The 112,555-nt window shown below is 59.9% G+C and carries 112 protein-coding genes and 4 pseudogenes (1 of these 116 cut by a window edge); 51 read left to right on the top strand and 65 right to left on the bottom strand.

Annotation, left to right across the window (positions count from 1 at the left end; genetic code table 11):
• On the bottom strand, positions 1-903 hold the 5' portion of the coding sequence (locus tag KGA88_RS04615) for a hypothetical protein (RefSeq protein ID WP_223589236.1). 198 nt of this gene lie to the left of the window's left edge; the window shows 903 of its 1,101 coding nt (coding positions 1-903); its start codon is at positions 901-903; its stop codon lies beyond the left edge, outside the window.
• Positions 904-1,051: 148 nt separating this feature from the next.
• Between KGA88_RS04615 and KGA88_RS04610 the strand changes: the two genes are divergently transcribed.
• Both KGA88_RS04610 and KGA88_RS04605 read left to right on the top strand, forming a co-directional pair.
• Positions 1,052-2,470 carry a PLP-dependent aminotransferase family protein gene (locus KGA88_RS04610; RefSeq protein WP_223589234.1) on the top strand — a complete coding sequence of 473 codons (1,419 nt, stop codon included), beginning with the start codon at positions 1,052-1,054 and terminating at the stop codon, positions 2,468-2,470.
• Positions 2,471-2,742: 272 nt separating this feature from the next.
• Positions 2,743-3,018 (top strand): annotated as a pseudogene (locus KGA88_RS04605) (DUF3077 domain-containing protein); the annotation flags it as partial.
• Positions 3,019-3,080: 62 nt separating this feature from the next.
• On the opposite strand, the gene KGA88_RS04600 reads toward KGA88_RS04605, so the two are convergent.
• The 7 genes from KGA88_RS04600 to cyoA all read right to left on the bottom strand — a co-directional run bounded on the left by KGA88_RS04600 (position 3,081) and on the right by cyoA (position 8,731).
• On the bottom strand, positions 3,081-3,395 hold the full coding sequence (locus tag KGA88_RS04600) for a helix-turn-helix domain-containing protein (protein ID WP_007970375.1): 315 nt from the start codon (positions 3,393-3,395) through the stop codon (positions 3,081-3,083).
• Entirely contained in the window at positions 3,392-3,736 is a 345-nt protein-coding gene (locus tag KGA88_RS04595) for a hypothetical protein (RefSeq protein ID WP_033047368.1), read from the bottom strand. Before KGA88_RS04595 ends, KGA88_RS04600 begins: the two co-directional genes overlap by 4 nt.
• A gap of 139 nt (positions 3,737-3,875) precedes the next feature.
• The gene (cyoE, locus tag KGA88_RS04590; RefSeq protein ID WP_007986830.1) at positions 3,876-4,763 is read right to left on the bottom strand and encodes a heme o synthase; all 888 of its coding nucleotides are present in this window, start codon (positions 4,761-4,763) and stop codon (positions 3,876-3,878) included.
• 11 nt (positions 4,764-4,774) lie between these two features.
• A complete protein-coding gene (cyoD, locus tag KGA88_RS04585; RefSeq protein WP_110660133.1) occupies positions 4,775-5,122 on the bottom strand; it encodes a cytochrome o ubiquinol oxidase subunit IV in 348 nt (115 codons plus the stop codon).
• Positions 5,123-5,749: a cytochrome o ubiquinol oxidase subunit III gene (locus tag KGA88_RS04580; protein WP_110660132.1), complete on the bottom strand. Its 627-nt coding sequence runs from the start codon at positions 5,747-5,749 to the stop codon at positions 5,123-5,125.
• Between the two features lie 3 nt (positions 5,750-5,752).
• Entirely contained in the window at positions 5,753-7,783 is a 2,031-nt protein-coding gene (gene cyoB / locus KGA88_RS04575; protein ID WP_110660131.1) for a cytochrome o ubiquinol oxidase subunit I, read from the bottom strand.
• A gap of 3 nt (positions 7,784-7,786) precedes the next feature.
• On the bottom strand, positions 7,787-8,731 hold the full coding sequence (cyoA, locus tag KGA88_RS04570) for a ubiquinol oxidase subunit II (protein WP_110660130.1): 945 nt from the start codon (positions 8,729-8,731) through the stop codon (positions 7,787-7,789).
• Between the two features lie 27 nt (positions 8,732-8,758).
• Between cyoA and KGA88_RS04565 the strand changes: the two genes are divergently transcribed.
• Positions 8,759-9,019: a hypothetical protein gene (locus KGA88_RS04565; protein ID WP_110660129.1), complete on the top strand. Its 261-nt coding sequence runs from the start codon at positions 8,759-8,761 to the stop codon at positions 9,017-9,019.
• A gap of 552 nt (positions 9,020-9,571) precedes the next feature.
• On the opposite strand, the gene KGA88_RS04560 is transcribed toward KGA88_RS04565, so the two are convergent.
• Together KGA88_RS04560 and hmpA are read right to left on the bottom strand one after the other, a co-directional pair.
• Positions 9,572-10,081 carry a disulfide bond formation protein B gene (locus KGA88_RS04560; RefSeq protein WP_110660128.1) on the bottom strand — a complete coding sequence of 170 codons (510 nt, stop codon included), beginning with the start codon at positions 10,079-10,081 and terminating at the stop codon, positions 9,572-9,574.
• Positions 10,082-10,345: 264 nt separating this feature from the next.
• A complete protein-coding gene (gene hmpA / locus KGA88_RS04555; protein WP_223589231.1) occupies positions 10,346-11,527 on the bottom strand; it encodes an NO-inducible flavohemoprotein in 1,182 nt (393 codons plus the stop codon).
• 156 nt (positions 11,528-11,683) lie between these two features.
• On the opposite strand from hmpA, the gene norR reads away from it, so the two are divergent.
• The 5 genes from norR to KGA88_RS04530 all read left to right on the top strand — a co-directional run bounded on the left by norR (position 11,684) and on the right by KGA88_RS04530 (position 16,226).
• On the top strand, positions 11,684-13,234 hold the full coding sequence (gene norR, locus KGA88_RS04550; protein WP_223589228.1) for a nitric oxide reductase transcriptional regulator NorR: 1,551 nt from the start codon (positions 11,684-11,686) through the stop codon (positions 13,232-13,234).
• Between the two features lie 272 nt (positions 13,235-13,506).
• Complete coding sequence (locus KGA88_RS04545) at positions 13,507-14,409, top strand: chemotaxis protein CheV (protein WP_007970363.1); 903 nt, start codon at positions 13,507-13,509, stop codon at positions 14,407-14,409.
• A 27-nt stretch (positions 14,410-14,436) separates the two neighbouring features.
• Positions 14,437-14,895 (top strand): GNAT family N-acetyltransferase, encoded by a 459-nt coding sequence (locus tag KGA88_RS04540; RefSeq protein ID WP_223589259.1) that lies wholly within the window; start codon positions 14,437-14,439, stop codon positions 14,893-14,895.
• A gap of 171 nt (positions 14,896-15,066) precedes the next feature.
• Entirely contained in the window at positions 15,067-15,393 is a 327-nt protein-coding gene (locus KGA88_RS04535) for a hypothetical protein (RefSeq protein ID WP_110659393.1), read from the top strand.
• An 83-nt stretch (positions 15,394-15,476) separates the two neighbouring features.
• Positions 15,477-16,226 carry a YkgJ family cysteine cluster protein gene (locus tag KGA88_RS04530; RefSeq protein ID WP_223589225.1) on the top strand — a complete coding sequence of 250 codons (750 nt, stop codon included), beginning with the start codon at positions 15,477-15,479 and terminating at the stop codon, positions 16,224-16,226.
• Between the two features lie 144 nt (positions 16,227-16,370).
• Here the strand turns inward: KGA88_RS04530 and KGA88_RS04525 are convergent, their stop codons facing one another.
• The gene (locus tag KGA88_RS04525; RefSeq protein ID WP_103394221.1) at positions 16,371-16,628 is read right to left on the bottom strand and encodes a hypothetical protein; all 258 of its coding nucleotides are present in this window, start codon (positions 16,626-16,628) and stop codon (positions 16,371-16,373) included.
• A 194-nt stretch (positions 16,629-16,822) separates the two neighbouring features.
• Between KGA88_RS04525 and KGA88_RS04520 the strand changes: the two genes are divergently transcribed.
• Positions 16,823-17,797 (top strand): 2-hydroxyacid dehydrogenase, encoded by a 975-nt coding sequence (locus KGA88_RS04520; RefSeq protein ID WP_223589222.1) that lies wholly within the window; start codon positions 16,823-16,825, stop codon positions 17,795-17,797.
• A 195-nt stretch (positions 17,798-17,992) separates the two neighbouring features.
• Positions 17,993-18,502, top strand: a complete 510-nt coding sequence (locus tag KGA88_RS04515) for a DUF2165 family protein (RefSeq protein ID WP_110659396.1) — start codon at positions 17,993-17,995, stop codon at positions 18,500-18,502.
• A gap of 6 nt (positions 18,503-18,508) precedes the next feature.
• Here the strand turns inward: KGA88_RS04515 and KGA88_RS04510 are convergent, their stop codons facing one another.
• Entirely contained in the window at positions 18,509-19,411 is a 903-nt protein-coding gene (locus KGA88_RS04510) for a DMT family transporter (protein WP_110659397.1), read from the bottom strand.
• Positions 19,412-19,549: 138 nt separating this feature from the next.
• On the opposite strand from KGA88_RS04510, the gene KGA88_RS04505 reads away from it, so the two are divergent.
• Entirely contained in the window at positions 19,550-20,425 is an 876-nt protein-coding gene (locus KGA88_RS04505) for a helix-turn-helix domain-containing protein (protein ID WP_223589219.1), read from the top strand.
• A gap of 127 nt (positions 20,426-20,552) precedes the next feature.
• Here KGA88_RS04505 and KGA88_RS04500 read toward each other — a convergent pair whose 3' ends face one another.
• The 5 genes from KGA88_RS04500 to KGA88_RS04480 form a co-directional block, all read right to left on the bottom strand.
• Positions 20,553-22,982 carry a TonB-dependent siderophore receptor gene (locus tag KGA88_RS04500; protein WP_223589216.1) on the bottom strand — a complete coding sequence of 810 codons (2,430 nt, stop codon included), beginning with the start codon at positions 22,980-22,982 and terminating at the stop codon, positions 20,553-20,555.
• Between the two features lie 216 nt (positions 22,983-23,198).
• Positions 23,199-24,188, bottom strand: a complete 990-nt coding sequence (locus tag KGA88_RS04495) for a FecR family protein (protein ID WP_223589213.1) — start codon at positions 24,186-24,188, stop codon at positions 23,199-23,201.
• The gene (locus tag KGA88_RS04490) at positions 24,185-24,757 is read right to left on the bottom strand and encodes an RNA polymerase sigma factor (RefSeq protein WP_110659400.1); all 573 of its coding nucleotides are present in this window, start codon (positions 24,755-24,757) and stop codon (positions 24,185-24,187) included. Before KGA88_RS04490 ends, KGA88_RS04495 begins: the two co-directional genes overlap by 4 nt.
• Before the next feature lie 167 nt (positions 24,758-24,924).
• Positions 24,925-25,332, bottom strand: coding sequence for an HPF/RaiA family ribosome-associated protein (locus KGA88_RS04485; protein WP_007970346.1), 408 nt, complete (start codon positions 25,330-25,332; stop codon positions 24,925-24,927).
• Between the two features lie 214 nt (positions 25,333-25,546).
• The gene (locus KGA88_RS04480; RefSeq protein ID WP_110659401.1) at positions 25,547-26,494 is read right to left on the bottom strand and encodes a LysR substrate-binding domain-containing protein; all 948 of its coding nucleotides are present in this window, start codon (positions 26,492-26,494) and stop codon (positions 25,547-25,549) included.
• A gap of 135 nt (positions 26,495-26,629) precedes the next feature.
• Between KGA88_RS04480 and KGA88_RS04475 the strand changes: the two genes are divergently transcribed.
• Both KGA88_RS04475 and KGA88_RS04470 read left to right on the top strand, forming a co-directional pair.
• A complete protein-coding gene (locus KGA88_RS04475; RefSeq protein ID WP_223589209.1) occupies positions 26,630-28,006 on the top strand; it encodes an L-serine ammonia-lyase in 1,377 nt (458 codons plus the stop codon).
• 298 nt (positions 28,007-28,304) lie between these two features.
• Positions 28,305-28,622 carry a DUF3509 domain-containing protein gene (locus tag KGA88_RS04470; protein ID WP_110659403.1) on the top strand — a complete coding sequence of 106 codons (318 nt, stop codon included), beginning with the start codon at positions 28,305-28,307 and terminating at the stop codon, positions 28,620-28,622.
• Here the strand turns inward: KGA88_RS04470 and KGA88_RS04465 are convergent.
• The gene (locus tag KGA88_RS04465) at positions 28,619-29,119 is read right to left on the bottom strand and encodes a phosphate-starvation-inducible protein PsiE (protein ID WP_008000650.1); all 501 of its coding nucleotides are present in this window, start codon (positions 29,117-29,119) and stop codon (positions 28,619-28,621) included. The two genes, KGA88_RS04470 and KGA88_RS04465, sit on opposite strands and share 4 nt — an antisense overlap.
• Positions 29,120-29,395: 276 nt before the next feature.
• Here KGA88_RS04465 and KGA88_RS04460 point away from each other — a divergent pair.
• Positions 29,396-29,635: pseudogene (locus KGA88_RS04460) on the top strand (YebG family protein); the annotation flags it as partial.
• Positions 29,636-29,821: 186 nt separating this feature from the next.
• On the opposite strand, the gene KGA88_RS04455 reads toward KGA88_RS04460, so the two are convergent.
• Entirely contained in the window at positions 29,822-30,841 is a 1,020-nt protein-coding gene (locus KGA88_RS04455) for a Glu/Leu/Phe/Val dehydrogenase family protein (protein WP_110662878.1), read from the bottom strand.
• A 183-nt stretch (positions 30,842-31,024) separates the two neighbouring features.
• On the opposite strand from KGA88_RS04455, the gene KGA88_RS04450 reads away from it, so the two are divergent.
• On the top strand, positions 31,025-31,828 hold the full coding sequence (locus tag KGA88_RS04450; protein WP_223589206.1) for a SirB1 family protein: 804 nt from the start codon (positions 31,025-31,027) through the stop codon (positions 31,826-31,828).
• 165 nt (positions 31,829-31,993) lie between these two features.
• Here the strand turns inward: KGA88_RS04450 and maiA are convergent, their stop codons facing one another.
• From maiA to hmgA, 3 genes are read right to left on the bottom strand one after another with little or no spacing between them, the layout of a single operon-like run.
• Positions 31,994-32,629: a maleylacetoacetate isomerase gene (gene maiA, locus KGA88_RS04445; protein ID WP_223589204.1), complete on the bottom strand. Its 636-nt coding sequence runs from the start codon at positions 32,627-32,629 to the stop codon at positions 31,994-31,996.
• A 12-nt stretch (positions 32,630-32,641) separates the two neighbouring features.
• Positions 32,642-33,946, bottom strand: a complete 1,305-nt coding sequence (gene fahA / locus KGA88_RS04440) for a fumarylacetoacetase (RefSeq protein WP_110660990.1) — start codon at positions 33,944-33,946, stop codon at positions 32,642-32,644.
• A 3-nt stretch (positions 33,947-33,949) separates the two neighbouring features.
• Positions 33,950-35,254, bottom strand: a complete 1,305-nt coding sequence (hmgA, locus tag KGA88_RS04435; RefSeq protein WP_223589202.1) for a homogentisate 1,2-dioxygenase — start codon at positions 35,252-35,254, stop codon at positions 33,950-33,952.
• 162 nt (positions 35,255-35,416) lie between these two features.
• Between hmgA and KGA88_RS04430 the strand changes: the two genes are divergently transcribed.
• On the top strand, positions 35,417-36,214 hold the full coding sequence (locus tag KGA88_RS04430; protein WP_110660988.1) for an IclR family transcriptional regulator: 798 nt from the start codon (positions 35,417-35,419) through the stop codon (positions 36,212-36,214).
• Positions 36,215-36,229: 15 nt separating this feature from the next.
• On the opposite strand, the gene KGA88_RS04425 is transcribed toward KGA88_RS04430, so the two are convergent.
• The 3 genes from KGA88_RS04425 to KGA88_RS04415 all read right to left on the bottom strand — a co-directional run bounded on the left by KGA88_RS04425 (position 36,230) and on the right by KGA88_RS04415 (position 42,100).
• Positions 36,230-38,773, bottom strand: a complete 2,544-nt coding sequence (locus KGA88_RS04425) for a helix-turn-helix transcriptional regulator (protein WP_223589200.1) — start codon at positions 38,771-38,773, stop codon at positions 36,230-36,232.
• Positions 38,774-38,915: 142 nt separating this feature from the next.
• Positions 38,916-40,283, bottom strand: a complete 1,368-nt coding sequence (locus KGA88_RS04420) for a DUF1329 domain-containing protein (protein ID WP_223589198.1) — start codon at positions 40,281-40,283, stop codon at positions 38,916-38,918.
• A 23-nt stretch (positions 40,284-40,306) separates the two neighbouring features.
• Entirely contained in the window at positions 40,307-42,100 is a 1,794-nt protein-coding gene (locus tag KGA88_RS04415; RefSeq protein ID WP_223589196.1) for a DUF1302 domain-containing protein, read from the bottom strand.
• A 1,840-nt stretch (positions 42,101-43,940) separates the two neighbouring features.
• On the opposite strand from KGA88_RS04415, the gene KGA88_RS04410 reads away from it, so the two are divergent.
• Positions 43,941-44,711 carry an N-acetylmuramoyl-L-alanine amidase gene (locus KGA88_RS04410; RefSeq protein WP_110660459.1) on the top strand — a complete coding sequence of 257 codons (771 nt, stop codon included), beginning with the start codon at positions 43,941-43,943 and terminating at the stop codon, positions 44,709-44,711.
• A gap of 74 nt (positions 44,712-44,785) precedes the next feature.
• On the opposite strand, the gene KGA88_RS04405 is transcribed toward KGA88_RS04410, so the two are convergent.
• From KGA88_RS04405 to KGA88_RS04390, 4 genes are all read right to left on the bottom strand, one after another.
• Positions 44,786-45,697 carry an SDR family oxidoreductase gene (locus tag KGA88_RS04405; protein ID WP_223589194.1) on the bottom strand — a complete coding sequence of 304 codons (912 nt, stop codon included), beginning with the start codon at positions 45,695-45,697 and terminating at the stop codon, positions 44,786-44,788.
• Positions 45,698-45,965: 268 nt separating this feature from the next.
• Complete coding sequence (locus tag KGA88_RS04400; RefSeq protein WP_110660456.1) at positions 45,966-46,868, bottom strand: alpha/beta fold hydrolase; 903 nt, start codon at positions 46,866-46,868, stop codon at positions 45,966-45,968.
• A complete protein-coding gene (locus KGA88_RS04395) occupies positions 46,868-47,650 on the bottom strand; it encodes a class II aldolase/adducin family protein (RefSeq protein ID WP_110660455.1) in 783 nt (260 codons plus the stop codon). Before KGA88_RS04395 ends, KGA88_RS04400 begins: the two co-directional genes overlap by 1 nt.
• A 226-nt stretch (positions 47,651-47,876) precedes the next feature.
• Positions 47,877-48,332 carry a flavodoxin gene (locus KGA88_RS04390; RefSeq protein ID WP_110660454.1) on the bottom strand — a complete coding sequence of 152 codons (456 nt, stop codon included), beginning with the start codon at positions 48,330-48,332 and terminating at the stop codon, positions 47,877-47,879.
• A gap of 102 nt (positions 48,333-48,434) precedes the next feature.
• Here KGA88_RS04390 and KGA88_RS04385 point away from each other — a divergent pair, with 102 nt between their 5' ends.
• Together KGA88_RS04385 and KGA88_RS04380 are read left to right on the top strand one after the other, a co-directional pair.
• The gene (locus KGA88_RS04385) at positions 48,435-48,911 is read left to right on the top strand and encodes a PAS domain S-box protein (protein ID WP_223589191.1); all 477 of its coding nucleotides are present in this window, start codon (positions 48,435-48,437) and stop codon (positions 48,909-48,911) included.
• 54 nt (positions 48,912-48,965) lie between these two features.
• Positions 48,966-49,571 (top strand): hypothetical protein, encoded by a 606-nt coding sequence (locus tag KGA88_RS04380; RefSeq protein WP_110660452.1) that lies wholly within the window; start codon positions 48,966-48,968, stop codon positions 49,569-49,571.
• Between the two features lie 3 nt (positions 49,572-49,574).
• Here the strand turns inward: KGA88_RS04380 and KGA88_RS04375 are convergent, their stop codons facing one another.
• A complete protein-coding gene (locus tag KGA88_RS04375; protein WP_223589189.1) occupies positions 49,575-50,534 on the bottom strand; it encodes a MerR family transcriptional regulator in 960 nt (319 codons plus the stop codon).
• A gap of 222 nt (positions 50,535-50,756) precedes the next feature.
• Here KGA88_RS04375 and KGA88_RS04370 point away from each other — a divergent pair, with 222 nt between their 5' ends.
• The 7 genes from KGA88_RS04370 (at position 50,757) to KGA88_RS04340 (ending at position 55,396) form a co-directional block, all read left to right on the top strand.
• Positions 50,757-51,326 carry an antibiotic biosynthesis monooxygenase gene (locus KGA88_RS04370; protein WP_110660450.1) on the top strand — a complete coding sequence of 190 codons (570 nt, stop codon included), beginning with the start codon at positions 50,757-50,759 and terminating at the stop codon, positions 51,324-51,326.
• 188 nt (positions 51,327-51,514) lie between these two features.
• A complete protein-coding gene (folM, locus tag KGA88_RS04365) occupies positions 51,515-52,225 on the top strand; it encodes a dihydromonapterin reductase (RefSeq protein ID WP_110660449.1) in 711 nt (236 codons plus the stop codon).
• Between the two features lie 20 nt (positions 52,226-52,245).
• Complete coding sequence (gene folE / locus KGA88_RS04360) at positions 52,246-52,821, top strand: GTP cyclohydrolase I FolE (protein WP_223589187.1); 576 nt, start codon at positions 52,246-52,248, stop codon at positions 52,819-52,821.
• A 2-nt stretch (positions 52,822-52,823) separates the two neighbouring features.
• On the top strand, positions 52,824-53,195 hold the full coding sequence (folX, locus tag KGA88_RS04355; RefSeq protein WP_007970304.1) for a dihydroneopterin triphosphate 2'-epimerase: 372 nt from the start codon (positions 52,824-52,826) through the stop codon (positions 53,193-53,195).
• 96 nt (positions 53,196-53,291) lie between these two features.
• Complete coding sequence (locus KGA88_RS04350; RefSeq protein ID WP_008150700.1) at positions 53,292-53,588, top strand: DUF1244 domain-containing protein; 297 nt, start codon at positions 53,292-53,294, stop codon at positions 53,586-53,588.
• Entirely contained in the window at positions 53,581-53,919 is a 339-nt protein-coding gene (locus KGA88_RS04345; RefSeq protein WP_110663362.1) for a HopJ type III effector protein, read from the top strand. Before KGA88_RS04350 ends, KGA88_RS04345 begins: the two co-directional genes overlap by 8 nt.
• A 226-nt stretch (positions 53,920-54,145) precedes the next feature.
• A complete protein-coding gene (locus KGA88_RS04340; protein WP_223589185.1) occupies positions 54,146-55,396 on the top strand; it encodes an aspartate aminotransferase family protein in 1,251 nt (416 codons plus the stop codon).
• A 178-nt stretch (positions 55,397-55,574) separates the two neighbouring features.
• Here KGA88_RS04340 and trxB read toward each other — a convergent pair whose 3' ends face one another.
• A complete protein-coding gene (gene trxB, locus KGA88_RS04335; protein WP_110660719.1) occupies positions 55,575-56,531 on the bottom strand; it encodes a thioredoxin-disulfide reductase in 957 nt (318 codons plus the stop codon).
• Positions 56,532-56,846: 315 nt separating this feature from the next.
• On the opposite strand from trxB, the gene cysZ reads away from it, so the two are divergent.
• The gene (gene cysZ, locus KGA88_RS04330) at positions 56,847-57,599 is read left to right on the top strand and encodes a sulfate transporter CysZ (RefSeq protein ID WP_223589182.1); all 753 of its coding nucleotides are present in this window, start codon (positions 56,847-56,849) and stop codon (positions 57,597-57,599) included.
• A gap of 57 nt (positions 57,600-57,656) precedes the next feature.
• Positions 57,657-58,856: a glycosyltransferase family 4 protein gene (locus KGA88_RS04325; protein WP_223589179.1), complete on the top strand. Its 1,200-nt coding sequence runs from the start codon at positions 57,657-57,659 to the stop codon at positions 58,854-58,856.
• A gap of 119 nt (positions 58,857-58,975) precedes the next feature.
• Here KGA88_RS04325 and KGA88_RS04320 read toward each other — a convergent pair whose 3' ends face one another.
• The 3 genes from KGA88_RS04320 to KGA88_RS04310 all read right to left on the bottom strand — a co-directional run bounded on the left by KGA88_RS04320 (position 58,976) and on the right by KGA88_RS04310 (position 61,387).
• Positions 58,976-60,079, bottom strand: coding sequence for an NADH:flavin oxidoreductase (locus KGA88_RS04320; RefSeq protein ID WP_223589176.1), 1,104 nt, complete (start codon positions 60,077-60,079; stop codon positions 58,976-58,978).
• A gap of 217 nt (positions 60,080-60,296) precedes the next feature.
• Positions 60,297-60,779, bottom strand: a complete 483-nt coding sequence (locus KGA88_RS04315) for a glutathione peroxidase (RefSeq protein ID WP_110660533.1) — start codon at positions 60,777-60,779, stop codon at positions 60,297-60,299.
• 122 nt (positions 60,780-60,901) lie between these two features.
• Positions 60,902-61,387, bottom strand: coding sequence for a peptidylprolyl isomerase (locus KGA88_RS04310; RefSeq protein WP_007942189.1), 486 nt, complete (start codon positions 61,385-61,387; stop codon positions 60,902-60,904).
• Here KGA88_RS04310 and KGA88_RS04305 point away from each other — a divergent pair.
• Genes KGA88_RS04305 through KGA88_RS04295 form a run of 3 tightly spaced genes read left to right on the top strand, consistent with a single transcriptional unit; the run spans position 61,356 to position 64,745 of the window.
• Entirely contained in the window at positions 61,356-61,682 is a 327-nt protein-coding gene (locus KGA88_RS04305) for a DUF3565 domain-containing protein (RefSeq protein ID WP_110660543.1), read from the top strand. The two genes, KGA88_RS04310 and KGA88_RS04305, sit on opposite strands and share 32 nt — an antisense overlap.
• Before the next feature lie 60 nt (positions 61,683-61,742).
• The gene (gene pta / locus KGA88_RS04300) at positions 61,743-63,842 is read left to right on the top strand and encodes a phosphate acetyltransferase (protein WP_090453103.1); all 2,100 of its coding nucleotides are present in this window, start codon (positions 61,743-61,745) and stop codon (positions 63,840-63,842) included.
• Positions 63,843-64,745 (top strand): acyltransferase, encoded by a 903-nt coding sequence (locus tag KGA88_RS04295; RefSeq protein WP_110660535.1) that lies wholly within the window; start codon positions 63,843-63,845, stop codon positions 64,743-64,745.
• Between the two features lie 408 nt (positions 64,746-65,153).
• On the opposite strand, the gene KGA88_RS04290 is transcribed toward KGA88_RS04295, so the two are convergent.
• From KGA88_RS04290 to KGA88_RS04280, 3 genes are read right to left on the bottom strand one after another with little or no spacing between them, the layout of a single operon-like run.
• Positions 65,154-65,945 carry a hypothetical protein gene (locus KGA88_RS04290; RefSeq protein ID WP_223589174.1) on the bottom strand — a complete coding sequence of 264 codons (792 nt, stop codon included), beginning with the start codon at positions 65,943-65,945 and terminating at the stop codon, positions 65,154-65,156.
• A 3-nt stretch (positions 65,946-65,948) separates the two neighbouring features.
• Positions 65,949-66,533 carry a 2OG-Fe(II) oxygenase gene (locus tag KGA88_RS04285; protein ID WP_110660537.1) on the bottom strand — a complete coding sequence of 195 codons (585 nt, stop codon included), beginning with the start codon at positions 66,531-66,533 and terminating at the stop codon, positions 65,949-65,951.
• Positions 66,520-67,068, bottom strand: a complete 549-nt coding sequence (locus KGA88_RS04280; RefSeq protein ID WP_223589172.1) for a hypothetical protein — start codon at positions 67,066-67,068, stop codon at positions 66,520-66,522. Before KGA88_RS04280 ends, KGA88_RS04285 begins: the two co-directional genes overlap by 14 nt.
• 221 nt (positions 67,069-67,289) lie before the next feature.
• Between KGA88_RS04280 and KGA88_RS04275 the strand changes: the two are divergent.
• Positions 67,290-67,490: pseudogene (locus KGA88_RS04275) on the top strand (acyltransferase); the annotation flags it as partial.
• 175 nt (positions 67,491-67,665) lie between these two features.
• Here KGA88_RS04275 and cysN read toward each other — a convergent pair.
• From cysN to KGA88_RS04260, 3 genes are all read right to left on the bottom strand, one after another.
• Complete coding sequence (gene cysN / locus KGA88_RS04270) at positions 67,666-69,564, bottom strand: sulfate adenylyltransferase subunit CysN (RefSeq protein WP_223589170.1); 1,899 nt, start codon at positions 69,562-69,564, stop codon at positions 67,666-67,668.
• Positions 69,565-69,573: 9 nt separating this feature from the next.
• Positions 69,574-70,491, bottom strand: coding sequence for a sulfate adenylyltransferase subunit CysD (cysD, locus tag KGA88_RS04265; protein WP_007970286.1), 918 nt, complete (start codon positions 70,489-70,491; stop codon positions 69,574-69,576).
• Between the two features lie 257 nt (positions 70,492-70,748).
• Positions 70,749-71,507 carry a Nif3-like dinuclear metal center hexameric protein gene (locus tag KGA88_RS04260; protein ID WP_223589168.1) on the bottom strand — a complete coding sequence of 253 codons (759 nt, stop codon included), beginning with the start codon at positions 71,505-71,507 and terminating at the stop codon, positions 70,749-70,751.
• A gap of 103 nt (positions 71,508-71,610) precedes the next feature.
• Here KGA88_RS04260 and algW point away from each other — a divergent pair, with 103 nt between their 5' ends.
• Entirely contained in the window at positions 71,611-72,771 is a 1,161-nt protein-coding gene (gene algW, locus KGA88_RS04255) for a Do family serine endopeptidase AlgW (protein WP_110660541.1), read from the top strand.
• A 123-nt stretch (positions 72,772-72,894) separates the two neighbouring features.
• On the opposite strand, the gene hisC is transcribed toward algW, so the two are convergent.
• The 10 genes from hisC to KGA88_RS04205 all read right to left on the bottom strand — a co-directional run bounded on the left by hisC (position 72,895) and on the right by KGA88_RS04205 (position 80,846).
• Positions 72,895-73,947 (bottom strand): histidinol-phosphate transaminase, encoded by a 1,053-nt coding sequence (gene hisC / locus KGA88_RS04250; RefSeq protein ID WP_110660542.1) that lies wholly within the window; start codon positions 73,945-73,947, stop codon positions 72,895-72,897.
• Positions 73,948-73,949: 2 nt separating this feature from the next.
• Positions 73,950-75,275 (bottom strand): histidinol dehydrogenase, encoded by a 1,326-nt coding sequence (gene hisD / locus KGA88_RS04245; protein ID WP_223589166.1) that lies wholly within the window; start codon positions 75,273-75,275, stop codon positions 73,950-73,952.
• Between the two features lie 125 nt (positions 75,276-75,400).
• The gene (hisG, locus tag KGA88_RS04240; RefSeq protein WP_007970278.1) at positions 75,401-76,036 is read right to left on the bottom strand and encodes an ATP phosphoribosyltransferase; all 636 of its coding nucleotides are present in this window, start codon (positions 76,034-76,036) and stop codon (positions 75,401-75,403) included.
• A 127-nt stretch (positions 76,037-76,163) separates the two neighbouring features.
• On the bottom strand, positions 76,164-77,429 hold the full coding sequence (gene murA, locus KGA88_RS04235) for a UDP-N-acetylglucosamine 1-carboxyvinyltransferase (RefSeq protein WP_110659054.1): 1,266 nt from the start codon (positions 77,427-77,429) through the stop codon (positions 76,164-76,166).
• A gap of 22 nt (positions 77,430-77,451) precedes the next feature.
• Positions 77,452-77,691, bottom strand: coding sequence for a BolA family protein (locus KGA88_RS04230; protein WP_007912386.1), 240 nt, complete (start codon positions 77,689-77,691; stop codon positions 77,452-77,454).
• Between the two features lie 114 nt (positions 77,692-77,805).
• Positions 77,806-78,111, bottom strand: coding sequence for a lipid asymmetry maintenance protein MlaB (locus KGA88_RS04225; RefSeq protein WP_223589163.1), 306 nt, complete (start codon positions 78,109-78,111; stop codon positions 77,806-77,808).
• Complete coding sequence (locus tag KGA88_RS04220) at positions 78,108-78,761, bottom strand: phospholipid-binding protein MlaC (RefSeq protein ID WP_110659050.1); 654 nt, start codon at positions 78,759-78,761, stop codon at positions 78,108-78,110. The genes KGA88_RS04225 and KGA88_RS04220 overlap by 4 nt, the downstream gene beginning before the upstream one ends.
• Before the next feature lie 11 nt (positions 78,762-78,772).
• Positions 78,773-79,240 (bottom strand): outer membrane lipid asymmetry maintenance protein MlaD, encoded by a 468-nt coding sequence (gene mlaD, locus KGA88_RS04215; protein WP_110659048.1) that lies wholly within the window; start codon positions 79,238-79,240, stop codon positions 78,773-78,775.
• Positions 79,240-80,037, bottom strand: coding sequence for a lipid asymmetry maintenance ABC transporter permease subunit MlaE (gene mlaE, locus KGA88_RS04210; RefSeq protein WP_110659046.1), 798 nt, complete (start codon positions 80,035-80,037; stop codon positions 79,240-79,242). The genes mlaD and mlaE overlap by 1 nt, the downstream gene beginning before the upstream one ends.
• Positions 80,037-80,846 (bottom strand): ATP-binding cassette domain-containing protein, encoded by an 810-nt coding sequence (locus KGA88_RS04205; RefSeq protein ID WP_110659044.1) that lies wholly within the window; start codon positions 80,844-80,846, stop codon positions 80,037-80,039. Before KGA88_RS04205 ends, mlaE begins: the two co-directional genes overlap by 1 nt.
• Positions 80,847-81,122: 276 nt before the next feature.
• Here KGA88_RS04205 and KGA88_RS04200 point away from each other — a divergent pair, with 276 nt between their 5' ends.
• The 10 genes from KGA88_RS04200 (at position 81,123) to KGA88_RS04155 (ending at position 88,208) form a co-directional block, all read left to right on the top strand.
• The gene (locus tag KGA88_RS04200; protein ID WP_110659042.1) at positions 81,123-82,097 is read left to right on the top strand and encodes a KpsF/GutQ family sugar-phosphate isomerase; all 975 of its coding nucleotides are present in this window, start codon (positions 81,123-81,125) and stop codon (positions 82,095-82,097) included.
• Entirely contained in the window at positions 82,097-82,621 is a 525-nt protein-coding gene (locus tag KGA88_RS04195) for a KdsC family phosphatase (RefSeq protein ID WP_223589161.1), read from the top strand. The genes KGA88_RS04200 and KGA88_RS04195 overlap by 1 nt, the downstream gene beginning before the upstream one ends.
• Positions 82,622-82,628: 7 nt before the next feature.
• Positions 82,629-83,201, top strand: coding sequence for an LPS export ABC transporter periplasmic protein LptC (gene lptC, locus KGA88_RS04190; RefSeq protein ID WP_110659038.1), 573 nt, complete (start codon positions 82,629-82,631; stop codon positions 83,199-83,201).
• Positions 83,188-83,736 carry a lipopolysaccharide transport periplasmic protein LptA gene (gene lptA / locus KGA88_RS04185; protein WP_110659036.1) on the top strand — a complete coding sequence of 183 codons (549 nt, stop codon included), beginning with the start codon at positions 83,188-83,190 and terminating at the stop codon, positions 83,734-83,736. The genes lptC and lptA overlap by 14 nt, the downstream gene beginning before the upstream one ends.
• Positions 83,736-84,461, top strand: a complete 726-nt coding sequence (lptB, locus tag KGA88_RS04180) for an LPS export ABC transporter ATP-binding protein (protein WP_103394162.1) — start codon at positions 83,736-83,738, stop codon at positions 84,459-84,461. The genes lptA and lptB overlap by 1 nt, the downstream gene beginning before the upstream one ends.
• Positions 84,462-84,706: 245 nt before the next feature.
• Positions 84,707-86,200 carry an RNA polymerase factor sigma-54 gene (locus KGA88_RS04175; protein WP_223589159.1) on the top strand — a complete coding sequence of 498 codons (1,494 nt, stop codon included), beginning with the start codon at positions 84,707-84,709 and terminating at the stop codon, positions 86,198-86,200.
• Positions 86,201-86,274: 74 nt separating this feature from the next.
• Positions 86,275-86,583 (top strand): ribosome hibernation-promoting factor, HPF/YfiA family, encoded by a 309-nt coding sequence (gene hpf / locus KGA88_RS04170; protein ID WP_007941242.1) that lies wholly within the window; start codon positions 86,275-86,277, stop codon positions 86,581-86,583.
• A gap of 12 nt (positions 86,584-86,595) precedes the next feature.
• A complete protein-coding gene (gene ptsN / locus KGA88_RS04165; protein ID WP_110659033.1) occupies positions 86,596-87,060 on the top strand; it encodes a PTS IIA-like nitrogen regulatory protein PtsN in 465 nt (154 codons plus the stop codon).
• A 2-nt stretch (positions 87,061-87,062) separates the two neighbouring features.
• The gene (gene rapZ, locus KGA88_RS04160) at positions 87,063-87,920 is read left to right on the top strand and encodes an RNase adapter RapZ (protein WP_110659031.1); all 858 of its coding nucleotides are present in this window, start codon (positions 87,063-87,065) and stop codon (positions 87,918-87,920) included.
• Between the two features lie 15 nt (positions 87,921-87,935).
• A complete protein-coding gene (locus KGA88_RS04155) occupies positions 87,936-88,208 on the top strand; it encodes an HPr family phosphocarrier protein (RefSeq protein WP_046040042.1) in 273 nt (90 codons plus the stop codon).
• Between the two features lie 198 nt (positions 88,209-88,406).
• On the opposite strand, the gene KGA88_RS04150 is transcribed toward KGA88_RS04155, so the two are convergent.
• From KGA88_RS04150 to pmbA, 6 genes are all read right to left on the bottom strand, one after another.
• Positions 88,407-89,300, bottom strand: coding sequence for a ZIP family metal transporter (locus tag KGA88_RS04150; RefSeq protein WP_110659029.1), 894 nt, complete (start codon positions 89,298-89,300; stop codon positions 88,407-88,409).
• Between the two features lie 31 nt (positions 89,301-89,331).
• Positions 89,332-89,943: a superoxide dismutase gene (locus tag KGA88_RS04145; protein WP_223589156.1), complete on the bottom strand. Its 612-nt coding sequence runs from the start codon at positions 89,941-89,943 to the stop codon at positions 89,332-89,334.
• 2 nt (positions 89,944-89,945) lie between these two features.
• Positions 89,946-90,374, bottom strand: a complete 429-nt coding sequence (locus tag KGA88_RS04140; RefSeq protein ID WP_110659025.1) for a hypothetical protein — start codon at positions 90,372-90,374, stop codon at positions 89,946-89,948.
• Between the two features lie 27 nt (positions 90,375-90,401).
• Entirely contained in the window at positions 90,402-91,778 is a 1,377-nt protein-coding gene (locus tag KGA88_RS04135) for a class II fumarate hydratase (protein WP_223589153.1), read from the bottom strand.
• Positions 91,771-92,166, bottom strand: a complete 396-nt coding sequence (locus KGA88_RS04130) for a FagA protein (protein WP_110659022.1) — start codon at positions 92,164-92,166, stop codon at positions 91,771-91,773. The genes KGA88_RS04135 and KGA88_RS04130 overlap by 8 nt, the downstream gene beginning before the upstream one ends.
• 247 nt (positions 92,167-92,413) lie before the next feature.
• Positions 92,414-93,760: a metalloprotease PmbA gene (gene pmbA / locus KGA88_RS04125; RefSeq protein WP_223589151.1), complete on the bottom strand. Its 1,347-nt coding sequence runs from the start codon at positions 93,758-93,760 to the stop codon at positions 92,414-92,416.
• A 108-nt stretch (positions 93,761-93,868) separates the two neighbouring features.
• On the opposite strand from pmbA, the gene yjgA reads away from it, so the two are divergent.
• Complete coding sequence (yjgA, locus tag KGA88_RS04120; protein WP_008046139.1) at positions 93,869-94,393, top strand: ribosome biogenesis factor YjgA; 525 nt, start codon at positions 93,869-93,871, stop codon at positions 94,391-94,393.
• A gap of 48 nt (positions 94,394-94,441) precedes the next feature.
• Here the strand turns inward: yjgA and tldD are convergent, their stop codons facing one another.
• The 8 genes from tldD to mreB form a co-directional block, all read right to left on the bottom strand.
• Positions 94,442-95,884, bottom strand: coding sequence for a metalloprotease TldD (tldD, locus tag KGA88_RS04115; protein ID WP_046040036.1), 1,443 nt, complete (start codon positions 95,882-95,884; stop codon positions 94,442-94,444).
• A gap of 12 nt (positions 95,885-95,896) precedes the next feature.
• Positions 95,897-96,751, bottom strand: a complete 855-nt coding sequence (locus tag KGA88_RS04110) for a carbon-nitrogen hydrolase family protein (protein ID WP_223589149.1) — start codon at positions 96,749-96,751, stop codon at positions 95,897-95,899.
• A gap of 69 nt (positions 96,752-96,820) precedes the next feature.
• The gene (locus KGA88_RS04105) at positions 96,821-100,624 is read right to left on the bottom strand and encodes a YhdP family protein (RefSeq protein WP_223589147.1); all 3,804 of its coding nucleotides are present in this window, start codon (positions 100,622-100,624) and stop codon (positions 96,821-96,823) included.
• Between the two features lie 75 nt (positions 100,625-100,699).
• On the bottom strand, positions 100,700-102,157 hold the full coding sequence (rng, locus tag KGA88_RS04100) for a ribonuclease G (RefSeq protein ID WP_110659499.1): 1,458 nt from the start codon (positions 102,155-102,157) through the stop codon (positions 100,700-100,702).
• Positions 102,158-102,214: 57 nt separating this feature from the next.
• Entirely contained in the window at positions 102,215-102,811 is a 597-nt protein-coding gene (locus tag KGA88_RS04095) for a Maf family protein (RefSeq protein WP_223589144.1), read from the bottom strand.
• A gap of 32 nt (positions 102,812-102,843) precedes the next feature.
• Entirely contained in the window at positions 102,844-103,335 is a 492-nt protein-coding gene (gene mreD, locus KGA88_RS04090) for a rod shape-determining protein MreD (protein WP_103394147.1), read from the bottom strand.
• The gene (gene mreC, locus KGA88_RS04085; protein WP_411740832.1) at positions 103,335-104,408 is read right to left on the bottom strand and encodes a rod shape-determining protein MreC; all 1,074 of its coding nucleotides are present in this window, start codon (positions 104,406-104,408) and stop codon (positions 103,335-103,337) included. Before mreC ends, mreD begins: the two co-directional genes overlap by 1 nt.
• A 191-nt stretch (positions 104,409-104,599) precedes the next feature.
• On the bottom strand, positions 104,600-105,637 hold the full coding sequence (gene mreB / locus KGA88_RS04080) for a rod shape-determining protein MreB (protein ID WP_002555108.1): 1,038 nt from the start codon (positions 105,635-105,637) through the stop codon (positions 104,600-104,602).
• Between the two features lie 211 nt (positions 105,638-105,848).
• Here mreB and gatC point away from each other — a divergent pair, with 211 nt between their 5' ends.
• The 6 genes from gatC to KGA88_RS04050 all read left to right on the top strand — a co-directional run bounded on the left by gatC (position 105,849) and on the right by KGA88_RS04050 (position 111,149).
• Positions 105,849-106,136: an Asp-tRNA(Asn)/Glu-tRNA(Gln) amidotransferase subunit GatC gene (gene gatC, locus KGA88_RS04075; protein WP_007901429.1), complete on the top strand. Its 288-nt coding sequence runs from the start codon at positions 105,849-105,851 to the stop codon at positions 106,134-106,136.
• Positions 106,137-106,153: 17 nt separating this feature from the next.
• Positions 106,154-107,605 (top strand): Asp-tRNA(Asn)/Glu-tRNA(Gln) amidotransferase subunit GatA, encoded by a 1,452-nt coding sequence (gene gatA / locus KGA88_RS04070; protein ID WP_223589141.1) that lies wholly within the window; start codon positions 106,154-106,156, stop codon positions 107,603-107,605.
• 10 nt (positions 107,606-107,615) lie between these two features.
• A complete protein-coding gene (gatB, locus tag KGA88_RS04065) occupies positions 107,616-109,061 on the top strand; it encodes an Asp-tRNA(Asn)/Glu-tRNA(Gln) amidotransferase subunit GatB (RefSeq protein ID WP_223589138.1) in 1,446 nt (481 codons plus the stop codon).
• A 224-nt stretch (positions 109,062-109,285) separates the two neighbouring features.
• Positions 109,286-109,660 (top strand): septal ring lytic transglycosylase RlpA family protein, encoded by a 375-nt coding sequence (locus KGA88_RS04060; protein WP_110663336.1) that lies wholly within the window; start codon positions 109,286-109,288, stop codon positions 109,658-109,660.
• Between the two features lie 50 nt (positions 109,661-109,710).
• Positions 109,711-110,772 carry a calcium/sodium antiporter gene (locus KGA88_RS04055; RefSeq protein WP_223589254.1) on the top strand — a complete coding sequence of 354 codons (1,062 nt, stop codon included), beginning with the start codon at positions 109,711-109,713 and terminating at the stop codon, positions 110,770-110,772.
• Complete coding sequence (locus KGA88_RS04050; RefSeq protein ID WP_007976475.1) at positions 110,769-111,149, top strand: carboxymuconolactone decarboxylase family protein; 381 nt, start codon at positions 110,769-110,771, stop codon at positions 111,147-111,149. The genes KGA88_RS04055 and KGA88_RS04050 overlap by 4 nt, the downstream gene beginning before the upstream one ends.
• A gap of 109 nt (positions 111,150-111,258) precedes the next feature.
• On the opposite strand, the gene KGA88_RS04045 is transcribed toward KGA88_RS04050, so the two are convergent.
• Positions 111,259-112,200: an AEC family transporter gene (locus KGA88_RS04045; RefSeq protein WP_008000933.1), complete on the bottom strand. Its 942-nt coding sequence runs from the start codon at positions 112,198-112,200 to the stop codon at positions 111,259-111,261.
• 247 nt (positions 112,201-112,447) lie between these two features.
• Between KGA88_RS04045 and KGA88_RS31695 the strand changes: the two are divergent.
• Positions 112,448-112,555, top strand: a pseudogene (locus tag KGA88_RS31695) (IS481 family transposase); the annotation flags it as partial.

Below are 112,555 nucleotides of genomic sequence, written 5' to 3'. Positions count from 1 at the left end.
GTAGCTGAAGGCGCATTCGGCGATCGACAGCAGCGCTACCCAGATCAGTGCCCCGGCAAGGGTTTCGACGTGAAACGCCGCCGGCGACGACAGCACCGCAAACCCACCGACGATGATCCCGATCACCGCGAGCACCTTGAAGCGCCCGGTGCGCTCGATCATTTTCATCACCGGCACCTGGGCGAAGACCACCACGGCACTGTTGAGGATCAGCATCAAGCCGTACCAGGCCGGCAGCTCGCCGGTCTTGAGCAGGATCGCCTGGGGCAGGATCGAGAACACCCCGAACAGCTTGATGCCCATGATGATCCCGGCGATTACCCAGGGCAGTTTGTTGCCCCAGGTGCTGCCGGCCTGACTGGCCGGGCGGGCTGTCAGCGGTTCGGTGGTGAAGGTCGCACCGAGGGCGATCGGCAGGCACAGCAATACGAAGGCCGCCGCGCCGAGGAAAAACATCGTAGGTGTGAGCAATGGCGACAGCAGGATCAAACCGGCCACCAGGCTGCCCATGTTCATGGCCACGCGGTTGTAGGCCGCGCCTTCCTTGGTCTGCGCCGCTTCGCTCTTGATCAGGTAACCGGCAATGGCAATGCCGTAGGCGAACAGTGCGGCGGCAAACATCACCATGCCTTGATTGCTGGTCAGCGCCAGCAACACCAGGCCAAGGCCGGCACACAGCAGCGTGACGCTCAGGGAGCGACGGCCAAGCACCAGTAAAGTCAGGGGCAACAGCAGCAGCAAGGCGCGATAACCGAGGGCCAGGATGCTGTTGGTGGCGGTGTCGAGCCAGACGTTGGCCTTGCCCAGTACCGCGAACAGCGAGACAGCGGTGATGATCCGGATCGTGAATAACCGCAGGTTAATGACCGGCTTGGCCACCGCGACCGTTGTTTCGACACTCATGCAGCACCTCAGGAACCGGGTGAACGCCCGCCAATCAAGGCCGACATTCAGAAAAGTCTGTAAGAGCATGGTAGAGAGAGAGGCTTGTCCTGATCAGGGCAAGTTCGTATAGAATCCAACGAACTTTACTGCCGGAGAGACCAGTAAAATGCAGGTTCAACGCGCAGTCATTGCCGCCATTGAATTCCAGCCTGGCGTGCCGCTGGTGCAGCAGATCGTCGATCAGCTGACCCAGGCAATCAGCACGGGCGGCCTGCCCCATGGCGCCAAGCTGCCGCCGATTCGCGAACTCTCCGACTTGATGAACGTGGGCAAATCCACGGTGGTCGATGCGCTGGACCGCTTGCGGGCCAAGGGGCTGGTGGTGTCTCGCCAGGGCTCCGGGCATTACGTGCACCGCTCCGAAGCGGCGCTGAAAAGTGGCACCGGCCCGGATCTGCAACCCCAGGACACCCTCAGCGTGATTCGTCGCGCCTTGTTGCTGGACAACGGCGCGCTGCGCCCCGGCTGCGGCTTCCTGCCGACCTCGTGGCTACCCGCCGAAGAATTGCAGAAAGCCGTGCGCAGTACCCTGCGAGCGACGTCGTTGCGCATGGGCGAGTACGGCGTGGCCGGTGGTTACGTGCCGTTGCGCCAGGCCCTGCGGGTGAAACTGGCGACCTTCGGCATCGAAGCGCCGGTGGACCAGATCATCACCACGGCCAACACCATGCAGGCCATCGACCTGCTGATGCGCCTGCTGGTCAAACCCGGCGACACCGTGCTGCTCGACGATCCGTGCTACTTCAACATGCACGCCAACCTGGCGCTGCACGGGGCCAAAGTGATCACCATCGCCCGCGATTGCGACGGCATGGACCTCGACGCCTTCGAGCAACTGCTGATCGCCCACAAACCCGTGCTGTACATGACCAACAGCACGCTGCATAACCCCACCGGCCACTCGTTCACCCCGGCCCAGGTCTACCGCTTGCTGGAACTGAGCCACCGCCATGGTTTCCACATCGTCGAAGACGATCTGTACTGCGACATCCAGCAACGCCGCACCCCGCGCCTGGCGGCCAGCGGGCTGGACAACGTGAGTTATGTGTCGGGCTTCTCGAAGACCCTGACCGCCAACAGTCGGGTCAGCTACACCGTACTGTCACCGCAACTGGCAGCGCGAATGGTTGCCCTGAAAATGGCCTGCGGCGGCGTGACCTCGGAACTGGCGGAGCAGATCACCTGCACCATGCTCAGCGATGGCAGCTATGCCAAACATGCGCGGCGCACGGTGGATCGGTTGTATGAATCCAATAGTCGTGTGGCCGGTTGGCTGGCGGAGGCTGGGTGCTCGCTTTCCTCGTTGCCCGGCGAAGGTGTGTTTATCTGGGCGCGGTTACCGGAGGGCTTGCATGCCGAGAACCTGGCTCGCCAGGGGCTGGAGAACAAGATGGTATTGGCGCCGGGTACCTTGCTGAGCAAAGCCCCGAATGCCAGCCAGTTCCTGCGCTTCAACGTGGCTCACAGCGACAACTTGCAGGTGCGGGAACGGTTTTTCCGGTTGCTCGAAAAACCACTTAAGTAACTGACAGTCACCTCTTCTGTGGCGAGGGAGCTTGCTCCCGCTGGAGTGCGAAGCGCTCCCCTGCGTTCATTCAGAAACACCGCATCCGCAGACTTACGACTGCTGCGCAGCCGAACGGGAGCAAGCTCCCTCGCCACAGGCCCGCTGCCACAGGGGTTGCGGTGCCCAATGAGATCCCCGGCCACCGGATCGCTACGATTGCCGGCGCTTTTTTGTGTCTACACACTCGTGCAATGCCCCTCCATCTCCAGCCCAACAAGAGGTGAAGCCCAATGACCAATCCCCAAGACCTCAAAACCATCGGCCTCACCCCCTTCTCCTACCACGCCAACGACCCCCTGTTCCGCATCAACGCCGGTGTCCCGGTAACCGAAGCCCTCTACCACGCCTCCGACCTGCTCCACCTCGCAAAACTGCTCGCCTCAGATGCCGCCATGGTTCGCGACTCCGACCGACACGCCTGGGCCTCGCATTTTTTGCAGGACATGAGCAAGGCAATCATCGACGACGTGGTGAAGGTGCTCGATGCACCGTGTAACAACCGCGCGGGAATGAAAAAGCCCCGCGTTTCGTTTGAAACGCGGGGCTTTTCAGATATTCGACGATGTGATCAGACGACTGCCAGTCGATCAACCATATCCGGAAACTTCTCAACCAGCCTGATCAGCAAAGCGGCCTGAGCATTGGGCTTCGACTTTTCCTGCTCCCAGTTTCTCAGGGTGCTGGGACTGGTTCGAATTCGCTTGGCGAAAACAGCCTGGGACATGTGTAGCTTTTCCCGTAGCGCAACGATTTCTTGCGCCCCCACCTCAGGTGCAGGGATGTCCTCCACAACCGTATTGCGCAATGTAATCTTGCCTTCGCGTTGAGCCGCCATCTCATCAACGCCCTGCATCAACTCTGCAAACAGGTCGCGTTTTTTCATGGGGTACCTCGTTTTTTCAACTCTGTCTCTATGGCTTTCTTGAGCACCTTCTCTTGGTCGGCGGTCAAATTCTCAAGCTCATCTTTGTCATAAATTGCAAACATCCAGAACTGGCCATCATTCATAAGCCAATAATAGATAACCCGCAAGCCACCTCGCCTACCTTTACCTCGGCGTCCATCAGCCCAACGCAGCTTTCGGAAACCGCCTGTTCGAGGCATGACATCACCCGCTTGCGGGTTCAACTGCATGTGCGACTGCAACGCACGATACTCATCGTCCGTCAGATAATTACCAACGGTAGCAGTGAAAGATGTGGTTTCGAAGAATACGGTTCGCATTAGCCAACTATAAGCAAATTGCCTATAGTCAGGCAACCATCGAAACATCTACCTGACGAGCAGCCCTTGCGACTTCCCCCAACAAAAAGCCCCGCTCTTCTCTCGAAGGCGGGGCTTTTCTTTAAAGCATGTCCGACGCTTACGGCGCATACGTCAGCAGCAACTCGGTCGGCACTTTGAAGTCCAGGGACATCATCACGCTCAACGCGGTAATGGTGAAGATCGAGAACACGAACAGCTTGCGTGCCCAGACCGTGTCATCCACTGCCTTGTAACCGGTCCAGGCCATGTACAGCCAGTACATGCCCATGGCCGCGGCGACGGCGAGGTAGCTCATGCCGGCGTAGCCGCTGAAGGTCAGCATCAAGGTCGCCACGAGGAAGGCCAGGATGTAGATCAGGATGTGCTTCTTGGCCACCTGGATGCCGCGCTTCACTGGCAGCACCGGAATCGATGCGGCCAGGTAATCGTTGAAGCGGAAGATCGCGATGGCGTAGGAATGCGGCATCTGCCACAGGCTGAACATCACCAGCAGGGTCAGCGCGGCCATGTCGAAGGTGTTGCTGACGGCGACGTAGCCAATCACCGGCGGCATGGCGCCCGACAGACTGCCCACCAGCGTGCCGTGAACCGACTTGCGCTTGAGGTACAGGCTGTAGAAGCCGACATAGATCACGAAGCCGATGACTGCGAACAGCGCGGCCAATGGGTTGGCCACCTTGTACAACAGGGCAACGCCGGCGACACCCAGGACGGTCGCATAGATCAGGGCCAGTTTCAGGGAGATCAGGCCCTGGACCAGCACGCGGTTCTTGGTGCGTTCCATCTTCAGGTCGATGTCGCGGTCGATGCAGTTGTTGAACACGCAACCGGAGGCAACCACCAGGGACGTGCCGATCATGGCGGCCAGGAAGATGGCCAGATCGACATGCCCTTTGGAGGCCAGGAAAAATCCGCCTGCCACAGAAAGCACGTTACCGAAAATGATCCCCGGTTTGGTGATTTGGATAAAGTGCTTAAGGGACATGCGGATCTACCTCACTTCGCCATCATGAACGTGTGGATGCTGAACATGATCCACAGCGACAAGCCAACCAGCAGGACAATCACGATCGCGGCGAAAACAAACGCAATCACGTTGTTACGCTGCGCGGCCGAACGGTCCAGGTGGAGGAAGTACACCAGGTGCACCAGCACCTGGATGACGGCCATCGCGACGACGATCATCAGGGTGATCGACTTCGGCAGCGTCGGGTACATCACCAGACCGAACGGGATCAGGGTCAGGATCACCGACAGGATGAAACCGATGCCGTAGGACTTGACGCTGCCGTGACCGGCGTCGTGGCTGTCATGGCCATTTTGGGAATGAGCTGCGTTAGCCATTTACATAGTCCCCATCAGATAAACAACGGTGAATACGCAGATCCACACCACGTCCAGGAAGTGCCAGAACAGGCTCAGGCAACTCAGGCGGGTCTTGTTGGTCGCCGTCAGGCCGTTTTTCTGCACCTGGTACATCATGATCGCCATCCAGATCAGACCGCTGGTCACGTGCAGACCGTGGGTGCCGACCAGGGTGAAGAACCCGGACAGGAAGCCGGAACGGCTAGGGCCGTAGCCCTCGGAGATCAGCATGTGGAACTCGTTGATCTCCATGCCGATGAAGCCGGCACCGAACAGGAAGGTCATGGCCAACCAGCCCAGGACCTGCTTCTTGTTGCCCTTGAAGAACGCCAGCATGGCGAAGCCGTAGGTGATCGAACTGAACAGCAGCAGAGCGGTTTCGCCCAGTACGTATGGCAGTTCGAAGATGTCGTGGCCCGACGGGCCACCCGCTACGTTGTTAACCAGTACCGCGTACGCCGCGAAGATCGACGCAAACAGAATGCAGTCGGTCATCAGGTAGAGCCAGAAACCGAATACGGTCATCTCGCCCGAGTCGTGGTGATGGTCATCATGCCCATGTCCATCGACATGGGTGTGTCCAGCATTGGTCACTAAGTTCGACATGGTTTAAGCCTGTTCCAACGAGGTTTCAACACGGGTGGCGGTGGCCGGGATTTTCCCTGCCGCAACCAGACGCTTGTGCTGCTCGGCTTCGATGCGCTCGATCACGTCGACCGGCACCATATAGCCTTGATCATCACGGGCCGCGTGGATCACGAAGTAGATCACGGTGCCGGCCAGGCCAGCGATTGCCAGCCACCAGATGTGCCAGATCATCGCGAAACCGAACACGGTCAACAGAGCACCCATGACCACACCGGTCGCGGTGTTGTTTGGCATGTGGATCGGCTCGTACTTGGCCGGGGCCTTGTACGCGGTGCCGTTTTCCTTGGCTTCGGTGAACGGGTCGACAACGTCGGCTTTTGGCAGCACGGCGAAGTTGTAGAACGGAGGTGGCGACGAGGTCGACCATTCCAGGGTGTGTGCATTCCACGGGTCGCCGTGTTCGCACATGTTTTCCGGCTTGTTGCGGTCACGCACGCTGACGTACAGCTGGATCAGCTGGCAGGCGATACCCACGGCAATCATCACCGCACCGAACATGGCGACGTACAGGTACGGCACCCACTCAGGGTTGGTGGTGGCGTTCAGGCGACGGGTCATGCCCATGAAGCCCAGAGCGTAGAGCGGCATGAACGCGACGAAGAAGCCGCTGATCCAGAACCAGAACGCTGCCTTGCCCCAACCTTCGTGCAGCTTGAAGCCGAACGCTTTAGGGAAGTAGAAGCCGAAGCCGGCGATGTAACCGAATACCGCACCGCCGATGATCACGTTGTGGAAGTGCGCGATCACGAACAGGCTGTTGTGCAGAACGAAGTCGGCACCCGGGATGGCCAGCAGTACGCCGGTCATGCCGCCGATGGCGAAGGTCACCATGAAGCCCAGGGTCCACAGCACCTGGCTGGTGAAACGCAGACGGCCCTGGTAGATGGTGAACAGCCAGTTGAACAGCTTCACACCCGTCGGGATGGAAATCAGCATCGTCGCCAGACCGAAGAAGGCGTTGACGCTGGCACCCGAACCCATGGTGAAGAAGTGGTGCAGCCAAACCATGAAGCCCAGGATCGAGATTGCGCCCGATGCGTAGACCATCGAGTGGTGGCCGAACAGTTTCTTGCCGGTGAAGGTCGAGATGACTTCGGAGAAGATACCGAACGCTGGCAGGATCAGGATGTACACCTCAGGGTGACCCCACGCCCAGAACAGGTTCACGTACATCATCGGATTGCCACCAAGTTCATTGGTGAAAATGTGGAAATCCATGTAACGGTCAAGCGTCAGCAGTGCCAGGGTAGCGGTCAGGATCGGGAACGAAGCCACGATCAGGACGTTGGCCCAGGTGCAGGTCCAGGTGAAGATCGGCATGTCCATCAGCTTCATGCCTGGGGTACGCATTTTCAGTACGGTGGCCAGGAAGTTGACCCCCGTCAGCGTCGTACCTAGCCCGGATAGCTGTAGCGCCCAGATGTAGTAGTCCATCCCCACGCCAGGGCTGTATTGCAGGCCCGACAGCGGCGGATAGGCAACCCAGCCGGTCTTGGCGAATTCGCCGACGCCCAGGGACAGGTTGATCAGCACTACGCCGGAAACCAGCAGCCAGAAGCTCAGGGAGTTCAGGAACGGGTAGGCAACGTCACGCGCGCCGATCTGCAGCGGCACCGCAAGGTTCATCAGGCCGGTGAAGAATGGCATCGCCATGAAGATGATCATGATCACACCGTGAGCGGTGAAGATCTGGTCATAGTGTTCAGGTGGCAGGTAGCCAGGCGAACCCTCGGTGGCCATGGCCAACTGGGTACGCATCATGATGGCGTCGGCAAAGCCGCGCAGCAGCATGACCATGGCGACGATGATGTACATCACGCCGATTTTCTTGTGGTCGACCGACGTCAGCCACTCGGTCCACAGGTAGGTCCACTTCTTGAAGTAGGTGATTGCAGCGAACAACGCCAGACCACCGAGCGCGATCATGGAGATGGTTATCATCACGATCGGTTCGTGGAACGGGATCGCTTCCCAACTTAATTTACCAAACATCGTTTACTCCTCTGCCCCGGCAGCTGAATGCGAACTCGAGTCCATCCCTTCCATCTGGGCCACTTCTTTCTCTGCTTTCTCGTGCTTGACCTTAGGACCTGGTTTCATGCCTTCATACTTGTCGACGATGGTCTGGAACAGGTTCGGCGTCACCGAGGAGTAGAGCTCGACTGGGTTGTTCTGGCTCTGCTTGGAAAGGTTCGCGTATTCAGCTTGTTCAAGCTGTTTAGGTGCCTTTTTGACTTCACTTACCCAGGCGTCGAATTCTTCCTGAGTAGTTGCGATCGCTTTGAATTTCATACCGGTGAAACCAGCGCCGCTGTAGTTGGCGGAGATACCGTCCATCTCAGCGTTCTCGTTGGCGATCAGGTGCAGCTTGGTCTGCATGCCCGCCATCGCGTAGATCTGGCCACCCAGAGCAGGGATGAAGAACGAGTTCATCACGGCGTCGGAAGTGATCTTGAAGTTGATCGGGGTGTGCGCCGGGAACACGATCTTGTTGACCGTGGCGATGCCTTGTTCCGGGTAGATGAACAGCCACTTCCAGTCCAGCGCGACCACTTCGATGGTCACAGGCTTGACGTCGGATTCCAGCGGCTTGTACGGGTCCAGAGCGTGGGTCGATTTGTAGGTGACATAACCCAGGGCAATGATGATCAGTACTGGAACGGCCCACACCGCGATCTCGATCTTGGTGGAGTGGTTCCATTTCGGGGTGTAGGTGGCGTTGGTGTTGGACGCGCGGTATTTCCAGGCGAACAGGAAGGTCATGACGATGACCGGCACCACGACCAACAGCATCAGCAGCGTTGCGGTGATGATCAGGTTTCGCTCGTCCAGACCAACCTGGCCCTTGGGATTGAGCAAGGTCATGTTGCAGCCTGACAGCAACAACGTGCCGATCAGCGGCAATAAGCCTAGTAGTCTGGGGTACCTGTTTTTACTCATCTCACGACCTCTAAAGCAGCTTGCGCAATGCAGTTGGGTTTTGATCGCCAACACTTCACCCTGCCAAGGGTTGGCATTTTTCTTGGATTGAATAAGGGCATGCCCGTCGTGCGTCAGACGCTGTACGACAAATCCTGGGCGTGCGGTGAGTTCTTATTCGAATTCGTGGTCAAAGGCCTTGTTACAGACCAATTCCATTTGGTGCGGATAGTTGGAGGCTCCGACACCTGGGCATCGCATGAAGCCACCAGACCTCTCGACACCCTGTTCCTGCTCAAGCCTGGTTAAGATTTGAGCAGTGTCGGGAATTCAGTGCGGGCGATTGTAGATATGTAACGCCCTATAAACCATGTCTCATCCCGAAATAATTTTTATCCGAACCGGCAACAATCATTAACCGTTTTCGCAAAAGTGGCGCATCTTATCGAAATTAATTCTCAACAAAAACACCAAAATAAGTAGGCCTACCACCCACAGTTCAGACAGTATCGGGTGGCGCTTCACTGCCCTTTACCTTGTCCAAGGCCCGATATGACGGGGGCTCTGGCCATTCGCCAGACGCTGTTAAAACTGTCTGTTCGTACCTGGAACGGAAAAAACCGCAAGCCTGCAAAACAGCCCAATTTCGTTACGTTTCCATGTACCAATCCGGTCCCCCTCAACGCCCTGCGACACCGGCTCTGTGACAACATGTCGCACATGTGTCGCACCCTTGGCTGTCGCACATCACGGTCTTTTTACCTGGCCCCTGAAATGCCCCCGGCAAGACAAAAAAAGCCCCGGCCCTCTCTGCGAGGGCCGGGGCTTTTATTGTCCGACAATGCGTGGCGGTAGATGACCTCAGCGCAGCGCTTTGCGGTTACGCGACGTCAGCACAGGCACCAGCACCACGATCAGCACGAAGGCAACCAGCGCCCACTGCGCCAGCGACAGACCGAGGATCGGCGGGTATGGCGTGGAGCAGAAACCGTCGACCTGGAAACCCAGCGGGAAGATCTTCGCCAGTGGCAGATCATCGACAATCGGCTGCAGTACATCGATGCCGCAGCTGACCGCAGGATAGAACTGCGTAAAGACGTGATGCCCGGCAACGCCTGCGCCAGCCAGCGCGCAGATCACCACCAGGGTTTCGAACACCGTGATGCTGCGACGGTTGCGCATGGCGGCGCCGATGAAGGCGAAGATCGCGATCAGCAGCAACGCATAACGCTGCAGGATGCACAGCGGGCAAGGCGCCTCACCCAGAACAATTTGCATGTACAGCGCGCCGCCGATCAGCGCCAGGCAAATGATGCCCAACAACACCAGATAGCGCCGTTCACGCCCCAACCGCATGGATTCATCGCTCATCGCGTTTCCCTTGAAGATATCGATTGCCCGCCAGTCTACACGCTGGCCCGGACCTTTGAGAGTCTGGAGCGTGTGAGGGGGATTCGGGGGGGAATAGACGATAAGGCGGTTAAGGAGGGATTAACTTTCCAGCTTTTTTCAATTCAGAACCGAGGTGTGGCATTCGCGAGCAAGCCCGCTCCCACAGGAGGAACGCATTCCAAATTGTGGGGGCGGGCTTGCTCGCGAAGCAGGCGACTCGGTCTCCCGAGCCGCCGCAACCCCTTACTCCAGCGCCGCTGCCGGCCCGAAGAACTCATAACGGCTTTGCTTCTCCGGCACACCCAGCGCCTTCAGGTGGCGTTTGATCGCGGCCATGAAACCTTTCGGCCCCAGGAAGTAAGCATCCACGTCACGCTGCTCCGGCAGCCATGCATGCAACTGCTGCTGGCTCAACATCCCGACCTTGTGCGCCACCGGGCTCACCCCGTCGTCTTCGGCATAGCAGTAGAAGCGCTTGAGTTGCGGGTGACGCTCGGCCAGGCCATCGATCCAGTCGCGGAAGGCATGCACGCTGCCATTGCGCGCGCAGTGGATGAAATGCACCGGCCGCCGGGTTTCCAGCGCCGCTTCGAGCATCGCCAGGGTCGGGGTGATGCCGACACCGCCGCTGATCAGCACCAACGGCTTGTCGCTGGCGGTCAGGGTGAACTCGCCCGATGGCGGGAACAACTGGATGCTCGCCCCGACATGCAGCTGGTCATGCAGGTAGTTCGAGGCGCGGCCTCCGGCTTCACGTTTGACGCTGATGCGGTACTGGCCGTTGTTCGCCAGCGCCGACAGCGAGTAGTTACGGCGGATCTCTTCACCGTCGAGGATCAGTTTCATGCCGATGTACTGGCCGGGTTCTGCCACCAGGATCGGACCTTTGTCCGCAGGTTCAAAGTAGAACGAAGTGATCTCGGCGCTCTCCTCGACCTTGCCTGCCACGATGAATTCCCGCGCCCCGCGCCAGCCGCCCGGTGCCTGTTCCTTCTGGTCGTAGATGCTGGTTTCGGCGCCGATCAGGATGTCCGCCAGTTGGCCGTACGCCGCACCCCAGGCCGCGATCACTTCCGCGGTGGCGATCTCTTCGCCCAGCACTTCGGCGATGGCCCGCAGCAGGCAGGCGCCGACAATCGGGTAGTGCTCCGGCAGAATCTGCAGGGCCACGTGCTTGTTGATGATCTTGGCCACCAGGTCGCCCAACTGGTCGAGCTGGTCGATATGGCGCGCATACATCAATACACCGTTGGCCAAGGCTCGCGGCTGATCACCACTGGCCTGGTGGGCCTGATTGAACAACGGGCGGACTTGCGGGTATTCGGAGAGCATCATGCGGTAGAAGTGCGTGATCAGCGCCTCGCCACCGCTTTCGAGCAGCGGCACGGTGGATTTGACGATGGCACGGTCTTGAGCGCTCAGCATAAGGTGACTCCTGGTCTTCTTGGGTTGCTAACGGATTACCCTATGCTTATCAGCTTACGTGCCAACTATTTAATCCTAATAAATCAATATGTTAAAAACTTAATAGTCATTTAGACAGCGCCTGCTTTATAGTCATACCGACTACATGGAGTCACTATGACTGCAAAATCCCTGCTCACTGCCCTGCTGCCCCTGGTCTCCGATCTGTCCCGCGAACTGCCCGAGGGCGAGCGTTATCGCCGCCTGCTGGAAGCCATGCGCGCCCTGCTCCCATGCGACGCCGCCGCCCTCCTGCGCCTTGATGGTGAATGGCTGGTGCCACTGGCCGTCGACGGCCTGAGTACCGACACCCTCGGTCGGCGCTTCAAGGTCAGCGAGCACCCACGTTTCGAAGCGCTGCTCAGCGGCCCCGGCCCGACCCGATTCGCTGCCGACAGCGACTTGCCAGACCCCTATGACGGCCTGGTCGATGGCCTGGATGATCATCTGGAAGTTCACGACTGCATGGGTTGCCCCTTGTTCATCGACGAGCGCCCATGGGGTCTGCTGACCCTCGACGCCCTCGATCCCGAGCGCTTCGAACCGATCGAACTGGATGCCCTGCAAGCCTTCGCCAGCCTCGCGGCCGCCACGGTCAACGCCGCCGAGCGCATCGAGCGCTTGAACATCCGGGTCGAAGATGAACATCAACGCGCCGAGGTCTACCGCCAGGCCAGCGGCCAGCAGAATCGCGAGATGATTGGCCAGAGCAAGGCCCATAAAAGGCTGGTCGAAGAAATCCGCCTGGTGGGCGGCAGCGACCTGACCGTGTTGATCACGGGTGAAACCGGGGTCGGCAAGGAGTTGGTGGCCCAGGCCATCCATGCCGCCTCGCCCCGCGCCGACAAGCCGATCATCAGCCTCAACTGCGCCGCATTGCCCGATACCCTGGTGGAAAGCGAGTTGTTCGGCCATGTCCGCGGCGCCTTTACCGGGGCGATGAACGACCGCCGTGGCAAGTTCGAGCTGGCCAATGGCGGCACGCTGTTTCTCGATGAAGTCGGTGAGTTGTCGCTGACCGTGCAGGCCAAGTTGCTGCGGGTGCTGCAGAGCGGCCAGCTGCAGCGACTGGGTTCGGACAAGGAGCATCAGGTCGACGTGCGTCTGATCGCGGCGACCAACCGCGACCTCGCCGAAGAAGTGCGCAGCGGCCGCTACCGCGCCGACTTCTATCACCGCCTCAGTGTTTACCCGCTGCTGGTCCCGGCCCTGCGCGATCGCGGGCGCGATGTGCTGCTGCTCAGCGGTTATTTCCTGGAGCAGAACCGCTCGCGCATGGGCCTCAACAGCCTGCGCCTGAACAGCGATGCCCAAGCCGCGCTGCTGGCCTACGACTGGCCCGGCAACGTGCGCGAGCTGGAACACCTGATCGGCCGTAGCGCCTTGAAAGCCCTGGGCAACTGCAAGGAACGGCCGAAGATTCTCAGCCTGAGCGCCGCCGACCTGGACTTGCCCGACGCCAGCGTTGAAACCACTGCCGAGCAACCCGTCGCCGCCGTTACGCCAATGGTGACCGGCGACTTGCGCGAGGCCACCGAGCATTATCAGCGCCAATTGATCGGTGCCTGCCTGGAACGGCACAACAACAACTGGGCAAGTGCGGCCCGTGAGCTAGGCTTGGATCGGGCGAACCTGGGGCGGATGGCCAAGCGGTTGGGGATGAAATAGCGTCGCTATAGGGTGAGTGAAGTCTTTGTGGCGAGGGGGCTTGCCCCCGTTGGGTCGCGAAGCGGCCCCAGCTTTCCACCAATCAAACCGAATCGCCGGATTTACGACCGCTTCGCGGCCGAACGGGGGCAAGCCCCCTCGCCACAATGGTCCACCGTTTGACCCAAGATCGGTATTGCCCCTAAAGCCTGCCCCCGACAAGTCGATAACCCGGCATCGAAGTCATTGGCGATCCTGTGATCGCCCGCCACCTTTTTCCAGAGAAGGTTCATATGTCCTCCACCAAAGCCCGCGCAGACTCACTTTCGCTTCTGCTGTTTACCTTGCGCAGCGGCAAGCTGATGGCAATCAACCTGCTCAAGGTCAGTGAAATCATTCCCTGCCCGCCGCTGACCCGGCTGCCGGAGTCGCACCCCCACGTCAAAGGCATCGCCACCCTGCGCGGTGCCTCGCTGTCGGTGATCGACCTCAGCCGCGCCATTGGCGAGCGCCCGCTGGAAGACCCGAACGGCGGCTGCCTGATCGTCACCGACGTCAGCCGCTCCAAGCAGGGCCTGCACGTGCAGGCCGTGAGCAAGATCGTCCATTGCCTGACCACCGACATTCGCCCGCCGCCCTTCGGCTCCGGTGGCTTGCGCGCCTACATCACTGGTGTGACGTCGGTCGATGGCACTCTGGTGCAAGTGCTGGACATCGAAAAAGTCATCCACGGCATCGCCCCGGCGCAAATCGAAATGGCCCCGACCGAACTGAGCATGGAAGACGCCGAACTGCTCGGCAACGCGCGCATCCTGGTGGTCGATGACAGCCAGGTGGCCTTGCAGCAATCGGTGCACACCCTGCGTAACCTCGGCCTGCAATGCCATACGGCCCGCAGCGCCAAGGAAGCCATCGACTGCCTGCTGGACCTGCAAGGCACCGCGCAGCAGATCAACCTGATCGTCTCGGACATCGAAATGTCGGAGATGGACGGCTACGCCTTCACCCGTACCCTGCGGGAAACTCCGGATTTCGCCCATCTATATGTACTGCTGCACACCTCGCTGGACAGTGCGATGAATGCCGAGAAAGCACGATTGGCAGGGGCGAACGCGGTGCTGACCAAGTTCTCTTCGCCGGAATTGACCCAGTGCCTGATCACCGCGGCCAAGGCTGTCGCCGAACAGGGTTATTGAGTGTTGAACGAAGAATTCTGCTGGCTGATGCGGCGCGACCTTTCTGTCGTCGTGCCGCCTCCCGATTGGCCGGTTGGCCTGCAACTGAGCAAATACCGCCCCGAACTGTCCACCGCCGTGCACCGGCTGATGGAGTTCGGTTATCTCGACGGTGGTGGTCGTGTCGCCGCGCTGGAGATGTGGCAACGGCAGTTCGAAACCGATCCGGAATATGACCCGGCCCTGTGCTTGATTGCCCAGGATGCCGGAGAAGTGGTGGGCGTGTGTCAGTGCTGGACCAGTGCCTATATCAAGAACCTGGTGGTGCACCCGCGGTTTCAGGGACGAGGGTTGGGGCGTGCATTGTTGTTGCATGCATTCAAGATGTTCCAGCAGCGGCGTGAGGGTTTCGTGGACCTCAAGGTCCGTGAAGACAATCTTCGGGCGCGGCGCTTGTATGAAAGCGTCGGGATGTATGCAGTCCGCCGGGAGCCGGTTCCGCTCTGATACCGCCTTCGCGAGCAAGCCCGCTCCCACAGGTTACCCGTCGTACACAAAATCTGTGGCCACACTCGACCACTGTGGGAGCGGGCTTGCTCGCGAAGAGGCTGACACAACCACCACAAAACCTTCAGGCATACTCCTGCCTTGGCCATTCAGCCCAAGGAAGCCTGAACAATGAAAGCAGCAACCCTGACTATTCTCTGCCTCACCGCCCTCGCCACCCAGGCCCACGCCTCCAGCCCCGACGCCTGGGCCGCCTACGACAAAGCCGTACTCGCCAGTTGCACCAAGGCCAGCGGCCTGAAGGATGCCAAACCCGTGGGCAACGCCGCGCAGTTCGATGACCGGGTCGGCTACACCGCACTGCTGCTCCATGGCCAGTACCCGCAAAAACACATGAAAGGCGCCCAAGGCACCGAACTGTGCCTCTACAACAAAAAGAGCAAAACCGCGTACGTCACCGAATGGGACTCCATCCGCACGGCCGGCAAGTCCAACTGAGTGGCGCATAACTTGCTTCGATAGCGGCTTTCGTGGCGGCATTCTGTCGCCATGTCATGCCCTGTGATGCGAATCAACATTCAATGAGTATGAGATTTTCCTGCGTAGGCTGCGGCAAATGCTGCAACGACCACCATGTACCCCTGACCCTGAGCGAAGCCCGGATGTGGGCGGCCGACGGAGGTCAGGTGATCGTGCTGGTGGAGGCGTTTCTGGACAACGGCCTGGGCCTGCCGGTGCACCAACGGGAACACGCCGAGCGCCGTTCGGCGGCGGTGTGCAGCGGCGGATCCAAGGCGTATGTGGCCATCACCTTCGCCGCCTACAATGTCGGCCCCTGCCGAAATCTTGACGAAGACAACCTCTGCCGCATCTACGAACGCCGGCCGTTGGTATGCCGCATCTATCCGATGGAAATCAATCCGCACATTGCGCTGAACACCACCATCAAGGAGTGCCCGCCAGAGTCATGGGAAACAGGGCCGGACTTGATAGTCGGCGGCAATCTGGTCGACCGGGAGTTATCGGAACTGATCCAGCGCTCCCGCCAGGCGGATCGCGATGACATTCAGACCAAGGATGCGATTTGCGCCTTGCTGGGCATTCGCACGACAGCCCTGAAGGGGGACGGCTTTACCGCTTATCTGCCGGATATGGTGGAGTTCGCCACGATCGTCGATGAACTGGCGGGACAAACTTTGCCTGAGTGGGGCAGCGAATGGCTGTTTCATGTGTCGGGGGACGATATTGCCGGGCAAGTGCTGGACGCAGGTGCACAAGTGGCGACGGATGCGCCGGCGAATTACTCGTTTATATCGTTGCGGGCGGTTTGATTCGGGATTTGCAGTGTTTATGCCGGCTCCTTCGCGAGCAAGCCCGCTCCCACAGGGGACCGCGTTCTTTCATGAGAATGCGATCAGATGTGGGAGCGGACTTGCTCGCGAAGACGGCAGATCAGACGCCGCGGTGATAAAAACTCAGCGCTTGCCCATCGACCGACGCGTCCCCGGCGGTGCCATGCCCGGCGTCTTGGTGTGGCCGTTCTTGGCACCGTTCTTGTACCACGGCTGGTTGGAGCCCTTGGCGGCTGCCAGCTCACCCGGCTTGAAGGGGAACTTGAACGCCGGGATCTCGGCTTTGGTTTCGCTGTCGGCGCTGGAGTCGACGCTGTCTGGCAGCTCTGCCTGCACGTCGCTCAGGGCGTCGGCGACCGGCGGTTGTTTCGGGGAAGTCATGAAAGCTCCGGGTGGTGCATGAAGTGTCGGGCCCGGTGAGCGAGCCGCATGTCACAGTATAAGAAGTGCCGCAGTATAACTGGATGACGCCCCGCAAGCTGCAAGCTTGCATTGACCGCCTGACGACTCGCACAAATCCCGTGAAGAATGTTAGCGTGCTCATCATTCTTCACCGCCCGACGAGCCCGCCCCTCATGAAAAAGACTGTCCTGGCATTCAGCCGCGTCACCCCGGAAATGGTCGAACGCCTGCAACAAGACTTCGACGTCATCGTGCCGAATCCGAAAAACGGCGACATCAGCGCCCAATTCAACGAAGCCCTGCCCCACGCCCACGGCCTGATCGGTGTCGGTCGTAAACTCGGCCGCGCTCAATTGGAAAACGCCACCAGCCTGGAAGTGGTGTCCAGTGTCTCGGTGGGCTACGACAACTATGACCTCGCCTACTTCAACGAACGCGGGATCATGCTGACCAACACGCCGGATGTGCTCACCGAAAGCACTGCCGACCTGGCGTTTGCGCTATTGATGAGTAGTGCGCGTCGCGTCGCCGAACTGGATGCCTGGACCAAGGCCGGGCAATGGCAAGCCACTGTCGGTGCGCCGTTGTTCGGTTGTGACGTGCATGGCAAGACGCTGGGCATCGTCGGCATGGGCAACATCGGTGCCGCCATTGCCCGACGCGGTCGACTGGGGTTCAACATGCCGGTCATCTATAGCGGCAATAGCCGCAAGACCGGGCTGGAACAGGAGCTCGGCGCGCAATACCGCAGCCTCGATCAGTTGCTGGCCGAGGCCGATTTCGTCTGCCTGGTGGTGCCACTCAGCGAGCAGACCAAACACCTCATCAGCCATCGCGAACTGGCGTTGATGAAGCCGAGCGCCATTCTGGTGAACATCGCCCGTGGTCCGGTAGTCGATGAGCCGGCATTGATCGAAGCGCTGCAAAACAACCGCATTCGTGGTGCCGGGCTGGACGTGTACGAAAAAGAACCGCTGGCCGAGTCACCCCTGTTCCAGCTGAAAAACGCCGTGACCCTGCCGCACATCGGCTCGGCCACCCATGAGACCCGCGATGCCATGGCCAACCGTGCCCTGGCTAACTTGCGCAGTGCCTTGTTGGGTGAGCGACCGCAGGATCTGGTCAATCCGCAGGTGTGGAAAGTCTGATTGAACAATGGCACGTCATCATTGGCGTGCCACTTTATATAAAACCTGCAAAGTATCTACCTTAAGCAACTTTCCACCAACCCCTTATAACAAGCGACATAACTCGCAAAGCACTCTTTACCCCCACTGCATCTAAACAGCTATAAACTCCGAAAAACAAGAACGTATCAACCGTACATTCGGAGAGCATCCTGCATGAGCTATTTCACCACTTCCTGCATGGTAAGACGGAGCAAATTAATAGTTATCTTCATGGCGGCACTATTCGGTACAACGACACTTATCAACAATATTACCGACTACAGTGCATACGCCGAATATATCGGTCGAATCATCAGCATGAGCGACACCGTCGACAATGACTCCCGCCGATACCGCGCCATCAGCTCACCCCTGTTTCATCACCGCTTTTACTGGGCACTGATCACACTCGAGACCATGTACACATGCAGTTTCATAGTTGGATTTTATCAACTATATCGTAAACTCGATGCATCACGCAGCGAGTTCTACGAAGCCAAGAAATTTGCCATAAGCGGTTTTATTACAGCCATTTTTACGTATCAGACTTTTTACATCATCATACTAAACGAATGGTTTGACTTAGAGTACTCCAAACAGGCCAATGCCCTTTACTGGGCACAAATCCAAATTGAATACATGTTCTTCGGCATTATCTATCTGTTGGCGGCGAGGGATACCTGAACAGCTTCACGCCAACTTTCCCGCCACCGGACCGGCACTCGCCCTGGGCTTGCGAAACACCAGCACATTACCCAACATGACCATTACCAGCCCCGCCAGTGCCGGAGCGGTCCACTGGTAACCTTCGGCAAACGCCGAGACATTCAGCGCCACCACCGGAAACAGTACCGTGCAATAGGCCGCGCGCTCCGGCCCCATGCGACCGACCAAAGTCAGGTAGGCAGTAAAACCGATCACCGACCCCGGAATCACCAGGTACAACAGTGACCCGATGTAACGCACGCTCATTTCCATGTCGAAGGGAATGCCTTTGACCAGGCACCACACCGAGAGCATTGCCGCCCCGTAGGCCATGCCCCAGGCATTGGTGGTCAACGGCTTGAGACCGGCCTTCTGTTGCAGGCTCGACAGCATGTTACCCGCAGAGAAACACAAGGTGCCGCACAGGGCCAGGCCCAGGCCAAGCAAGGTTTCCGGGCTGGCGGTATGCCCAGCCAGTTCCGGCCAGAACAGCAGGCCCAGCCCAAGCAAGCCTAACGCACCACCCATCAGCACATTGCGGGCGATTTTCTGGCCGAAGAACACCCGCGCATTGAGGGCATTCCACAGCGTCGCGGTGGAAAACACCACGGCCACCAGGCCGCTGGGAATCCACTGGCTCGCGGTGAGGAAGCACATGAAGTTGACACAGAACAGGCACAGGCCCTGAGCCAGGCAGATCAGGTGCCCGCGACGATTCATCACTTGCAGGCGCCGGCTGAGCAGCAGGATCACGAACAACACCAACGCGGCGAGGCCAAAGCGGTAGACGATCGACACGGGAATCGCGACCACGCCCAGCTGCCATTTCAAGGCAATCCAGGTGGTTCCCCAGATCAGCACGGTCAGCAAATACAAAGAAAGGTTCATGGCAAAGGCTCCTCGACAGGTGCCCAGTGTCCGGCGTCGCGCCTTCGCGCACTTGCATAAACTTGCGCTTTTGTCTGGCGACTGGCTGGCAGGGGAACGTCTACGGAGTAGGATGCAAGGCGTTAGAGAGAACCGATCATGGCCGCACTGGATAACCTACAAGTCTTTCAAGCCCTCAACCGCTCGCCGAACGCTCGCCTCGAGCACAGCGCCGAGCTCGGTGACGGCTTGTCTGCAGCCTTGTGGAGCAATCACCACGACGCCCAGGAATACGAAGCGCCCAGCCACCACACGTTGTCCTGTTACATTGCCGGCGGCACCGGCACCTTTCGCCGTGACCAGCCCGGCAACAAGGGAGGGCCGGACAAACTGTGCATCCTGCCGGCCGACCATCAGTCAGGCTGGGTGATCAATGGCGACATTCGCCTGGCACACCTGTACTTCAGCCCCGAACAATTTGCCCTCGGTTGCGTCACCCTGCTCGATCGCGAGCCACGGCAAATGCAGCTACGCGAGCAGACCTTTCTCGACGATCCGCAACAGGCGTTGCGCTTTCGGCAGTTGATCGCCCTGAACTGGGACGAACCGGGCGAGCGTCTGCTCACCAGCAGCCTGGCTCACGAATTGCTCAGCCATGCCCTGCTCAGTCAGGTCAATGCGCGGCAAGACCTGCGCCTTAAAGGTGGGTTGGTCGCGCATCAGCGTCGGCATCTGGTGGAGTACATCGACAGCCATCTGGACGAAGCCATCAGCCTTGGTCAGTTGGCGGCTTTGTGCGCGTTGTCGGAATACCACTTCGCACGGATGTTCCGCGAAACTTTTGGCTTGCCGCCCCATCAGTATGTGCTGGCACGGCGCCTGAACCGCGCGCGGGAGTTGCTGCGCACGACCTCACGACCGCTGGGGGAGATTGCACTGGCCTGCGGTTTTTCCAGCGCCAGCCACTTCACCAACCGCTTTCGCCAGGCCCTGGGTGGAACGCCCGGCGAGTATCGACAGGCGTTTTTGCGCTAGGCCCGGGAACTTCGGCGCCACACTTGCCGCCTTCGCGAGCAAGCCCGCTCCCACAATTTGATCTGCGTGCGACGCGGGCCAATGTGGGAGCGGGCTTGCTCGCGAAGAACGATGACACGGTCTACCGTCAAAACTCCAAGGTGCTGGACAACGTCACCTGCCGCGAATCCCCCATCGACACAAAGAACCGGCTCGCCGCCGAGGTGTAGTAAGTGCGGTCAAACAGGTTCTTCACATTGAGCTGGAACTTGACCTTCTGCCCTTCGACCCTGGTGTCGTAGGTGGCGAACGCATCGGCCACGGTGTAGCTCGGCAGGTCGAAATCGTTCACCGCGTTGCCCGCGCGCTCCCCCACATAACGCGCCCCGGCGCCGACCCGCAACTGGTCGCCACCGACAATCGTGCCGAAGTCGTATACAGCCGACAGCGAGCCGCTGTTCTTCGCCACGTTTTGCAGTTGATTGCCTTTGTAATCAGGATCTTCGGTGACCTCGGCATCGGTGTAGGCATAGCTGCCGATCATGCTCCAGCGATCCGTCAACTGACCGCTCAGGTCCACTTCCAGGCCACGGGAACGCACTTCGCCGGCGGCACTGTAAATCGTGGTCGGGCCTTCGGCGTTGGCCACCAGCACGTTGCGCTTCTTGATGTCGAACAGCGCAATGTTGCCGGTGACGCGCCCCGGCAGATCCAGCTTGGCACCCAGCTCCCAGGACTTGGCCTCTTCCGGCGCGATGCCGCCGTCAAGCACGGTGCTGCTGCCGCTCAACGGCGCGATGGTCGAGTTGGGCTTGAACGACTCGGTGTAGCTGCCGTAGAACGACACGGCATCGGTGTACTTGTACACAAGGCCCGCGCGCGGCACCCATTTCTGCCCGTTGCTGTCGGTGTTGGCGTGGAACGGCACGCCTTTGCCGGCGTACTGGTCGTAAGTCTGGAAGCGCGCACCGGCCACAAGTATCCACTGGTCGGTGAGGTGGATGGAGTCCTGCAGGAAGATCGAATCGCTGCGCAGTTCATCGGTCTGCGCGCTGTCGGGAGCGCTGACAGTGGTGCCCGGCACTTCCTGGCCATAGATCGGGTTCACGTAGCTGAACTGGGTGCGGCTTTTCTGGCGGATCAGGTCTTCGCGGTAGATCTTGCGGTATTCGTCGTCGATGCCGAACAGCAGGTCGTGCTGCATGCCCAGCACATTGACGTTGCCTTCCAGACTGGCAGTGGTGAAACGATCGGTGCTGATCGCGTTCTGCGTGCCGTCCATGCTGCGGGTCAGGGTGCCCTTCTTGGTGTCGATGGCGGTCACGCGGACCTGACTGGCGTCGTAGGTCTCGCGGTTCCAGCTGTAGCCGAAATGGGCTTTCCAGTTGTCGTTGAGCTCGTGATCGGCTTCGAAGTGATAGAGGTCCGAACGCCCCTCCATGTTGTTGAACGGCTCGTCGAGACGCTCGTTGCGCGAGATGTCCAGCGGATGGTTGGTCCGTGGATCGATCAACGTGCCGCGGTCGAACGGCGTGAGGAATTCGCGGTGCTCATAGGCGAACAGCAACTGGGTGCTTTCGCCGTACCAGGCCAGCGACGGCGCAATCAGGCTCTCGCGATGCACACCGAAGTTGCGCCAGTAATCTTCGTCTTCGTAGTCCAGCACCATGCGATAGGCCAGCCCGGAATCGCCGAGGGCCCCAGTGCTGTCGAAACCGCCGCCGCTGCCGTTCTTGCCGTCGCCATAGCTCGAACCCCGCGCAGTCAGTGCGTTGTACTGCTCAAGCTCGGGCTTCTTGCTGACCATATTGACCACGCCACCCGGATCCTGGATGCCGTAGAGCAACGAAGCCGGGCCCTTGAGCACTTCGACCCGGTCGACGCTCGCATTGAGGCCACGGCCCTGCACGATCGGCATGCCGTCGCGCATGATCGAGCCATTGCGGTTGTCGCCAAACCCACGAACCATCACCGAGTCCTGGGTGCTGCCCAGGGTGTTGGCCTGGGTGATGCCGCTGACATTGGCCAGGGCGTCATCGAGATTGCGCGGCGCCTGGTCGCGGATGACCTGGGCCGGGACGACGTTGATGGTCTGCGGGGTTTCCTGAATCGGGGCCGAGGAGCGCATCACCGAAGAGGTCGGTGGCGGTTGGTAACTCATGGACTCATCCATCACCGAGGTGATGGTGGTTGCGCCCAGGTTCAAGGCGCCTTCGGTCGGTCGCGGCTCCAGTGCAATGGTGTGGCCGTCGGTGCGGCGGAACGTCAAGCCCGAACCGGTGAGCAGACGTTGCAGCGCCTGTTCGGCACTCATCTGGCCATTGACCGCCGGTGCATTGAGGCCGTACGGCGCTTCATCGGTGTAGACGACGCTGATGCCGGTCACCCGGCTGAAATCACTCAAGGCCTGGGGCAGCGGTTTGGCGGTCAGGGAAAAACTGAATTGCCCACGTGGCTGGCTGTTACCGGTCTCTGCGGCTAGCGCCACGCTCAGCGGCAGCAACGCCAATGCCGAAAAACTCAACGCAGACACACCCAACCATTGTTTGACCGAACCCGATTTTGCCCTGGACTTCATTGCTCATGACCTGTGTAGAACCGCAACGGATGCGAATGACTCGCAGTTTCAGTCAGTACACGGATGGCAATCGGGTTTACCTCATCACATTTTGAAAATATTTTTCATCAGCTTTATGTGGTGTTTGAACTGGCCCCTTCGCGAGCAAGCCCGCTCCCACATTTGGAATACATTCCTCCTGTGGGAGCGGGCTTGCTCGCGAAGGGGCCGGTAGCCTTAACGCAAAATAATCAGATGCCCCAACACCTGATGCTGCTCAAACCCCAACACCCCCTGCAACGAACTCAACACCGCCTGCGGGTTCCGGCTCGGAAAGCTGCCACTGACCCGGCGGGCCGCCAGTTCATCATTGAGCAGCACGATCCGCCCGGGGTAATAGCGGCTCAGGTCATTCACCACATCGGCCAGCGTCGCCTTGTAGTAATTGAGCCAGCCCTGGCGCCATGCCAACTGCGCTTCGCTGTCCACCGCGTGGAGTTTTTCCGCCGAGCCTGCGCCGTAGGCCACTTGCTGGCCAGCGCTGAGAATTTGCTGTTCGCCGTCCTGGCCCGCCGTCACGCCAACCCGTCCCGACAACACCGTGACCTGCGCGCCATGGGGCTGCAAACGGACTTCGAATTGCGTGCCCAGGACCCGCGCCTGGCCCTTCTCGGCGTCCACCACAAATGGCTCGCCGGTGTGGGTGACGCTGAAGAATCCGGCGCCGCGACGCAGTTGCACATGCCGTTCGCCGCGACTGAAATCCACGGCGATGGCACTGTCGGCATCCAGTGTCACCTGGGATTGATCGGCCAGGGTGACGGTGCGGATTTCCCCCGGTGCCGAGACGTAGTCCGCCCCCAGGTCATCGATCCAGCGCATTGGCTGCCAGCCTGTGCCGAGACTGATCATCAACAGCAGACACGCAGCCATCGCCAGCGCACCCGACCAGCGCCCGACCGTGCTACGCCGCGACCTGTCCATGGCGTTGAGATAGCCCTGCAAGGCAAATGCGTCTTCATCGGCAAGCGTGCGCGCTGGCCCTTCGCTCAGCTCCCACAGAACCTGCGCCCGGGCATAGGCCTCGGCATGGGCGGGGTCGGCTTGCAACCACTGGCTGAACGTCGCCTGGTCACCGCTGCTTGGCTGGTCATGCAACAGACTCAGCCAGGCCAGCGCGGCCTGCTCCTGAGCGGGCGTCGGAATGACGCTTTCGAAGTTGTTCACGGTGCTTTCCCTGGCGTACGCGTTTCGGCTTCCCGAAGGCTGGCCTTGCAGGCTTCGAGGGCGCGCATCATATGTTTTTCCACGGCACTTTGGGACAAACCCATGGCCTTGGCGATCTCGGCGTATTTACGGCCGTGAATGCGATTGAGCAAAAAGATCTGCCGCGTGCGTTCCGGCAGCGCGCGCAACGCGGCTTCAACGTGACGCAAATCATTGCCCGCCTCCAGTGCCGCTTGCGGGCCGCTGCCGTGGCTGTCCGGCGGTTCGACCATCAAGCCTTCACTGGCGCGGACGCGCGTGCCTTCACTGCGCAAATGGTCGATGGCGATGTTGCCAGCGCAGCGCAGCAGGTAAGTGCTGAGCTCCTCGACCTGCACCAGCGGCCGCCGCCAGAATCGCAGGAACAAGTCCTGTACCAGATCAGCCGCCGTCGCCCGGCAACCGACGCGACGATTCACCAACGCCTCCATTTGCGCACGCTGGGAGAGAAAGACCTGGAGAAAATGCGCACGGTCGCCGCGGTGTTGATCGCGTTCGATATCGTGGGGCTCGGGGGGCAGAGTGATCATCGTTCACGTTTCGACCTGAAAACCGGTGAAGCCACGACAGCGTCAGGGGGCCGGAAAGGTCGCAATATTAATGATAAATATTCTCATATGCAAAAGGATCGGGCGAAAACAAAACGGGCCTGCAATGCAGGCCCGTTCTCATGGGAAGGTAAAAAGTGAATCAGGTGTCAGCCGTTAAGCGCCGCCTGTTCGTTTTCCAGAAACTCTTCTTCCAGCAGCTGGTCGGCATGGGCGCCACTCTCGATGGGCACCACATTGGCTCGTTTGCCGCGTAACTTGCCGAACATATGCTCCAGCGCATGTTCAAGTTTGGTGGCCGCTCCGTCGATCGCCTGCTCCATGGTGGAGGCTTTATGGGTGACGGAAACCGGTTGATGGCCTTTTGGCCGCGCCTCCAGTTGGCAGCGCATGTCATGGGGACCCGGCTTGTCGCCGTTCTCGTCCCGCAGGTGAACCTCGACGCGTGTCAGGTCCTCTTCGTAGCGTTCGAGCGTGCTCTCAATGGTCGTACGTACCCACTCCTCCAGTCGTTTACTGCCTTGAATATGGTTATCGCTATTGACTTGGATTTGCATAGTTCATCCCTTATTTCAGCTAGCTCGCGAGAGGCCGGTCAGCTAAGCCCTTGGGCGTCATCACCGTGACCTCTTACTTACACAATCGGTCTGTACGCTGAACAATTCAACCCCCAAAAAAAGATAAATTTTCAATCGTAAAAAAAGCCGGACAACCGGCAAAAGCGCTGTTAAGGTCGGGAGTTGGGTCGCCCTGCTCTTACGTAATAATTGCTCACATTTGCCGCTCCCCCAACGGGTGCAGGCTGCGAAAAGCAGCCGCCTCCTCCACCAACCAATCGTGCACTGCGCGCACACCCGGATGGCTCAACGCCCCCGGTGCGTACAGCAGCATGTAGCGCTTGTGATTGGGCACCGCCAGGCCGAAAGGCACGATCAAGGCCCCGCGTTCCAACTCATCGTTGAGCAGCGTTCGCCGGGCAATCGCCACCCCCATTCCGGCAATGGCCGCTTCGATCGTCAGGTGATTGCGATTGAAAGTATGCCCGCGCCGCACATCCGCGCCCTCGAAGCCAATGGCATCGAGGTAAAACTCCCACTCCGCGTACTCGTAGCTGCCGCGCCAGGCGGTGATGTCGTGCAGCAAGGGAAAGTGCATCAGGTCTGCCGGACCATGCAGCGGCGGACGCCCACGCAACAGGCTCGGCGCGCACACCGGAAAAATCTGCTCATCGAGCAAGGCTGTGGATAACAGGCCCGGGTAGCTGCCATCGTTGAGGTCGATCGCCAGGTCGAAATCACCTTCATGCAAGGGCACGCTGCTGTCCTCGGCCACCAGGCGCAACTGGATGTCTGGAAAACGCTGTTGCAAACGCGGCAGGCGCGGCGTCAGCCATTTGCTCAGGAACGACGGAATCGAACGCACCCGCAGAATCCCGCTGATCATGCCCGCGTCGAGTCGGCGCAATTCCGCGTCGATGCTGCCAAAGGCCTCGTTGACGGTAATGGCCAGGCGCTGGCCCTCGGCACTCAATTCCACTCCGCGAGCGCGGCGATGAAACAGGCGAAAGCCCAGGCGCTCTTCCAGCTGGCGGATCTGCTGGCTGACCGCTCCCGGTGTGATGTGCAGTTCTTCGGCGCAGCGGGTGAACGACAGGTGCCGCGCGGCACAGGCAAACACGTTCAGCCAGACATAGGTCTGGCCGTGTAATGGACGGCTCATCGTTTAGTCCTGCTAAAGGATGTCTTAGAAAGTTTCGTTGGTCACGTAGGACCTTGACGGTCAGTATCGTCCATATTGCGCTTGTCCTACAAAAATGGCGGCGATTCCTCTTCCATTGCTTGTATAGGCTTTAGCATGGCTATCAGTGTTTTCGATCTCTTCAAAGTCGGCATCGGTCCGTCCAGTTCCCATACCGTCGGTCCGATGCGTGCCGCCGCAACTTTTGCCCGGCAGCTGGTCGAGCAGGGTTTGCTGGCTGACGTGCGACGCGTGGAGATTCGCCTCTACGGCTCTCTGTCGGCGACCGGCGTCGGCCACGCAACGGACCGCGCCTGCGTCATGGGCCTGATGGGCGAATGGCCCGACAGCATCGATCCCACCACCATCGACAGCCGAATCAACACCCTGCGCGAAACCGCTCAGTTGCCTCTGGCAGGCGTTACGGACATTGCCTTCGACTGGCAACGCGATCTCCTGCTGCTCGACGAGAGCCTGCCCTACCACCCCAACGCCATGTGCCTGACAGCCTTCGGCGAATCCGGTGAACTGTTCGAGCAAACCTACTACTCGGTGGGTGGCGGTTTCATCATCGAAGCGGCCGAAGCCGAGTCCGGTATCGCACCGGCTGGCGAAGTGGTGCTGCCTTACGACTTTTCCAGCGCCGCCGAACTGCTCAAGTTGTGCAACGAGCACGGGCTGCGGGTGAGTGAACTGATGATGGCCAATGAACGGGCATGGCGTAGTGATGCCGAGATCCGCCAGGGCCTGCTGCATATCTGGTCGGTGATGCGTGAGTGTGTCGAGCAAGGCTTGCGCCACGAAGGTATTCTGCCCGGCGGTCTGAATGTTCCACGCCGAGCGGCGAAACTGCATCGCAGTCTGCAGGAAATCGGCAAGCCGAATGTCATTACCTCGACCTTGTCTGCAATGGAATGGGTCAACCTGTACGCGCTGGCGGTCAACGAAGAAAACGCAGCCGGCGGGCGCATGGTCACGGCGCCGACCAACGGCGCGGCGGGGATCATTCCGGCCGTGCTGCACTACTACATGAAATTCAATGCCGAGGCATCTGACGACGACGTCGTCGCGTTCTTTCTGGGCGCCGCTGCCGTCGGCATCCTGTGCAAGAAAAACGCATCGATTTCCGGGGCCGAAGTTGGCTGCCAGGGCGAAGTCGGCTCCGCCTGCGCCATGGCCGCCGCAGGCCTGGCAGAAGTGCTTGGCGCCACCCCGGAGCAGTTGGAAAACGCCGCTGAAATCGGCCTGGAACACAATCTCGGCCTCACCTGCGACCCGGTTGGCGGACTGGTTCAGGTGCCCTGCATCGAACGCAACGCGATCGCTGCCGTGAAAGCCATCAACGCCACACAAATGGCCCTGCGCGGCGACGGCCAGCACTTCATCTCCCTGGATCGGGTGATCCGCACCATGCGCGACACCGGCGCCGACATGCACGACAAATACAAGGAAACGTCACGGGGCGGACTGGCGGTGAACTGGGTGGAATGCTGACCGTTTTGGTTGCACGCCCGCCGTTATTGCCCTGAAACGTGCAGAAAACACGGCCCCCTGTAGGAGCGAGCCTGCTCGCGAAAAACCCTCAGGCGCCGCAAACCATCTGGTTTGACGCGTTATCGTTCACGACCATCGCGAGCAAGCTCGCTCCTACAGAACGTGTTTTTTTGTCGGCATGCCCCTTGCTACATCCTGATTGGAACAATGATGACGAGATGGCCGGTGGTCTGGCATTGCGAACCAACCCGATCACGGCCGGTCAACAACTGCACGTTCAATCAGGCGGTGACGCATCATGGACAACCCTTTCCAGCTCATTACCGATGCCTTTGCAGCGGATTACCAGATCAACCTGAGCATCCAGGGCCTGGATGGCAACATCATGCTGACCCTTTCCAACAGTGGCCGCATAGTGGCCAAACGCATGATCAGCGCCGAACAACGCAATGACCCGCAACGTCTCAAGCGTCTGGTGCAAAGCATTCAATTCGGCATTGCCATCGAACAAGGCCACAGCGCCGTGGCCATCCTCGAAGCCATGACCGATGACGGCACGCGAAGCCTGCCGCCACCATCCGCCAAAGGCCGTCCCCGACCCACCATGGGGCTTTAAAGCTCGCCCTTTTCTACTTCCGGATGTTCACTGGAGCCCGCACCGGTCTTGCGGTGCGGGTTCTCGATCTTCACCGAAGGAAATTGTGACGAAGCGTAACGCACCACCAGGATCGCAAACGCCAGCAGCAGAATCCCGCCGCACAGGTAGATGATCCCAAGGTCCGGCGGATTGTGGTGCGACACGTTGGAAATCAGCAGCCGCGTCAGCGCGGTGATCGCCACGTAGATCAGGAAACGCACTGGCATGTGGTTGGTCTTGAAGTAAATCCCGACCATGGCCCCCAGTTCCAGGTAGATGAACAGCAGCAAGATGTCATCGATCTTGATGTGCCCCTCTTCGATCATGCCAAGAAACTCCATCACCGCCGCCCACGCGGTCACCGCACCGATGGCGAACAGCGCCAGGTAGTGAAAGGTTTCGACGAACAGATTGCCCAGCGACTCGGCCAGTTCATGCACGTTCTGCCGCAGTTTTTCGGCCCAGTTGATTTTCACGATGATGCTTCCTTAGGTCGGCTAGACCGGATGATGCGGGTTGGACGTGACGGTTCTTCTGCATGCAGAAAAAAGGCCAGCCCATGATGGCGAGCCGCCCTGGATTACGCGCCGTGGCGTTTGGTCGCACCTGTGCAGCGCCTCACCTGACAAATGCCGAAACCGGTCTACATTAAAAAGCCACTACCCAAATGACAGGGTTTCGCTTATCCTTTAGCTGTATATAGATACAGTAGTCGAAAACGACAACCAATGTGAAGGCATGTGAGGTGGTGAATGGCCGTCGAAGTGGTATACCGCAGCAGCCGAGATCTGGAGCGCTTGTTCATGGATAAAGCCGAAGCTGACCGTCATGACAAAATGCTCGAACTGGCCGAGTTGCTGGCTGAAGTGTTGCAAAAAGCCGTTCCGTCCCTGACCGAGCAGCAAGTGGAAGAAGCCGGGATCTACATGGCGAAGAATCGCGATGTGTTCGCCAAGGCGTTCAAGAGCCAACCGGACGCCCTGTCCGAACTGCTCAGCGCACCGGTTGAAGTCGCAGAACCTGTTGCAGCGGTCGAGGTCGTTGAAGCCGCTGAGCCGATCGCCCCGGCCAAGCCTGCCAAGGCTCCCAAAGCCGCCAAGTAAGCAAAAAGCAAATTGAACAGGCCCTGAGTCGAATGGCTCAGGGCCTTTTTCATGCCTGTGGAAAACCCAGCGGATTCACCGGTACAACACTTTCTCCGCCAACTCATTCGCCACTCGTGCCGGGGAGCGTTTTTCCGCCTGGGCGTGGGCGAACACCTCGGTCAGGCGCGAGCTGATTTTCGACAGGTGCGCGGTGATGGTCGACAGTTCTTCGCCACGGTGCTTGAGCGACACGTAGATCAGCCCGCCAGCGTTGATCACGTAATCCGGTGCGTACAGGATGCCGCGACGTTCCAGCTGGTCGGCGACGTCCAGGTGCGTCAGTTGATTGTTCGCCGAGCCGGCCACCGCCGAGCAGCGCAATTGCGCTACAGTATGACTGTTGAGTACACCGCCCAACCCACAAGGCGCGAGGATGTCGCACGGCGTGCTGAGCAGCGCATCGTTGGCAATCGGGTGCGCGCCGAGTTGCTCCATGGCCAGTTGCACCTTGCCGTGATCGATGTCGCTGACCAGCAGTTCGGCACCGGCGGCGTGCAGTTGTTCGGCCAAGGCATAGCCGACATTGCCCAGGCCCTGGATAGCCACGCGCAGACCTTCGAGGTTATCGCTGCCGAGGCGGGCCATGGCGGTGCTGCGGATTCCGGTGAACACGCCCATCGCCGCGTGCGGCGCAGGGTCCCCCGCCGAGGTGGTGCTGGTGACGTGCTGGGTCCGTTGGGCGATGCAATCCATGTCTGCCACGGAAGTGCCACTGTCGATGGCCGTGATGTAGCGACCTTCGAGCTGTTCAATGCAGCGTCCGAAGGCTTCGAACAGCGCCGCGCGGTTTTCCACATGGGCCGGTCGCACGATCACCGCCACGCCGCCGCCCTGGGCCAGGCCGGCCAGCGCTGCTTTGTAGCTCATGCCTTGGGCCAGGCGCACAGCGTCCTCGACCGCGGATTCGTCGTTGGGGTAGGCAAGGTAACGACACCCGCCCAGGGCAGGCCCCAGTCGGCTGTTATGAATGGCAATGACCGCCTTCAACCCGGTGACCGAGTCAACGCTCAGATGCAGCGATTCAAGGCGAGTACTTTGCATGAGAGCGAACATCGTAAGGCTCCCGAATCACTTCTTGTAGACGCCAGTATAGGCTTGCGCCCAAAAATTGCAGAAGCGCACAGGAATAAGCGCAGCCACGAAACAGGCTTTCGGAAATAACCTGTATTCGCCTTGGCGCGGTACTGGACGAATGCCGGAGAGGGGGCTAAAACGAGGCATTGCCCGGAGATTTCGATGACCCCGCGCCAATCGTTTTTCGCCTGCCTGCAACGTTCACCGCCCGCGCTGTTCGAGGCGGCGCTATGGATTGCGGTCGAACATGACAGCGAAGTGAAGCCGCAAGCGCTGTTGGCCGATTTCCAGACTCTGCAACAACGGGTCAGCGGCGGTTTGCCGATGTTGCCGGTCAGCGAACTGGCCCAGCCGCTGCTGCGGCGCATGAACGACCTTGGCTTCGCCCAGGACGACTTCACACCCTTGCGCCCGCAAGTGGCACTGCTCGACAAAGTACTGGAACGCCGACGAGGGCAACCCTTGACGCTGGGGCTGATTGCACTGGAATTGGCCAGGGGCCTGGAGATTCCGATGGTCGGGGTCAACTTCCCCGGGCATTTCCTGCTGCGGGTACCGGGCGCCGACCACTTGCTTGATCCCTGCGGCGGTCGTCGCCTCTATCCGAACGATTGCCGGGAATTGTTGCACCGCCAGTACGGCCCGAACATGAAGCTCAGCGCCGAGCACCTGGAAACCGCCGAACCGGTGCAGATGCTGCAACGGCTGTCGCGCAACCTGCGTCAGTTGTACCTGTCCCACGACGATTTCATCAATGCGTTGATCGACGCCGATCGCGTCTTGGAACTAGGCAATGCCAGTACCGCCGACTACCTGGCCCGGGCCAGCCTGTACCAACGGCTGGACTGCCCGAACGCCGAGCGTTTCGACCTTGAGCATGCGCTGCTGCTCAGCGACGACCCGATCCAGCGTATTCGCCTGACGGATCGGCTGGGGCATCTGCCGCCGAACGCCATCGTTCACTGATCACGGCTCCCACCTTTGTTTTGCGCCGTGACGAGTATTTGTGCGCACCACTAAAACCTGTGGGAGCGGGCTTGCTCGCGAAAGCGGTGTGTCAGCCGCATTATTGTTGACTGACACGCCCTCTTCGCGAGCAAGCCCGCTCCCACATTGGGATAGTGTGAGTGGTTATGGCGTGTCTGGCTGGTTCGCCGGATGCGCCTTGATGAATGCCGGATGCGTTGCCGCCAATGCCGCTACTCGGCGGATTCGCGGGTAAGCCTCCAGGGAAACATTGAACCGCTCGGCCGCGTACAGTTGCGGGATCAGGTAGACGTCCGCCAACCCAGGCTCGGGGCCGAAGCAGTAAGCGTCATCACCGATCAACTGCTCCACCGTCGCCAGCCCCTGGCCGATCCAATGGCCGATCCACTCCACCACCTGCGGTTCGTCGTGGCCCGACTGGCGCAACCGGTTGAGCACGCTGACGTTGTGCAGCGGGTGTACATCGCAGCCGATCACCGCCGCCACGCCGCGCTCGTGAGCGCGGGCAGCCAGGTCTTTGGACAGCAGTGGCACTTGTGGATAACGTTCCTCCAGGTATTCGATGATCGCGGGAGACTGGATCAGCAACTCGCCTTCATCGGTGCGCAAGGCCGGCACGCGGCCCTGCGGGTTGATGCCCAGATAAGGCGGCTGCCGATGCTCGCCGCCCTGCGGCGCGATCAGGTTGACGGGCAAGGATTGATAATCCAGGCCCTTGAGCGCCAACGCGATACGCACCCGGTACGACGAAGTCGAACGGTAGTAGGTATAGAGTTCCATGCCCTGCTCCTGTCAGCGCGCCGCCAGCACTTTGCCACGGCATTCGCCGAAGCCGATGGACGCGAACCCGTCACGGCGGCAACGGCCGCGCAGGATGATTTCATCGCCGTCTTCCAGGAACTTGCGCACCTCGCCAGAGGCCAGCTCGATCGGTTTTTTACCGCCCTCGGTAATTTCCAGCAGGCTGCCGAACTGACCGTTCTCGGGCCCCGACAGCGTGCCCGAGCCGAACAGATCACCGGCCTGCAATTGGCAGCCATTGACGCTGTGGTGCGCGACCATTTGCGCCACGGTCCAGTACATGTGCCCGGTGTTGCTCAGAGTGAGGCGATGGGCTGGCAGGTTCTGTTCACGCATGGCCTCGGTGAGCAGCAGCACTTCCAGTTCGATGTCGAAAGCACCAGCGGCCTGATCGCGCTTGTCGAACAGGTACGGCAGCGGCTGCGGATCGCCTTGCGGACGCGCAGGCTGGGCACGACGGAATGGCTCCAGCGCTTCGGCGGTGACGACCCACGGCGAGATGCTGGTGATGAAGCTTTTCGACAGGAACGGCCCCAGCGGCTGGTATTCCCAGGCCTGGATATCCCGAGCCGACCAGTCGTTGAGCAGGCAGAAGCCGGCGATGTGATCGGCGGCGTCGCCAATGGCAATCGAGTCGCCCATGTCGTTGCCCTGGCCGATCCAGATGCCCAGCTCCAGTTCGTAGTCCAGGCGCGCGCAAGGGCCGAACGTCGGTTCGCTCTGACCGGCAGGCAAGGTCTGGCCTTTCGGGCGGCGCACATCGGTACCGGACGGGCGAATGGTCGACGCACGACCGTGGTAGCCGATTGGCACGTACTTGTAGTTCGGCAGCAACGGGTTGTCCGGGCGGAACAGTTTGCCGACGTTCTGCGCGTGCTCGATGCCGACGTAGAAGTCGGTGTAATCGTTGATTTTCGCCGGCAGGTGCATCTCGCAATCCGCCGCCAGCGGCAGCAGTTTTGCGCCCTGGGCTTCAATCTTGCCATGCAGGGTGCTGCCTTCGGCGAACAGTTCCAGCAAACGCTCGCGCAAGGCGACGCGAGCCTCGCGGCCCAGTTCGAAGAACGCATTCAACTGGCCGCCACGGGTGGCCTCGACGGCAGCCTTCGCGGCGCCATCGAACAATCCGGCCTCAAGGGCTGCTTGCAGATCAAAGATATGCTCGCCAATGGCCACGCCGCTGCGTGGCGCCGAACCCTTCACGCTGAACACGCCCAGCGGCAGGTTTTGCAACGGGAAATCACCATGGTCGTTGGCGGAAGCAACCCAGCTGCGAGTGATGGAAGTCTGCGTCATGGGTTATCTCCGGGTCGGGTCGAAAGTGGCGGGCAGCGTAGCCCAGCAGGCATCGTAAGTGTTTTGCAATTGCGGGCAATCGAGGGCGAAACGGCTTGGGCGCAACACCTGGCTGGTCTCGAACATGAACGCCATGGTGTTGTCGATTTTCGCCGGCTTGAGATCTGCGTTGACCGCTTTGGTGCAGGTCTCACCGTCGGGACCGTGGGCGCTCATGCAGCTGTGCAACGAAGCACCGCCGGGCACGAAACCTTCGGCCTTGGCGTCGTATTCGCCCTGGATCAACCCCATGAATTCGTTCATCAGGTTGCGGTGGAACCACGGTGGACGGAAGGTTTTCTCGGCCACCATCCAGCGCGGCGGGAAGATCACGAAGTCGAGGTTGGCCAGGCCATGAACGCTGGTCGGCGAGGTCAGTACGGTGAAGATTGACGGATCGGGGTGATCGAAACTGACGGTGCCGATGGTGTTGAAACGACGCAGGTCATACTTGTACGGCACGTTGTTACCGTGCCAGGCGACCACGTTGAGCGGCGAATGATTGAGCTCGCACGCCCACAACTGGCCGAGAAACTTCTGTACCAGCGTGGTGGGTTGCTGCAAGTTTTCGTAGGCCGCCACCGGGGTCAGGAAGTCCCGCGGATTGGCCAGGCCATTGCTGCCGATCGGCCCCAAGTCCGGCAGACGCAGCGGCGCACCATGGTTTTCGGCGACGTAACCACGGGCTTGCGGGTCGAGCAATTCGATGCGGAATTTGAGGCCGCGAGGCAGTACGGCAATTTCCAAAGGTTCCAGCTCAAGCACGCCGAGTTCGGTGGCAATGCGCAGGCGCCCCAGTTCAGGCACCAACAACATTTCGCCGTCAGCATTGAAGAACACGCGCTCCATGGAACGGTTGGCGCGGTAGCTGTAGATGCTGATCCCCGCCGGTTTTTCCGCACCCGAGTTGGCGGCCATGCTCACCAGGCCGTCGATGAAATCGGTCGGCTCGGCGGGAATCTCCAGCGGGTTCCAGCGCAGGCGGTTGGGGGTCACTTCACCCAGCGGACCGCCGGCCAGTTGCCGGTCCAGTTTGACGAACGCCGGATGATTGGCCGACGGCTGAATGCGATACATCCAGGTCCGCCGCGCCTCGCTGCGCGCCATGGTGAATGCCGTGCCGGAGAACAGTTCGGTGTAGAGGCCATACGGGGCTTTTTGCGGGGAGTTCTGGCCGACAGGCAGTGCGCCCGGCAACGCTTCGCTGCTGAATTCGTTGCCGAAGCCTGACAGGTAGGCCAGCGCTGGCGTCGTTGAATCGGGGTTCATGGAGCCTCCTGAACAGGGAGTCGGCAATGCCGGTCACTCTTTGGAGGAGTAAGTGGCCTGCCTGGGTTATTTTTATCGTAATTCAATTACGCATAACGTAATTTGATTGGTATTGACCGTCAAGCTATAAAGACGCCCATTCGTCCCGGGATCCCAGGCACCATGGAAAAAACCAGCGACAACAACGGTAAACAGAAAGTCCGCTCGGCCGAGGTTGGCACTGACATCCTCAAGGCTCTGGCCGAGTTGTCGCCCTCGACTTCGCTGTCGCGCCTGGCCGAACACGTGCAGATGCCGGCGAGCAAGGTTCACCGCTATTTGCAGGCGCTGATCGCCAGCGGATTCGCCGAACAGAACGCCGCCACCAACCATTACGGCCTGGGCCGCGAAGCCTTGCGCGTGGGGTTGGCGGCACTCAACAGTATGGACGTGCTGAAAGTTGCCGCCCTGCCCCTGGCTGAACTGCGCGACGACTTGAACGAAACCTGCTTTCTGGCGGTGTGGGGCAATCAGGGCGCGACCGTTGTGCATATCGAACCGGCGGTGCGAGCGGTGACGGTGGTGACACAACTGGGCTCGGTATTGCCGCTGCTGAGCTCTTCGACCGGACTGGTCTTCGGTGCGTACCTGCCTGCGCGTGAAACCATGGACCTGCGTGAACAGGAACTGCAAAGCGCTACCGCCCACGCCTTGGCGGATGATCAGGCCTACGCAACGATGTGCGAACAGATTCGCCAACGGGGCCTGCATCATGTGCATGGACTGTTGATGCCCGGAGTGGATGCCTTGTCGGCACCGGTGTTCAACGCCATGGGCAAGGTTGCGGCAGTGCTGACGGTGGTCGGGCCGACCTCGCTGTTTCACGCCGATGAAGACGGCCCGGCGGCGCGGCGTTTGTTGTCTGCCACACGGGCAGTGAGTTGGCGCATGGGCTTCGAGCCCGACGCATCGACAAACTAACCGCAGCAGCGCTGATCAGGCGGACAGGATCAGCCCCAGTTTCTTGCCCATCGCCACGGCTTGCGTGCGACGTTCAACACCTAGCTTGCTGTGGATTCTGCGTGCGTGGGTTTTCACTGTATGCAACGAAATGAACAGCTGCTCGGCAATTTGCTGATTGGAATTACCCAAGGCAATCAGGCCGAGCACCTCCAATTCCCGACTGCTCAGCAGGCCGGCATCCATGGTCATCGCGGTCGCCGACTCCTCCCCGCGTAAACGGCGGATCAAATCGGGCTGACGCAACGTCAAGTCACGCAACGCCTGTTGTCCCTGGCACCGGCTCACCAGCACCAGCCCCGCCTCCAGTGCTGCTTGAGCCACGGCCGGCTCGCCCGTCAGGTCCGCCACTTCGCACATTGCCATGTGCAACTCCGTTTCCAGCGTCAGCATGGCGTGTTGTTGCGCGTGCTCGAGTAACGCCTTGAGCCGATCCAATGGACGTTGCACCCGTTGCAGTCGAGTCTCGGCCAGCACCAACTGGTATTCGATACGTGTGATCAGTTGCAGTGTGGCCGGCGGTGCCTGGCGCGCGTGGGCCCCGCGGTAATGCCGCAAGACCCGGATCAGTGCCTCCCGGGCCAACTCCGGGCGCCCTTGTTGCAACCAGAAATGGCTGCTGATTTGCAGCAGCACGCCGCGATAAACGGTGTCGGGGATCTGCCGTTGCTGCATCAACCGCTCGGCCTCGCGCAGGCGATCGAACGCAAGGGCGTAGTCGCGCTGATTGGCCGCCATTTGCGCCTGCCCGAGAAACCCGTACAACACGTGTTTGTCCTGACTGTGCAGGCAGTCATCAAGGCCCGCCTGGAAACATTCGCCGGCCAATTCATCCTGGCCCTGGCACAAGGCCAACCGTCCACGCCGCAGGGCGATTCGCCCCAGCAGTGGCGTCGGTCGATCAGCCTGCCGTTCGAGCATTTCATGGATGTCGGCCAGCAAATGCGCCGCTCGCCGGGGCGCGCCGCGTTGCTCCAGCAATTGCGCATGATCGAGTTCGAGCAAGCCTTCAAACAGCAACGAGCCTTGTGCCCGCGCCAGGCACAGTGCGTCACGATTGAAGGCCTGGGCGGCATCGAGGTCGGCGTTGAGTAGCGCTTGCTGGGTCAACCCGGACAGACACAGCAACCGTGCAGGCCAGGCATCAGCCGCCAGCGCCTCCAGTGCCTCGAGAAAGTGCTCCCGGGCGGCCGGCATGCGCCCCTGCAGATGCAGCAACCATCCCTGTTGCGCCTGCCAACGCGCCAGCAGTTGCCGTTGCAGGGATGCCGTCGGTTGCGGGGCAAATCGCGCCAGTTGCCCAATGCACGCAGCCGCCTGCTCGAAGCGCCCGGCAAACAGCAAGGCTGCGGTGATCAACCCGACCCGTTGCGGCGTGCCCAGGGTCAATTGTTCACCCAAGTGCTCATGCAGCTTGAGTAACCAGCTGACGTTCTGCCGCTTGAACAAATGCTCAAAGCTGAAGTGCTGCAACAGGCTGACCGCGATCTCGTGTTCCTCTGCCAGTAGCGCCTGCTCGAAGGCGCCCTGCCAGTCTTCTTCAGCACTGAACCACTGGCACGCGCGGCGATGCCAGGAGCGCCCGGCCGGGGCAGGTTCATCACGCATCACCCGGGCCAGCGGCTCGAAGATCCGCAACCACTCGACGGAGTCTTCCCAGGGTTCAATGAAGCAGCCCATTTCTTGCAGTGCATGCAGCCACTGCGCGCCCTCACCCGTACCGAAAAGATGCTCGCACAAGCTGGCGTTGAAGCGCGGCAGATGAACCAACACCTGCCAGACCTCAACCAACTCCGGCGGCAAGGTGTTGAACAACTCGTGTTGCAGATAATCGAGCAACGTCGCTGAACGCCCCTGTTCACCCGACCACGGACAACCATTGAGTAACGCGATCCGCACGCCGGCGCACCAGCCACCGCTGCGCTCGAACACCCGCCTGGCCGTTTGTGCCGCCAGGGTCGGCTCGACATGACCGAGCAACTGCCGGACCTCCGCCTCGGTAAACGCCAGTGCCCGGCCTTCACACTCGTACAACTCATCATTGAGCAGCAGCCGCGGCCAGTTGCAGGGTGGTCGTCGACGCGAACTCAACCACCAGGTCAGCGACGGGCTGGCGACGGCCAACAGGCGATCGAGCAACCGGTCGAGTTCCGGGTTGGGTGCCCGGCAGAAATCATCGAGAAACAGCCAGGTCGGCGCCTGTAATCGGGCCAGATACGCCAGCAGACCGGGCTCATCCGCCGAGGGCAGGCCCAACGCTTGCGTCAGGCGCAATAGAAAATCGCCGGTACTCATTGACTCCCCCGCCAGTGGCAGCCAACAGACCCGACAGCGCTCCGGTGCCCGCAACAGGCATTCGGTGAGTAACGCGCTCTTGCCACTACCCGCCGGCGCGCAAAGCAACTTCACCCGCGCCGTCGAGACGAGCACGGGTTCAATCAGCCGCTCGCGGGACAGATGATGGGACGACAGTCGGGGCAGGAATCCAGGGCGGTCCAGACGGTGCGTCATAGCGGTCATAGTGGTGCGCCTTTTTTTATATTTCTGGCGCCACCCTAGACCCCTCCCGAGCGCTTGTTGAAGAAGTATTCAACACACTGATCAACCCCTATAAAAAAGGTGACCGTAAGGTCACCCTTTTGTGTAGGAGCACGTAGGAAACCTACCTGACCCCCGTGCTACGCAAGGCCGCTGGTGTGTAGTCCCCCGCTATTGCATTGACGTTGAATTCGAAGCTGCGCTTCTCCTCGTTTTTCATTCCCAGGGCGATATAACGACCGGCAATCAGGTCATACAGTGCTTCGACTGTGTAGGCCGGCACCTGGTGATCGTAGTAGAACTGGGCATGCCCTTCGGCGACGCGCCAGAGCTGTCCGCGCCCGTCGTAGTGGTCGGCCAGCGCCACTTGCCAGCTGTCTTCATCGATGTACATGTGGCGCTTGGCGTACACGTGCCGTTCGTTTGGCTTGACCGTGGCAACGACTTCCCAGACCCGGTGCAACTCATAACGAGTCAGGTCCTGATTGATGTGCCCGGCCTTGATCACATCGGTGTACTTGAGATCCGGCGAGTCGAGCTTGTAGCTGTTGTAGGGGATGTACATCTCCTTCTTGCCGACCAGTTTCCAGTCGTAGCGATCCGGCGCACCGGAAAACATGTCGAAGTTGTCAGTGGTGCGCAAGCCGTCGGATGAGGTGCCGACGCCGTCATAGGCGACCTGTGGCGCACGCCGTACCCGCCGCTGGCCGGCGTTGTAGATCCAGGCCTTGCGTGGCTCCTTGACCTGGTCGAGGGTTTCGTGGACCAGCAATACGTTGCCCGCTAGCCGCGCCGGCGCGGTGACTTCCTGCTTGAAGTAGCTGAGGACGTTATCGTCGCTGCCCGGTTTCAGGTCACCGAGCAACGACGGTACGGCGACCTCGTCCTTGAAGCGCACCACCGTGAAGTCGCCATTGGACTGCGGTGTCGCCTGGGTGATGGTGCGGCGCAGATTGCCGCCGTGGTAACGCGTGATGTGATTCCAGATCACCTCCACACCATTCTTCGGAATCGGGAACGCGTAGTAGCGGTTGCCGGTGAAGTTGGCCAGACCGTTACCGTCGTTGATCGGTGTGACGTTCAGTGCGCTGCGTTTGGCCGCCTCGTATATCTCTGCCGGTAACGCCACGGTGCGATGGCTCGGGTAGACAGGAATTTTGTATGTCTCGGGATAGCGCTTGAACATCGCGACCTGGCCGTCGGAGAGCTTGTCCTTGTACTTGTCGACGGTCGCCGCGGTGATCACGAACAACGGTTTTTCGTTGGCGAACGGATCGGCCAGGAAACCTTTGCTGTCCACCGCACCAGCGTTTTTCGGGATACCGCCGGTCCAGGCCGGAATCGAGCCATCGGCATTGCCGGCCTTCTCGGCACCCAGCGGGGTCAGGCTGGTGCCGAGCTTGCCGGCTTCTTCCGGCGAGACCGCGGCCATCACGTTGGCGGCCAATAACCCAAGGGTCAGCGCGCCCAATTGCAGAATCATCTTGCGCATCGAAATCATCCTTTTCAGCCAGATCAGAAGTTCACGCCAAAGCTCAACGCCACGAAGTCACGGTCAGTGAGGACGTTGTAGTCCCCGCCGAAAAAGTCGGTGTAACTGAGGCTCGCGGTGTAGGTGTTGCGATAGTCCGCATCGACGCCGAGGCTGACGGCCTTGGCGCCTTCGTTGAACAGGCCGTTGGGGCCATAGCCGGAGACGTCGTGGGACCACGAGAGGTTGGGCCTGAAGTTGATCCCGGCGATGAGGTTGTTGTAGTCGAGGATGGCCCGGGCGCGATAACCCCATGAGGTTGACGTCACGAAGCCATCGGTATCCCCGCCGAAACCATACTGGCCATAGACCGAGTCGCGGCCATAGCGCAGTTTGGTTCGTGCTTCCAGGCCACCGACCCGAACCACCGCGGCCTCGCCCACCAGGGTCAGTCGATCCGCACCCGCAACCTGGTCGATGAAGTGCGTCAGGGTGCTCTGGACCTGCGTCACCTCCTTGCGGCGATAGCCTTTGTTGTCGGCCCCGGGTGAGGTGGTGATGGGCGATGCGGCTCCGCCAGCGATCGGGTTGAGCAACGCCAGGGTCAGGTCATTGGTGTTGACCTGCACCGGGGCGTTGGGGCGGTAGCTGATTTCCCCGCTCCACGCGGTGCCGGTGGATAAGGTGGTAGAGAAGCTCGCGCCGTAGAGGCGGATGTCCTCCGGGTATTCGAGGTAATACTGGCCGCGACCGAGCATCACACTTTGGGCCAGGCCCGAACCGCTACCAGGGGCAATGCGGTTGGCGGCGGTGACGATCCCTGGAATGCTTGCCAGCGTACCGGGCCCGGCGGTGGTGGTCCCGACGTTCGGCGAGCGACTGTGGTAGTTCATGAAGTACAGGCCGTACTCGGTGTCGCCCCCCAGCCAGCGCAATGCTGTCCCCCACTGCCCGGAATCCCGGGCATCGCGGTCGCCACCACGAGGGACGATCACACCTTCCTTGCTGACTTCGAAGCCCTGGCCAAAGGCCGCTGCAATCGGCTGCAAGGGTGCAATGGCCGGGCTGGCAACGGTGTAGCCCTTGTTGCAGCCGTCCGCCACCACATCGACCCCAAAGAAGGTGCCGCAGTTATCGACGACCGTCTGATCCCATTCCAGTTGATAGAAACCTTCGACCGTCAGCTTGTCCGTCAGCCCCTGGGAAGCAAACAACATGTTTACCGGAATCAGGCCTTCCTTGATCTCGGCTCCGGGACGACGGAACGCAGACACGTCGACCGGGTTGATGCTGTTGATCGAGTTGCCGATGAAGGTGCTCTCGCCCCAACTGACCACCTGCTTGCCGGCGCGAACCGTGCCCGGCAAATCGGCGAGGGAGTAGTTGTGGTAGACGAAAGCGTCGAGGATTTGTCCGCCTGAAGACTTGGCGCCTTCTTTACGATTGTGATCGCTGATGTCCTTGAAGGGGCGGCTTTCATCTTTCAGTTCAAAGTCGTACCAGTATTTGCCACGCACAAACACACCGGTGTCGCCGTACTTCAATTCGAGGTCGTGGATCCCCTTGAAGATCTTCGAGAAGGTTTCGCCCTTCTTGAAATTCAATCGCCCATCGTCGCCGGTTGAAGACTGGCCAGAACCGCCGTTGACGGTACCCACCAGGGCGTTATCCGCATCACGCATGCCCCAGCTCGCGCCGACTGAGAGCGAGGAGTCGAACGTCCCCTCGATTTCCCCGATGTTGAACGATACGGCCTGTGCCTGGGCACAGCAGCCTAATGCGACCGCAGCCGCCAGCGCCTGCGGTGTGAAGATGGCGCGCATTGTTGTTTTTGTCATGCGTCTTCCCCGGTGAGTGACAGAAGGCCTCACCCTACTGCCGGGCACGGGGGTCGATAAGCGCACCAAGGAGGTATTCGCGGTGTACCTCTAAAGGATGACTGCCACTGGAGCATCATCCAGACGGCGAGCGCCGAAGCCTGACTGTTGCCGGGGCTGCAACAGTGCATGTCCGGAATTGGTATTTTTCCTACGACAATAAGGGCTTATTCTTACCTGACTGCCACGGTAACCCCCGCAAGGCACGATGTACCGGCCTGCGCCGTGATTGAAAGATTTCAGATGAATTGAGGATTCGGTTCATCGCCCCGTGTTCACTGACGTTGATTTGTAGCTCCTGATCCAACGTCTTACTTGGCCGCTGCGTTTGCAGCGGCCTTTTTTATGCGGCTTTCACTGGTTTGGAGGCCCCCTCATTGTCGACTCGGACGCGCCTCCAGTAGGAGCTGGCTTGTCGGGTCGCCGCATCGCAGCGATGGTCGTCAACGATAACGCGTATGACCTGGATAAACGCGGCGCACTTGAGTCCATCGCCGGCAAGCCGGCTCCTACAATTTGGCGTTCACATCATTTCGACTCGGACGCGGTCTCTTGTAGGAGCTGGCTTGCCGGCGATGGTCGTTAACGATAACGCGTGTGAACCGGATAAACGCGGCGCACTTGAGTCCATCGCCAGCAAGCCGGCTCCTACAGTTTGGCGTTCACATCATTTCGACTCGGACGCGGTCCCGTGTAGGAGCTGGCTTGCCGGCGATGGTCGTTAACGATAACGCGTGTGAACCGGATAAACGCGGCGCACTTGAGTCCATCGCCAGCAAGCCGGCTCCTACAGTTTGGCGTTCACATCATTTCCACCAGGACGCGGTCCTGTGTAGGAGCTGGCTTGCCGGCGATGGTCGTTAACGATAACGCGCATGAACTGGATAAACGCGGCGCACTGGAGTCCATCGCCAGCAAGCCGGCTCCTACAATTTGGCGTTCACATCATTTCGACTCGGACGCGGTCTCTTGTAGGGGCTGGCTTGCCAGCGATGGTCGTTAACGATGACGCGCGTGACCTGGATAAACGCGGCGCACTGGAGTCCATCGCCAGCAAGCTGGCTCCTACAGTTTGGCGTTCACATCATTGCGACCCGGACGCGGTCCCTTGTAGGAGCTGGCTTGCCAGCGATGGTTGTTAACGATAACGCGTGTGGACTGGATAAACGCGGCGTACTCGAGTCCATCGCCAGCAAGCCGGCTCCTACAGTTTGGTGTTCACATCATTTCGACTCGGACGCGGTCTCTTGTAGGGGCTGGCTTGCCGGCGATGGTCGTTAACGATAACGCGCGTGACCTGGATAAACGCGGCGCACTGGAGTCCATCGCCAGCAAGCTGGCTCCTACAGTTTGGCGTTCACATCATTGCGACCCGGACGCGGTCCCTTGTAGGAGCTGGCTTGCCAGCGATGGTTGTTAACGATAACGCGTGTGGACTGGATAAACGCGGCGTACTCGAGTCCATCGCCAGCAAGCCGGCTCCTACAGTTTGGTGTTCACATCATTTCGACTCGGACGCGGTCTCTTGTAGGGGCTGGCTTGCCGGCGATGGTCGTTAACCATAACGCGTGTGAACCGGATAAACGCGGCGCACTTGAGTCCATCGCCGGCAAGCCGGCTCCTACAGTCAGTCGGCAACCCTGACCCTCCAGGCAAAACTTTACATGCCTACACTTCTTTCAGAAAACGACTACAAGCATAGGTAAACACCAACTGCGCTCAGGCCATTAAGTTGAACAGCAAGTCGACGAACGATCTTTATCGTCGTCCGACTTCAAACTTAATTATTGTGAGTGCAGCCATGAAACCCATCAGTTACAACCAGTATCGTTCAACCAGAAGCGTCAACAGTCGAGTACGCTTTCTGGTTTTTCACTACACGGCCGCTAACTTTTCAAGTTCTGTCAGTACCCTGACCGGCCCGAATGTCAGCGCGCACTATCTGGTTCCAGATATCACCGACCCCAGCTACCTGAAAGCCGGTCATACCGGGCAGGAAGTCTTCAGCCTGGTGGAAGAAACCCATCGCGCGTGGCACGCCGGCGTCAGCCAGTGGGGCAACCGCAGCAATCTGAATGACACGTCCATCGGCGTTGAAGTCGTCAACCTGGCGACTGACGACGAAGGCGATTTCACCTTCCCGCCGTATCACCCCGAGCAGATTGCAGCGATTGAACAACTGGCGCTGAACATCCTCAAGCGCTACCCGGATATCACGCCGACGCAGGTTCTGGGCCACTCCGATGTTTCAGTCGGCCGCAAAAGTGACCCGGGGCCGATGTTTCCCTGGCAGGCGCTGTACTTGAAAGGCGTCGGCGCCTGGTTCGATGCAACCACCCGGGACAAGTATCTGTGCCAATACAACTCGTCAGGTGTTCCAGCCCGAAGCGAATTGCTGGGGCTGTTCAAATCCTATGGATATGATGTCTCGGGCGCGTCAACGGAAGGTGGTTTTCAACAGTTGGTGCGGGCATTCCAGATGCATTTTCGCCCGGACAATTACGATGGAAAAATGGACGCACAAACAGCCGCCAACCTGAAGGCGCTGGTAGTCAAATACTTTCCCGGCTGATGGCGACCAAACGGTTTTCCGGACGACAAATGCAACAACCGGCAAGGCCAGTCAATGTGACCTTGCCGGTTTTGTCAGAGAGAATACTTCTGCAAATTCCCCATCATCTCCTTCAACGCCTCGATATTGTCCTTTGGATGCGCCGCGCCTTCGAAGTCGCAAATCTGCTGCCAGTGCGCCGCCACGTCTTCCGGGGAGAAGCCCGCCCGTGGATCGAAACCGATGCCGAGGCTGCGCTCCCAGCGGACCTTGCCCATCCAGCCGCCACCGACTTCGAACAGGCCGGAGGTTTCCTGGCAGTTCTCGCTGGCCAGGTACACCACCAGCGGGCTGACCAGTTCCGGCTTGAGTTGTTCGAACACCTGCGGCGGGATCAGGCCTTCGGTCATGCGCGTGCCGCCGGTGGGGGCAATGGCATTGACCAGGATGTTGTTCTTGCGGCCTTCAATGGCCAGGGTGCGGGTCAGGCCGTAGAGACCGAGCTTGGCCATGCCGTAGTTGGACTGGCCGAAGTTGCCATAGATACCCGAGGTCGACGCGGTGAAAATCACCCGGCCGTAGTTCTGCTCGCGCATGTGCGGCCAGGCGGCGCGGGTGACTTTGTAGGCACCTTCGACGTGGACGCGGTAAACCAGGTCCCAGTCGGCGTCTTCCATTTTGTGGAAGGTTTTGTCGCGCAGGATACCGGCGTTGTTGACCACCACGTCGACGCGACCGAAGACATCCATGGCGTGCTGAACCAGTTTGTCACCGTCAGTGACCGAATCGTGGTTGGCCTGGGCGATACCGCCGGCCTCGCGAATGTCTGCTACCACGCGGTCGGCGGCCGAAGCGTTGGCGCCTTCGCCCTGGGCCGAGCCGCCAAGATCGTTGACCAGCACCTTGGCGCCCTGTTTGGCGAACAGCAGTGCATGCGCCCGTCCCAGGCCGCCACCGGCACCTGTGATGATCACGACTTTATCTTCGAAGCGCACAGACTCATTCATGGGGGGACTCCAGCAGGCCAAGGGACAATGAGTCCCAGTTTCAGCCACGGAGCCGCGGGTCACAATGAACACGGGGGAGGCTGAATGGTGCGCGATAAGGCTGGGGGATGATTGATGTAGAAATGGACACGAACCCTGTGGTGAGGGGGCTTGCCCCCGTTGGGTCGCGCAGCGGCCCTTCTTTTTCCCTACAGAGCATGGGACTGCTACGCAGTCCAACGGGGGCAAGCCCCCTCGCCACAAAAGCCCAGAAGGTTTACGCGGTGCGTCAGGAATACGCCACCTTGCGCGGCGGGAAGAGCAGTTGATCGCGAAACGCCAGGTAGTGCTTGAGCACCTCGCAGGGCGCCTCGATCTGTGGGTAGTGACCAATGTCGGGCAACACCACCGTGTCCGCCTCCGGGATCAGTTCCCGGTAACGCTCGACCATGTGCACGCCGGAGACCGGATCGACCCCGCCATCGATCACCCGCAGTGGCACTTCACCGCGCTGCATCGCGCTCACCCAGCGATTGCGCCAGACACGTCGCTCCGGGATGTAAGCGATCAATTTGTGCATGATCCGTGGCCCACGATGACTTTCGATCAAGCTCCAGAAATCATCCATCTGGCTTTCACTGGGACGGGTTTTCGGACCGAAAATCTGCCGAAAGCTTCTCACCAGGCCATCGCGGCTGAAGGCGCGGCCAATCATCCAGCCCAAAGGGCTGAGCAGGAGTTTTTGCATCAGTACCGGACGGTGGGTTTCCGGAAACAAGCCGCCATTGAGAAACACGCAACTGGCCAGCTCCACCCGCGACTCGTAGTGCCGGGCCAGCAGTTCCTGGGCCACGCTGTCACCGTAATCGTGGGCGAACAGGTGCACCGGCTGTTCGACATTCAGGTGTTCAAGCAGTGCCAGTTGCAAATCTGCTTGCTCCTGCAGGCTGTAGTCGTGATTCACCGGTTTGGCCGAGTCACCAAAGCCCAGCATGTCGCACGCGATCACACGAAATCGCTGGGTCAAAGGCTGCCACAGGTAATGCCAGTCCCAACTGGCGGACGGAAAGCCGTGAATGAGCAACAGCGGCTCACCCTGCCCCGCTGTCCAGTAACGGATGCTGTGGCCACGGAACACGAACGTCTGGCTGCGTTTGCGCCAGACACACAGGGGGATCTCGGCGAGTGCCATTAGAGTTTATAACCCGGGTCCAGTTTATCGAGCTTACGCAGCAGCGCCGGCCAGGCCAGCGCTCCGCCCATTCCTTGAGCACTTCTGGTGACACCCGCGATCATGGCCTTGGCGCCGGCCAGAATCTGCGGTTCGATGGCGATCAGTTCAGCGGCACCGTTCTGCGCCATCACCTGAATATCGCAGGCACGCTGAAAGGTGAACATCATCAGGAACGTATCGGCGATGGTGTTGCCGCAGGTCAGAAGACCGTGGTTATGCAACATCAGGAAATTATTTTCAGCGAGGTCGGCCTGCAGCCGCACTTTCTCTTCATGGTTGAGCGCCACGCCTTCGTAGGCGTGGTAGGCCAGGCTGGAAAGCACGAACAACGACTGTTGGCTGATCGGCAAAACGCCCTGCTTCTGAGCCGACACCGCAACCCCCGAAGCCGTGTGGGTGTGCAGTACACAGACGACATCGTGACGGACTTCATGCACGGCGCTGTGGATGGTGTAACCCGCCGGATTGATCTCGTAAGGACTGTCCATCAGCTTGTTGCCGGCCTGATCCACCTTGACCAGGCTCGACGCGGTAATTTCGTGAAACATCAACCCGAAGGGATTGATGAGGAAATCTTCGGTGCCGGGCACCTTGGCGGAAATATGGGTAAAGATCAGGTCATCCCAACCGTGTTGAGCGACCAGGCGATAACAGGCGGCCAGGTCGACACGCGTCTGCCACTCGGCAGCACTGACCTGGTCTTTGACACTGTGTGGCGATTGGACGGGAGCGACAGTCACGGCAAGGAGCCTCGGTGTTTTTTATTATGGAGTGTTTCCTATGACTACCGAGTCTAGTCAGCCGATGAGGTTCGTGTAGTTGCATTGGCAGCCAGCTTGATGGCCCAGCGAGTCAGCCGCCCTGCTGCCCTGGATCCATGTCAAATGACCGGCGCCAGCGCAGCTCTGGCAGGCAGGTTTTGCTGCACTGCCAGAGCTTTGACCGGCATTGATGTCGGGTTATCTGTCACTCGCCCAGTGCGTTGATCAGGTCCGCCAGCCAAGGCTCGGCGTCCGTTTCCGGGGTCACGCTTTCGCTGGCATCCAGGCGCAACATTGGCAGTACCTCGCGAACGCCCAGTTCAGCGAACAATTCGCGCATCTGCTCGCCGCCGCCACAAAAAGTATCGCCATAACTCGCATCGCCCAATCCGATCACCGCACCTGGCAAACCGCGCCAGGCCGCTGGCAATTGGTCACGAATGGTCGAGTACAGTGGTTGCAGGTTGTCCGGCAGCTCGCCCATGCCGGTGGTCGAGGTCACTGCCAGAAAGGCTTCGGGGCCAAACGCCTGGATATCGGCGAGATTCGCACGCGGGTTGTGCCAGGTTTCGAAACCGGCGGCTTTCAACAGGCTGGCGGCGTGGCGGGCAACTTCTTCGGCCGTGCCGTACACCGAGCCGGAAATGATGGCGACTTTCATCAATCTGATCCTGAATCCGAGTAAAAGACCCGGATATTAACAGCACGCTCGTGATTGTTCTTTTAGAATGCAATCGACAATCAATCAGGAAAGGATACTCCGATGATTAACGCACAACTGCTGCAAATGGTAATCAACGCCTCCAACGACGGTATCGTGATTGCCGAAAAGGAAGGCGATCAGGACAAAATCCTCATTTACGTCAACCCCGCGTTCGAACGCCTGACGGGGTACTCCAGCGAAGAAATCCTCTATCAGGATTGCCGCTTCCTGCAGTCGGGGGACCGCGACCAGGAAGCCCTGCCGTTGATTCGCGACGCCTTGAACCGTGAAGGATCCTGCCGGGAAATACTGCGCAACTACCGTAAGGACGGCACACCGTTCTGGAATGAATTGTCCCTTTCAACGGTGAAAAATCCGGCGGATGGGCAAACCTACTTTGTCGGTGTGCAAAAAGACGTCACCGCGCAGGTCAAGGCGCAACAGCGCGTGGTTCAACTGGAAGGGCAGTTGGCTGAACTCCAGGCCGAGCTTGCCACGCTCAAGGCGACGAACGGCCAAAACAAAATTCAGAATTAATTGTCAGTAACTACAATCACCAATGACTTTGTAACTATTTCCTTCGAGTTGGCCATGCAGCGCGACGCACTCCTGACCCAGGATGAGCTGGATTTCATCCAGACCATGCAACATAACCCGCAACTCAATGTTCGGGATGCGACGTCGAGCCTGCTCGTCAACGGTGGATCGCAGATCCGTGACCTGCTCACCCGCCTGGCGGCCCATGAGCAGGTCACCATTCAAGCCAGCTTCGAAAACCAGCAAATGACCTTCCCCCTGCACCTGGTGGAAGACGAGTTCCATGCGTTGCATTTGCGTCTCGGCGTGCCGAGCATCTATGAAGACGGCCCGATGGTCCGGCCGTGGCGCCTGGTGCTGGACGAACCGGTGGCGCTGGAAAATGCCCAGGGTCAACCCGGCACCCTGTGGGTACACGAAGTGTCGTGCAAAGGGGTGTTGCTTGAAGTTCGCAACAAGACCAAGCCACCCAAGCATTTCGCCTTGTGGTTCAGCCCGTCAGGCTATGAGCGGATTGCCTTGCGCGGCACTTTCGAGAAAGAAAACGAACAGGGCTTCTACGCCTATCAACTGAGCCAGAACGATACGGACGAAACCGAGCGTCTGCGCCAGTTCATCCTGCAACAGCATCGTTTGACTCATCCAACGCTGCATCTCTGAACTTCAAGTATCCAGACTGCCCGCCAGGAACTGCTTCAGACGCTGGCCCATGACGTCCCCTTCATTGCCCAGGCAACCGATCGATGACCCGGCCAGGCTCTCCTGTGCCAGGTCAGAAGCATCGCCGGCCAGCAACAATCGACACTCCAGACTCATGGCCAGGCGATTCAAGCGCCGCGGCAACTCGGGCGCCGGTACATGGTTGGAATACAGCACCAGCGCCAAGGGCTTGATCCTTTCACACAGCAACGCCAGTTCGTCGAACGGCTGGCCCATGTTCAGCACTCGAACGGCCGTTGGCCCGCAACTCAGGAACAGGGCGGCGACCAACAACTCCAGCTCCCGGCAGTGGCCAACCAGGGCACAGATGACCACGCGACGCGGCTGTTTTTCGCGCATCAACAACAGACGCTGCGCCACCCGGGCACGCAGAAAACCATCCAGGAACAACCAATCGCTGGCTCCGCCAAACTGGTCCTGGCGTTGCAACAACTGCTTCCAGACGGGAATCAGAATGTCCTGAAACACCACCGGCAGGGCGTAACTGGAAAAAATCTGCCCGTAGAGCTGCTCCAGCCGAATCTCGTCAAACCCGTTGACCGCAGCAAGCACCTGTTGCTGCCACTGCGCGTAATCGGCTTCTACGAGGTTGTTGGGGATGATGTGGGACAACGCCTGGAGCGGCTCGGTCCTGGCCAGGATCTTGGCGATCTTGCCAACGGCAACGCCACGCTCGATCCAGCTGAGGATGCTGCGAACCCGCTCGATATCGGTCAGCGAATACAGGCGATGCCCGCTTTCGGTGCGTATTGGAACAATCAGGCCATGGCGTCGTTCCCAGGCGCGAAGCGTCACCGGGTTGACACCTGTCAAGCGCGCCACCTCGCGAATGGGAAAGAGCTCTTCCTGTTCGAGAGAGACAGCCTGCGTGGAGTCTGAAGCAACGTCAGTAAGTACGGGCATCCTGATGTAACATCCCTGTATCGTCCGAACCACATTCTACTCGTCCGCCCCGTAAAAGTTCCGTAAAGATTTCAATGCCGCGAAGGAGCGAAAAACGTCGCAGACGCGACTGGCTGAATCAGGAATAATCCTTGCTTGCTTCAAGACACGGCCCACCACCCCGGCGCTGTGCCTGGCGAAGTTCCTATCCGGAGCGACGCAAATGCCTTACGGAGATACACAATGTCTACCCCTCCCGTCACGTTGATGGTTGCGCGCCGCGTTGCCAATGGACGCTATCAAGACCTGATCACCTGGCTGCGCGAAGGTGAACAACTGGCCACCGACTTTCCCGGCTACCTCGGCTCCGGCGTACTCGCACCGCCGCCCGGTGACGACGAATTCCAGATTATCTTCCGCTTCGCCGACGAACAGACCCTGCATGCCTGGGAGCATTCCGCTTCGCGCAGCGCCTGGCTCGGACGCGGCAGCGAGCTGTTCGCCCACCCGACGGAACACCGGGTCAGCGGCATCGAAGGCTGGTTCGGTGCCGTCGGTCAACGCCCGCCGCGCTGGAAACAGGCCGTGGCGATCTGGTTGGCGTTCTTTCCGGTTTCCCTGTTGTTCAACTTTGTACTGGGACCGCTGCTGAGCGAAATGGCGCTACTGCCCCGTGTGCTCATCAGCACCCTGTGCCTGACGCCATTGATGGTGTATTTCTTCATTCCACTGTCGACCCGTCTGCTGGCCAATTGGCTGAACAGCACGCCGGCACGCCGCTTGCCCGCCGGGCCCGCCCCTCAAAACCACTGACGATCCTTGTGGGAGCGGGCTTGCTCGCGAAAGCGTCGTGTCAGACAGTACAAATGCTGACTGATACACCGCCTTCGTCGGATCGCCGCCCGGAGCAAGCCCGCTCCCACACAGGGTCCGATGTGCACAATAGAAGTGTGCCTCCCGTCGCTGGTATAGTTTTGTTCTCACCGCGACGCGAGCCGTTCATGACCTCTTCCGCCCCCCCTGTCCTCATTACCGGCGCCGGCCAGCGTGTCGGCCTGCACTGCGCCCGGCGACTGCTGGAAGACGGCCATCGCGTGATTTTCAGCTACCGCAGCGAGCGTCCCGGCGTACAAGCCTTGCGCGACCTGGGGGCCACCGCGGTGTTCGCGGACTTCGCCAGCGAGGCCGGGATCCTGGCCTTCATCAGCGAACTGAAAACCTACACCGACTGTTTGCGGGCGATTGTCCACAACGCCTCCGAATGGCTGGCCGAAACACCGGACACCGATGCCGCCGCATTCGCCCGCATGTTCAGCGTGCACATGCTGGCGCCTTATCTGATCAACCTGCATTGCGCCGACCTGCTGCAACGCTCAAGCCCCGCCGACATCGTGCACATCAGCGATGACGTGACCCGCAAGGGCAGCAGCAAGCACATCGGCTATTGCGCCAGCAAAGCCGGGCTCGACAGCCTGACCCTGTCCTTCGCCGCCAGGTACGCGCCGGCCATCAAGGTCAACGGGATCGCGCCGGCCCTGCTACTGTTCAACCCTGAAGACGACGCGGCCTACCGCGCCAAGGCGCTGGCCAAGTCCGCGCTGGGCATCGAGCCCGGCAGCGAGGTGATCTACCAAAGCCTGCGCTATCTGCTCGACAACCCGTATGTCACCGGCACTACCCTGACCGTCAACGGCGGAAGGCACATCAAATAAGTGTCCCGCGAGGATTTTCCATGACGTTATCCCTGCCCCAGAACGCCTTATCCCAGAGCTTTCGAGAGATCCTCATCGGCCTCGGTGAAAACCCCGATCGCGAGGGTTTGCTCGATACGCCAATGCGCGCGGCCAAAGCCATGCAGTACCTTTGCCATGGTTACGAGCAAAGTGTCGAAGAGATCGTCAACGGTGCGCTGTTCGCCTCCGACAACGATGAAATGGTGATCGTCGACAACATCGAGTTGTACTCGCTGTGCGAACACCACATGCTGCCCTTCATCGGCAAGGCGCATGTGGCTTACATTCCAACCGGCAAGGTACTGGGCCTGTCGAAGATAGCGCGGCTGGTGGACATGTTCGCCCGGCGCCTGCAAATCCAGGAAAACCTCACCCGGCAAATCGCCGACGCGGTGCAACGGGTGACCGACGCGGCCGGCGTCGCGGTGGTCATCGAAGCGCAGCACATGTGCATGATGATGCGCGGCGTCGAAAAACAGAATTCGACCATGAACACCTCGGTGATGCTCGGCGCTTTCCGCGACTCGAGCAACACCCGCCAGGAGTTCCTGCAATTGATTGGACGGAGCAAGTAGCAATGCCACAACTTCAACCAGGCATGGCACGCATCCGGGTCAAAGACCTGTGTCTGCGTACCTTCATCGGCATCAATGAAGATGAAATCCTCAACAAGCAGGATGTGTTGATCAACCTGACCATTCTGTACGCAGCCCAGGAAGCGGTCCGTGACAACGACATCGATCACGCATTGAACTACCGGACCATCACCAAGGCGATCATCGCCCATGTGGAAGGCAACCGCTTTGCGTTGCTCGAACGCCTGACCCAGGAAATTCTCGACCTGGTGATGGCCAACGCATCGGTGCTCTACGCCGAAGTCGAGGTGGACAAGCCCCACGCACTGCGATTCGCCGAGTCGGTATCGATTACGCTTGCAGCGAGCCGCTAGCTTCAAGCCACAAGCGCCAGGCTGTAAACTGGCAGCCACCGCCATCCAACTTGCAGCTTGAAGCTTGCCGCTTGAAGCTGTCTCGCAGAGACCGCCATGACCGATCAACAACGCCTGGAACTCGAAGCCGCCGCCTTTCGCCGGCTGGTGGCCCACCTGGACAGCCGCAAGGATGTGCAGAACATCGACCTGATGAACCTCTCTGGCTTCTGCCGCAACTGCCTGTCCAAGTGGTACAAGGCGGCTGCCGACGAGCGCCAGATCGAGGTCAGCCTCGACGACGCCCGCGAAGTGGTTTACGGAATGCCGTACGCCGAATGGAAAGCCCAATATCAGCAAGAAGCCAACGCCGAACAACAGGCGGCGTTCGCCAAAGGAAAACCCAATGAGTGATTTGAACACCCTGCGCGCCAGCCTCAACAGTGGCGAACACGCCTTCGCCGACACCCTGGCCTTCATCGCCGCCGGTTACGACTACCAGCCTCAGGCTTTCAACAATGGTGGCGTGGAAAACGCGGCCGGGCAGAACGAAGGTTCGTGCAAGACCCTGGGCCTGGCGCTGCTCGAAGGCTTGAGCGATGAAGAAGCGCTGTTGGCGTTCGGCGAGCATTACCGCTCGGTTGTTGCCACACCTGAAGGCAGCGACCACGGCAATATCCGCGCATTGATCGCCCATGGTCTGGCTGGCGTGACATTCACCCAACAGCCACTGACCCGCCGCTGATCTGAATTGTAGGAGCGAGCCTGCTCGCGATGAACCGGAGAGCGCTGCGCGGCATCAGGCACCCAGTGTTATCGTTCACGACCATCGCGAGCAGGCTCGCTCCTACATGTGCTTAACCACACATCCTGACTTTTAAGATTGACCCCGCCACTTTATTTCGTTTGCCGGGTACCGCTGCCGACGGCTTAGATAAAAAGAAGTCCTCCTTCTTCCGAGCCGGTCATCCATGCGCAGCGAAACCATCAGTCAGTCGATCAATATCGTTCACCCTGTCACCCTCAGCCACGGCAAGAATGCCGAGGTGTGGGACACCGATGGCAAACGCTACATCGACTTCGTCGGTGGCATCGGCGTGCTGAATCTCGGCCATTGCCATCCGCACATCGTCGAGGCCATTCGCGAACAAGCCACCCGGCTGACCCATTACGCATTCAACGCCGCGCCCCATATACCCTACCTCGCCTTGATGGACCGCCTCAGCGCGTTCATTCCAGTCGATTATCCGGTCAGCGGCATGCTCACCAACAGCGGCGCCGAAGCGGCCGAGAATGCGCTGAAGATCGTCCGTGGCGCGACCGGGCGCACTGCAGTGATCGCCTTTGATGGCGCCTTCCACGGCCGCACCCTGGCCACGCTTAACCTCAACGGCAAAGTCGCCCCCTACAAACAAAAAGTCGGCGTGCTACCGGGGCCGGTGTATCACCTGCCCTTCCCTAGCGCGGACAACGGCGTGACCTGCGCTGAAGCATTGAAGGCCATGGATCGGTTGTTCAGCGTTGAAATCGATGTCGAGGACGTGGCTTGCTTCATCGTCGAACCGGTGCAGGGCGAAGCAGGCTTCCTGGCCATGGACGTGGAGTTCGCCCAGGCGCTGCGCAAGTTCTGCGACGACAAGGGCATTGTGCTGATCGCCGATGAAATCCAGTCCGGTTTCGGCCGTACCGGCCAGCGCTTCGCGTTCTCAAGGCTGGGCATCGAACCGGACCTGATCCTGCTCGGCAAAAGCATCGCCGGCGGTGTGCCGCTGGGGGCGGTGGTCGGGCGCAAGTCGCTGCTCGACAACCTGCCCAAGGGCGGACTCGGTGGCACCTACTCCGGCAATCCCATCGCCTGCGCAGCGGCATTGGCGACGCTGGACGAAATGACCGATGCCAATCTGCAAGCATGGGGCACGCAACAGGAAGAGGCGATTGTCGGTCGCTACCAATCCTGGCGTGAGCGCAACCTCTCTCCCTACCTCGGTCGCCTGACCGGTGTTGGCGCAATGCGCGGCATCGAACTGGCGAATGCCGACGGCTCGCCCGCAGCGGCGCAGTTGACGCAGCTGCTGGCCCTGGCGCGGGAGGCAGGTTTGCTGCTGATGCCCAGCGGCAAGTCGCGGCACATCATCCGGCTGCTGGCACCGCTGACCACCGAGGCATCAGTACTGGAGGAAGGCCTGGATATTCTTGAGGCCTGCCTCGCAAAGCTGACCTGAACACAATCCCTGTGGGAGCGGGCTTGCTCGCGAAGAGGGCGTGTCAGCCGACATCATTATTGACTGACACACCATCTTCGCGAGCAAGCCCGCTCCCACATTGGAATGTGCTCAGGTTGTAAATCGCGGGCACAAAAAACCGGCCGAAGCCGGTTTTCTTATTTCAACAACAGCAGAATCAAGCGTTCTGCAGATCGTCGAGGTAACGCTCGGCATCCAGTGCCGCCATGCAACCGGCGCCAGCCGAGGTGATGGCCTGACGGTATACGTGGTCAGCCACGTCACCGGCGGCGAAGATGCCTTCGAGGTTGGTGGCAGTAGCGTTGCCGTCACGGCCGCCCTGCACAACCAGGTAGCCGTCCTTGAGGGTCAACTGGCCTTCGAACAGCGAAGTGTTCGGGGTGTGGCCGATGGCGATGAACACGCCGTCGACTTTCACTTCGTCGAAGCTGCCGTCGTTGTTCTTCAGCCGGGCACCGGTCACGCCCATGTTGTCGCCCAGCACTTCGTCCAGGGTCGCGTTCAGCTTCAGCTCGATCTTGCCTTCGGCAACACGGGCGTTCAGCTTGTCGATCAGGATCTTCTCGGCGCGGAAAGTTTCGCGACGGTGGATCAGGGTGACCTTGCTGGCGATGTTGGCCAGGTACAGGGCTTCTTCGACAGCGGTGTTGCCGCCGCCGACCACGGCTACCGGCTTGTTGCGATAGAAGAAACCGTCGCAGGTCGCGCAGGCCGAAACGCCTTTGCCCATGAACGCTTCTTCCGATGGCAGGCCCAGGTAACGAGCGCTGGCGCCGGTGGCGATGATCAGGGCGTCACAGGTGTAAGTCGCGCTGTCGCCGGTCAGGGTGTATGGCTTGGCGGCGAAGTCGACGGCATTGATGTGATCGAACACGATCTCGGTTTCAAAGCGCTCGGCGTGCTCGCGCATCCGCTCCATCAGCGCCGGGCCGGTCAGGCCGTGGACGTCGCCCGGCCAGTTGTCGACTTCGGTGGTGGTGGTCAGTTGACCGCCGGCCTGCATGCCGGTGATCAGCAGTGGCTTGAGGTTGGCACGGGCGGCATAGACCGCGGCGCTGTAACCGGCAGGGCCGGAACCGAGAATAATCACTCGCGAATGACGGACTTCAGACATGACCTGCTCCTGTTGACCGGCCCGGAATACCTGGCGCGGAACGCCGGATTGCCGGCTGGAATAAAAAAGAACGGTTGAAAGCACTTGGGGAAGGCTTGAACCCGACCGTCCTGTAAAAAGATTGGGTGCAGCGTATCGAGGGGGCGAAGATTAAGGAAATACGGATTAACAATCCAGCTCATAGGTGGTCTCTATGCCATCTGGCCGACGATATCGACGTCTTTGTTACAGTGAATGTCGATACCGCCACCGCGCTTTCGCCTGTGAAGCAAAGCCGGTAAGGTCGGCGCGTTTTCCCTCTGCCCGGAGCCTCTTATGCCCGCCCCTGTCCTGTCCGGCCCGCAATACCTGCGCGAAGGCCTCAAGCTGGTGCTGAGCCCCAGCCTGCGTTTGTTTGTGCTGTTGCCGCTGGCGATCAACCTGGTGCTGTTCGTCGGATTGATCTACCTGGCCGGCCATCAATTCAGCCTGTGGGTCGACACGCTGATGCCGTCCCTGCCCGACTGGCTGAGCTTTCTCAGCTACATCCTCTGGCCCCTGTTCGTGGTGCTCGTCGTGCTGATGGTGTTCTTCACCTTCACCATGCTCGCCAACATCATTGCCGCGCCATTCAATGGCTTCCTCGCGGAAAAAGTCGAAGTGGTGGTGCGCGGCACCGATGATTTCCCGGCCTTCAGCTGGGGCGAACTGATTGCAATGATCCCGCGCACCCTGGCCCGGGAAATGCGCAAGCTCGGCTACTTCCTGCCCCGAGCAATCGGGCTGTTCATCCTCTCGTTCATCCCGGTGGTGAACATCATCGCCGCGCCGCTGTGGCTGTTGTTCGGGGTGTGGATGATGGCGATCCAGTACATCGACTACCCGGCGGACAACCACAAGCTGGGCTGGAACGAAATGCTCGCCTGGCTGCGGCAGAAGCGCTGGCAGAGCATGAGTTTTGGCGGCAGCGTGTACCTGGTGCTGCTGATCCCTGTGGTCAACATCCTGATGATGCCGGCGGCCGTGGCCGGGGCGACGCTGTTCTGGGTGCGTGAACGCGGCGCGGAAAACCTGGTGACCCAGCGCTGAGCCATCGGCGCTGGCACCGCAGTCACAAATCCATCATCCCGACGTCACACTGACGACATGGCCCCAGCCGACACTGGGGTCATGACGACAGCTCTGCATATCACCCTGATCACCGAAACCTTCCCTCCGGAAATCAACGGCGTGGCCAACACCCTGGGTCGCTTGTGCGACGGTTTGCGCGCGCGCGGCCATCAAGTGGAACTGGTGCGACCGCGTCAGGGCTGCGACCAGCAACTGGGCAGTGACGATGAATTGCTACTGTGCCGCGGCTGGCCGCTACCGGGCTATCCCGGACTGCAATGGGGCCAGTCGTCGATGCACAAGTTGCTGCGGCGCTGGACGCGTCACCGCCCGGATGTGCTCTACATCGCCACCGAAGGGCCGCTGGGGTTGTCGGCCTTGCGTGCGGCACGGCGCCTGGGGATTTCCGTGGTCAGCGGTTTCCACACCAATTTCCAGCAGTACTCCAACCAGTACGGGCTGGGTTTGCTCACGCGCCTGCTGACCCACTACCTGCGCTGGTTCCACAACCGCTCGACCATGACCCTGGTGCCCAGCGTCAGTCAGCGCATGGAGCTGGAGCGGCGGCATTTCGAACGGCTGGCGTTGCTGTCCCGAGGCGTCGACAGCGAACTGTTTCACCCGGCCAAGCGCTTGAATGCCCTGCGCGAGCGATGGGGACTGGCCGAGGAAGACATCGCCGTCATTCATGTCGGACGCCTGGCCCCGGAAAAAAACCTCGGCCTGCTCAAGCGCACCTTCAATACCCTCAAGGCGAGTTATCCCCAGCGCAGGCTGAAACTGATCGTGGTCGGCGACGGTCCGCAGCGCCAGGAACTGGAAAAGGAAATGCCCGAGGCGATTTTCTGCGGCACCCAACGGGGTGAAGCCCTGGCGTGTCACTACGCATCAGGCGATGTGTTTCTGTTTCCGAGCCTGACCGAAACCTTTGGCAATGTGGTGCTTGAAGCACTCGCCTCGGGGCTCGGGGTGGTGGCCTACGATCAAGCGGCGGCCGCCCAGCATATTCGTCATGGCTACAACGGTGTGCTGGCGATGCCGGGGGATGAGGAAGCATTCCGCGATGCAGCGGCATGGCTGCTGGAGGACAGGGAAACCTTGCGCAATGTGCGACTCAATGCGCGCCAGCATGCCAGTCGCCAGGGGTGGGCGACGATCATCGAACAGTTCGAGGGACAGTTGCGCGGGGCGTGTGCCGGGGAGATGGTGGTGCCGAATGCACCGATTGTTCCATGATTTTGTAGTGTTTTTGAGTCAGTCTTCGCGAGCAAGCCCGCTCCCACACTGGATCTGTGTCATGCACAAATCCCCTGTGGGAGCGGGCTTGCTCGCGAAGGCGTCTGTCCCGTCGCCGCTTAAACCAGCGACATCAACGCCTCACGGCTGAACGGCAGAATGTCTTCCTCACGGCCATCACGCACTTTCTGCGCCCAGTCCGGGTCCACCAGCAACGCACGACCGACCGCCACCAGGTCGAACTCGTCGTTGTTCAGGCGCTCCAGCAGTTTTTCCAGGCTGGCCGGTTGTGCGACCTTGTCGGTGTTGACCATGAACTGCAGGAACTCGCCATCCAGGCCGACACTGCCCACGGTGATCGTCGGCTTGCCGGTGAGTTGGCGGGTCCAGCCTGCCAGGTTCAACTCGGAACCGTCGAACTCCGGCTCCCAGAAGCGGCGGGTCGAGCAGTGGAAAATATCCACGCCCGCGTCGGCCAATGGCTTGAGGAACTCGCCCAAGGCTTGCGGGGTTTGTACCAGGCGTGCGCTGTAGTCCTGCTGCTTCCACTGGGAGAAACGGAAGATGATCGGGAAACCTTCGCCGACCGCGACACGCACGGCCTGGATCAATTCAATGGCGAAGCGCGAGCGGTTGGCCAGGCTGCCGCCGTATTCATCGGTACGCTGGTTGCTGCCTTCCCAGAAGAACTGGTCGACCAGGTAACCGTGGGCGCCGTGGATCTCAACGCCGTCCATGCCGATGCTCTGGGCATCCTTGGCGGCCTGGGCGAACGCAGCGATCACGTCCTGGATATCCTGTTTGGTCATGCCGTGCACCACGACCTGACCTTCCTTCACTTTTTCCGACGGGCCATAACCCGGCACGCTGGCGTCCGGCTCGGTGCCGATACGGCGCACGCTGCCCACATGCCACAGCTGCGGAACGATCTTGCCGCCTTCGGCGTGAACGGCGTCGACGACTTTCTTCCAGCCCGCCAGGGCCGCTTCACCATAGAAATGCGGAACGTTCGGGTAGCCGTTGGAAGCCTTGTGACCGACGGTGGTGCCTTCGGTGATGATCAGGCCGACACCCGCTGCGGCGCGGCGACGGTAGTACTCAATCACTTTGGAATTTGGTACGCCGCCCGGGGAAAAGGAGCGGGTCATCGGCGCCATGACGACGCGGGTCGGCAGTTCGAGGGTGCCGAGGTGGAACGGTTTGAACAGGGCTTGTACAGGCATGGGACGCTCCACGGGAAATAATTTTATGACGACGATAATATGGAGCGGGCGTCGTTTTGAACAGCACTATTGATTGCAGTGATTAAGGACCAAAAGATAGGAAATATTGTAGGAGCGAGCTCGCTCGCGATGGACTGGAGAACGCCGCACCGTATCAGGCTTGCAGCGTTATCGTTGGCGACCATCGCGAGCGGGCTCGCTCCTACAGGGGGAGATATCAGCTCAGCGCTTTTTCAATTGCGTGGACGATGGTCGGATCATCCGGTGCCGTGCGCGGCGAGAACCGAGCCAGTACACGGCCGTCCTTGCCCAGCAGGAACTTCTCGAAGTTCCAGGTGATATCGCCGGGGAATTCCGCGCCCTCGCCCGCCAGCAGGCGATACAACTGATGACGTTCGTGCCCGTTGACTTCCAGCTTGCTGGACAACGGAAAGGTCACGCCATAGTTGAGGCTGCAGAAATCCTTGATCTCTTGTTCGGTCCCCGGTTCCTGCCCGGCAAACTGGTTGCACGGCAGGCCCAATACACTGAAACCTTTAGCCTTGTATTGCTGGTAGAGGTTTTCCAGCGCTGCGTATTGAGGGGTCAAGCCGCATTTGGAGGCGACGTTGACCACAAGTACGACTTGGCCCTTGAAAGGCGCCAGAGGTAGCTCCTGACCATCCAGGGCTGTCAATTTAAGGTCGTGAAAAGCACTCATGACGTACTCCAGATTCCCGTGTTCTTCTCGAAACAGCCACTTGGCGGTGTCGTCAGGGACGGCCGCAGACTAAAAAGGCGCCCTCGGGGCGCCTCTCCAGTTATCTGAGCTTAGCGCAGAAATCAGTGGTGATGGCCACCTTCGCCATGGACGTGGCCATGAGCGATTTCTTCCTGGCTGGCGTCACGGATGGCAACGATCTTGACCTGGAAATTCAGGCGCTGACCGGCCAACGGGTGGTTGCCGTCAACGGTCACGTCGTCACCGTCCAGATCACGGATGGTCACGATCTGCATCTGGCCGTCCGGAGCGGAAGCGTGGAACTGCATGCCCACTTCCAGCTCGTCGACGCCTTCGAACATGCTACGGCTCAGGGTGCTGACCAGTTCGGCAGCGTACTCGCCGTAAGCGTCTTCCGGTTCAACGGCTACAGTCAGTTCGTCGCCGACAGCCTTGCCTTCCAGAGCCTTTTCCAGGCCCGGGATGATGTTGCCTGCGCCTTGCAGGTAGACCAGCGGCGCGCCGCCGGCGGAGCTGTCGATGACCTCACCAGCGTCGTTGGTCAGGGTATAGTCGATGGAGACAGCCTTATTGGCGGCGATCAGCATGGGGCGAGACCTTTTGCATAAGAAGATTGAAAGGCCAAGTTTAGCGAAGCAATCGACCGAAAGCGAACACAACCCGGACAAACGGGATTCGACGGTCACAGGCTTCCATCAGGACGAGGACGGCCACTGGGTGGCCGAGCTTTCCTGCGGCCATAGCCAACACCTGCGGCACCAGCCACCCTGGCAATCGCGCGCCTGGGTCATGGACCCTGCACAGCGCCAGGAAAAAATCGGCCAACCCTTTGATTGTGGTTGGTGCGCACAAGGCTCGGTTAGCGATAACCTTGGCGACTGAATTTCGGTAGATCGCCAGCTATAGGCGTTCACCTTTGCCATGCACCTCCAGAGAATCCGCATGCAAACTTTTTTTATCGCGCCCACCGATTTTGGTGTGGGTCTGACCTCCATCAGCCTCGGGCTGGTGCGTACCCTTGAGCGCGCCGGGCTCAAGGTCGGCTTTTTCAAACCGATTGCCCAGCCGCATCCGGGCGACACGGGCCCGGAACGTTCCACCGAACTCGTGGCGCGTACCCACGGCCTGAAGCCGCCTCAGCCACTGGGCCTGGCCCATGTCGAGCGCATGCTTGGCGATGGTCAGCTCGATGAGTTGCTCGAAGAAATCATCACCCTGTATCAGCAGGCTGCCATCGGCAAGGACGTGCTGATCGTCGAAGGTATGGTGCCGACCCGTAGCGCCAGTTACGCCGCGCGGGTCAACCTGCACCTGGCCAAGAGCCTCGACGCCGAGGTGATCCTGGTCTCGGCACCGGAAAACGAAGTGCTGACCGAGCTCTCCGGTCGCGTCGAGTTGCAGGCGCAATTGTTCGGCGGCCCGAAAGACCCGAAAGTCCTCGGCGTGATCCTCAACAAGGTCAAGACCGAGGAAAGCATGGAGGCCTTTGCCACCCGCCTGAAGGAGCATTCGCCACTATTGCGCAGCGGCGATTTCCGCTTGCTCGGCTGCATTCCATTCCAGCCGGAACTGAACGCCCCGCGCACCCGCGACGTCGCTGACCTGATGGGCGCGCAAGTGCTCAACGCCGGTGACTATGAAACCCGACGCATGACCAAGATCATCATTTGCGCCCGCACCATGCGCAACACCGTGGAGCTGCTCAAGCCCGGCGTGCTGGTGGTGACCCCCGGCGACCGCGACGACATCATCCTCGCCGTCAGCCTCGCGGCCCTGAACGGCGTGCCGCTGGCCGGCCTGCTGCTGACCAGCGACACCCTGCCCGACCCGCGCATCATGGACCTGTGCCGCGGCGCCCTGCAGGCCGGGTTGCCGGTGCTGTCGGTGAGTACCGGCTCCTACGACACCGCCAACCTGCTCAATGGCCTGAACAAGGAAATCCCCATCGATGACCGCGAGCGCGCCGAGATCATCACCGATTTCATCGCCGGCCACCTCGATGCCAACTGGCTGCATCAGCGCTGCGGTACACCGCGCGAGATGCGTTTGTCGCCAGCGGTGTTCCGCTATCAATTGATCCAGCGCGCCCAGGCGGCCAACAAGCGCATCGTGTTGCCCGAAGGCAGCGAACCGCTGACCGTGCAGGCCGCCGCGATCTGCCAGGCCCGCGGCATCGCTCGCTGTGTGTTGCTGGCCAAGCCCGAGGACGTGCAGGCCGTCGCCCGCGCACAGGGCATCGAGCTGCCGCCAGGCCTGGAAATCATCGACCCGGACTCGATCCGCGAGCGCTATGTCGAGCCCATGGTCGCGCTGCGCAAAAGCAAAAGCCTCAACGCGCCGATGGCCGAGCAACAACTGGAAGACACCGTGGTGATCGGTACCATGATGCTGGCCCTGGATGAAGTCGACGGACTCGTCTCGGGCGTGATCAACACCACCGCCAACACCATCCGCCCCGCCCTGCAACTGATCAAGACCGCGCCTGGCTGCACCCTGGTGTCGTCGGTGTTCTTCATGCTGTTTCCGGAAGAGGTGCTGGTCTACGGCGATTGCGTGATGAACCCGCACCCAAGCGCCAGCGAACTGGCCGAGATCGCCCTGCAAAGCGCCGACTCGGCGGCGGCATTCGGCATCACCCCACGGGTGGCGATGATCAGCTACTCCAGCGGCGAATCGGCCAGCGGTGAAGAGGTCGAGAAAGTCCGCGAAGCCACCCTGCTCGCCCACGAACAACAGCACTCGCTGCTGATCGACGGCCCGTTGCAGTACGACGCCGCCGCCAACGAAAGCGTGGCCCGGCAATTGGCGCCGAACAGCCAGGTGGCCGGTCGTGCCACGGTGTACGTGTTCCCCGACCTCAACACCGGCAACACCACCCACAAGGCTGTGCAGCGCAGCGCCGACTGCGTCAGCCTCGGGCCGATGCTGCAAGGCCTGCGCAAACCGGTGAACGATTTGCCGCGCGGCGCGCAGGTCGATGACATCGTCTACACCATCGCCCTGACCGCGATTCAAGCCGCCAACCGACCTATGGATGTGTAAATGCTGGATTTTCTACCCGCCCCGTTGCGCGGCGTGATCGCCGCGCTGCTGTTGGCACTCAACACGATTTTGCTCTGCTCGTTCCTGTTCTGCGTGGCGCTCGTCAAGGTCTTGCCGTTCGCCCTCACCCAACGCCTCGCCGGCTGGCTGATGAGCCATACCCATGAAGCCTGGATCAGCCTCAACAAAGGCTGGATGAACCTGGTCCGTCGCACCCGCTGGCACATCAGCGGCCTGCAAGGCCTGGACTATCAGCACTCGTACCTGATCACCAGCAACCACCAGAGCTGGGTCGACATCCTGGTGCTGCAATACGTACTCAACCGGCGCATCCAACCGTTGAAGTTCTTTCTCAAGCAGGAGCTGATCTGGGTTCCGGTGATCGGCCTGGCCTGGTGGGCACTGGGCTTCCCGTTCATGAAGCGCTACTCCAAGGCATACCTGGAGAAGCACCCGGAAAAGAAAGGCAAGGACCTGGAAACCACCCGCAAGACCTGTGCGAAATTTCGCGACAATCCGGTGGGCATTTTCAACTTCGTCGAAGGCACGCGCTTCACCGAGGGCAAGCATGCCCAGCAGCAGTCACCGTTCAAGTATTTGCTCAAGGCAAAGGCCGGTGGCATTGCCTTCGTGCTGGATGCCATGGGCGAACAACTGGAGTCGATCGTCAACGTGACCATCCACTATCCGGCAGGTCGTCCTGGCTTCTGGGATTTACTGTGCGGCAACGTCGCGGACGTGGTGGTGCACTTTGAAGAGCTGAAGATTCCGCCGCAGTTCATTGGCAAGAACTACGACCAGGACGGGGAATACCGCCTGCAGTTCCAGGGCTGGATCAATCAGATGTGGCAGGACAAGGATGCGTTGCTTGCGCAGATGCATCGGGAATTTCCAGCAAAGTAATCAGGTGTCTGTTATGGCCTCATCGCTGGCAAGCCAGCTCCCACAGGGACCGTGCCGTTCACAAATTTTGCGAACACCCTCAAAACTTGGGGAGCGGGCTTGCCAGCGAAGGCGTTTTCAACAACACAAAAAACCCGCCGATGATCGCTCACTGGCGGGTTTTTCATTTCCGGCTAAGACTTAGATCGCCCCACGCTCACGCAGCAGACTCAGCACTTGCTTGACGCCTTCTTCCAGCGAAACGGAGCTCAGTTCCAAGCGATGAAGCTGACGATTACCCACACACCAGCGCACTCTTAAGTTCAGCCTGACTCGGGCTTGTCGCTTAAGACTGTCGAATATCCAGTTGGTTTTTACTGAAAATCTGAAGACAAAAATCAGGAACAGACAACTTATATATGGATTTCGCTACACATAACCATCACTTCCCCCAGTACAGCATCCATACTCATCACCGCTGTCATCAGAGCCATCATTAATCTCAAGCGGCCCGATAGTTACAACTGGGATAACATCAGGAGGAGCCGGTAAAACAGGAGATATTGGTATATATAGCCCTCCACCGCCTATATTTTCATCGAAAACAGGTACCGCTGAGGGCTGTAGCTCTCCGGTTTCAGATATCCAATTACAGGAAAGCATCTGATTGCCGTAGACATCCCTCAAAGTGTTTTTGTGGACAATTTGCATATCCGGCGCACATACATAGTCAAGGTAGTTTTCCAACCCTTTATCGTTGAAGAAATTTTTGGTATTTGTCGCAATAGCACCAAGCACTTCTGAATTATAAATCGAATATATACCGGTGCCGATAGCTACAACACTTAAGGTAGCAACAACCGAAAATGGCGCCGCTAGCAAAACTGCCATGGTTGCAATCACCCCTGCAACATTACCAACCAGACTGACAACGTCACCCGTCTTGATTTCGCGCCCATCTCTGAAGTCGACCCCTATTTTCAGAAAAGTTATCGTACCGGCGACTATATTGGCCGGCATATTTACAATCGGTACATAAGGACCTGCTAATTTTGTCACCGAGGTAACACTCGCTATCACAGCACCGGTCTGCACCGACTGACTCAGCAACACCATTCCAGTTCCGTTGACTAAAAACTGATCTGATACTGCAGTCGCCCCCGAGCCAATAGTCACACCATCATTGACGACAGCTACAAATATTTCGGCTTTCCCGGCCATATACTACTCCTTAATCACAGTTTTGAACGCAAGCGTCATCCTTACCTGATCACACTTTACTGAAGGCGATCTCGCCGCATGTGGAACTCGCCCGTCAAAAATCACCACACGCCGCGATTTTGGAAGTACTGATTTAATAATATTTTCTTTTTTGTCATCGTAGAATACGAGTTCACCTCCCCAGGATGTTGGCCAGTGCTCATTACAAAACACGATCACTGTCATCCCTGGATGCGTCTTGTTATCCCGATGTATAATCGTGTCTTGCCCAAATGTTTGCCCATTTGCATAAACACCTAATAACGTGATTTTGAAATCATGTAATATTGATAACCTTTCCCAGAAGCCGACAAGAAAACGCCAAGATTCACTTCTGTCTAATTCGTCTAAACATGACTTCCGATCCGGCCGACCTTTACCCGCAATAAAAACATGCCAACAAGGCCTAACAAATGGAAGCTCCTCATAATTTGGCCAGTTGTATCTCCAAACGGCGCTCTTGAGTTGAACATTTATGCACTCCTCTTCCCCTTGAGTTAAAAAATCGTCAATTACAAATATCTCATCATCAATCTTATTTATTTTCACAAGCCATCCTTTTCGCTGCACACCTATTCCAAACACCAGTCAAAAAAATAATATAAAGGAAATACAACGATGAAATAAATAACAAAGAAAGCACAAAGTAATTATCGATATTAACTGAGCTAGCCCAGCGCAATATATCTTGACGACTTATCAACAACCCATAATCTTCATCATATACTCCCCAAACAAATTTTTTACTTTCGTCAGTATCTACTGCCACCCACAACCTTCTTGGCTTATCAAAGTCCGTGTACATAACATCACGATTCGAAGCCTCAATGATATATTTGTAAGCAGCGTCATCAGCTCCAACCCTCAGATACAAAAAAGATGTTGTCTTTGAAGCTTGTGAATACCCCCTATATACAAAAGCATCTTTCATAACTAACTTATCAGGAACCGGAGGAACTTCTATCAACCTACTATAAATACAAAGAGAAAAAACAAGATACAACAACAGAACAATTACACAGAAAATGATCTCAAAAGCACTAGAAACATAACCAACCGGAACGGGAAAAAATTTATTTCGCACACCTTGATCCTCAAGCGCAAGCTTACTTTTTAAGCAATCACCGACTTCCTTGCAATTGCTCGACTTGATACAATCTGCGCAAAAACACATCTACCCTGTTGCAAACACTATTCTCATTTACAAAACAATAAAACTTCATAACTTCCGACTTTCTTGTAGTCCATTTCCGGTCAAGGATTCTGACTATTCCTTCTGACTTTAGATTTTCAGAGGCTTCCTGGTTCTGGGATCTGCTATGTGGATACGTGAAAGACGTGGTGGTGCATTTTCAGCAACTGAACATTCCGCTGCAGTTCATCGGCAAGAATTACGATCAGGACGGCGAGTACCGATTGCAGTTCCAGGGTTGGATCAATCAGTTGTGGCAGGACAAGGATGCGTTGCTGGAACAGATGCATCGCGAGTATCCAGCGAAGTATTGAGGTGCCTGTACCGGCTCTATCGCTGGCCAGCTCCCACAGTGAGCTGCAGTGAATACAAATACTGTGTACGACCGAGAAACCTGTGGGAGCTGGCTTGCCAGCGATAGCAATCTAGAGGCAACAAAAAACCCGCAGACAATCACTTGTCTGCGGGTTTTTCATTTCCGGCTAGCGCTTAGATCGCACCACGCTTGCGCAGCAGAGCCAGCACCTGCTTGACGCCTTCCTCCAGCGACACGGACTGGGTGTCGATCACCAGATCGGCATCCAGCGGCACGTCGTACGGGAAGGACTCGCCCGGGATGTTATCCCCAGCCGCCGCGTACAAGCCTTGCGGATCACGCTCGGCGCAGACCGTTGGCGAAGCCTGGACGTAGACCGTCAGCAGACGCTCCTTGCCGATCAGTTCCCGGGCCTGCTCACGACCTTCGGCACTCGGCGCAACGAACGCCGCCAGGGTCAGCAGACCCGCTTCGTTGAACTGACGCGCAACGTGCGCGGCACGACGCCAGTTCTCGGTACGTCCGGCGCGATCCTGTGGCAGACCTTTGTTGAGGTCGTGACGCAGGTTCTGGCCATCGAGTACGAACACCGCACGACCCAGGTCGAACAACTTGCGTTCAACCGCATACGCCAAGGTGCTTTTGCCCGCGCCCGACAAGCCGCTGAACAACACGGTAGCCGGTTGCTGGCCGAAGCGCTGTGCGCGTTCTTCGGTGGCGACGTGGGCCAGTTTGCCGTGGTGCGTACTGGTGCCATGGGCCAAAGGCTGGGCGACGATCATGCCGGCGCCAACGGTGCCATTGGTCAGGCGGTCGATGATGATAAAGGCGCCGGTGGTGCGGTTGCTGTCGTAACCGTCGAGGGCAATCGGCGCATCGAGCGCGATCTTGACCTTGCCGATTTCGTTCAGTTGCAACGAGCTGGCCGGGCCTTCTTCGAGGGTGTTGACGTCGACCTTGTTGACGATGCTGGCAATGGAGCCAGGCACGTAACTGGTGGCGCGCTTGATGTCGTATTTCTTGCCCGGCAGCATCGGCTCTTCAGCCATCCATACCAGCATGGCCTCGAAGCTGTCGGTCACCGGCGGCACGTTGTCGGCGTGAACCAACAGGTCACCACGGGAGATGTCGATTTCGTCTTCCATGGTCAGCGTGACAGCCTGACCAGGACCTGCGTGCTCCAGCTCACCTTCGAAGGTGACGATGGATTTCACGCGGCTGCTCTTGCCCGACGGCAGCACCACGACTTCGTCGCCTTTCTTGACGATGCCGCTGGCCAGCGTACCGGCGAAGCCACGGAAGTTCAGGTTCGGACGGTTGACGTACTGCACCGGGAAACGCAGGTCGGTGAAGTTGCGATCGCCCGCCACTTCCACGGTCTCGAGGATTTCCATCAGCGACTGACCGGTGTACCACGGCGAACGCTCGGACTTGTTCACCACGTTGTCGCCCTTCAAGGCGGACATCGGCACGAAGTGCATGCTGGTGGGCTTCAACTTCAAGCCTTCGGCGAACTGCAGGTAGTCGGCCTTGATCGACTCGAACACGCCCTGGTCGAAGTCCTTGAGGTCCATCTTGTTGATGGCCACGACTATGTGCTTGATACCCAGCAGGGAGGCGATGAAGCTGTGGCGACGGGTCTGGGTCTGCACGCCGTAGCGGGCGTCGACCAGGATGATCGCCAGGTCACAGGTGGAAGCACCGGTAGCCATGTTACGGGTGTACTGCTCATGGCCGGGGGTGTCGGCAATGATGAATTTGCGCTTGGCGGTGGAGAAGTAGCGGTACGCGACATCGATGGTGATGCCCTGCTCGCGCTCCGCCTGCAAGCCGTCGACCAGCAACGCCAAGTCGATGTCTTCACCGGTGGTGCCGACTTTTTTCGAGTCGCGGGTGATCGCTTCCAGGTGATCTTCGTAGATCATCTTGGAGTCGTGCAGCAGGCGCCCGATCAGGGTGCTCTTGCCGTCGTCGACGTTACCGCAGGTCAGAAAGCGCAGCAGCTCTTTACGTTCGTGCTGGCCCAGGTAGGCGAGGATGTCCTCGCTGATCAAATCAGATACGTGCGACATGACAACCCCTTAGAAATAACCCTGACGTTTTTTGTCTTCCATCGAGCCTGCGCCATCGTGGTCGATGACACGGCCCTGGCGCTCGGAAGTTCGCGTCAGGAGCATTTCCTGAATGATGTCCGTGAGGCTTTCGGCCTCGGACTCCACCGCGCCCGTCAACGGGTAGCAACCAAGGGTACGGAAACGCACTTTCTTTTTGACGATGCGCGCTTTGTCTTCATCGCTCAGGTGCTCGAGGATGCGCTCGTCGTCGATCATGATCAGCGTGCCGTTCTTCTCGATGACTTCACGCTCGGCGGCGAAGTACAACGGGACGATCGGGATGCCTTCCAGGTAGATGTACTGCCAGATGTCCAACTCGGTCCAGTTCGACAACGGGAATACACGAATGGATTCGCCCTTGTTGACCTTGCCGTTGTAGACGTTCCACAGCTCTGGACGCTGGTTCTTCGGGTCCCAGCGGTGCTTGCTGTCGCGGAACGAGTACACGCGCTCTTTGGCGCGGGATTTCTCTTCATCGCGACGGGCGCCGCCGAAAGCTGCGTCGAAACCATGCTTGTCGAGTGCCTGCTTGAGGCCCTCGGTCTTCATGATGTCGGTGTGCTTGGCGCTGCCGTGGGTGAACGGGTTGATGTTCTGCGCCACGCCGTCCGGGTTGACGTGGGTGATCAGGTCCAGGCCCAGCTCGGCGACCATCTTGTCACGGAAGGCGTACATCTCCTGGAATTTCCAGCGAGTGTCGACATGCATCACCGGAAACGGCAGCTTGCCCGGGAAGAACGCCTTGCGTGCCAGATGCAGCATCACGGCGGAGTCTTTACCGATGGAGTACAGCATCACCGGGTTGTCGAACTCGGCGGCCACCTCGCGGATGATGTGGATGCTTTCCGCCTCCAGCTGTTTCAGATGCGTCAGTTTGTCGACCATGGCTACTCACGAAAGCTTTCTTATGAACGGCCAGCGGGCCGTGTTCGAGCGGGGATCCTAGCACAGCGACCTCTTCTAATCAGGACGCCAACTAGATCGAAAGAGCATATGAATATGCCCCCGCGTTTGGGCGAAACGCGTTCCCCCCGTAGGAGCGAGCCTGCTCGCGATGAGCCTGAGAACACCGCGGGGTGTCAGGCTCCCAGCGTTATCGTTGACGACCATCGCGAGCAGGCTCGCTCCTACAGGGATGCGTTTCAGATCGGATTCGGGCAATCGATGAAGATGTGCTCCAGCGCAAAGCGTCGCGCCAGGTAATCCCCCAGCGCCTGAACGCCGTAGCGCTCGGTGGCATGGTGACCGGCGGCGATGAAACTGATGTCGTTTTCCCGGGCACTGTGGAAGGTTTGCTCGGAAGCCTCGCCGCTGAGGTAGAGGTCAACGCCGGCCGAAATGGCCTGATCGATGTAACCCTGGCCGCCACCGGTGCACCAGCCGACGCGGCGAATCATGGCACTGCCTTCGATCAGCAACGGCTCACGCCCCATGACTTCCTGGACGCGACGGGCGAAATCCCGGGGCATCATCGGTTCATTCAGCGAGCCGACCAGGCCGACAATCTTCAGGTTGTCCTGGTCCAGCGGGCCTTCGACGGTGATGTCGAGCTGCCGTGCGAGCTGCACGTTATTGCCGACATCCGGGTGCAGATCCAGCGGCAGGTGATAGGACAACAGGCTGATATCGTGCTTGAGCAGGGTCTTCAAGCGGCGCTGCTTCATGCCGGTGATGCACGGGTTCTCGCCCTTCCAGAAGTAGCCATGATGCACCAGCACCAGGTCGGCATTGGCCTCCACGGCGGCATCGAGCAAAGCCTGGCTGGCGGTGACGCCACTGACAATGCGCATCACTTGCGGACGGCCCTCGACCTGCAGGCCGTTGGGGCAGTAATCGGCGATTTTGGCGCTGTTGAGGTAACGGTCGGCTTCTTCGACGAGGGTGCTCAGGGCGACGGCCATAAAAGACTCCTAAATATCCCGTTCAGAGGCGCGTGCGGCCTCGTATAATGCGCGTCATTATGAGCGGTCTCATACCGCCTGCAACTCTCTCAGGACGTGCTTAATGCTCAAGGCGCTGCGTTTTTCCGGCTGGCCGCTGTTGGCCGGCGTGCTTGTCGCTCTTTTGATAATCCAGCGTTACCCCGAATGGGTCGGGCTCCCGAGCCTCGACGTCAACCTGCAGCAGGCGCCGCAAACCACCAGCATGCAGCAGGGTCCGGTGTCCTATGCCGACGCCGTGACCACCGCCGCGCCGTCGGTGGTGAACCTCTACACCACCAAAGTCATCAACAAACCCAACCATCCGTTGTTCGAAGATCCGCAGTTCCGGCGCTTCTTCGGCGATAACTCGCCCAAGCAGAAACGCATGGAATCGAGTCTCGGCTCCGGCGTGATCATGAGCCCGGAAGGCTACATCCTGACCAACAACCACGTGACCAGCGGCGCCGACCAGATCGTGGTGGCGCTCAAGGACGGCCGGGAAACCCTGGCGCGGGTGATCGGCAGCGACCCGGAGACTGACCTCGCGGTTCTGAAAATCGACCTGAAAAACCTGCCGTCAATCACCGTGGGGCGCTCCGACAACATCCGCATCGGCGACGTCGCGCTGGCCATCGGCAACCCGTTCGGCGTCGGCCAGACCGTGACCATGGGCATCATCAGCGCCACCGGTCGCAACCAGCTGGGCCTGAACAACTACGAAGACTTCATCCAGACCGACGCCGCCATCAACCCCGGCAACTCCGGCGGTGCGCTGGTGGATGCCATTGGCAACCTGACCGGCATCAACACGGCGATCTTCTCCAAGTCCGGCGGCTCCCAGGGTATCGGTTTCGCGATTCCGGTGAAGCTGGCGATGGAAGTGATGAAGTCGATCATCGAGCACGGCCAGGTGATTCGTGGCTGGCTGGGTATCGAAGTGCAGCCGCTGACCCAGGAATTGGCCGAATCGTTCGGTTTGTCCGGGCGCCCGGGCATTGTCGTGGCGGGGATTTTCCGCGATGGCCCGGCACAGAAGGCCGGCCTGCAACTGGGTGATGTGATTCTTGCCATCGATGGCGAACCGGCCGGAGATGGCCGACGCTCGATGAATCAGGTGGCGCGGATCAAACCGACCGACAAGGTCACGATCCAAGTGATGCGCAACGGCAAGGAGCTCAAGCTGACCGCGGAAATTGGCTTGCGTCCGCCACCGGCACCGGTCAAAGAGAAAGAAGAAGAGTAAGCAGGCGAAACAAACCCCTGTGGGAGCGGGCTTGCTCGCGAAGAACGTTAACGCGGTACATCAACTACACCGCATTATCGTTCTTCGCGAGCCAGCCCGTTCCCACAAGGGGATAGAGGTGGTTTAGAGGTCGCCCAGGCCGTCGATCAACGCCTGGTTCTGCTCTGGCGTACCGATGGAAATCCGCAGGAACTGGGCAATCCGCTCCTGCTTGAAGTGCCGGACGATCACACCTTGCTCACGCAACTTCGCCGCAAGCCCCGCCGCATCGTGCCGGGGGTGACGGGCGAAAATGAAGTTCGCCGCCGATGGCAGTACTTCAAAACCCTTCTCCTCAAGCTGCGCAACGACCTTCTCGCGATTCTCGATCACCAACCGACAGGTCTTGTCGAAATATTCGCGATCCTCGAACGCGGCAGCGGCGCCGACATTCGCCATGCGGTCCAGCGGATAAGAGTTGAAGCTGTTCTTGATCCGCTCCAGCGCCTCGATCAGGTCCGGATGCCCGACCGCCAGGCCAACCCGCAGGCCGGCCAGGGAGCGGGACTTGGACAGGGTCTGGGTCACCAGCAGGTTCGGGTAACGATCGACCAGGGTGATCGCCGTCTCGCCGCCGAAATCGATGTAGGCCTCGTCCACCACGACCACCGAATCCGGGCTGGCCTTGAGAATCTGCTCCACCGCTTCCAGCGCCAGCAGGCAGCCGGTCGGGGCGTTCGGGTTGGGGAAAATGATCCCGCCGTTCGGCCTGGCGTAGTCCGCCGGGCTGATCTGGAACTGCTCATCCAGTGGCACCGCGTCGAACTTGATACCGTACAACCCGCAGTAGACCGGGTAGAAGCTGTAGCTGATGTCCGGGAACAACAGCGGCTGATCGTGCTGCAGCAAACCGTGGAAGATGTGCGCCAGTACTTCATCGGAACCGTTGCCAAGGAAAACCTGGTTACCCTGCACGCCGTAGTATTTGGCGACCGCGTTCTTCAGCAGATCGCTGTTCGGGTCCGGGTACAGGCGCAGGTTGTCATTGAGTTCGGTTTGCATCGCGGCCAAGGCTTTCGGCGATGGACCGTACGGGTTTTCGTTGGTGTTGAGCTTTACCAGTTTTGCCAGCTTCGGCTGCTCACCCGGGACGTAAGGCACCAGATTCTTGACGAACGGGCTCCAGAATTTACTCATGTTCAGTTCCCCTGCTTGTCGTCAACGATGCGATATTCGGCACTACGGGCGTGGGCGGTCAGCGACTCGCCACGGGCCAGCACGGAAGCGGTCTTGCCCAACTCGGAAGCGCCCTGCTCGGAACAGAAGATGATCGACGAGCGCTTCTGGAAGTCGTACACACCCAGCGGCGAAGAGAAGCGCGCAGTGCCAGAGGTCGGCAACACGTGGTTCGGGCCTGCGCAGTAATCACCCAGGGCTTCGGACGTGTGGCGACCCATGAAGATCGCGCCGGCGTGGCGGATCTGCGGCAGCCAGGCTTGCGGATCGGCAACCGACAACTCGAGGTGCTCCGGCGCGATGCGGTTGGCCACTTCGATGGCCTGCGCCATGTCGCGCACCTTGATCAACGCACCTCGGCCATTGATCGAGGTTTCGATGATCGCGGCACGCTCCATGGTCGGCATCAGCTTGGTGATGCTGGCGGCGACCTTGTCGAGGAACTCGGCGTCGGGGCTGACCAGAATGGCCTGGGCGTCTTCGTCGTGTTCGGCCTGGGAGAACAGGTCCATGGCGATCCAGTCCGGATCGGTCTGGCCGTCGCACACCACGAGGATCTCGGAAGGACCGGCGATCATGTCGATGCCGACCTGGCCAAATACGTGGCGCTTGGCAGTGGCGACATAGATGTTGCCCGGACCGACGACCTTGTCGACCTTCGGCACGCTCTCGGTGCCGTAAGCCAATGCGGCAACGGCTTGAGCGCCACCGATGGTGAATACGCGGTCGACGCCGGCGATGCAGGCAGCGGCCAACACCAGCTCGTTGATTTCACCGCGCGGGGTCGGAACGACCATGACCACTTCGGTGACGCCGGCGACCTTGGCCGGAATCGCGTTCATCAACACCGACGAAGGGTACGACGCCTTGCCGCCCGGTACGTATAGACCGGCGCGGTCCAGCGGCGTGACTTTCTGACCCAGCACCGTGCCGTCGGCCTCGGTGTAGCTCCAGGAGTCCTGCTTCTGTTTTTCGTGGTAGCTGCGCACACGAGCGGCGGCAACCTCCAGGGCTTCGCGCTGAGGCACGGAGATGCGGGTGAGCGCCAGTTCCAGACGCTCGCGCGGCAGGATCAGGTCGGCCATGGACTTCACGTCCAGCCCATCGAACTGGCGGGTGAAGTCCACCAGTGCCGCGTCGCCACGCTCACGCACGGCCTTGATGATGTCCAGCACCCGCTGATTGACCGAGTCGTCAGACACACTTTCCCAGCTCAACAGATGATCCAGATGATGCGCGAAATCCGGGTCAGCAGCGTTGAGTCGGCGAATTGCAGTCGGTGCGGTCATAGCGAGAGCCTCATAGGAATGGCAAAAACTCAGGCGCCCGAAGCTAGCACTCCATCCGCTTGGGCACCTGAGAATTCTGGCTATGAGGCGGATAGACGGGCGCGACTTAGCGTCGCGCAGGTGAATCAGCCGCGGTGTCGAGACTCCACTGCCTTGCGCAGGGTGTCGATCAACGCCTGGATACGGGCGTGCTGCATTTTCATCGAAGCCTTGTTGACGATCAGACGGGAGCTGATGGCCGCGATGAAATCCTGTGGCTCCAGGCCGTTGGCCCGCAGCGTGTTACCGGTGTCGACCACGTCGATGATCTTGTCCGCCAGGCCGATCAGCGGCGCCAGCTCCATCGAACCGTAGAGCTTGATGATGTCAACCTGACGGCCCTGCTCGGCGTAGTAGCGCTTGGCAACATTGACGAACTTGGTAGCGATGCGCAGACGGCCCTTGGGCTCGACGGCGCCGACTTTACCGGCGGTCATCAGCTTGCACTGGGCAATTTGCAGGTCCAGCGGCTCGTACAGGCCCTGGCCGCCGTATTCCATCAGCACATCCTTGCCGGCGACGCCGAGGTCGGCAGCACCATGTTCGACATAGGTCGGTACATCGGTGGCACGCACGATCAGCAGACGGACATCGTCCTGAGTCGTGGGAATGATCAGCTTGCGGCTCTTGTCCGGATTCTCGGTCGGCACGATGCCCGCTTCAGCCAGAAGCGGCAAGGTGTCGTCAAGGATGCGGCCCTTGGACAGTGCGATAGTCAGCATGGGAAACGTCAGCCCTTAATCAGGAATCTTATGCCCGGTCGCAATCGGCGCCAGACACGCGTCGAGCCGAAAACCGGCTCGACTTACAACAATTCAACGGGCACTTCCCTGTGCCCATGCAGCGGTACTAGCCCGGAACGCGACGGATCTTGGCGCCCAGCATCTGCAGTTTTTCTTCGATGCACTCGTAGCCACGATCTATGTGGTAGATGCGATCGATCAGCGTGTCGCCTTCGGCGATCAGGGCCGAGATCACCAGGCTGGCCGAAGCACGCAGGTCGGTTGCCATCACTGGCGCGCCCTTGAGCTTTTCGGTACCGGTGACGATCGCGGTGTTGCCTTCGACCTGGATCTTGGCGCCCATGCGGTGCAGCTCGTAGACGTGCATGAAGCGGTTTTCGAAGATCGTCTCGATCACAGCGCCCGTGCCTTCGGCAATGGCGTTGAGGGAGATGAACTGCGCTTGCATGTCGGTCGGGAACGCCGGGTACGGAGCGGTCCGCACGTTAACGGCTTTCGGCCGCTTGCCATGCATGTTGAGCTCGATCCAGTCTTCGCCGGTGGTGATTTCGGCACCGGACTCGCGGAGCTTTTCCAGGACGGCTTCGAGGATGGTCGGATCGGTATCCTTGACCTTCACACGGCCACCGGTCACCGCCGCCGCCACCAGGTAGGTGCCGGTTTCAATGCGGTCGGGCATCACTTTGTAAGTGGTGGTGTGCAGACGCTCGACGCCATCGATGGTGATGGTATCGGTACCGGCACCGGAGACCTTGGCGCCCATGGCGTTCAGGAAGTTCGCCAGATCGACGACTTCAGGTTCGCGAGCGGCGTTGGCCAGGACGCTGCGGCCCTTGGCCAATGCTGCGGCCATCATGATGTTTTCGGTACCGGTCACGCTGACGGTATCGAAGAAGAAGTGCGCACCGCGCAGGCCGCCTTCAGGCGCCTTGGCCTTGATGTAGCCGCCTTCGACGTCGATGACCGCGCCCATGGCTTCCAGGCCGCGGATGTGCAGGTCAACCGGACGCGAGCCGATGGCGCAACCGCCAGGCAGTGCGACTTCGGCTTCACCGAAACGGGCAACCATCGGGCCCAGTACCAGGATCGATGCACGCATGGTTTTAACCAGTTCGTACGGAGCGATCAGGGTCTTGATGGTGCGCGGATCGATTTCGACGGCCAGTTTCTCGTCGATCACCGGCTCGATACCCATACGACCGAACAGTTCGATCATGGTGGTGATGTCGTGCAGGTGCGGCAGGTTGGCAACGGTCACGGGACCATCGCACAGCAGCGTGGCCGCCAGGATCGGCAGGGCAGAGTTCTTTGCCCCGGAGATGCGGATTTCGCCGTCAAGACGAGCACCGCCAGTAATAATCAATTTATCCATAAGAATCTCGACGCCCTTGGGCTCAGGTGCGCTCGGCCCAGGCCGCGCTGCTGAAAAATTTCATAGTGACCGCATGGATGCTGCCATCGGTGATCCATGGGTTCAAATGGGCATAGATCTGCTGCTGACGCTTCACCGGGCTCAACGCCGCCAGTTCATCGCTAATCACGTTCAGCTGGAAATTGCAGCCTTCGCCCTCGACTTCTACCAACGTTCCGGGCAGCTTTCCTTCTAGGAAGCTCTTCACTTCTACGGCCTGCATGCTCAACCTCAATCGGCGCCCTGTGCGCGCGGGTCGGACATCATACAAAAAAGCCCCGCGCCTGCGAACCCCGCCAAGCAGGACTCAGACGGGGGGCTTCTTTATAGATGCGGGTTAGGGATGCGCCAACAGCTCGGTCATCTCGCTGACCTGAGCGATTTCACGCATGTCTTCCGGCATTCCACGGACACTCAGCGCCTTGCCGGCCGCCTGAGCATCGCGGATGAAACACAGCAGTAACGACAAACCGACACTGCTGGACTTGGTCACCGCCGAGCAATCGACCACCAGCGCCGCGGCCTTGCTGGCCTTGATCAGCGCCTTGCCCTGCTCGCGCAGGCCAGGGCCGGTACGGTAATCCAGCACGCCGCTGAGTCGCAGCTCGCCCGCTTCGTCCATCCGGACTGCCGACTCACTCATTGGGCTGACTGCCCTGGTTTCTGGTCAGTGGCTTCCTTGGCCTTGGCGACTTCCCCGGCCCAACCATTGATGGTCTTGTCCAGGTCGTTGCCATTGCGCTGCATGGCGTCAGCGAACTGATCGCGGAACAGCTTGCCAATGTTGATGCCATTGATGATGACGTTACGCAGCTTCCACTCGCCATTGATCTTTTCAAGCGTGTACGACACTGGATAGATCGCGCCGCTGCTACCCTTGACGACCATGCCAACGCTGGTACGGTCGCCCGACTCGTCTTTGGCCGGCTCAACCGTGATGCCCTGGTTGTTGTACTCCAGCAAGGCATTGCCATAGAACTGGAACAGACCCTTCTTGAAGTTTTCCTCAAAGGTCTTCATTTGCGCAGGCGTGGCTTTGCGCGAGTACTTGACGGTCATGATGCTCTTGGAAATACCTTCGGCGTCCACGACAGGACCGACGATGGTGTTCAGTGCCGTATAGAAGTCCTGCGGGTCCTGCTTGTACTTCTCTTTGTTTGCAGCCAGGTCCGCGAGCATACGATTGGTTGTGTCCTGCACCAGATCGTGCGCCGAGGGCGCCGCTACGGCATGGGACACCAGCGGCAGTGCCGCGAGCAGTACCAACAGGCCACGTCGCAAGGTAGAGATCATTTATACGCTCCTCATTTGGCGTCTTTGCTAACGGTATTGAGCAGGAATTTACCGATCAGGTCCTCGAGCACCAGCGATGACTGCGTGTCATGGATGGTTCCACCATCCTTGAGCAGGGCGTCTTCCCCGCCCACACTGATACCGATGTACTTCTCGCCCAACAGGCCAGCGGTCAGGATAGATGCAGTTGAGTCCGCCGGCAGATTATCGATGCGTTTTTCCAGCTGCATGGTCACCCGACCGGTAAAACTGTCGCGATCCAGATCGATAGCCGTGACCTTGCCGATGGTCACACCGGCCATGGTCACCTTTGCTCTGACAGTCAAACCGGCGATATTGTCAAAGTAGGCGTAAAGTTTATAGGTGTCGGTGCTCGGGCTCGGGGACAGGCCACTGACCCGCAACGCCAACAAGAGCAAAGCCAGGATGCCAGCCAGCAAGAAAAGGCCGACACCGATTTCCAGGGTGCGGTTTTGCATCAGAAATCTCCAAACATCAAGGCGGTCAGAATAAAGTCCAGGCCGAGTACTGCCAACGAGGCATATACAACGGTCTTGGTGGTGGCACGACTGATCCCCTCGGAAGTGGGTTCGCAGTCATAGCCCTGGAATACGGCGATCCAGGTCACGACAAAGGCAAATACGATACTTTTGATGATCCCGTTGAGCACATCCTCGGAGAACGTCACGCTGTTCTGCATGTTCGACCAGTAGGAACCTTCATAGACCCCCAGCCAGTCGACAGCTACCCACGAGCCGCCCCAGATACCCACCACGCTGAAAATCATCGCCAGCACCGGCAAGGAAATGAAACCGGCCCACAAGCGTGGCGCGATGATGTACTTGAGCGGGTCGACCCCGATCATCTCCAGGCTGGACAACTGCTCGGTGGACTTCATGTTGCCGATTTCGGCGGTCAACGCCGAACCTGCGCGCCCGGCGAACAGCAAGGCGGTCACCACCGGCCCCAGCTCACGCAGCAGTGTCAGCGCAACCATCTGCCCGACAGCCTGCTCCGAACCATAGCTGGAAAGAATGTTGAAGCCCTGCAGCGCCAGCACCATGCCGATGAACACCCCGGAGACCACGATGATCACCAGGGACATCACGCCCACCGAATGCAACTGCTTGACCAGCAGCCCGAAGCCGCCACCGATACCGCCCCGACCGAGCAAGGCATGGAACAGGAACAGGGCCGAACGCCCGAACACCGCCAGCACATCGATGCCGGCCTGGCCGAAGCGGCGCACGCGTTCTATCAATGAAATTCTGCGCATCAGCGCTTCCCCAGAAGATCTGCGCGGTAATCCGTCGCTGGAAAGTGGTACGGAACCGGGCCATCGGGTTCACCCGTCATGAACTGCCGAATGCGCGGTTCATCCGAGTTCATCAGCTCGTCCGGGGTCCCCTGCCCCAACACCTGGCCATCGCCCACCACATAAATGTAATCGGCAATGCTCGCGGTCTCGGCCAGATCGTGGGACACCACGATGCTGGTGATGCCCAGCGCATCGTTGAGCAAACGAATCAGGCGCACCAGGACGCCCATGGCGATGGGGTCCTGGCCGACAAAGGGCTCGTCGTACATGAGGATCTGTGGATCGAGCGCAATCGCCCGGGCCAGCGCAACTCGGCGCTTCATGCCGCCGGAAAGCTCGTCGGGCATCAGATCGATGGCACCGCGCAAACCCACGGCCTGCAGCTTGAGCAGGACGATGTCGCGGATCATTTCTTCCGGCAGTTGCGTGTGAACCCGCAGCGGAAAAGCGACGTTCTCGAAGACATCGAGGTCGGTAAACAGTGCGCCGCTCTGAAACAGCACGCCCATATGCTTGCGCGCATCGAACAGGTCACTGCGCGACAGCTTTGGCAGGTTCTGGCCGTTGACCCAGACTTCGCCCTTGGTGGGGCGCAATTGGGCACCCATCAAACGCAAAAGCGTGGTCTTGCCGCACCCGGAAGGCCCCATGATGCCGGTGACCTTGCCACGCGGGATACGGATATCGACATTATTGAAAATGCTGCGCGCACCGCGCTTGAAGGACAGTCCCTTCAGCTCGACCGCGTAGGCGTTATCGGCACTCATCTAAACTCCTTGCGATGCAGCCTCTCACTCGGACGCCTGGCTTTCTGACGAAAGCACATACCTCCCGGGCAGGCCGAACTGGCGGCGAACTATATCACTGCAAAGGCTGCGCGCCCAAGGCCAAAGCCGAGTCATGTGCAACTGCATAACCGGTTAAAAGCCCCATTTAGAAGGTTTCGGGTAACAAGGAGTGACAATGCGCGACGAACTTGCGTGAGGGATTCGATCATAACCGCTATAATCGCCGCCTTTTCATCAGGCTATACGATTTCTGACATGAGCCAATCCAGCGACCTGATTCAATCTGCACAACGCACCATCCGCCTCGAGGTAGAAGCCGTACAAGGCCTGCTACCCCAAATCGACGCAGATTTCGTACGCGCTTGCGAGATGATTCTGGCCAGCAAAGGCCGCGTGGTCGTGGTCGGCATGGGCAAGTCGGGGCACATCGGCAACAAGATTGCCGCCACCCTGGCCAGCACCGGCACCACGGCCTTTTTTGTGCACCCGGCTGAAGCCAGCCACGGTGACATGGGCATGATTACCCGCGACGACATCATTCTGGCGCTCTCGAACTCCGGTTCCACCAATGAAATCGTGACCCTGCTGCCACTGATCAAGCGCCTGGGCATTCAGCTGATCAGCATGACCGGCAACCCTGGCTCGCCGCTGGCCAAGGCCGCCGAGGTCAACCTCAATGTTCACGTCGAGCACGAAGCCTGCCCGCTGAACCTGGCACCGACCTCGTCGACCACCGCCGCACTGGTCATGGGCGACGCCCTGGCAGTCGCGCTGCTGGAAGCCCGCGGCTTTACCGCCGAAGACTTCGCCTTTTCCCATCCAGGCGGCGCCCTGGGTCGACGCCTGCTACTGAAAGTGGAAAATGTCATGCACGCAGGCCAGGAACTGCCGCAGGTCCAGCGCGGCACCCTGCTCAAGGATGCCCTGATGGAAATGACCCGCAAGGGCCTGGGCATGACCGTCATTCTGGAAGCCGACGGCAAACTGGCCGGAATCTTCACTGACGGTGATTTGCGCCGCACACTGGACCGCAGCATCGATATCCACAGCGCCATCATCGACCAGGTCATGACGGCCCATGGCAAGACCGCACGCGCCGAGATGCTCGCCGCCGAAGCGCTGAAAATCATGGAAGACCATAAAATCAGCGCATTGGTCGTGGTCGACAGCGAAGACCGCCCGGTCGGCGCCCTGAACATGCACGACTTGCTGCGTGCAGGAGTAATGTAATGAGTGCGGACCTGCTGCAACGCGGCAAACAGATCAAGCTGGCGGTGTTCGATGTCGATGGCGTGTTGACCGATGGCCGCCTGTACTTCCTCGAAGACGGCAGCGAATTCAAGACGTTCAACACCCTCGATGGCCAGGGCATCAAGATGCTGATGGCCGCCGGCGTGCAGACCGCCATCATCAGTGGCCGCAAGACCCCGGTGGTCGAGCGGCGCGCCAAAAACCTCGGTATCCCGCATCTGTATCAGGGGCGCGAAGACAAACTGGTGGTGCTCGACGAGCTGTTGGCGCAACTCAACCTGAGCTACGAACAGGTGGCCTACCTCGGCGACGACCTTCCGGACCTGCCGGTGATTCGCCGCGTCGGCCTGGGCATGGCGGTGGCCAATGCCGCCAGTTTCGTGCGTAAACACGCTCACGGCATCACCCTCGCCCGTGGCGGCGAAGGTGCCGCTCGCGAATTCTGCGAATTGATCCTGCGCGCCCAGGACCGCCTCGACGCGGCCAATGCGGCGTACCTGTGAGCCCACTATGCTGAGCAAAAAATTTCGCAACACCCTGATGTTCACTTGCATCGCGGCTATATTTGCCGCGGCTGGCTACTGGAACATCAGCCCGGAACGTTTTCTCGACAAGCCGGTAACGCCGGTCGATGAAAGCATGATCGACTATTACGCCATCAACGCCCACAGCGTGCAGTACCTGCCGGACGGCAAGCTGCAATATGACCTGGTGTCCGACAAGGTCGAGCATCTGAAAGCGACCGAGGTGACACTGCTGACCAACCCTGACCTGAACGTGTTCCGCGGCACTGAATTCCCGTGGCACGTCCAGAGCTTGCGCGGTGAGGTCAACCCCGACGGCACCCAGGTCGAACTGATCGATGACGTACGCATCACGCGCTTCGACGAGAAAAACCGCAAGACCCTGATCACCAGCACCCGCATGACCGTGTTCCCGCAGCAGCAATATGCGCAGACAGAGCAAGACGTTAGAATCGACGGCGCTGGCGGTGTATCGACTGGCAAGGGAATGAAAGCGTATTTGAAAGAAAGCAGGATACACCTGCTATCGAACGTAAGAGGACAGTATGAGGCTCGTTAAAACCCTCCCGATTTTGCTCAGTCTGGGCGCAGCACTGGGAAGCGTGAGCGCCTGGGCTCTGCCGGAAGATCAACAGCAGCCTATCCGCATTCAGGCCGACGATGCCCAACTGGACGACAAGCAAGGTATTGCAACCTATAAGGGTGACGTGATCATCACCCAAGGCTCAATGAAGGTGACCGGCAACACCGTCACCATCACCCGCACGCCGACCGGTGACATCGATGTAGTGACCTCGGTAGGCAACCTGGCGTACTTCGAGCAACTGCAAACCGCTGGCGATCCCAAACCCGTCCAGGGCTGGGGCGTGACCATCCAGTATCACGCGGCACAAAACCGGGTCGTGCTGATTGACAAGGCAAAAGTTGTCGACAAGGACAACAACGTCACCCAGGGCGAGAAAATCGTCTACGACACAGTCAAGAAGCTGGCCAGCGCCGGGCGTGCCACCGGCAGCAAGGTGACCGAGTCGCGTCCGCGCATCGACATGGTGATCCAGCCGAAGAAGAAAACCGACGAGAAAAAGGCCCAGTAATGGCAACTCTGAAAGCTCAGCATCTGGCCAAGAGCTACAAGAGCCGCCAGGTCGTGCGTGATGTCAGCCTGTCCATCGACAGCGGTCAGATCGTCGGCCTGCTTGGCCCTAACGGCGCCGGCAAGACCACCTGCTTCTACATGATCGTCGGCCTGGTGCAGGCCGATCAGGGCCGCGTCCTGATCGATGACCTGGACGTCAGCCACCAGCCGATGCACGGCCGTGCAAAAGCCGGCATTGGCTACCTGCCGCAAGAAGCATCGATCTTCCGCAAACTGTCGGTGGCCGACAACATCATGGCCATCCTCGAGACCCGCAAGGAACTCGACAAGGCCGGTCGGCGCAAAGAGCTGGAAAGCCTGCTGCAGGAATTCCACATCAGCCACATCCGCGACAACCTCGGCATGAGCCTGTCCGGTGGTGAGCGCCGTCGCGTGGAAATCGCCCGCGCCCTGGCCACCAACCCGAAATTCATCCTCCTCGACGAACCCTTCGCCGGCGTGGACCCGATTTCGGTCGGAGACATCAAGCAGATCATTCACCACCTCAAGGCCAAAGGCATTGGCGTGCTGATCACGGACCACAACGTTCGTGAAACCCTGGATATCTGTGAAACCGCCTATATCGTCAATGACGGTCAACTGATCGCCGAAGGCGATGCCGAGACCATCCTGGCCAACCAACTGGTCAAGGAAGTGTACCTGGGCCATGAGTTCCGCCTGTAAACGCTGAGTCGTGCCCAGGCAGTCGCCTGGGCACGTGATCCGCGATACGCCAGCGTTTCATGCGAACAAGCGTGTTCAGCCCTCAAAAAGGGCAGCGCGGCAACACAATTTAATAGTTTTTTATTGTTACAGCGGTCTAGGCAAACCCTTCAGTTTCGGGCATATAATTTGCTTAAGTTTGGCGCCCCGGCGCCCTGTAGTGGATGGCGCATGTGCGCCGGCGAATAAGGTGTTAAGCCCCTGCCATGAAACCATCGCTAGTCTTGAGAATGGGCCAGCAGCTGACGATGACACCGCAGCTGCAACAGGCCATCCGCCTGCTCCAATTGTCGACCCTGGACCTGCAACAGGAAATCCAGGAGGCCCTGGAGTCCAATCCGATGCTCGAACGCCAGGAAGAAGGCGACGACTTCGACAATTCCGACCCCATGGCCGACAACGCCGAACAAAAACCCAACACCGACATCCAGGAACCCTCCTACCAGGAAACCGCCCCGACGGTTGACAGCCTCGATGAGGGTGACTGGAACGAGCGCATCCCCAACGAACTCCCCGTCGACACCGCGTGGGAAGACGTTTACCAGACCAGCGCCAGCAGCCTGCCCAGCAATGACGATGACGAGTGGGACTTCACCACCCGCACCTCTGCCGGTGAAAGCCTGCAAAGCCACTTGCTGTGGCAACTGAACCTGGCACCGATGTCCGACACCGATCGCCTGATCGCCGTGACCCTGATCGACTGCATCAACAATCAGGGCTACCTGGACGAAACCCTCGAGGAAATCCTCGAAGCCTTCGACCCGGAACTGGACATCGAACTGGACGAAATCGAAGCCGTCCTGCACCGCATCCAGCAATTCGAGCCCGCCGGCATCGGCGCCCGCAACCTGGGCGAATGCCTGCTGCTGCAATTGCGCCAGCTACCCGCCAAGACCTCTTGGCTGGCCGAGGCCAAGCGCCTGGTCACCGATTACATCGACCTGCTTGGCAGCCGCGACTACAGCCAGTTGATGCGCCGCATGAAGCTCAAGGAAGACGAGCTGCGCCAGGTCATCGAGCTGGTCCAGAGCCTCAACCCGCGCCCGGGCTCGCAGATCGAGTCCACCGAAGCCGAGTACGTCGTTCCTGACGTTATCGTGCGCAAGGACAACGAGCGCTGGCTGGTGGAGCTGAATCAGGAGTCGGTGCCACGGCTGCGGGTCAACGCCCAGTATGCCGGTTTCGTGCGCCGCGCCGACACCAGCGCCGACAACACCTTCATGCGCAATCAGTTGCAGGAGGCCCGCTGGTTCATCAAGAGCCTGCAAAGCCGCAATGAAACCCTGATGAAGGTTGCCACCCAGATCGTCGAGCATCAGCGCGGATTCCTCGAATATGGCGACGAAGCCATGAAGCCGCTGGTCCTGCATGACATCGCCGAAGCGGTCGGCATGCATGAGTCGACGATTTCACGGGTGACCACCCAGAAGTTCATGCACACCCCCCGGGGAATATATGAACTGAAATACTTTTTCTCCAGCCATGTCAGCACCTCCGAAGGCGGCGAATGCTCGTCCACGGCGATCCGCGCGATCATCAAAAAACTGGTTGCCGCGGAAAATCAGAAAAAGCCGTTGAGTGACAGCAAGATCGCTGGTTTACTGGAGGCACAAGGCATTCAGGTGGCTCGCCGCACCGTCGCCAAGTACCGCGAATCTTTGGGGATCGCGCCTTCGAGCGAACGTAAGCGGTTGATGTAGGGCCACGCCACAGCGTTCCAGTGGTAGATCATCTGATCTACCGCTTTATGCACTGGCAACGAAGGAGAAGCTGTATGCAAGTCAACATCAGTGGACACCAACTGGAAGTGACCGAACCTCTTCGCACCTACATCGGCGAAAAACTCGAACGATTGGAGCGACATTTCGACAAGATCACTAACGTACAGGTCACGATGACCGTCGAAAAGCTGAAGCAGAAAATCGAAGCCACGCTGCATATTCCCGGGAATGAAGTGGTCGCAAACGCGGAACATACTGATATGTACGCGGCGATCGACGCACTCACCGACAAGCTGGATAAACAACTCAAAAAGCATAAGGAAAAGACCCAGAGCCTCCTTCAGGGCGCAACCGGTCGTTAACACTCCCAACCCATGATCCGACTTGAAAGTATCCTGACCCCCGGCCGTTCCCTGGTGAACGTGCCGGGTGGCAGTAAAAAGAAAGCCCTCGAACAAATTGCCAATCTGATCGCCCGCGAAGTGCCGGCTCTGGAGATGCAAGATGTCTTCGAGGCTCTGATTGCCCGTGAAAAACTCGGTTCCACCGGTTTTGGCAACGGCATCGCTATTCCACATTGCCGTCTCAAGGGTTGTGTTTCGCCCATCAGTGCACTGATGCACCTGGACGCCCCTATCGATTTCGACGCCATCGACGGCGCACCGGTTGACCTGCTGTTCGTACTGCTGGTCCCGGAAGCCGCCACCGATGCGCACCTTGAGCTGCTGCGACAGATCGCCAGCATGCTCGACCGCAAGGAAGTTCGCGAAAAACTGCGTAGTGCTACAAGCAACGAAGCCCTGTATCAGGTTGTCCTGGACGAGCAAAACGGTCAGTAATCATGCGCTTGATCATCGTCAGTGGCCGTTCCGGCTCAGGTAAAAGTACCGCCCTCAACGTTCTTGAGGACAACGGCTACTACTGCATCGACAATCTGCCTGCCGGCCTGCTCCCGGAACTGGCCGAACGAGCGTTGATTCATACCGAGCTATTGCAGCCGTTGGTCGCCGTTTCCATTGACGCCCGCAACCTGCCCAGCCACCTGTCACGCTTCCCCGACCTGCTCGAGGAAGTCCGCAGCCGCCACATCCAGTGCGATGTCCTGTATCTGGACGCCGACGAAGAAACCCTGCTCAAGCGCTTCTCGGAAACCCGCCGACGTCACCCCCTGACCAACGCCAACCGCTCGCTGGCCGAAGCCATCAGCGTCGAGAGCGCCCTGCTCGGGCCGATTGCCGACCTCGCCGATCTCAAGATCAACACCACCAGCCTGAACCTGTACCAACTGCGCGACGCCATCAAGCTGCGCCTGTTGAATCAGCCAGAACCCGGCACTGCGTTCCTGGTGGAGTCCTTCGGGTTCAAGCGTGGGATGCCGGTGGACGCCGACCTGGTGTTCGATGTGCGCTGCCTGCCCAACCCTTACTGGAAGCCGGAATTGCGCGAGCAGTCCGGGCTCGATCTACCGGTTGCCGAGTATCTGGCGGCACAGCCGGATGTCGAAGAGATGTTCCAGGACATTTCCACATACCTGCTAAAGTGGCTGCCTCGTTTTGCCGCCAGCAACCGCGCCTACGTCACCATTGCCATTGGCTGCACTGGCGGACATCACCGCTCCGTCTATCTGACCGAGCGTCTGGGACAGGTGCTGCAAAAATCACTGAAGAACGTCCAGGTTCGCCACCGCGACCTCAGCTAAAGGATTCACACCGCGATGCCTGCTCTGGAAATCGAAATCATCAACAAGCTGGGCCTGCATGCCCGCGCTTCTGCAAAATTCGTTGGGGTAGCGGGTCAGTTCCCATGCCAGATCCGCGCCGGTCGCACGCCGGAATCGATGGTCGATGGCAAAAGCATCATGGCGATGATGATGCTGGCCGCCGGCAAAGGCACCACGATCCACTTGAGCACAGAAGGCGAGCAGGAACAGGAAGCGCTGAATGCGCTGGTGGCGTTGATCAACAACTTCTTTGACGAAGGCGAGTAATCCCGCCGAGGGAGCTTTTGTGGCGAGGGGGCTTGCCCCCGTTGGGTCGCGAAGCGGCCCCAAACCGGGTCATCGCAATGCACCAGATACACCGCGTTTGCTGATTTTTACGACTGCTGCGCAGCCGAACGGGGCGATGCGGCGTTCCGACAAGCCCCCTCGCCACAAGAGCCCCTCCCCACAAAGCAACACCACAAATCACGCCAGCGCCGTATCCATCACCATCATCAAACAAAACCCCATCAGCAACCCAAGGCTGGCAAGCTTGTCGTGACCATTGCGACGCGACTCGGGAATCACTTCGTGAGTCACCACCAGCAACATCGCCCCCGCCGCCAGCGCCAGGCCCAAAGGCAGCAGCAACTCTGCCAGACTCACCAGCCAGGCGCACAATAGCGCGAACACCGGTTCGACCAACCCTGATGCGGCACCGATCAGGAACGCCTTGACCCGGGACATCCCTGCCCCAGCCAGCACCAACGCGATCACCAATCCTTCCGGCACATCCTGCAGGGCAATACCCATCGCCAGGCTGTCGGCATCAGCCATGCCGCCACCGGCGGAAACGCCGACCGCCATGCCTTCGGGGATGTTGTGGGCAATGATCGCAAACACAAACAGCCAGATGCGCGGAGGAATGACCGGCCGCTCCAGGGTACCGACCAGCATTTCCGGGCTGGCACCGGAGACCTTCCGGTCCACAAGGAACAACCCGAACGCGCCGAGCATGATGCCGAAGCTGATCAGCCCGCTGGACGCCCAGGGTGACAAGCCAAGCCCTTCGGCGGCAGCAATGCCCGGAACGATCAACGAAAATGCCGTTGCCGCAAGCATCACGCCAGCGCCAAAACCCAGCAAAGTGTCGCTGAGCATCTGCGGCATGCGCCGAATCACCAATACCGGTACCGCACCGAGCGCGGTACCCAGGGCGCAGATCGCACCGCCCTGCAATGCACGCAGCAACTTCGGCTCAAGGTCGAGCCATGCCAGACCATGGGCAACCAATAGGCTCATTCCCGCCAGCAGTAACAGCGATCCAAACGCGTAACGAAACATCCGCCCACTTCCGATCGCCAGTGTTTCAGTGCCCATAGCCCAGCCTTGGATTGTTTTTACAGATGACTTAAACCAGTGTGGCCTGATAGCGCGCAGCGACTTCCGGCCAATTGATCACGTTGTAGAACGCGCTGATGTATTCCGGACGACGGTTCTGATAGCGCAGGTAATAGGCGTGCTCCCAGACGTCGAGGCCCAGAATCGGTGTATTGCCGTTCATTAACGGGCTGTCCTGGTTTCCGCTGCTTTCCACCACCAGGGTCTTTTGCGGGGTCACGCTCAGCCAGGCCCAGCCACTGCCGAAGCGGGTCAGTGCAGCCTTGGTGAACGCTTCCTTGAAGCTGTCGAGACCACCCAATTGCTCATCGATAGCCTTGGCCAGCGCCCCTTCGGGTTTGCCACCGCCGCCGGGCGCCATGACTTCCCAGAACAACGAATGGTTGGCGTGGCCGCCCCCTTGGTTGATCACCGCCGCGCGCAGCTTTTCCGGCAGTTGCTGAACGGCGGACACCAGTTTCTCCACCGGCCACTCGGCATACTCGGTGCCCTCGACGGCCGCGTTGAGGTTGTTGATGTAGGTCTGGTGGTGCTTGGTGTAGTGGATTTCCATGGTCTGCGCATCGATGTGCGGTTCCAGGGCGTCGTAGGCGTACGGCAAGGCAGGCAAGGTAAAAGCCATGTTCAATGGACTCCATGATGATGAGGCGCAGGCGAAGCGACATCGATGTGCAACAGTCGGTGGGTGCGAGGATATTCGCCGTGTTCACTGATGAAATTCAGCAGCTCGACGTAGGTCTTGCTGCTCTGGCGCAACGCGGCTTCACGCAAGGCCTGCGGCAGTCGTGGGTCCTGCATGGTCTGCAACAGCCGTTGATGGACGGCGCACAGGTATTCGGCGCTCTCCTCCGGCTGGTTCAGACGCAAGTGCAGGTCCGCCAGGTTGTGATGGGAAATCACGCAGGCCGCCACCGCTTCGTCGGCATCCGCCCAGCGCTCGAACAACACCTGGGCCAGGGCCAATGCCTGCAGGTACGCCTCGCGGGCATCGACCAGTTCGCCCAGCATGAAAAAGCGATTGGCTCTTTCGATCGTGCGTTTCCAGTGCTCCATGGTGCACCTCCAAAGCGGTAGCGGGGCTTACACGCCGCCCGCGGTGAGTTTTTCCGGGTTGAGCAATTCTTCCAGTTGGCCGCGTGACAGATCGGTGTGTTCCAGCGCAACGTCGATCACCGGCCGGCCCTGCTGATAAGCCTTCTTGGCAATCTCGGCAGCTTTCTGGTAACCGATGATCGGGTTGAGCGCGGTGACCAGAATCGGGTTGCGAGACAACGCTTCCTTGATCCGGCCTTCGTTGACCTTGAAGCTGGCGATGGCCTTGTCCGCAAGCAGGCGGCTGGAGTTGGCCAGCAACTCGATACTGCTCAGCAGGTTCTGGGCGATGATCGGCAGCATCACGTTCAGTTCAAAGTTGCCCGACTGCCCAGCGATGGTGATCACGCTGTCGTTGCCGATGACCTGCGCCGCGACCATCGCGGTGGCCTCGGGAATCACCGGGTTGACCTTGCCGGGCATGATCGAGGAACCCGGTTGCAGCGCTTCCAGTTCGATCTCGCCAAGGCCGGCCAGGGGGCCGGAGTTCATCCAGCGCAGGTCATTGGCGATTTTCATCAGCGACACGGCAGTAGCCTTCAGTTGCCCGGAGACCGCGACGGCGGTGTCCTGGGAACCGATCAGCGCGAACAGGTCCTTGCCTGGCTGGAACTCAACCTGGGTCAATTTGCTCAGCTGCTGGCTGAAACGCGCCGCGAACTCGGGGTGGGCGTTGACACCCGTGCCCACCGCCGTGCCGCCCTGGGCCAGGGCTTGCAGGCTTGGCTGCAAGTCTTGCAGATGGCCGATATTGGCCTTGAGCTGCTGCGCCCAACCGTTGAGCACCTGGCTCATGCGCACCGGCATGGCGTCCATCAGGTGCGTACGCCCGGTCTTGACGTGGTGATGAACCTGCCCGGCCTTGCGCTCGATGACCTGCACCAGATGCGTCAACGCCGGCAGCAATTGCTCATGCAACGCCAGCGCGGCACTGACGTGGATGGTGGTCGGGATGATGTCGTTGCTGCTTTGCCCGCAGTTGACGTGATCGTTGGGGTTCACCGCCTCGCCGAGCAAGCGGCTGGCCAGCGTGGCGATCACTTCGTTGGCATTCATGTTGGAGCTGGTACCGGAACCGGTCTGGAAGACATCCACCGGGAAATGCTGCATGAAATCGCCTTCGAGCAGACCCTGGGCCGCATCGACAATGGCTTTGCCCTGGGCTTCGCCGATCTGCTTGAGCTCGACATTGGTGCGTGCCGCTGCCGCCTTCGCCAGGATCAGCGCGCGGATGAACTGCACCGGCATCGGTTTGCCGCTGATCGGGAAGTTATCCACCGCACGTTGCGTCTGCGCGCCGTACAGGGCGTCTTCCGGGACGTTCAATTCGCCCATGCTGTCGCGTTCGATACGGGTATTACTCATCGGGAGATCCTTGCATCAGTTCTATGAGAGGAATCGAGGGCTGCAACTCACAGGTAGCGAGTTGCCAGGTGTAGCTCTGCCAGCGCTTGAGGCGGCATTTGCACAACGAGAGGCGTTCGAGTTCGCGCAGTGGGCGCCAGGCCTGGTCAAGGCAGTAAGTGCGCCAGTGCCACGGCAGCGCGACATCGGCGGCGGTATCGAGCAACAAACGGAAGGAAGTTTCGGCGACGGTCCAGGGTGAGGTTGCCGTGCAAGCTGCCAGATACCGGCCTTCGGCCAGGTAGTGATCGATCAGGCGAGGCTCGTCGGGGTTCATCGCGCAACGGATCTGGCGACTCATCCAGCGCCAGCTTTCGAGGTAAGGATGCTCGTGCAAGGCAGAACTCATGATCCGGGGCTCATTCGGTAATGAGATTTATTATTAAATGATAATGAGAAACAAAACAAGACTGACAGGGTAAGTGACCTCCTGTGGGAGCGGGCTTGCTCGCGAATAGGGAGTGTCAGTCAACATCACTGCAACTGACACACCGCCTTCGCGAGCAAGCCCGCTCCCACAGGGGACCTGTGTTGTTGCCAGTAAAAAAGGCGCGCCACCCAATGGGTGGCGCGCCTTTTGGTGAAGCGGCCGAGGCTTAGCTGCCCGCCACCGTCATCCGTTCGATCAGCACCGAACCGGTGCGAATGTTGCTGCGCAACTCCAGATCGTTACCCACGGCGACGATCTGCTTGAACATGTCGCGCATGTTGCCGGCGATGGTCACTTCCTGGACCGCGAACTGGATTTCGCCGTTCTCGACCCAGTAACCCGCCGCGCCCCGGGAGTAATCGCCAGTGACCATGTTCAGCCCCTGCCCCATCAACTCGGTGACCAACAGCCCGCGTCCCATGCGCCGCAGCAAGGCCGCCTGGTCTTCATCGCCATGGGTGACGAACAGGTTGTGCACGCCACCGGCGTTGGCGGTGCTCGGCATGCCGAGCTTGCGGCCGGAGTAGGTGCCGAGGATGTACGACACCAGCTCGCCTTTTTCGACGAACGGTTTGGCGTAGGTTGCCAGACCATCACCGTCGAACGCTGCGCTGCCCATGGCCTGCATCAGATGCGGACGCTCGTCGATGGTCAGCCATTCCGGAAACAGCTTCTGACCGAGAGTGCCCTCAAGGAACGAAGACTTGCGATACAGGCTGCCGCCGGAAATCGCCGACAGGAAACTGCCGAACAGCCCCCCGGCCAACTCTGCAGAAAACAGCACCGGCACCTCGCAAGTCGGTACCGGACGCGCGCCCAGACGGCTCGCCGCCCGCTGCGCGGCACGCTGGCCGATGCTGACCGGATCGGCCAGAAGATTGCCCTGCCGATTCACGTCGTACCAGTAATCGCGCTGCATCTGGCCGTCCGCTTCGGCGATCATCACGCAGCTCAAGCTGTGACGAGTAGATGCGTAACCGCCGATGAACCCGTGGCTGTTGCCATAAACCCGGCAGCCCTGGTGGGTGCTGAGGGTCGTGCCGTCGGCGTTCTTGATCCGCGCGTCGGCATCGAAGGCCGCCGCTTCACAGATCAAGGCTTTTTCGATGGCCTGCTCCGGGGTGATGTCCCATTCGTGGAAAAGATCGAAATCCTGCAGGTCCCTGGCCATCAGCGCGGCATCCGCCAGGCCCGAGGCTTCATCTTCGGAAGTGTGCTTGGCGATGGCCAGTGCAGCGGCGACCGTTTCGCGAATCGCCTCCGGACCACTGGCCGAGGTGCTGGCCGAGCCTTTGCGCTGGCCGACGTACAGAGTGATGCCGAAACCCTGATCGCGGTTGAATTCAACGGTTTCGACCTCACGCTGACGCACCGAAGTCGACAACCCCTGCTCCAGGGACACCGCCACCTCACAGGCACTGGCGCCCTGACGCTTGGCTTCAGCGATGATCTGCTCGACTTGCTCCTGCAGTGCCGGCAATGCTTGTGGGCCGACGCTTTCAACTGCACTCATGCTGTTCTCCACTCAAATTCTGCTTTCGGTGACGGTCATCGAGCGACCGGGCCGGACAAGCGGCCCCCGACTGGTTATCATGGCGGCGTTTCTTTGCGGACGGCCACCATGGTTGATTCTTACGACGACTCCCTCGATACGGGAGAAAAAAGCAAATCCCAGGTCAAACGCGAGCTGCATGCTCTGGTTGACCTTGGCGAGCGCCTTACAACACTCAAGCCTGACTTGCTGGCAAAACTGCCCTTGACCGACGGAATGCGTCGGGCTCTGGCCGATGCGCCCAAGCACACCGCGAACATCGCGCGTAAACGGCACCTTCAGTTCATCGGCAAATTGATGCGCGATCAGGACACTGCCGCCATTCTGGTTCTGCTCGATCAACTCGATGCCTCCACCCGTCAATACAACGAACGCTTCCATAACCTGGAGCGCTGGCGCGATCGTCTGATTGCCGGCGACGATGCCGTTCTGGAAAAATTCGTCGTCGACTACCCGGACGCGGACCGCCAGCAATTGCGTTCCCTGATCCGTCAGGCCCAGCATGAGCTTGCGCAAAACAAGCCTCCTGCTTCCAGCCGTAAAATCTTCAAGTACATCCGTGAGCTGGACGAGACTCAACGCGGTCTGCGTTAATTCTCGAATCGGGTGAGCTGCCTCGCAGCTCACCCGCAGCCTCACTTCTTACGACCCCGTGCCACCCACGGTGATCGCATCAATCTTCAGCGTTGGCTGGCCGACACCCACCGGCACCGACTGCCCATCCTTGCCACACGTGCCCACGCCGCTGTCCAGCGACAGGTCGTTACCGACCATCGACACTTTGCTCATGGCTTCCGGCCCGTTGCCGATCAGCGTTGCGCCTTTGACCGGCGCAGTGATCTTGCCGTCCTCGATCAGGTAGGCCTCGCTGGTGGAGAACACGAACTTGCCACTGGTGATGTCCACCTGACCGCCACCGAGGTTGGCGCAGTAGATGCCTCGTTTCACCGAGGCGATGATTTCCGCCGGATCGCTTTCGCCGGCGAGCATGTAGGTGTTGGTCATGCGCGGCATCGGCAGGTGCGCGTAGGATTCGCGACGGCCGTTACCGGTACGCGCCACACCCATCAGGCGGGCGTTGAGCTTGTCCTGCATATAGCCCTTGAGCACGCCGTTTTCGATCAGCGTGGTGCACTCGGTCGGCGTGCCTTCGTCATCGACGCTCAATGAGCCACGGCGACCGGCCAGGGTGCCGTCATCGACGATGGTGCACAGCTTCGACGCAACCATCTCGCCCATGCGACCGCTGTAGGCCGAACTGCCTTTGCGGTTGAAGTCGCCTTCCAGACCATGACCGACCGCTTCGTGCAGCAGCACACCCGACCAACCGGAACCGAGTACCACCGGGAGGGTACCGGCCGGTGCCGGAATGGCTTCGAGGTTCACCAGCGCCTGGCGCAACGCTTCACGGGCATAGCCCATGGCGCGGTCTTCGCCGAGGAAATAACGGTAATCGGTCCGCCCGCCACCGCCATGACCGCCGCGCTCGCGGCGACCGTTCTGTTCGACGATCACGCTGACGTTGAACCGCACCAGCGGGCGCACATCCGCCGCCAGACCGCCGTCGGTGGAAGCCACCAGAATCCGCTCCCAGACACCGGCCATGCTCACGGTGACTTGCTGGATGCGTGGGTCGAGGGCGCGAGTCGCGGCGTCGACGCGCTTGAGCAAATCGACTTTCTCGGCACGGGTCAGTACTTCCAGGGGATTGTCCGGCGCATACAACTGCGCGACATCCTGGCTGGTAAAGGCTTGTACCGTGCCGTGTTGGCCGGCCCGGGAAATCGAACGGGCGGCACGCGCCGCCGCGCCCAGGGCTTCAAGGGTGATGGCATTGCTGTAGGCAAAACCGGTTTTTTCACCCGATTGCGCGCGCACGCCCACACCTTGGTCAAGGTTGAAGCTGCCTTCCTTGACGATGCCGTCTTCCAGCGCCCAGGACTCGGAGATCTGCCCCTGGAAATACAGGTCGGCCGCATCGATGCCCGGCCCGGCCAGATCGCCGAGCACGCCTTGCAGGCTCTCGATCGTGACGCCACCGGGCGCCAGCAGGTGTTCACTGACTGAGGACAACAACTCGCTCATATGCTTTACGCCTTAAATTCGTCGTTCTGATGCAGGTCGCTGGGCGCCCTGCGAGAAAAAGCGCCGGTGACTGGACACCGGCATCCGCGCCCGGATGGACGCCTGTTCGCTGCTGTCGCGTTCGGCCAGCAGCACGGCCTCGCCTTGATCCTTTTGCGCCAGCACGCGCCCCCAGGGGTCGACGATGGCGGCATGGCCAAAGGTTTCCCGCGGCCCCGGATGCGTCCCGCCCTGGGCAGCCGCGAGCACGTAACACTGGGTCTCGATGGCCCGCGCACGAATCAGCACATCCCAGTGCGCCGCGCCGGTCACCGCCGTGAAGGCCGAAGGGGCGGTAATCAGTTCCGCGCCGGCCGCGCGCAATTCGCTGTACAACTCGGGAAAGCGCAGGTCATAGCAGACCGTCAGGCCGACCCGGCCGACGGGCGTGTCCGCCACGACCACTCCGCTGCCATAAGCATAGTCATCGGATTCACGATAACGGCCACGATTGTCCGCCACGTCGACGTCGAACAGGTGCAGTTTGTCGTAGCGCGCCACCGTTTCGCCCTGGTCATCGACCAGCAACGAGCAGGCATGCGCCTTGGCCGTCGGCTGATCCACCGGCGGCAACGGCAATGTGCCGGCCACAATCCATAACCTGAGGTCGCGTGCGGTCTGTTTCAACCAGGGCAGGATCGGGCCTTCGCCCAGCGCTTCAGCGCGGCCGATGTCGGCCACGTCGCGCCGGCCCATGGCGGCAAAGTTTTCCGGCAAAACCGCCAGTTTCGCGCCACCGGCGGCCGCCTGTTCGAGCAGCCGACGAGCCTGGGCCAGATTGACCAGCACATCGCTCTGGCTGACCATTTGAATCACCGCTACAGACATGGCGCACTCCTGGAATCGTATGCGGCCATGCTACTCCATAGGCTTGCCGAGTGCCTTTTCAATAGGACCTCAAAAAGCCTTGTCGAAGGTGATTTTCGGCTCTTTCCATGGTCCCTTGACGGTGTACTTCACACTGGCGAAACGGGCGACCCGGTCACCGATCAGCTTGTCGATCAGGAACAGCGCCCCGCCGACCGCCGGTGCACCGACGATCAACGCGGCAATCGGCAAGTTGTTGGTCACCGGCAAGGTCACCATCAGTTTCGCATCGATCTGATCGGCCACCATGTTCAGGGTGCCGTCGAGTTCGATAGTGCTCGACGGCCCCGTCAGCCGGATCGGCTCTCGGGTGATATACACGCCGTTCGTCCCGACGAGCAGCCCCTTGACCCGGTCATAACTCAGGCCTTTGCCGAACAGGTCGGAGAAGTCCAGGCGCAGGCGCCGGCCGATGGAGTTGAAGTTGAGCAAACCAAATACCCGCAACGCCTGGGCACTGCCTTCGACCTCGACGAACTGGCCCTGATTGAGCGTCGCATCGAGCGTGCCGGAGAAGCGTTTGGTCGCCACCCAGGCCGGCGAGCCTGGCCAGCGACCATCGACATCCATATAAAAGTCCTGGCTGGTGACGCTCGGCGCAAACCCCCAGCCCTTGAGCACATCGGCGAGGTTCTTGCCGCTGATGCGCCCCTTGTACCAGCTGTTGCTGGCACCCGGCGCACCTTCCCAGCCACCGCTGCCCACCAAGAGCATGCCCTTGAGGCCCAGATCCAGCGAGTTGAACACGATGCCCTTGTCCGTCGGACGAATCTTCAGCGACCAGCCCCCCACCAGATCCTGGCCCTGGAACAACTGATTGATGGTGATATCCATCGCGGGAATCTTCGTCGGGTCCACCGACGCCAGCGGATCCGGCGAGTTTTCATCGGCCTGCACGGCCGGGTCCGGCGCGGGCAGGCGCACGGTTTGCAGATTGATCGTGATGGGCGTGGCCTTCGAATCAGGAAGGTTTGCGCTGCCTTTGATCTGCTGGCTGTTGAGTTGCAGCGCCCAGGCGGAAGGCTTGCGTGTCACCTGGATCGAAGCCTGATCGAGCGTGGTGCCGATACCGCTGAGCTTGCCCACCTTGAAATCCGCGCCGCTGAGCAATTGCTTGGCACTGCCGCCGGGGTCCTGTCCGGCGTATTTATCCACCAGATCCTTCCACGGGCCCACGTCCAGCTCCGATAGCACACCGCGTATCCGCAGGCCTTTGGTGCCAGGCAACACGGCCTCGCCGCCACCGAGGAACAAATCTCCGCGACCGTCGGCGAAATTGCCGGCCGGGGCGGCGAACGTGAAACTCGCCAGATCCCCGTAGTTGACCCAATAGCGCCGCTCGTCGCCCTGCAAGGTCATGCGGAACGTCGTGTCGCGCCCGGTATCGGTGGTCATGCCGAATGGTGCGGGCAAATCGACGGCCACGCCCTTGAGGCTGGAATTGACCAGCAATTGGCTATCTGGGCCATTCAGGGTCAATTGCAGCTGATAAGGAATCACGCCGGTCACCGGCAGAGGCTGGGTCACCTGCAGCCAGTCGGTCAGCTTCTTGACCTCGACCTGGCCCGACGCGGTCACCCGGGTATTGAGTTTACCCGGGCTGCCATCGGCAAAAATCTGCGCGGTGACCGGTTTGTCGAACGCCCGTGCGCTGATGTTCTGCCCGCTCAGGCCTTTGCCACTGTCAAAACGGAAGTCACCTTTGAGCTGAGTCAGTTCCAGCACGGGTTCGGCCAGTTTCAAGCGTGCCTTGGCGGTCTTGAAATCGACGAGGATCTTCGGCTCTTCGCCTTTTGCCAGGGGAATATCCAGCTTCAACTTGCCTTGCAGGTCCCCTTCGCCTTCCCAGCCGGCGAAGGTTGCTCCGGTGCCGATCGGCGCTTGCTGGAGGATTTTCAGGCCATCGCCCAAACCGCCGGCAAATCCGCCATCGAGGAACAAATGAACGTTCTGCCCGGCCGGCACGTGAGGAATGTTGACGTAAACATCGTTGACCTGGGTGTCGAGCAACTGGCCCTTGCTGGCCAGAACCCGTACGCCGCTGTCTTCGACAAACACATCGCCGCTGACCTTGCTGACATGGGGCCAGCCCGGCTGGAAGGCCAGTTCGGCATCGTGAACCTTGAAGTACAGGCTGATGCTGCGGTCCACGTCTGCGGCACCGTGGTTGAGCGACCCTTGATACTGGAAGAAGCCTTGATCCACCGCACCCTTGAGAATCGCGGTGCGCAGCCATTCGTCCAGTGCCGGGCTGAGGACCTCCGGCAAGTACTTGGCGGTGTAGCGACCGTCACCGTCGACCAGGCCGACCCGCAGGTCCATGTAGTCTTCCTGGGTGTGATCGAAATGCAGGCGAATCAGGAAGTCGCCGGCAATCTTGCCTTCCTCGCCCAGCACTTTCAGGTATGGCGCGATCAGGGTGAAACTCTCTTTATCGAGCTTCCAGGTCAGCCGCGCATTGGCCTGGATGTACTGCCATGGCTTGGCGAAGATCGGGTCCAGGTGCAGCATGAAATCCTTGCTGTCCATGCGCAGTTCGCCCTGTCCCAGGTCACCGCTGATGCTGCCGCTGACATTTCGCGCCGCCGGCGCACCGTGATAGGCATCGAAGCCTACCTGGTCGAGGTTGGCGGCAAAGCCGAACTTGCTGTCGTCGGTGGCATTGGGACGGAAATCGACCAGCACGTTACGCAGGCCACCCGTGACCTTGAGCCGCTCGACGACCGTGGCAAAACCTTCTGGCAATGGCGCCAGCGCGTTGAGCAGCGGGGTCAGCGGAGTGAGATCTACCCGGTCGGCTTGCAGGTGCCAGAGCTCTTTGGTTTTATCGGTGGCCGCGCTTTGCGTGAGCTGCAGATGCGTTTCCCAGCGGGTCTCGCCGAGGTTCATCGCCAGGGAGTCCAGAGTCACCTGCACGCCTTCGGCATTGCGCTGGAAATAACCGTTGAGCGCCAGGTTGTTGATCTGGATCGGCTTGCGCTCGGCAAACGCGCCCTTGAGTTGTGGCGCGTTCAGGCGCACTGCCGCGCTTTGCAAGGCGCCTTTGCCCCAGGTCGCCCACAGTTCGCCGCCAGCCTTGATCTCGGAGAAATTCCATAGCTGGCTTACGCGCTCGGGCAACCACTTCGACCAGTCGCTTTGCGGCAGGCTCAGGTAGACCTCGAACTCACCGTCCTGCCATTGGCTGGCACGAATGCGGGTACGCAGACTCATGGCCACCGGTTGGCCGTCCGGCAGGGTCAGGCGGGCGTCGAGTCGCTGCCGCGACGCACCGGTTTTCAGATTGAGACCGACGTAGGTCAGGGTTATCGGCGAATGTGCGAATGGCTGCAAAGTCACCTGACTGTCGAGCACAGACAGCTGCTGGATCATCTGCATGCGATTGAGCAACTGTTCCGGATCGGTGGGTTGATCCTGTTGCACCGGCAAACCTTCCAGAGCCCATTGACCGTCGTCGCTTTCCTTGACGCTGATCCTCAGGCCGCTGAGTTGCAGATGAGCGATGCGTACCTGACGGGCCAGCAGACTGGCCCAAAGGTCCGGCACCGCGCGCACCTGATCCAGGTGCAGGGCATTGGCGCCCTCGCCGACCGTCACGTCGCGAGCCATCAATATGGGGGCGAATCCACTCCAGTTGCCTTCGAGCTCGCCGATCTGCAACCGCATGCCCAAGGCATCGCTGGCTTTGGTTTCGATGTCGGCACGGTACTCGGCGACCAGCGGCGTCAGCTCCCGGCCAAGGCTGACGTAAAGCGCCATCAACACCAAAACCAACGCGCACAGGCCCAGACCCCAGCGGGTCAGTGCGGCCAAAATGCGTGTCAGACGGTCCATGTCAGGTGGCTCCCATGGCAAAAGTTTTGCAAAAAGCTGAGGCCAGCCATTCTCGAACAATCAAAGCGAAACGCTTCAGAGCAGCACCACGTCGTATTGTTCCTGGGAATACATGGTTTCGACCTGGAAACGAATGGTGCGCCCGATAAACCCTTCCAGCTCGGCGACGTTGCCCGATTCTTCGTCGAGCAGGCGGTCGACAACTTTCTGGTTTGCCAATACACGATAGCCTTCCGCCTGATAGGCGCGAGCCTCACGCAGGATTTCGCGGAAGATTTCGTAGCAGACAGTTTCAGGGGTCTTGAGCTTGCCGCGTCCCTGACAGGCATTGCACGGCTCGCACAACACTTGCTCAAGGCTTTCGCGGGTGCGCTTGCGGGTCATCTGCACCAGGCCCAGTTCGGTAATACCGATGATGTTGGTCTTGGCGTGATCGCGCTCGAGCTGTTTCTCCAGCGTGCGCAATACCTGGCGCTGGTGTTCTTCATCTTCCATGTCGATGAAGTCGATGATGATGATCCCGCCGAGATTGCGCAGGCGCAATTGCCGGGCAATGGCCGTCGCGGCTTCGAGGTTGGTCTTGAAGATGGTTTCTTCGAGGTTGCGATGGCCGACGAACGCCCCGGTGTTGACGTCGATGGTGCTCATGGCTTCCGCCGGGTCGACCACCAGATAACCGCCGGACTTCAGCGGGACCTTGCGTTCGAGTGCTTTCTGGATTTCGTCTTCGACGCCATACAGGTCGAAAATGGGTCGCTCACCCGGGTAATGTTCCAGACGATCGGCAATCTCGGGCATCAATTCGGCGACGAATTGCGTGGTTTTCTGGAAGGTTTCCCGGGAGTCGATGCGGATCTTCTCGATTTTCGGGCTCACCAGGTCACGCAGGGTGCGCAGCGCCAGACCGAGGTCTTCGTAGATCACGCTGGGCGCGCTGATGGTTATGATCTGGGCGCTGATCTGATCCCAGAGCCTTCGCAGGTAGCGGATGTCCATGAGGATTTCATCGGCGCCGGCACCTTCGGCTGCCGTGCGCAGAATGAAACCGCCGGCTTCCTTGATCCCTTCCTTGGCCACGCAATCGGTGACCACTTGCTTGAGGCGTTCGCGCTCGGCTTCGTCTTCGATCTTCAGGGAGATACCGACATGGGCCGTGCGAGGCATGTACACCAGGTAACGCGAAGGGATCGACAACTGAGTGGTCAGGCGCGCGCCTTTTGAACCGATCGGGTCCTTGGTGACTTGCACCACCAGGCTCTGGCCTTCGTGCACCAGTGCACTGATGCTCTCGACCGCCGGGCCTTCGCGCAGGGAAATTTCCGACGCATGAATGAATGCGGCCCGGTCCAGGCCGATATCGACGAATGCCGCCTGCATCCCCGGCAAGACCCGCACGACTTTGCCTTTATAGATATTGCCGACGATCCCGCGCTTTTGCGTACGCTCGACGTGGACCTCTTGCAGGACACCGTTTTCGACCACCGCCACGCGCGACTCCATCGGCGTGATGTTGATCAGAATCTCTTCACTCATGGCAGGGTCTCGTTCAGGCATGTTCACGATAATGGCCGCATCTGTTCAGGACGACGCTTAAAGCGCGTTCAGGGGTTGCCAACAGGGTATGCCGAAATGGCCGAGCAGTTCCGCGGTTTCGCACAGCGGTAGTCCGACCACCGCTGAATAACTTCCATTGAGCCCGGCGACAAACACCGCACCCAGTCCTTGAATGCCATAACCGCCCGCCTTATCCCTTGGTTCACCGCTGGCCCAGTAGGCTGCGGCTTCGTCACGACTGATATCACGAAAACGCACGCGACTGGTGACCACCCGGGACTCGCACCGTTCGCCATCGAGCACGGCGATCGCGGTCAGGACTTCATGCTCAGACCCTGACAACATCATCAGCATGGCGCAGGCATCCGCCTGATCAACCGGTTTGCCGAGTATTTTTCCATCGAGCACCACGGCGGTATCGGCGCCGAGCACGCAGAACGGTGCGCCGGACACGACAACGCCGCGCCCGGCCTCGGCCTTGCCGCGCGCCAGACGCTCGACATAGGCCGTTGGGGATTCCTGGAATACAGGGGTTTCATCAATTTCCGCACTGACGGGGCAGAACGCAACGCCGATCTGCGTGAGCAGTTCACGCCGACGTGGCGAGCCAGAGGCGAGGTACAACCGTTTCATCAAGACCTCTCCCTGTCTAATGCCTGAGCGAATTAATTGATTTTGTAGCGTCGACGCAGTCCGCGCAAACCGAAACTGATCCAGGGCCAGAGCAATGCGCTGACCAGTGCCGGCAGCACCAGCGCCAGCGTTGGCTGGCGATTGCCGGTCAAGGCGCTGAGCCACAGCTGTACAAGCTGGGCGAGGCCGAAGATCACCAGGATCACCAGGCTCTGCTGCCACATCGGGAACATCCGCAGACGTTGTTGCAGCGCCAGTACCAGGTACGTGATGAGGGTCAGGATCAAGGCGTTCTGCCCCAGGAGCGTGCCGTAGAGCACGTCCTCGGCCAGGCCCAGGCAAAACGCCGTCACCATCCCGACGGTCTGCGGCAGGTTCAACGCCCAGAATGCCAGCAACAAGGCCAGCCACAGTGGGCGCAGGATTTCCATGAATTGCGGCAGAGGCGAAACGCTCAAGAGCAGACCGACGGCGAACGTCAGCCAGACAATCCAGCCGTTTCGGGATGCTTTTACACCGGCCATTATTCTCTTCCCACAGGAGTGGCCGGCGCAGAGGCCGGCGGCTTGGCGGCAGGCTTCGCAGCAACGGGCTTGGTGGCCGGCGGTTTAGCGGCCGCCGGTTTGGCTGGCGCGGTGGCCGGTTTTACCGGCGCAGCGGTTACCGGGGTCGCCGTGGCAGGTGCAGCAGGCGCCGCGGGTGCAGCGGCCGGCACAGCCGGGGTGACCAGTTTCGGCACCGTCGCCGGAATGATTGGCCCGCCGCCCTGTGCATCCAGGCTTTCCTGGGCCTGGGCCGCATCGTTGGCGCGTTCTTCCGGAGTACGGGTGTCGCTGAAGACCAGCAACAGGTAGCGGCTGCGGTTCAATGCGGCGGTCGGTACCGCGCGGACGATGGCGAACGGCTGGCCGGAATCGTGGATCACTTCCTTGACCGTCGCTACCGGGTAACCCGCCGGAAAGCGCTGACCGAGACCGGAGCTGACGAGCAAATCACCTTCCTTGATGTCGGCGGTGTCAGCCACGTGACGCAACTCCAGGCGCTCCGGGTTGCCGGTACCGCTGGCAATCGCCCGCAGACCGTTACGGTTTACCTGAACGGGAATGCTATGAGTGGAGTCGGTCAGCAGCAGAACGCGGGAGGTATAAGGCATCAACTCCACCACCTGCCCCATCAGACCACGGGCATCGAGCACCGGCTGGCCGAGGACCACGCCGTCGCGCTCACCTTTATTGATGATGATGCGATGGGTGAAGGGATTGGGGTCCATGCCGATCAACTCGGCCACTTCGACCTTTTCATTGACCAGGGCCGAAGAGTTGAGCAACTCACGCAGCCGAACGTTCTGCTCGGTCAGGGAGGCAAGCTTCTGCATGCGCCCCTGCAACAGCAGGTTTTCGCTTTTGAGTTTTTCGTTTTCGGCGACGAGTTCGGTCCGGCTGCCAAACTGACTGGCAACGCCTTCCCACAGTCGTCCGGGCAGGTCGGTGATCCAGTAGGCGTCCATCAGCACCAGCGACATCTGGCTGCGTGCGGGCTTGAGCAGACTGAAACGGGCATCGACCACCATCAGCGCGACCGATAGCACGACCAGCACCAACAGGCGCACGCCCAGTGAAGGGCCCTTGGTGAAAAGCGGTTTAATAAGCCGCTCCTCCCAGGCAAATGTTCTGTTTATTCATACGGCAGCAATCCGGCCTGGATGCAGACTGACAGAAGATAAACGCGAACAGGCAGCACTGCAAAGTGCCGCCTGCGCGCTCAACAGCATAGAGGCAATCCGGCGACTTACTCGCTGGAAAGCAGGTCCATGGTGTGTTTATCCATCATTTCCAATGCACGGCCACCGCCGCGAGCAACGCAGGTCAGCGGGTCTTCGGCAACGATCACCGGCAGACCGGTTTCCTGGGCCAGCAATTTGTCCAGGTCACGCAGCAGGGCGCCACCACCGGTCAGCACCAGGCCACGCTCGGCGATGTCGGAAGCCAATTCCGGCGGCGATTGCTCCAGGGCGCTTTTCACGGCCTGAACGATGGTTGCCAAGGACTCTTGCAGAGCTTCCAGCACTTCGTTGGAGTTCAGGGTGAATGCGCGTGGAACGCCTTCGGCCAGGTTACGGCCACGAACGTCGACTTCGCGAACTTCGCCGCCCGGGTAGGCGGTACCGATTTCCTGCTTGATGCGCTCGGCGGTGGATTCGCCGATCAGGCTGCCGTAGTTGCGACGCACGTAGGTGATGATCGCTTCGTCGAAGCGGTCGCCGCCAACGCGGACGGATTCGGCGTAAACCACACCGTTCAGGGAGATCAGCGCGATTTCGGTGGTACCACCACCGATATCCACGACCATCGAACCGCGAGCTTCTTCAACCGGCAGGCCGGCACCGATCGCAGCGGCCATTGGCTCTTCGATCAGGAATACTTCACGGGCACCGGCACCGAGGGCCGATTCGCGGATGGCGCGACGCTCAACCTGGGTGGATTTGCATGGAACGCAGATCAACACGCGAGGGCTCGGCTGCAGGAAGCTGTTTTCGTGAACCTTGTTGATGAAGTACTGCAGCATTTTTTCGCAAACGCTGAAGTCGGCGATCACGCCGTCCTTCATCGGACGAATGGCAGCAATGTTGCCCGGTGTACGGCCGAGCATGCGCTTGGCTTCGGTGCCGACAGCAACGACACTTTTCTGGTTACCGTGTGTCCGAATGGCCACAACGGAGGGCTCATTCAGGACGATACCGCGCTCGCGCACGTAAATAAGGGTGTTGGCAGTGCCCAGGTCAATGGAAAGATCGCTGGAAAACATGCCACGCAGTTTCTTGAACATGGGAAAGGGACCCTAGGCAACGCGTGGGTAAAAAAGTGCGGCAAACTCTAACAACGACAGGGATTTTGGGCAAGGCGCCAATATGTTAAATTGGCCGCTTTTCTGTGCACCAAGCCCCACAATCGCGGCCTTATGACCGTAGAAGTGCGGTAGTGTTCCGACAATCTAACACACGGACGCCGTCCGTTTTGTTTTCCACTGGAGAATCCCAATGGCGCTTGAACGCTCCGACGTGGAAAAAATCGCTCATCTGGCCTGCCTTGGCCTCAATGATGCCGATCTTCCACACATCACTTCGGCCCTCAACAGCATTCTCGGGCTGGTCGACGAAATGCAGGCGGTCAATACCGACGGTATCGAACCGCTGGCCCACCCACTGGAAGCCAGCCAGCGCCTGCGCGCAGACGTCGTGACCGAGACCAATCACCGCGAGGCCTACCAGTCCATCGCACCAGCGGTCGAAAACGGCCTGTACCTGGTTCCGAAAGTCATCGACTAATAGGGAAAGAGCCTGCAATGCATCAATTGACTCTGGCCGAGATCGCCCGCGGACTCGCCGATAGAAAGTTTTCCTCCGAAGAGCTGACCAAAGTCCTGCTGGCGCGCATCGCCCAGCTCGATCCGCAGCTCAACAGTTTCATCAGCCTCACCGAGGACCTGGCGCTGACGCAGGCGAAAGCCGCCGACGCCCGCCGGGCCAATGGTGAGAGCGGCGCCCTGCTCGGCGCGCCGATCGCCCACAAAGACCTGTTCTGCACCCAGGGCATTCGCACCAGCTGCGGCTCGAAGATGCTCGACAACTTCAAGGCACCGTACGACGCCACTGTCGTCGCCAAGCTGGCCGCTGCCGGGGCCGTGACCCTGGGCAAGACCAACATGGACGAATTCGCCATGGGTTCGGCCAACGAGTCGAGCTACTACGGCGCGGTGAAGAACCCGTGGAACCTCGAACACGTACCGGGCGGTTCGTCCGGCGGCTCCGCTGCGGCAGTTGCCGCTCGTCTGTTGCCAGCCGCTACCGGCACCGACACCGGCGGTTCGATCCGTCAGCCGGCGGCCCTGACCAACCTCACCGGCCTGAAACCGACGTACGGTCGCGTTTCGCGCTGGGGCATGATTGCCTACGCCTCCAGTCTCGATCAGGGCGGCCCGATGGCGCGCACCGCCGAAGACTGCGCAATATTGTTGCAAGGTATGGCCGGCTTCGATCCGAACGACTCCACCAGCATCGATGAACCCGTGCCGGACTACAGCGCCAGCCTTACCGGCTCGCTGCAAGGCCTGCGCGTCGGCGTGCCGAAAGAGTATTTCAGTGCCGGTCTCGACCCGCGCATCGCCGAGCTGATCCACAACAGCGTCAAGGAGCTGGAAAAGCTCGGCGCCGTGATCAAGGAAATCAGCCTGCCGAACATGCAGCACGCGATTCCTGCGTACTACGTGATCGCCCCGGCGGAAGCGTCCTCCAACCTGTCGCGTTTCGACGGCGTGCGCTTCGGCTACCGCTGCGAAAACCCGGTCAACCTGATCGACCTGTATAAGCGTTCCCGTGGCGAAGGCTTCGGGCCGGAAGTGCAGCGCCGGATCATGGTCGGTGCCTATGCACTGTCCGCCGGTTACTACGACGCCTACTACCTCAAGGCGCAGAAGATCCGTCGCTTGATCAAGAACGACTTCATGGCAGCCTTCAATGAGGTCGACATCATCCTCGGCCCAACCACGCCGAACCCGGCCTGGAAGCTTGGCGCCAAGAACAGCGACCCGGTTGCCGCGTACCTGGAAGACGTCTACACCATCACCGCCAACCTCGCAGGTCTGCCGGGCTTGTCCATGCCTGCAGGTTTTGTCGACGGCCTGCCGGTCGGCGTGCAACTGCTCGCCCCGTATTTCCAGGAAGGTCGCCTGTTGAACGTTGCCCACCAGTATCAGTTACACACTGACTGGCACACCCGCACCCCAACCGGCTTCTGAGGAGACACACATGCAATGGGAAGTCGTGATCGGGCTGGAGATTCACACCCAGCTCACCACCCGGTCGAAAATCTTTTCCGGTAGTTCCACCACCTTCGGTTCCGAGCCGAACACCCAGGCCAGCCTGATCGACCTGGGCATGCCTGGCGTGCTGCCGGTGCTGAACCAGGAAGCGGTGCGCATGGCGGTGATGTTCGGTCTGGCGATTGACGCCGAGATCGGCCAGCACAACGTGTTCGCCCGTAAAAACTATTTCTACCCGGACCTGCCCAAGGGCTACCAGATCAGCCAGATGGAATTGCCGATCGTCGGCAAGGGCCACCTGGACATCGCCCTGGAAGACGGCACGGTCAAACGTGTCGGCATCACCCGCGCGCACCTGGAAGAAGACGCCGGCAAGAGCCTGCACGAAGAATTCAGCGGCGCCAGCGGCATCGACCTGAACCGTGCCGGCACGCCGTTGCTGGAAATCGTTTCCGAGCCGGACATGCGCAGCGCCAAGGAAGCCGTGGCTTACGTCAAGGCAATCCACGCGCTGGTGCGTTACTTGGGGATTTGCGACGGCAACATGGCCGAAGGCTCGCTGCGTTGCGACTGCAACGTGTCGATCCGTCCGAAAGGCCAGGTCGAGTTCGGCACCCGCTGCGAGATCAAGAACGTCAACTCGTTCCGTTTTATCGAGAAGGCGATCAACTCCGAGATCCAGCGTCAGATCGAGCTGATCGAAGACGGCGGCAAAGTCATCCAGCAGACCCGCCTGTACGATCCAAACAAGGACGAAACCCGTCCGATGCGCAGCAAGGAGGAAGCCAACGACTACCGTTACTTCCCCGATCCGGACCTGCTGCCAGTCGTGATCGAGAGCTCGTTCCTCGATGACGTGCGCGCCACACTGCCAGAATTGCCGCCGCAGAAACGCGAGCGTTTCCAGGAACAGTTCGGTCTGTCGGTCTACGACGCCAGCGTCCTGGCCACCAGCCGCGAGCAGGCCGATTACTTCGAGAAAGTCGCGAGCATCGGCGGCGACGCCAAACTGGCGGCGAACTGGGTGATGGTCGAGTTGGGCAGCCTGCTCAACAAGCAAGGCCTGGACATCGAAGAGTCGCCGGTTTCCGCCGAGCTTCTGGGCGGCATGCTGCTGCGCATCAAGGACAACACCATCTCCGGCAAGATCGCCAAGGCAGTGTTTGAAGCGATGGCCAACGGCGAAGGCAGCGCGGACGAGATCATCGACAAGCGCGGCCTCAAGCAAGTGACCGACACCGGCGCCATCTCGGCGGTGCTGGACGAAATGCTCGCGGCCAACGCCGAGCAGGTCGAGCAATACCGCGCCGCAGACGAAGCCAAGCGCGGCAAGATGTTCGGCTTCTTTGTCGGCCAGGCCATGAAAGCCTCCAAAGGCAAGGCCAACCCGCAACAGGTCAACGAACTGCTCAAAAGCAAGCTCGAAGGCTGATGAGAATGGAGCCAGTTCTAAAATCTGGCTCCATTCCCTGTGGGAGCGGGCTTTTGTGGCGAGGGGGCTTGCCCCCGCTGGGTCGCGAAGCGGCCCCAATTTCCGGATTCGGTTTGCATCTAACAAATCGTGTTTCGAAATTTTGGGACTGCTACGCAGTCCAACGGGGGCAAGCCCCCTCGCCACATTGGCTCTATCCCACATTTGTTTCGGGAAACCTTCGAATGAAACGTCTGCTCGGCGCCTGCGCCCTCCTCTCGCTGCTCGCCGGTTGCGCCAGCACCGACACCGTCGACCCGCACGGCTACGACAAAACCGGCGTGGCTTCGTACTACGGTGCCAAACACCAAGGCAAACGCACCGCCAGTGGCGAGCGTTTCGACAAGAATTCCATGACCGCCGCCCATCGCCAGCTACCCTTCGGTACGCGGGTGAAGGTGACCAACCTGAATAACGACAAATCCTGCGTGGTACGCATCAATGATCGTGGGCCGCACACCCGTGGCCGTCTGATCGATCTGTCCCACGAAGCCGCCGAACGCCTGGGCATGCTGCGCAGCGGCACCGCACGGGTTCGCGTGCAAGCCCTCGACGACTGACCGATGGAGCCCCGACCATTTTCGGACTAGCCGATTTGCCCCTGATCAGCGTGATCGAATTGCTCAGCGGATTGCTCCTGCTGATTGTCGGCGCCGAATTGATGGTCCGCGCCGCCGTCCGCATTGCCGCGCGGCTGCACATACGTCCGCTGATCATCGGCCTGACCATCGTCGCCCTCGGCAGCAGCGCACCGCAGATGGCGGTCAGCCTGCAAGCGACCCTGGCGCACAACGCCGACATCGCCGTCGGCAGTGTGATCGGCAGCAGCATTTTCAACATCCTCGTCACACTTGGGTTATCCGCGCTGATCATTCCACTGCGAGTTTCCCGGCAACTGGTGCGCCTGGATATTCCGCTGATGATCGGCGCCAGCCTGTTAGTCTTCGTACTCGCCTGGAATGAAGAGCTGACCCGTGCCGACGGCGTGATGTTGCTGGCGGCACTGGCGATTTACCTGGGCCTGTTGCTGCGCCAGTCACGACATTCGGCGCGGCCGGTATCGAGCCACGACCACCAGGCGCAAGCACCCTGGCTAAGCAGCCTGCTGATGATCGTCGCCGGGCTGGCGATGCTGGTATACGCCGGACACTTGCTGCTGGGGGCCGCCGTTGCGGTCGCCACCGATCTTGGGTTGTCGGAACGGATCATCGGCCTGACCATCGTCGCCGTCAGCACCTCACTACCTGAACTCGCCACTTCGTTGATCGCCGCAATGCGCGGCGAGCGCGAAATTGCCGTGGGCAACGTGATTGGCAGCAACCTGTTCAACCTTTTGGGCGTGCTCGGCTTTACCGCGCTGGTGGCGCCATCGCCGCTGTCGGTGTCGCCCAACGCCCTGGATTTCGACCTGCCGGTGATGCTCGGCGTCGCGATACTGTGCCTGCCGCTGTTCTACACCGGCTACCGGGTGACCCGCGCCGAAGGCCTGCTGTTTCTGGGTTTGTACCTGGCGTATGGGCTGCACGTGGTGTCGTTCACCACCGGCATGCCACTGGCCGGCAAGCTCGAACACTTGATGCTGTTTTTCGTCCTGCCGGCGCTGGTGGCATTTTTGCTGTTCACGTCGCTACGCGCCTGGCGTCGCCAACACCATAAAAAGGAAGCCCCATGACCGAGAATAAAAAAACCGGCGTTGAAGTTCGTCGCCAAGTGATGGGCGACGCCTTCGTCGACCGCGCACTGGGCAACGCCACCGAGTTCACCCAGCCGCTGCAGGACTTCGTCAATGAACATGCCTGGGGCGGCGTGTGGAATCGCGAAGGCCTGCCGCTGAAGACCCGCAGCCTGATCACCCTCGCTGCCCTGACCGCACTCAAGTGCCCGCAGGAATTGAAAGGTCACGTGCGTGGCGCGCTGAACAACGGTTGCACCGTGGAGGAAATTCGCGAGGCGCTGCTGCATTGTGCGGTGTATGCCGGTGTGCCGGCGGCGATCGATGCGTTTCGGGCGGCGCAGGAAGTGATCGACAGCTATCAAAAACCTGAGTGACTGATCTGGCGCTTTCGCGAGCAAGCCCGCTCCCACAGGGTGAATGCTTTCCAATGTGGGAGCGGGCTTGCTCGCGAAGAGGCCCTGAAGAGCACTGCGAATCCTGAAACTAGATCCACCCGCCCCACTGCAAAAAGAAAATCCCGATGTTGGTGGTGACCGCCGCCATCAACGTGGTGATCACGATAATCGCCGCCGCCAGCTCATGATTGCCATCGGCCGCCCGGGCCATGACGAAACTGGCGGCGGCGGTCGGGCTGCCGAAATACAGAAACAGAATCCCCAGTTCCGCTCCGCGAAAGCCCCACAGCCATGCACCCAGTGTCGCCAGCACGGGCAGGCCGATCATCTTCACCAGGCTTGAACTCAGGGCCATGTTGCCGCTTTTGCGCAATGCCGCCAGGGACAGCGTGCCGCCGATGCAGATCAGCGCCAGTGGCAAGGTGGTTTGCGCCAGGTACTGGCCGGAGGTCTCCAGCCACCCCGGCAAGCCGATCTTGAAATAGGCGAACGGTGCAGCCGCAATCACGCTGATGATCAGCGGATTGCTGAACACGCTTTTGCAGATGCTCCACGGATCGGACTTGATCACCGGGCTGTACACCGCCAGCACGATGGTCGAGAGGGTGTTGTAGAACAAGATCACCAGCGCCGCGAGAATCGCCCCGAGGGAAATCCCGTAGTCGCCGTACATGCTGGCCGCCAGCGCCAGGCCGATGACGCCGTTGTTGCCGCGAAAAGCGCCCTGGGTGTAGATCCCGCGATCTTCGCGCGGGCACTTCCAGATCGCCCAGCCCCAGGCGATGGCAAAACACACCAGGGTCGCCACGGAAAAGTAGATCAGCAGCGCCGGCTGCAACGCGGCATGCAGGTCGGCATGCAGGATGCCCAGAAACAGCAACGCCGGCATGGTGACGTTGAATACCAGTGCCGACGCGGTATGGATGAAGTTGTCGTTGATCCAGTCGATGCGTTTGAGCAGCACCCCCAGAAACAGCATGGCAAACACCGGCGCGGTGATGTTCAGGGTTTCGAGGAAAATTGCCAGCATGCCGGGGTAACCTTGGTGGGCGTCGTTAGGTGCCTAATGATAAGCCACTGAAGACTTCGGCGCCTGTTAGATCGCCTTCGCGAGCAAGCCCGCTCCCACATTTGATCTGCTGTGAACACAGAATTTGTGCCCACCCAAGATCCCCTGTGGGAGCGGGCTTGCTCGGGTAGAAACCGGAGACATCCTTTACGTTTTAAACCGGAGACATCGTTTACAGGTATGAAATACGGTCAGGAGGTGCCTGACCATGCCCTGGAATCGAGAGTCCCCAATGGATCAACGAATCAAACTCATAGGCGACTGGCTGCAAGGCAGCTACTCCAAAAGCGAGCTGGCCCGTCACTACGGGCTCAGC

The organism is Pseudomonas sp. A-R-19 (assembly GCF_019956575.1).
Taxonomy (GTDB): domain Bacteria; phylum Pseudomonadota; class Gammaproteobacteria; order Pseudomonadales; family Pseudomonadaceae; genus Aquipseudomonas.
The sequence above is the reverse complement of the archived record's forward strand: the minus strand, read 5'-3'. Positions and strand labels throughout refer to the sequence as shown.

Bases quoted from the DNA above. Each gene is read 5' to 3' on its own strand.
- KGA88_RS04610 (WP_223589234.1), top strand. From the start codon at position 1,052: ATGCAGGTTCAACGCGCAGTCATTGCCGCCATTGAATTCCAGCCTGGC.
- KGA88_RS04600 (WP_007970375.1), bottom strand. From the start codon at position 3,395: ATGAAAAAACGCGACCTGTTTGCAGAGTTGATGCAGGGCGTTGATGAG.
- KGA88_RS04595 (WP_033047368.1), bottom strand. From the start codon at position 3,736: ATGCGAACCGTATTCTTCGAAACCACATCTTTCACTGCTACCGTTGGT.
- cyoE (WP_007986830.1), bottom strand. From the start codon at position 4,763: ATGTCCCTTAAGCACTTTATCCAAATCACCAAACCGGGGATCATTTTC.
- cyoD (WP_110660133.1), bottom strand. From the start codon at position 5,122: ATGGCTAACGCAGCTCATTCCCAAAATGGCCATGACAGCCACGACGCC.
- KGA88_RS04580 (WP_110660132.1), bottom strand. From the start codon at position 5,749: ATGTCGAACTTAGTGACCAATGCTGGACACACCCATGTCGATGGACAT.
- cyoB (WP_110660131.1), bottom strand. From the start codon at position 7,783: ATGTTTGGTAAATTAAGTTGGGAAGCGATCCCGTTCCACGAACCGATC.
- cyoA (WP_110660130.1), bottom strand. From the start codon at position 8,731: ATGAGTAAAAACAGGTACCCCAGACTACTAGGCTTATTGCCGCTGATC.
- KGA88_RS04565 (WP_110660129.1), top strand. From the start codon at position 8,759: ATGCAGTTGGGTTTTGATCGCCAACACTTCACCCTGCCAAGGGTTGGC.
- KGA88_RS04560 (WP_110660128.1), bottom strand. From the start codon at position 10,081: ATGAGCGATGAATCCATGCGGTTGGGGCGTGAACGGCGCTATCTGGTG.
- hmpA (WP_223589231.1), bottom strand. From the start codon at position 11,527: ATGCTGAGCGCTCAAGACCGTGCCATCGTCAAATCCACCGTGCCGCTG.
- norR (WP_223589228.1), top strand. From the start codon at position 11,684: ATGACTGCAAAATCCCTGCTCACTGCCCTGCTGCCCCTGGTCTCCGAT.
- KGA88_RS04545 (WP_007970363.1), top strand. From the start codon at position 13,507: ATGTCCTCCACCAAAGCCCGCGCAGACTCACTTTCGCTTCTGCTGTTT.
- KGA88_RS04540 (WP_223589259.1), top strand. From the start codon at position 14,437: ATGCGGCGCGACCTTTCTGTCGTCGTGCCGCCTCCCGATTGGCCGGTT.
- KGA88_RS04535 (WP_110659393.1), top strand. From the start codon at position 15,067: ATGAAAGCAGCAACCCTGACTATTCTCTGCCTCACCGCCCTCGCCACC.
- KGA88_RS04530 (WP_223589225.1), top strand. From the start codon at position 15,477: ATGAGTATGAGATTTTCCTGCGTAGGCTGCGGCAAATGCTGCAACGAC.
- KGA88_RS04525 (WP_103394221.1), bottom strand. From the start codon at position 16,628: ATGACTTCCCCGAAACAACCGCCGGTCGCCGACGCCCTGAGCGACGTG.
- KGA88_RS04520 (WP_223589222.1), top strand. From the start codon at position 16,823: ATGAAAAAGACTGTCCTGGCATTCAGCCGCGTCACCCCGGAAATGGTC.
- KGA88_RS04515 (WP_110659396.1), top strand. From the start codon at position 17,993: ATGAGCTATTTCACCACTTCCTGCATGGTAAGACGGAGCAAATTAATA.
- KGA88_RS04510 (WP_110659397.1), bottom strand. From the start codon at position 19,411: ATGAACCTTTCTTTGTATTTGCTGACCGTGCTGATCTGGGGAACCACC.
- KGA88_RS04505 (WP_223589219.1), top strand. From the start codon at position 19,550: ATGGCCGCACTGGATAACCTACAAGTCTTTCAAGCCCTCAACCGCTCG.
- KGA88_RS04500 (WP_223589216.1), bottom strand. From the start codon at position 22,982: ATGAAGTCCAGGGCAAAATCGGGTTCGGTCAAACAATGGTTGGGTGTG.
- KGA88_RS04490 (WP_110659400.1), bottom strand. From the start codon at position 24,757: ATGATCACTCTGCCCCCCGAGCCCCACGATATCGAACGCGATCAACAC.
- KGA88_RS04485 (WP_007970346.1), bottom strand. From the start codon at position 25,332: ATGCAAATCCAAGTCAATAGCGATAACCATATTCAAGGCAGTAAACGA.
- KGA88_RS04480 (WP_110659401.1), bottom strand. From the start codon at position 26,494: ATGAGCCGTCCATTACACGGCCAGACCTATGTCTGGCTGAACGTGTTT.
- KGA88_RS04475 (WP_223589209.1), top strand. From the start codon at position 26,630: ATGGCTATCAGTGTTTTCGATCTCTTCAAAGTCGGCATCGGTCCGTCC.
- KGA88_RS04470 (WP_110659403.1), top strand. From the start codon at position 28,305: ATGGACAACCCTTTCCAGCTCATTACCGATGCCTTTGCAGCGGATTAC.
- KGA88_RS04455 (WP_110662878.1), bottom strand. From the start codon at position 30,841: ATGTTCGCTCTCATGCAAAGTACTCGCCTTGAATCGCTGCATCTGAGC.
- KGA88_RS04450 (WP_223589206.1), top strand. From the start codon at position 31,025: ATGACCCCGCGCCAATCGTTTTTCGCCTGCCTGCAACGTTCACCGCCC.
- maiA (WP_223589204.1), bottom strand. From the start codon at position 32,629: ATGGAACTCTATACCTACTACCGTTCGACTTCGTCGTACCGGGTGCGT.
- fahA (WP_110660990.1), bottom strand. From the start codon at position 33,946: ATGACGCAGACTTCCATCACTCGCAGCTGGGTTGCTTCCGCCAACGAC.
- hmgA (WP_223589202.1), bottom strand. From the start codon at position 35,254: ATGAACCCCGATTCAACGACGCCAGCGCTGGCCTACCTGTCAGGCTTC.
- KGA88_RS04430 (WP_110660988.1), top strand. From the start codon at position 35,417: ATGGAAAAAACCAGCGACAACAACGGTAAACAGAAAGTCCGCTCGGCC.
- KGA88_RS04425 (WP_223589200.1), bottom strand. From the start codon at position 38,773: ATGACCGCTATGACGCACCGTCTGGACCGCCCTGGATTCCTGCCCCGA.
- KGA88_RS04420 (WP_223589198.1), bottom strand. From the start codon at position 40,283: ATGCGCAAGATGATTCTGCAATTGGGCGCGCTGACCCTTGGGTTATTG.
- KGA88_RS04415 (WP_223589196.1), bottom strand. From the start codon at position 42,100: ATGACAAAAACAACAATGCGCGCCATCTTCACACCGCAGGCGCTGGCG.
- KGA88_RS04410 (WP_110660459.1), top strand. From the start codon at position 43,941: ATGAAACCCATCAGTTACAACCAGTATCGTTCAACCAGAAGCGTCAAC.
- KGA88_RS04405 (WP_223589194.1), bottom strand. From the start codon at position 45,697: ATGAATGAGTCTGTGCGCTTCGAAGATAAAGTCGTGATCATCACAGGT.
- KGA88_RS04400 (WP_110660456.1), bottom strand. From the start codon at position 46,868: ATGGCACTCGCCGAGATCCCCCTGTGTGTCTGGCGCAAACGCAGCCAG.
- KGA88_RS04390 (WP_110660454.1), bottom strand. From the start codon at position 48,332: ATGAAAGTCGCCATCATTTCCGGCTCGGTGTACGGCACGGCCGAAGAA.
- KGA88_RS04385 (WP_223589191.1), top strand. From the start codon at position 48,435: ATGATTAACGCACAACTGCTGCAAATGGTAATCAACGCCTCCAACGAC.
- KGA88_RS04380 (WP_110660452.1), top strand. From the start codon at position 48,966: ATGCAGCGCGACGCACTCCTGACCCAGGATGAGCTGGATTTCATCCAG.
- KGA88_RS04375 (WP_223589189.1), bottom strand. From the start codon at position 50,534: ATGCCCGTACTTACTGACGTTGCTTCAGACTCCACGCAGGCTGTCTCT.
- KGA88_RS04370 (WP_110660450.1), top strand. From the start codon at position 50,757: ATGTCTACCCCTCCCGTCACGTTGATGGTTGCGCGCCGCGTTGCCAAT.
- folM (WP_110660449.1), top strand. From the start codon at position 51,515: ATGACCTCTTCCGCCCCCCCTGTCCTCATTACCGGCGCCGGCCAGCGT.
- folE (WP_223589187.1), top strand. From the start codon at position 52,246: ATGACGTTATCCCTGCCCCAGAACGCCTTATCCCAGAGCTTTCGAGAG.
- folX (WP_007970304.1), top strand. From the start codon at position 52,824: ATGCCACAACTTCAACCAGGCATGGCACGCATCCGGGTCAAAGACCTG.
- KGA88_RS04350 (WP_008150700.1), top strand. From the start codon at position 53,292: ATGACCGATCAACAACGCCTGGAACTCGAAGCCGCCGCCTTTCGCCGG.
- KGA88_RS04345 (WP_110663362.1), top strand. From the start codon at position 53,581: ATGAGTGATTTGAACACCCTGCGCGCCAGCCTCAACAGTGGCGAACAC.
- KGA88_RS04340 (WP_223589185.1), top strand. From the start codon at position 54,146: ATGCGCAGCGAAACCATCAGTCAGTCGATCAATATCGTTCACCCTGTC.
- trxB (WP_110660719.1), bottom strand. From the start codon at position 56,531: ATGTCTGAAGTCCGTCATTCGCGAGTGATTATTCTCGGTTCCGGCCCT.
- cysZ (WP_223589182.1), top strand. From the start codon at position 56,847: ATGCCCGCCCCTGTCCTGTCCGGCCCGCAATACCTGCGCGAAGGCCTC.
- KGA88_RS04325 (WP_223589179.1), top strand. From the start codon at position 57,657: ATGGCCCCAGCCGACACTGGGGTCATGACGACAGCTCTGCATATCACC.
- KGA88_RS04320 (WP_223589176.1), bottom strand. From the start codon at position 60,079: ATGCCTGTACAAGCCCTGTTCAAACCGTTCCACCTCGGCACCCTCGAA.
- KGA88_RS04315 (WP_110660533.1), bottom strand. From the start codon at position 60,779: ATGAGTGCTTTTCACGACCTTAAATTGACAGCCCTGGATGGTCAGGAG.
- KGA88_RS04305 (WP_110660543.1), top strand. From the start codon at position 61,356: ATGGAGACAGCCTTATTGGCGGCGATCAGCATGGGGCGAGACCTTTTG.
- KGA88_RS04310 (WP_007942189.1), bottom strand. From the start codon at position 61,387: ATGCTGATCGCCGCCAATAAGGCTGTCTCCATCGACTATACCCTGACC.
- pta (WP_090453103.1), top strand. From the start codon at position 61,743: ATGCAAACTTTTTTTATCGCGCCCACCGATTTTGGTGTGGGTCTGACC.
- KGA88_RS04295 (WP_110660535.1), top strand. From the start codon at position 63,843: ATGCTGGATTTTCTACCCGCCCCGTTGCGCGGCGTGATCGCCGCGCTG.
- KGA88_RS04290 (WP_223589174.1), bottom strand. From the start codon at position 65,945: ATGGCCGGGAAAGCCGAAATATTTGTAGCTGTCGTCAATGATGGTGTG.
- cysN (WP_223589170.1), bottom strand. From the start codon at position 69,564: ATGTCGCACGTATCTGATTTGATCAGCGAGGACATCCTCGCCTACCTG.
- cysD (WP_007970286.1), bottom strand. From the start codon at position 70,491: ATGGTCGACAAACTGACGCATCTGAAACAGCTGGAGGCGGAAAGCATC.
- KGA88_RS04260 (WP_223589168.1), bottom strand. From the start codon at position 71,507: ATGGCCGTCGCCCTGAGCACCCTCGTCGAAGAAGCCGACCGTTACCTC.
- algW (WP_110660541.1), top strand. From the start codon at position 71,611: ATGCTCAAGGCGCTGCGTTTTTCCGGCTGGCCGCTGTTGGCCGGCGTG.
- hisC (WP_110660542.1), bottom strand. From the start codon at position 73,947: ATGAGTAAATTCTGGAGCCCGTTCGTCAAGAATCTGGTGCCTTACGTC.
- hisD (WP_223589166.1), bottom strand. From the start codon at position 75,275: ATGACCGCACCGACTGCAATTCGCCGACTCAACGCTGCTGACCCGGAT.
- hisG (WP_007970278.1), bottom strand. From the start codon at position 76,036: ATGCTGACTATCGCACTGTCCAAGGGCCGCATCCTTGACGACACCTTG.
- murA (WP_110659054.1), bottom strand. From the start codon at position 77,429: ATGGATAAATTGATTATTACTGGCGGTGCTCGTCTTGACGGCGAAATC.
- KGA88_RS04230 (WP_007912386.1), bottom strand. From the start codon at position 77,691: ATGCAGGCCGTAGAAGTGAAGAGCTTCCTAGAAGGAAAGCTGCCCGGA.
- KGA88_RS04225 (WP_223589163.1), bottom strand. From the start codon at position 78,111: ATGAGTGAGTCGGCAGTCCGGATGGACGAAGCGGGCGAGCTGCGACTC.
- KGA88_RS04220 (WP_110659050.1), bottom strand. From the start codon at position 78,761: ATGATCTCTACCTTGCGACGTGGCCTGTTGGTACTGCTCGCGGCACTG.
- mlaD (WP_110659048.1), bottom strand. From the start codon at position 79,240: ATGCAAAACCGCACCCTGGAAATCGGTGTCGGCCTTTTCTTGCTGGCT.
- mlaE (WP_110659046.1), bottom strand. From the start codon at position 80,037: ATGCGCAGAATTTCATTGATAGAACGCGTGCGCCGCTTCGGCCAGGCC.
- KGA88_RS04205 (WP_110659044.1), bottom strand. From the start codon at position 80,846: ATGAGTGCCGATAACGCCTACGCGGTCGAGCTGAAGGGACTGTCCTTC.
- KGA88_RS04200 (WP_110659042.1), top strand. From the start codon at position 81,123: ATGAGCCAATCCAGCGACCTGATTCAATCTGCACAACGCACCATCCGC.
- KGA88_RS04195 (WP_223589161.1), top strand. From the start codon at position 82,097: ATGAGTGCGGACCTGCTGCAACGCGGCAAACAGATCAAGCTGGCGGTG.
- lptC (WP_110659038.1), top strand. From the start codon at position 82,629: ATGCTGAGCAAAAAATTTCGCAACACCCTGATGTTCACTTGCATCGCG.
- lptA (WP_110659036.1), top strand. From the start codon at position 83,188: ATGAGGCTCGTTAAAACCCTCCCGATTTTGCTCAGTCTGGGCGCAGCA.
- lptB (WP_103394162.1), top strand. From the start codon at position 83,736: ATGGCAACTCTGAAAGCTCAGCATCTGGCCAAGAGCTACAAGAGCCGC.
- KGA88_RS04175 (WP_223589159.1), top strand. From the start codon at position 84,707: ATGAAACCATCGCTAGTCTTGAGAATGGGCCAGCAGCTGACGATGACA.
- hpf (WP_007941242.1), top strand. From the start codon at position 86,275: ATGCAAGTCAACATCAGTGGACACCAACTGGAAGTGACCGAACCTCTT.
- ptsN (WP_110659033.1), top strand. From the start codon at position 86,596: ATGATCCGACTTGAAAGTATCCTGACCCCCGGCCGTTCCCTGGTGAAC.
- rapZ (WP_110659031.1), top strand. From the start codon at position 87,063: ATGCGCTTGATCATCGTCAGTGGCCGTTCCGGCTCAGGTAAAAGTACC.
- KGA88_RS04155 (WP_046040042.1), top strand. From the start codon at position 87,936: ATGCCTGCTCTGGAAATCGAAATCATCAACAAGCTGGGCCTGCATGCC.
- KGA88_RS04150 (WP_110659029.1), bottom strand. From the start codon at position 89,300: ATGGGCACTGAAACACTGGCGATCGGAAGTGGGCGGATGTTTCGTTAC.
- KGA88_RS04145 (WP_223589156.1), bottom strand. From the start codon at position 89,943: ATGGCTTTTACCTTGCCTGCCTTGCCGTACGCCTACGACGCCCTGGAA.
- KGA88_RS04140 (WP_110659025.1), bottom strand. From the start codon at position 90,374: ATGGAGCACTGGAAACGCACGATCGAAAGAGCCAATCGCTTTTTCATG.
- KGA88_RS04135 (WP_223589153.1), bottom strand. From the start codon at position 91,778: ATGAGTAATACCCGTATCGAACGCGACAGCATGGGCGAATTGAACGTC.
- KGA88_RS04130 (WP_110659022.1), bottom strand. From the start codon at position 92,166: ATGAGTTCTGCCTTGCACGAGCATCCTTACCTCGAAAGCTGGCGCTGG.
- pmbA (WP_223589151.1), bottom strand. From the start codon at position 93,760: ATGAGTGCAGTTGAAAGCGTCGGCCCACAAGCATTGCCGGCACTGCAG.
- yjgA (WP_008046139.1), top strand. From the start codon at position 93,869: ATGGTTGATTCTTACGACGACTCCCTCGATACGGGAGAAAAAAGCAAA.
- tldD (WP_046040036.1), bottom strand. From the start codon at position 95,884: ATGAGCGAGTTGTTGTCCTCAGTCAGTGAACACCTGCTGGCGCCCGGT.
- KGA88_RS04110 (WP_223589149.1), bottom strand. From the start codon at position 96,751: ATGTCTGTAGCGGTGATTCAAATGGTCAGCCAGAGCGATGTGCTGGTC.
- KGA88_RS04105 (WP_223589147.1), bottom strand. From the start codon at position 100,624: ATGGACCGTCTGACACGCATTTTGGCCGCACTGACCCGCTGGGGTCTG.
- rng (WP_110659499.1), bottom strand. From the start codon at position 102,157: ATGAGTGAAGAGATTCTGATCAACATCACGCCGATGGAGTCGCGCGTG.
- KGA88_RS04095 (WP_223589144.1), bottom strand. From the start codon at position 102,811: ATGAAACGGTTGTACCTCGCCTCTGGCTCGCCACGTCGGCGTGAACTG.
- mreD (WP_103394147.1), bottom strand. From the start codon at position 103,335: ATGGCCGGTGTAAAAGCATCCCGAAACGGCTGGATTGTCTGGCTGACG.
- mreB (WP_002555108.1), bottom strand. From the start codon at position 105,637: ATGTTCAAGAAACTGCGTGGCATGTTTTCCAGCGATCTTTCCATTGAC.
- gatC (WP_007901429.1), top strand. From the start codon at position 105,849: ATGGCGCTTGAACGCTCCGACGTGGAAAAAATCGCTCATCTGGCCTGC.
- gatA (WP_223589141.1), top strand. From the start codon at position 106,154: ATGCATCAATTGACTCTGGCCGAGATCGCCCGCGGACTCGCCGATAGA.
- gatB (WP_223589138.1), top strand. From the start codon at position 107,616: ATGCAATGGGAAGTCGTGATCGGGCTGGAGATTCACACCCAGCTCACC.
- KGA88_RS04060 (WP_110663336.1), top strand. From the start codon at position 109,286: ATGAAACGTCTGCTCGGCGCCTGCGCCCTCCTCTCGCTGCTCGCCGGT.
- KGA88_RS04050 (WP_007976475.1), top strand. From the start codon at position 110,769: ATGACCGAGAATAAAAAAACCGGCGTTGAAGTTCGTCGCCAAGTGATG.
- KGA88_RS04045 (WP_008000933.1), bottom strand. From the start codon at position 112,200: ATGCTGGCAATTTTCCTCGAAACCCTGAACATCACCGCGCCGGTGTTT.